This window comes from Butyricimonas faecalis (genome assembly GCF_003991565.1).
GTDB classification, from domain to species: domain Bacteria; phylum Bacteroidota; class Bacteroidia; order Bacteroidales; family Marinifilaceae; genus Butyricimonas; species Butyricimonas faecalis.
In genome coordinates this window covers 4720111-4835453 of sequence record NZ_CP032819.1, presented here as the reverse complement: position 1 = coordinate 4835453, position 115343 = coordinate 4720111, and the positions used below count along the sequence as shown (strand labels likewise).

Annotated in this window: 86 protein-coding genes and 4 pseudogenes (2 of these 90 only partly in view); 17 read left to right on the top strand and 73 right to left on the bottom strand. The window is 41.8% G+C overall.

The genetic code is table 11. The features are described 5' to 3' along the window. From D8S85_RS20610 to D8S85_RS20475, 27 genes are all read right to left on the bottom strand, one after another. Positions 1-2064: the 5' portion of a Gldg family protein gene (locus D8S85_RS20610; protein WP_228423288.1), read on the bottom strand. It extends 234 nt beyond the left edge of the window; only the first 2064 of its 2298 coding nucleotides appear in the window; it begins with the start codon at positions 2062-2064; its stop codon lies beyond the left edge, outside the window. An 11-nt stretch (positions 2065-2075) separates the two neighbouring features. Further along, on the bottom strand, positions 2076-3002 hold the full coding sequence (locus D8S85_RS20605) for an ABC transporter ATP-binding protein (protein ID WP_106624165.1): 927 nt from the start codon (positions 3000-3002) through the stop codon (positions 2076-2078). A 103-nt stretch (positions 3003-3105) separates the two neighbouring features. Then, entirely contained in the window at positions 3106-4017 is a 912-nt protein-coding gene (locus D8S85_RS20600; RefSeq protein WP_127075659.1) for a hypothetical protein, read from the bottom strand. Positions 4018-4027: 10 nt separating this feature from the next. Beyond that, positions 4028-5497, bottom strand: coding sequence for a RagB/SusD family nutrient uptake outer membrane protein (locus tag D8S85_RS20595; RefSeq protein ID WP_106624163.1), 1470 nt, complete (start codon positions 5495-5497; stop codon positions 4028-4030). 12 nt (positions 5498-5509) lie between these two features. Continuing rightward, positions 5510-9232 carry a SusC/RagA family TonB-linked outer membrane protein gene (locus D8S85_RS20590; protein WP_106624162.1) on the bottom strand — a complete coding sequence of 1241 codons (3723 nt, stop codon included), beginning with the start codon at positions 9230-9232 and terminating at the stop codon, positions 5510-5512. Between the two features lie 82 nt (positions 9233-9314). After that, positions 9315-10493: a FecR family protein gene (locus D8S85_RS20585; protein ID WP_106624161.1), complete on the bottom strand. Its 1179-nt coding sequence runs from the start codon at positions 10491-10493 to the stop codon at positions 9315-9317. Positions 10494-10550: 57 nt separating this feature from the next. Next, a complete protein-coding gene (locus D8S85_RS20580; protein ID WP_106624160.1) occupies positions 10551-11135 on the bottom strand; it encodes an RNA polymerase sigma-70 factor in 585 nt (194 codons plus the stop codon). A 44-nt stretch (positions 11136-11179) separates the two neighbouring features. After that, the gene (locus tag D8S85_RS20575) at positions 11180-11359 is read right to left on the bottom strand and encodes a hypothetical protein (RefSeq protein WP_181951167.1); all 180 of its coding nucleotides are present in this window, start codon (positions 11357-11359) and stop codon (positions 11180-11182) included. Positions 11360-11733: 374 nt separating this feature from the next. Next, a complete protein-coding gene (locus D8S85_RS20565) occupies positions 11734-13080 on the bottom strand; it encodes a TlpA family protein disulfide reductase (RefSeq protein ID WP_106624159.1) in 1347 nt (448 codons plus the stop codon). A gap of 27 nt (positions 13081-13107) precedes the next feature. Beyond that, entirely contained in the window at positions 13108-14274 is a 1167-nt protein-coding gene (locus D8S85_RS20560; protein ID WP_106624158.1) for a TlpA disulfide reductase family protein, read from the bottom strand. 10 nt (positions 14275-14284) lie between these two features. Further along, entirely contained in the window at positions 14285-15919 is a 1635-nt protein-coding gene (locus D8S85_RS20555) for a PKD-like family lipoprotein (protein WP_106624157.1), read from the bottom strand. 12 nt (positions 15920-15931) lie between these two features. Next, positions 15932-16720 (bottom strand): DUF4843 domain-containing protein, encoded by a 789-nt coding sequence (locus tag D8S85_RS20550; protein WP_106624156.1) that lies wholly within the window; start codon positions 16718-16720, stop codon positions 15932-15934. Positions 16721-16761: 41 nt separating this feature from the next. Continuing rightward, positions 16762-18162: a RagB/SusD family nutrient uptake outer membrane protein gene (locus D8S85_RS20545; protein WP_106624155.1), complete on the bottom strand. Its 1401-nt coding sequence runs from the start codon at positions 18160-18162 to the stop codon at positions 16762-16764. 11 nt (positions 18163-18173) lie between these two features. Beyond that, positions 18174-21653: a SusC/RagA family TonB-linked outer membrane protein gene (locus D8S85_RS20540; protein ID WP_127075657.1), complete on the bottom strand. Its 3480-nt coding sequence runs from the start codon at positions 21651-21653 to the stop codon at positions 18174-18176. Between the two features lie 82 nt (positions 21654-21735). Continuing rightward, positions 21736-22893: a FecR family protein gene (locus D8S85_RS20535; RefSeq protein WP_106624153.1), complete on the bottom strand. Its 1158-nt coding sequence runs from the start codon at positions 22891-22893 to the stop codon at positions 21736-21738. Positions 22894-23339: 446 nt separating this feature from the next. Then, the gene (locus D8S85_RS20530; RefSeq protein WP_106624152.1) at positions 23340-23891 is read right to left on the bottom strand and encodes an RNA polymerase sigma-70 factor; all 552 of its coding nucleotides are present in this window, start codon (positions 23889-23891) and stop codon (positions 23340-23342) included. 79 nt (positions 23892-23970) lie between these two features. Beyond that, a complete protein-coding gene (locus D8S85_RS20525) occupies positions 23971-25320 on the bottom strand; it encodes a TolC family protein (RefSeq protein ID WP_106624151.1) in 1350 nt (449 codons plus the stop codon). A gap of 38 nt (positions 25321-25358) precedes the next feature. Continuing rightward, positions 25359-28409 (bottom strand): efflux RND transporter permease subunit, encoded by a 3051-nt coding sequence (locus D8S85_RS20520; RefSeq protein WP_127075655.1) that lies wholly within the window; start codon positions 28407-28409, stop codon positions 25359-25361. 71 nt (positions 28410-28480) lie between these two features. Further along, positions 28481-29557: an efflux RND transporter periplasmic adaptor subunit gene (locus D8S85_RS20515; protein ID WP_106624149.1), complete on the bottom strand. Its 1077-nt coding sequence runs from the start codon at positions 29555-29557 to the stop codon at positions 28481-28483. A gap of 151 nt (positions 29558-29708) precedes the next feature. Beyond that, positions 29709-30635 carry a magnesium transporter CorA family protein gene (locus D8S85_RS20510; protein WP_106624148.1) on the bottom strand — a complete coding sequence of 309 codons (927 nt, stop codon included), beginning with the start codon at positions 30633-30635 and terminating at the stop codon, positions 29709-29711. Between the two features lie 136 nt (positions 30636-30771). Further along, a complete protein-coding gene (locus D8S85_RS20505; protein ID WP_228423287.1) occupies positions 30772-31788 on the bottom strand; it encodes an endonuclease/exonuclease/phosphatase family protein in 1017 nt (338 codons plus the stop codon). Then, a complete protein-coding gene (locus D8S85_RS20500; RefSeq protein ID WP_106624147.1) occupies positions 31788-34895 on the bottom strand; it encodes an ATP-binding protein in 3108 nt (1035 codons plus the stop codon). Before D8S85_RS20500 ends, D8S85_RS20505 begins: the two co-directional genes overlap by 1 nt. 86 nt (positions 34896-34981) lie before the next feature. Next, a complete protein-coding gene (locus D8S85_RS20495; RefSeq protein WP_106624146.1) occupies positions 34982-35338 on the bottom strand; it encodes a carboxymuconolactone decarboxylase family protein in 357 nt (118 codons plus the stop codon). Positions 35339-35349: 11 nt separating this feature from the next. Further along, on the bottom strand, positions 35350-36684 hold the full coding sequence (gene rseP / locus D8S85_RS20490; RefSeq protein ID WP_106624145.1) for an RIP metalloprotease RseP: 1335 nt from the start codon (positions 36682-36684) through the stop codon (positions 35350-35352). 43 nt (positions 36685-36727) lie between these two features. Further along, positions 36728-37888, bottom strand: coding sequence for a 1-deoxy-D-xylulose-5-phosphate reductoisomerase (locus D8S85_RS20485; protein WP_106624144.1), 1161 nt, complete (start codon positions 37886-37888; stop codon positions 36728-36730). Between the two features lie 33 nt (positions 37889-37921). After that, entirely contained in the window at positions 37922-38788 is an 867-nt protein-coding gene (locus D8S85_RS20480) for a M23 family metallopeptidase (protein ID WP_106624143.1), read from the bottom strand. A 107-nt stretch (positions 38789-38895) separates the two neighbouring features. Beyond that, positions 38896-40131: a mechanosensitive ion channel family protein gene (locus D8S85_RS20475; protein WP_106625200.1), complete on the bottom strand. Its 1236-nt coding sequence runs from the start codon at positions 40129-40131 to the stop codon at positions 38896-38898. 221 nt (positions 40132-40352) lie between these two features. On the opposite strand from D8S85_RS20475, the gene D8S85_RS20470 reads away from it, so the two are divergent. Continuing rightward, a complete protein-coding gene (locus D8S85_RS20470; RefSeq protein ID WP_106624142.1) occupies positions 40353-43169 on the top strand; it encodes a M16 family metallopeptidase in 2817 nt (938 codons plus the stop codon). 103 nt (positions 43170-43272) lie between these two features. On the opposite strand, the pseudogene D8S85_RS20465 reads toward D8S85_RS20470, so the two are convergent. The 18 genes and pseudogenes from D8S85_RS20465 to D8S85_RS20380 all read right to left on the bottom strand — a co-directional run. Then, positions 43273-43563: pseudogene (locus D8S85_RS20465) on the bottom strand (HU family DNA-binding protein); the annotation flags it as partial. A 172-nt stretch (positions 43564-43735) separates the two neighbouring features. Then, entirely contained in the window at positions 43736-44692 is a 957-nt protein-coding gene (locus D8S85_RS20460; RefSeq protein ID WP_127075800.1) for an MraY family glycosyltransferase, read from the bottom strand. A 274-nt stretch (positions 44693-44966) separates the two neighbouring features. Further along, on the bottom strand, positions 44967-45164 hold the full coding sequence (locus D8S85_RS20455; protein ID WP_172726550.1) for a hypothetical protein: 198 nt from the start codon (positions 45162-45164) through the stop codon (positions 44967-44969). A 166-nt stretch (positions 45165-45330) separates the two neighbouring features. Next, positions 45331-46290: an NAD-dependent epimerase/dehydratase family protein gene (locus tag D8S85_RS20450; RefSeq protein ID WP_106625198.1), complete on the bottom strand. Its 960-nt coding sequence runs from the start codon at positions 46288-46290 to the stop codon at positions 45331-45333. 19 nt (positions 46291-46309) lie between these two features. Then, positions 46310-47476, bottom strand: coding sequence for a glycosyltransferase family 4 protein (locus D8S85_RS20445; protein WP_106624138.1), 1167 nt, complete (start codon positions 47474-47476; stop codon positions 46310-46312). Further along, positions 47473-49035 carry an alginate lyase family protein gene (locus D8S85_RS20440; protein ID WP_106624137.1) on the bottom strand — a complete coding sequence of 521 codons (1563 nt, stop codon included), beginning with the start codon at positions 49033-49035 and terminating at the stop codon, positions 47473-47475. The genes D8S85_RS20445 and D8S85_RS20440 overlap by 4 nt, the downstream gene beginning before the upstream one ends. 26 nt (positions 49036-49061) lie before the next feature. After that, positions 49062-51181 (bottom strand): annotated as a pseudogene (locus D8S85_RS20435) (bi-domain-containing oxidoreductase). Then, on the bottom strand, positions 51181-52299 hold the full coding sequence (locus tag D8S85_RS20430) for a glycosyltransferase (RefSeq protein WP_106624135.1): 1119 nt from the start codon (positions 52297-52299) through the stop codon (positions 51181-51183). Before D8S85_RS20430 ends, D8S85_RS20435 begins: the two are co-directional and overlap by 1 nt. Continuing rightward, a complete protein-coding gene (locus D8S85_RS20425; RefSeq protein ID WP_158641659.1) occupies positions 52299-52745 on the bottom strand; it encodes an acyltransferase in 447 nt (148 codons plus the stop codon). Before D8S85_RS20425 ends, D8S85_RS20430 begins: the two co-directional genes overlap by 1 nt. A 174-nt stretch (positions 52746-52919) precedes the next feature. Further along, positions 52920-54254 (bottom strand): hypothetical protein, encoded by a 1335-nt coding sequence (locus tag D8S85_RS20420; protein WP_127075651.1) that lies wholly within the window; start codon positions 54252-54254, stop codon positions 52920-52922. 11 nt (positions 54255-54265) lie between these two features. Beyond that, entirely contained in the window at positions 54266-54976 is a 711-nt protein-coding gene (locus D8S85_RS20415) for a glycosyltransferase family 32 protein (protein WP_106624132.1), read from the bottom strand. Next, entirely contained in the window at positions 54966-56462 is a 1497-nt protein-coding gene (locus D8S85_RS20410; RefSeq protein WP_106624131.1) for an oligosaccharide flippase family protein, read from the bottom strand. Before D8S85_RS20410 ends, D8S85_RS20415 begins: the two co-directional genes overlap by 11 nt. 76 nt (positions 56463-56538) lie before the next feature. Next, positions 56539-56814: a hypothetical protein gene (locus tag D8S85_RS20405; protein WP_148114324.1), complete on the bottom strand. Its 276-nt coding sequence runs from the start codon at positions 56812-56814 to the stop codon at positions 56539-56541. Between the two features lie 210 nt (positions 56815-57024). Continuing rightward, positions 57025-57573, bottom strand: coding sequence for a Panacea domain-containing protein (locus D8S85_RS20400; RefSeq protein WP_228423285.1), 549 nt, complete (start codon positions 57571-57573; stop codon positions 57025-57027). A gap of 123 nt (positions 57574-57696) precedes the next feature. Continuing rightward, positions 57697-58733: pseudogene (gene wecB, locus D8S85_RS20395) on the bottom strand (non-hydrolyzing UDP-N-acetylglucosamine 2-epimerase); the annotation flags it as partial. A 57-nt stretch (positions 58734-58790) separates the two neighbouring features. Next, entirely contained in the window at positions 58791-59996 is a 1206-nt protein-coding gene (gene wecC, locus D8S85_RS20390; protein ID WP_106624128.1) for a UDP-N-acetyl-D-mannosamine dehydrogenase, read from the bottom strand. 3 nt (positions 59997-59999) lie between these two features. Beyond that, on the bottom strand, positions 60000-60704 hold the full coding sequence (locus D8S85_RS20385; protein WP_205702815.1) for a hypothetical protein: 705 nt from the start codon (positions 60702-60704) through the stop codon (positions 60000-60002). Between the two features lie 5 nt (positions 60705-60709). Beyond that, a complete protein-coding gene (locus D8S85_RS20380) occupies positions 60710-61234 on the bottom strand; it encodes a UpxY family transcription antiterminator (RefSeq protein ID WP_106624126.1) in 525 nt (174 codons plus the stop codon). A gap of 437 nt (positions 61235-61671) precedes the next feature. On the opposite strand from D8S85_RS20380, the gene D8S85_RS20375 reads away from it, so the two are divergent. The 5 genes from D8S85_RS20375 to D8S85_RS20355 all read left to right on the top strand — a co-directional run bounded on the left by D8S85_RS20375 (position 61672) and on the right by D8S85_RS20355 (position 66803). Then, positions 61672-62364, top strand: coding sequence for a 4Fe-4S dicluster domain-containing protein (locus D8S85_RS20375; RefSeq protein WP_106624124.1), 693 nt, complete (start codon positions 61672-61674; stop codon positions 62362-62364). Positions 62365-62444: 80 nt separating this feature from the next. Further along, on the top strand, positions 62445-63521 hold the full coding sequence (locus D8S85_RS20370) for a CoB--CoM heterodisulfide reductase iron-sulfur subunit B family protein (RefSeq protein WP_106624123.1): 1077 nt from the start codon (positions 62445-62447) through the stop codon (positions 63519-63521). Between the two features lie 77 nt (positions 63522-63598). Further along, complete coding sequence (locus tag D8S85_RS20365) at positions 63599-64621, top strand: FAD-dependent oxidoreductase (RefSeq protein WP_127075649.1); 1023 nt, start codon at positions 63599-63601, stop codon at positions 64619-64621. A gap of 38 nt (positions 64622-64659) precedes the next feature. After that, entirely contained in the window at positions 64660-65001 is a 342-nt protein-coding gene (locus tag D8S85_RS20360; RefSeq protein WP_027200982.1) for a 4Fe-4S dicluster domain-containing protein, read from the top strand. An 11-nt stretch (positions 65002-65012) separates the two neighbouring features. Beyond that, positions 65013-66803, top strand: coding sequence for a (Fe-S)-binding protein (locus tag D8S85_RS20355; RefSeq protein WP_228423284.1), 1791 nt, complete (start codon positions 65013-65015; stop codon positions 66801-66803). Positions 66804-66863: 60 nt separating this feature from the next. Here D8S85_RS20355 and D8S85_RS20350 read toward each other — a convergent pair whose 3' ends face one another. The 10 genes from D8S85_RS20350 to rpsO form a co-directional block, all read right to left on the bottom strand. Continuing rightward, complete coding sequence (locus tag D8S85_RS20350; RefSeq protein ID WP_106624121.1) at positions 66864-67964, bottom strand: PdxA family dehydrogenase; 1101 nt, start codon at positions 67962-67964, stop codon at positions 66864-66866. Between the two features lie 166 nt (positions 67965-68130). Continuing rightward, complete coding sequence (locus tag D8S85_RS20345; RefSeq protein ID WP_106624120.1) at positions 68131-69276, bottom strand: TlpA disulfide reductase family protein; 1146 nt, start codon at positions 69274-69276, stop codon at positions 68131-68133. Beyond that, positions 69273-70631, bottom strand: coding sequence for a thioredoxin family protein (locus D8S85_RS20340; protein ID WP_172726549.1), 1359 nt, complete (start codon positions 70629-70631; stop codon positions 69273-69275). The genes D8S85_RS20345 and D8S85_RS20340 overlap by 4 nt, the downstream gene beginning before the upstream one ends. Before the next feature lie 10 nt (positions 70632-70641). Continuing rightward, complete coding sequence (locus D8S85_RS20335) at positions 70642-72204, bottom strand: RagB/SusD family nutrient uptake outer membrane protein (protein WP_106624118.1); 1563 nt, start codon at positions 72202-72204, stop codon at positions 70642-70644. 12 nt (positions 72205-72216) lie between these two features. Then, the gene (locus D8S85_RS20330) at positions 72217-75645 is read right to left on the bottom strand and encodes a SusC/RagA family TonB-linked outer membrane protein (RefSeq protein WP_172726548.1); all 3429 of its coding nucleotides are present in this window, start codon (positions 75643-75645) and stop codon (positions 72217-72219) included. 88 nt (positions 75646-75733) lie between these two features. After that, on the bottom strand, positions 75734-76375 hold the full coding sequence (locus D8S85_RS20325; protein WP_127075643.1) for a FecR family protein: 642 nt from the start codon (positions 76373-76375) through the stop codon (positions 75734-75736). Next, positions 76330-76968, bottom strand: a complete 639-nt coding sequence (locus D8S85_RS20320; protein ID WP_127075641.1) for a hypothetical protein — start codon at positions 76966-76968, stop codon at positions 76330-76332. Before D8S85_RS20320 ends, D8S85_RS20325 begins: the two co-directional genes overlap by 46 nt. Positions 76969-77111: 143 nt before the next feature. Further along, positions 77112-77672 carry an RNA polymerase sigma factor gene (locus D8S85_RS20315; protein WP_106624114.1) on the bottom strand — a complete coding sequence of 187 codons (561 nt, stop codon included), beginning with the start codon at positions 77670-77672 and terminating at the stop codon, positions 77112-77114. 213 nt (positions 77673-77885) lie between these two features. Continuing rightward, the gene (pnp, locus tag D8S85_RS20310; RefSeq protein ID WP_106624112.1) at positions 77886-80132 is read right to left on the bottom strand and encodes a polyribonucleotide nucleotidyltransferase; all 2247 of its coding nucleotides are present in this window, start codon (positions 80130-80132) and stop codon (positions 77886-77888) included. A gap of 119 nt (positions 80133-80251) precedes the next feature. Then, positions 80252-80521, bottom strand: coding sequence for a 30S ribosomal protein S15 (rpsO, locus tag D8S85_RS20305; protein ID WP_087422516.1), 270 nt, complete (start codon positions 80519-80521; stop codon positions 80252-80254). 130 nt (positions 80522-80651) lie between these two features. Between rpsO and D8S85_RS20300 the strand changes: the two genes are divergently transcribed. From D8S85_RS20300 to D8S85_RS20290, 3 genes are all read left to right on the top strand, one after another. Next, a complete protein-coding gene (locus tag D8S85_RS20300; RefSeq protein ID WP_158641655.1) occupies positions 80652-81350 on the top strand; it encodes a DUF1573 domain-containing protein in 699 nt (232 codons plus the stop codon). 20 nt (positions 81351-81370) lie between these two features. Then, complete coding sequence (locus D8S85_RS20295; protein WP_106624110.1) at positions 81371-83857, top strand: endonuclease MutS2; 2487 nt, start codon at positions 81371-81373, stop codon at positions 83855-83857. Positions 83858-84115: 258 nt separating this feature from the next. Beyond that, complete coding sequence (locus D8S85_RS20290; protein ID WP_127074756.1) at positions 84116-85261, top strand: IS256 family transposase; 1146 nt, start codon at positions 84116-84118, stop codon at positions 85259-85261. Between the two features lie 509 nt (positions 85262-85770). Here D8S85_RS20290 and D8S85_RS21710 read toward each other — a convergent pair. Beyond that, entirely contained in the window at positions 85771-86109 is a 339-nt protein-coding gene (locus D8S85_RS21710) for a helix-turn-helix domain-containing protein (protein WP_181951166.1), read from the bottom strand. A 190-nt stretch (positions 86110-86299) separates the two neighbouring features. Between D8S85_RS21710 and D8S85_RS20280 the strand changes: the two genes are divergently transcribed. From D8S85_RS20280 to D8S85_RS20270, 3 genes are all read left to right on the top strand, one after another. Then, positions 86300-88510 carry a hypothetical protein gene (locus D8S85_RS20280; RefSeq protein WP_127075639.1) on the top strand — a complete coding sequence of 737 codons (2211 nt, stop codon included), beginning with the start codon at positions 86300-86302 and terminating at the stop codon, positions 88508-88510. Positions 88511-88565: 55 nt separating this feature from the next. After that, complete coding sequence (locus D8S85_RS20275) at positions 88566-89312, top strand: BT1926 family outer membrane beta-barrel protein (RefSeq protein ID WP_127075637.1); 747 nt, start codon at positions 88566-88568, stop codon at positions 89310-89312. A 449-nt stretch (positions 89313-89761) separates the two neighbouring features. Continuing rightward, entirely contained in the window at positions 89762-91051 is a 1290-nt protein-coding gene (locus D8S85_RS20270; protein ID WP_106624107.1) for an arginine deiminase, read from the top strand. A gap of 33 nt (positions 91052-91084) precedes the next feature. Here the strand turns inward: D8S85_RS20270 and ubiE are convergent, their stop codons facing one another. After that, on the bottom strand, positions 91085-91777 hold the full coding sequence (gene ubiE / locus D8S85_RS20265; RefSeq protein WP_127075635.1) for a bifunctional demethylmenaquinone methyltransferase/2-methoxy-6-polyprenyl-1,4-benzoquinol methylase UbiE: 693 nt from the start codon (positions 91775-91777) through the stop codon (positions 91085-91087). Between the two features lie 142 nt (positions 91778-91919). Next, entirely contained in the window at positions 91920-92960 is a 1041-nt protein-coding gene (locus D8S85_RS20260; protein WP_106624105.1) for a DUF2776 family protein, read from the bottom strand. 280 nt (positions 92961-93240) lie between these two features. On the opposite strand from D8S85_RS20260, the gene D8S85_RS20255 reads away from it, so the two are divergent. Next, a complete protein-coding gene (locus D8S85_RS20255) occupies positions 93241-94224 on the top strand; it encodes a virulence RhuM family protein (RefSeq protein ID WP_106625195.1) in 984 nt (327 codons plus the stop codon). An 89-nt stretch (positions 94225-94313) separates the two neighbouring features. Here D8S85_RS20255 and obgE read toward each other — a convergent pair whose 3' ends face one another. Both obgE and D8S85_RS20245 read right to left on the bottom strand, forming a co-directional pair. After that, positions 94314-95306, bottom strand: a complete 993-nt coding sequence (obgE, locus tag D8S85_RS20250; protein ID WP_106624104.1) for a GTPase ObgE — start codon at positions 95304-95306, stop codon at positions 94314-94316. A 130-nt stretch (positions 95307-95436) separates the two neighbouring features. Further along, complete coding sequence (locus D8S85_RS20245; RefSeq protein WP_106624103.1) at positions 95437-95976, bottom strand: phosphoribosyltransferase; 540 nt, start codon at positions 95974-95976, stop codon at positions 95437-95439. Between the two features lie 107 nt (positions 95977-96083). On the opposite strand from D8S85_RS20245, the gene purE reads away from it, so the two are divergent. Together purE and D8S85_RS20235 are read left to right on the top strand one after the other, a co-directional pair. After that, on the top strand, positions 96084-96590 hold the full coding sequence (gene purE, locus D8S85_RS20240; protein WP_106624102.1) for a 5-(carboxyamino)imidazole ribonucleotide mutase: 507 nt from the start codon (positions 96084-96086) through the stop codon (positions 96588-96590). A 184-nt stretch (positions 96591-96774) separates the two neighbouring features. Then, entirely contained in the window at positions 96775-98835 is a 2061-nt protein-coding gene (locus tag D8S85_RS20235) for a helix-hairpin-helix domain-containing protein (protein ID WP_228423283.1), read from the top strand. A 99-nt stretch (positions 98836-98934) separates the two neighbouring features. Here the strand turns inward: D8S85_RS20235 and hisIE are convergent, their stop codons facing one another. The 11 genes and pseudogenes from hisIE to D8S85_RS20180 all read right to left on the bottom strand — a co-directional run bounded on the left by hisIE (position 98935) and on the right by D8S85_RS20180 (position 110877). Continuing rightward, a complete protein-coding gene (gene hisIE / locus D8S85_RS20230) occupies positions 98935-99546 on the bottom strand; it encodes a bifunctional phosphoribosyl-AMP cyclohydrolase/phosphoribosyl-ATP diphosphatase HisIE (protein ID WP_106625194.1) in 612 nt (203 codons plus the stop codon). 13 nt (positions 99547-99559) lie between these two features. Beyond that, complete coding sequence (gene hisF, locus D8S85_RS20225; RefSeq protein WP_228423282.1) at positions 99560-100363, bottom strand: imidazole glycerol phosphate synthase subunit HisF; 804 nt, start codon at positions 100361-100363, stop codon at positions 99560-99562. An 8-nt stretch (positions 100364-100371) separates the two neighbouring features. Next, on the bottom strand, positions 100372-101076 hold the full coding sequence (hisA, locus tag D8S85_RS20220) for a 1-(5-phosphoribosyl)-5-[(5-phosphoribosylamino)methylideneamino]imidazole-4-carboxamide isomerase (protein ID WP_106624100.1): 705 nt from the start codon (positions 101074-101076) through the stop codon (positions 100372-100374). A gap of 5 nt (positions 101077-101081) precedes the next feature. After that, positions 101082-101665 (bottom strand): annotated as a pseudogene (hisH, locus tag D8S85_RS20215) (imidazole glycerol phosphate synthase subunit HisH). A 29-nt stretch (positions 101666-101694) separates the two neighbouring features. After that, positions 101695-102792: a bifunctional histidinol-phosphatase/imidazoleglycerol-phosphate dehydratase HisB gene (gene hisB / locus D8S85_RS20210; RefSeq protein ID WP_106624098.1), complete on the bottom strand. Its 1098-nt coding sequence runs from the start codon at positions 102790-102792 to the stop codon at positions 101695-101697. Further along, positions 102789-103829: a histidinol-phosphate transaminase gene (hisC, locus tag D8S85_RS20205; protein WP_106624097.1), complete on the bottom strand. Its 1041-nt coding sequence runs from the start codon at positions 103827-103829 to the stop codon at positions 102789-102791. The genes hisB and hisC overlap by 4 nt, the downstream gene beginning before the upstream one ends. 8 nt (positions 103830-103837) lie before the next feature. Beyond that, positions 103838-105124, bottom strand: coding sequence for a histidinol dehydrogenase (hisD, locus tag D8S85_RS20200; RefSeq protein ID WP_106624096.1), 1287 nt, complete (start codon positions 105122-105124; stop codon positions 103838-103840). 85 nt (positions 105125-105209) lie between these two features. Continuing rightward, positions 105210-106067 carry an ATP phosphoribosyltransferase gene (gene hisG, locus D8S85_RS20195; protein ID WP_106624095.1) on the bottom strand — a complete coding sequence of 286 codons (858 nt, stop codon included), beginning with the start codon at positions 106065-106067 and terminating at the stop codon, positions 105210-105212. A 255-nt stretch (positions 106068-106322) separates the two neighbouring features. Next, on the bottom strand, positions 106323-107630 hold the full coding sequence (locus D8S85_RS20190) for an ATP-binding protein (RefSeq protein WP_106624094.1): 1308 nt from the start codon (positions 107628-107630) through the stop codon (positions 106323-106325). Positions 107631-107896: 266 nt separating this feature from the next. Further along, positions 107897-108706, bottom strand: coding sequence for a hypothetical protein (locus tag D8S85_RS20185; RefSeq protein ID WP_106624093.1), 810 nt, complete (start codon positions 108704-108706; stop codon positions 107897-107899). A gap of 278 nt (positions 108707-108984) precedes the next feature. Further along, positions 108985-110877, bottom strand: a complete 1893-nt coding sequence (locus D8S85_RS20180; RefSeq protein WP_106624092.1) for a PCMD domain-containing protein — start codon at positions 110875-110877, stop codon at positions 108985-108987. A gap of 238 nt (positions 110878-111115) precedes the next feature. Between D8S85_RS20180 and D8S85_RS20175 the strand changes: the two genes are divergently transcribed. Continuing rightward, complete coding sequence (locus D8S85_RS20175) at positions 111116-112015, top strand: RluA family pseudouridine synthase (RefSeq protein WP_106624091.1); 900 nt, start codon at positions 111116-111118, stop codon at positions 112013-112015. Positions 112016-112079: 64 nt separating this feature from the next. On the opposite strand, the gene D8S85_RS20170 is transcribed toward D8S85_RS20175, so the two are convergent. Further along, complete coding sequence (locus D8S85_RS20170) at positions 112080-114089, bottom strand: urocanate hydratase (RefSeq protein WP_106624090.1); 2010 nt, start codon at positions 114087-114089, stop codon at positions 112080-112082. A 174-nt stretch (positions 114090-114263) separates the two neighbouring features. Between D8S85_RS20170 and D8S85_RS20165 the strand changes: the two genes are divergently transcribed. Next, positions 114264-115265 carry a Smr/MutS family protein gene (locus D8S85_RS20165; protein WP_106625192.1) on the top strand — a complete coding sequence of 334 codons (1002 nt, stop codon included), beginning with the start codon at positions 114264-114266 and terminating at the stop codon, positions 115263-115265. Here the strand turns inward: D8S85_RS20165 and D8S85_RS20160 are convergent, their stop codons facing one another. Continuing rightward, positions 115266-115343 carry the 3' portion of a hypothetical protein gene (locus D8S85_RS20160; protein WP_172726547.1) on the bottom strand. It continues 534 nt past the right edge of the window, so only the last 78 of its 612 coding nucleotides appear in the window; the start codon falls outside the window, past its right edge; the stop codon is at positions 115266-115268.

Genomic DNA, 115343 nt, shown 5'->3' with positions numbered 1-115343 from the left:
AAGCTCTCCCATGCTAATACAATCGGCATCGCCTAACACCAACACACGTTGATCTCGTCCATTTTGTTCTCTCTTAAGAGCCATTGCCGTCACCATCTGAGTTTCTCTTTCCCCGATCGTCGGATTCAATTTCACGATTTCATTTACAAAATCCGTAGTTTCCAATTCATTCCAACAACCGGAATCTCTAGAAACCAACAACGGTATCATCTGAAATCCCTTGTCTGCCACAGAATCAATACCCATTGCTCCCGGCATGGTAAAAACAGATCGCCGCCATCCAGCATTAATGCGACTCAATTTAGCGCCGGCCAAAGTGGAACGAACAACTAACAAATCTGCAGGAAACTCTTCTATCGGTTGCACCAACGTTCCCGGGATAAAACATACTCCAAACTTTTCAAGCAAAGGCGATAAATACTCACCACGCTTAGGCTCTCCGGCGATTATCAAATTTTTCCCGCTATCGATATAATCAGACAATTGCTTCAATTCCCAATCTTCAAAAGCTTCCATGGGATCTGAAATCACCAAAATATCAATATCTTCCAAATTATCTTTTCCAGGTTGCAAAACAGACTCTGTTACATCAAATCCTTGATTTAACAAAGAATGTCTGAAATATCTACCGTAAGCAAATAATGAATAATCCCGATTTTTGGAGCCGACAATGGAACGTTCCCCATGACCTTTCAAAAAGCCGACTTTAGGTAACTTCATCACCATCCGTTTTAACGTTGCAGAAATTTCTGTTTCCGAAGGATGCTTCTGCATATCATTAAATATTCGTAATCGAGCCGTCTGTCCATTATCCCTTTCCAAAATTCGAACAAAGTGATTACCCTCATCCGAAAGATCTATCTTTTCTCGAATTTGTTCCGGAGTCAAATAATTATCCAACTTCAAATTAGCTGCTTTTGCAACCTTCTTTGCCTTCTCTTCCACGCTCAATCCTGGATACATTTTATCGAGTTTTGGATTATCCACCTCGTCGTAATAGAACACATATTTCATCTTAATATCCGGTTTAAACCGAACGTATTTCTCAAAAAAAGCAATGTCATTGAGCACTCCTCTTTGAGAAAAAGAATAAACGTTATCTAAAAGATTCACGTAAGATGTGATCGTCATCCCACCATCCAAACGCTTTACTATATCCTGGCTTGCTTCTGAAATTGTGTTTGCTTTCGTATAAGTTCCATCGTAATAAGCTTTCAACATAGGACGTGACGTCACATATCCCGCAAGCATCGCAATCATAAACACTCCGCCATAACGCAACATTTTAGACATCCCCGAATAACGAGCTCGCCCTAATTGAAGTTTCAAGAAACAGAAAGAAAGGAACATTGCAATCACAATCACAAAATACAGCACATCTTCGCTACAAATCATTCCTTTCAAAAACGTACCGCCCCGGCCGTTCAAAGAGAGCCAATAGGTAATTTCTCTTACAAACTCGATGTCTTGACCAATATTTCCAACAAAACTCAAAAGGGCGAATACCACAAAAGTTCCTAATGCCGCAATAATCTGATAAGATGTCAAAGACGACATAAAAAGTCCGATGGCAGCGTAAGCCCCCAGTAACAAATACAATCCCAAAACTCCAATCAAGACCGGTCGCCAATCAAAATTCTCAATAACACACCAACCGATGCAAACATACACGCCCAGCACAAGCATCAAGATAAACCCATAGATCATAATTCCGAGGTACTTACCCAGTACAATCTGCCAACTGGTAATGGGTGCAGAATAAAGTAATTTCACGGAACCGCGACTAAACTCCTGACTTAACAAACCCATCGTTAACAACGGTATATACAAGTAAAGCGAACTCGCCACACCACGTAACAAACTCATCATCCCACCATAATATATTTTTGAGGTCAAGCTTGCAAACGGGCGTCCCAACTCATTCAAACGTCCGTATGACCCCATTGTCTCCCCGAAATTGATTCCCATCTGCAACATAAATATAATCAGAATAAACCACGCTATCGGAGAGTAAAAGAGGTTAGATAATTCTAATTTTGCGATTTTATATATTGTTTTCATCATTCCACGTTTAATTATTCACGAATCTCTTTATTTGATAATTTTGCGAACACGGCATCCAAAGAACTCTTCTCAAAGTGGATTTCTTCCAATTCCCATCCTTTATTCACACTACACTTCACGATATCTTTAGCCACATCTCGTCCTCCACTAAACCACAAACGATAGTTCCTTTCATTTATTTTTTGTACCTTGAAAATACCCTCTATAGTCAATAACTCATCTTCCAGAGGGGGACGCTCAAAACAAACGAAAAGCGTGTTGGGCTTAATATAATTATCAAAATCATCCACGGATCCTGAAAAAACGACATGTCCGCACTCAATCATCATGATATCTCGACAAGTAGCTTGAACTTCTGACAATATATGAGTGGAAAGTAACACCGTACGATCCAACGCAATCTCTCGAATCAAATTGCGAACCTCCATGATTTGGTTCGGATCCAAACCATTCGTAGGCTCATCCAATATAACAAATTTAGGATCGTGTACGATAGCTTGTGCTATACCTACGCGTTGTTGATACCCTCCCGATAAATTCCGAATCAAACGATCCTTGAAATGCGTGATACCACAACGAGACATGGCCTTGTTCACTGCCGACGGTATATCCTCCACAAACCGAAGGTCTGCACAAAATCGTAAATATTCCTCTACCGTTAAATCTGGATAAATCGGTGGTTTTTGAGGTAAAAAACCTATATTCTTTTTTGCTTCCACGGGATGTTCTCTCAAATTAACCCCATCTATATACACCTCTCCGCGTGTTTGGTTTAACACCCCACAAATAATATTCATGGTCGTTGACTTACCTGCACCATTAGATCCCAACAATCCCACGATGCCTCCTGCTTCAATCTCAAAATTAATATCTTCTATCGCCCACTGAACCGCATAACGATGAGATAAATGCTCTACTTTTACAATTGGATTTTTCATACAATTCACTTACATACAACATAATATATTCCAAGGATAAGTACTATCGGGAAAAAATTCCCGACAATCCTTACCTTCATTAAAAATTCTCTCTTTCTAAAAATCAATTTCTAAGCCCTAATTCGATAGCGATATCCTTCATCATATCATATTTCTTCAGACAACCGCTGAATCCAGCATTTCTTGTCGCAAATCCATCATCATCACCCAACAGGACTTCTATCAGATAACCACACACATCATCCTTGTACTCGGGTGTATACCAATTACTCTGCCACCAACGCAAAAAGCCTGCTTCCCGAGGATCCGTTGCCGAACCATGCACTGCCGCCTTGTAATTAGGAATATTATTTTTGAATTTGGTAATTAGATCCGAATAGACATCTTTTTTATTGCACAACAAGAAACTAACTTGGAAAAACGCATCTAACTCCTTCTCGTAATTAACACTGATAGTATCATACAACTCCTCTGCAACAACCTCCCAAGCCAAGCGTTTCTGATCTTCCTCCGACATTTCGTCCATTTCAGAAATTTTACCGATCACCGTCGTATTCAATCCCTTTCGAGCTCCCACCTCGTCTTGATAAAACTCTTTTTGATACAATTTGTCCACTAAAAGATAACAGGGAGAGCGATAACCTTCCGGAAGTTTCGGATACACTTGATCTCGAAAGAATTCTACACCTTTTTTCAATTTTTCCCGATCCTCCGATTTTTTGAATGTCCACAAATTAGCCATTCCCTCAATCATGTAATTGGGATTCAAAATTTGATAAAGCGTGTATTCTCGTCCCCATTCATTTATCTCGGTACGACTCCTAATCGTATCCGTATAAAAAAGAGGAATCCCGGTTGATACATAAAATTCGTAAATTAAATGATCCAACTCATCATCACTATCCTCTACCACAAACCATTCCATATCCTTAAAAGAAGCATGAGTTTCCTTATCTTCCCGATTACAGGCCACCAGCCCGCAACACAACATCCATATAAATATAACTTTTCTCATTTCTCTTTTTTTAATATTCAACCAATGGAGCTCCATCTCTTTCATTTGCAACCAACGCTCCGTCATTAAATATAACCGCATCCTCCGGTATCGGCCACACCCAATTATTACTGTTTTCAGAATAAGGGGCAAGTCTATAATATCCTATTTTTGTCCCATTTTTTACAGATTCATGTATGATTTCCTTCTCTTCAGGGAAAGTCGGATGAACAGCATAACGCCGCAAATCAAACCAACGATGTCCCTCTCCACACAACTCCAAACGCCGCTCCAAACGAACAAATTGCACTAAATCCTCCTGACTGGTAGGAATCACATCGGTAGTTTCTGCTGCCAAACGTTTTTCCCGTAACGTCCTCAACACGTCTATCGCCTCCTCCGTGCGTCCCAACATAATCAAAGCTTCCGCTTTATTCAAATATACCTCCGGCAATCGAAGCAAAAATTCGCTTGAAACCTCGGAAGCGGGACTAGCGGTAAGAACTGAATACTTCAACCACACCCACCCCACATTCTTAACACTATTAAACCAATGGGAATACCTCAAATCAACATTTGCATCATAACTTCCCAATAAATCTTGTGACAACGTATAAGCTGCCACACTCGGCTGTCCCATAAATATGGTACGTCTGGCACTATTCTTACCTTGCGTGAATATGGTTTCCGGTGAATCCAAAAATATAAAATCCTTTTTAGGGGTATGTTCCTTTATATCATACAATTCATAACGACCACTTTGCAAAATAGAGTCACACAAAGCATTACACTTTTTCCAATTTTCTTCCCCGCCCATATACAAATACACTCGCCCCAGCATTGCCCGTGCGGCATCGACATTAGCCCTTCTTTTTGTTATCTGCCTTGTTCCATTCAAATAGGTAATGGCATTTTCCAAATCAGAAACAACCGAAGCATACACCTCTGCCACAGTAGCCCGCTCATAATGTTTATCTTCCACATACTCCGTCAACTTCAATGGAACTCCCGGCTCATTTGCCGCAGTTTCCGCTTTATACGGTTTCGCGTATAAATTGACCAAGTAGAAATAATCCATTCCCCGCAAAAAATAAGACTCCCCCTTCACTTTCCGATACGCATCGCCTTCCGAAGCAAAATCGTCCGCTTTATTCAGAATCACATTGATCACTGCCAAATATTTATAAAACGACGACCAAATCCCATCCTTTTGTTCTACTCCCGCTCCCGACACAAACGGGTTGGCCAGCCAATAATGAAATCCCCAATACCCTACCGTTGTCGCTTTTCGCTCATATTCCGTGTCATCATCCATCACATGCAACATCGGCAATACATCCGAAGCACTCGAAAAATAACCACCGCCAACCAGTAGCTCGTTCAAATCATCGACCGTTCGTATATAAGTTAAATCTTGCGAATACTCTTCCAGAAAACCGCTACAGGCAGGGAACAAACTTCCCCAAAAACATAACGATAAAATATAAATAATCTTTCTCATAACCCTACTCGATTAAAAAGTCACATTCAAACTAAACGAATACGTGGGGCGTACTGATTGTGCAATCTTTGTTGAACTTCCCGTTTGCGTGGAAGGATCCTGCCCCTTCAATGCTTTAGCACTGAGTGTATACAAATTCGTTCCGGAGAAACTCATGTAAGCACTCTTCAAAAAGAATCGGTTACACCATTTTGATGGTATGTTATAACGTAAAGACAGCGATTGAATCTTCAGATAATTTCCACTCACGACACGAACATCCGAGTAGTCATACATTTGCCAAATATTCGTACCAAACGAATACGTTTCCTTACGCCACCAACCACTCGTTAAAGATTTCACAAATTCAGCATCCGATATGATTCCAGGAACATTCGTGTACAATTCATCTCCCGGATTCTTCCAACGTTTCAAAAATTCCCGACGTACATTTTCCATCGGTTGGGGAGCCAACGTTCCATTTTCAGCGGCAACGTTAGGATACATCTTCAACAAGCGGATCTTTGAACCAATACTATAACTTAAATTTACAGCTAGCGTAAATCCCCTGTAAGAGAATGTATTTCGAACACCTCCCTGCAATTTAGGCACTCTACAACCGGAATAATCCATCACTTCAAGAAACACCTGCTCTTTCGTCATATTCGCATAACGATCTTTATTCTTGATCACCTTTCCCGCTTCATCCAAAACCTCTTCGCCATTCACCGTGTAGTTAACCTCAGTACCGCTAAACATGGGACGTCCGTCCTTCGAATCCAATCCCGCAAAACGATAAGAGAAAAAACTATTCAACGGGCGACCGACAACCTCCACTTTTCCGTTTAAATAATCGGAATAAGTAATGTTATCCTCGTCGCGTAAACTCTGATTTTTGCCACTATTTATAGCCTTATTAATTAACTTATTAATAACCTGACCGAACTGCGGATCAAAATTCCAGCGGAACCCGTCTTTAGAACCACCGCCAAATGTATTAATCGGTGTAAAGTTTAATGCAAGCTCAAGTCCCCGATTTGTCAACGTACCTTTATTCACCACGTAAGCCGTTATTCCGTTTATCTCCGAGATTCTCTTGTTCAAAAAAGCATCTCTGGTTTTCTTATAATAATAAGAAACAGAACCTCTAATCTTATTCTTAAAGAAAGCAAAATCCAACGTTGTATTTACACTGGAAATTTTCTCCCATTTCAATAAAGGATTCGGGAATTTATAAATAGACGAAGCATACTCGTTAAAATATTGATTATGCGTGCCGCGTTTTATTATGGTCTCCACGGTTTCAGAGTCCAGCATATTTCCCTGATAACCGAAAGAAGCTCTCAAGGCCAACGTGTTCACACCTCTCACACCTGCCAAGAACGACTCCTTCAAATTCAATCTACCGGACACAGACCATATCGGTAAGAACTTATCGTTTGCCCGAGAACCGAATTTATTCGAAGCATCCACACGTGTATTAAAATTCAACGTACCGTAATCCTTGTAACTGTATGACACCGTAAAATAACCGGAGATCATGTTGGTTAATTGATCCGAGCGAATTCCTTTCGCTTCTGCCGTTTGCAACCAACTCGCATACCCGATATAAGTCTTCAGGTCAATCTCGGCCATTTGAAGTCCTCTATCTTTCAAGAAGCCGCGGTACGTCTGTTCCAATCCCTTATACTTATTAGAAGACATTTCACCTCCTAAAGCGGCCACAATCAAATGATCTTGATCAGCATCCAAATACTTATTAAAATTCAATTGCCCTCGTAACGTGTAAGCATTCCTTCTCGTATGCTTCTCTTGCAATTCTCCCCCCACGGGCAATTTATTATACGATAAATTTTCTTTTCCGTCCGGTTGTGTCGATTTCAATTTCCGGCAGTAATAAGAATCCTCCCCATGCCAAATATCCTGTTGCGTGTCATCCAGTGAATAAGAAAGCGTCATGGCAAATTTCAACGGTTCGAAAATTCGATAACCCAACGTTCCCGTAAAAGTCATCCCGTGAGAATCGATATCTTGCGTGCTATTCTCCACTTCATTCAAGATATTAAACAACTGGTAATAACTGGTCACCTCTCCCCCGATTCGAGCATAATACCAATAATCACCGCTTTCCGTGTAAGCAGGAAGAGCCCTTGTTGTATTGTAAGCATACTCCGTAACTCCTACATCCGAAGGTGTATATCTCTTTTCTCCCACATTTCCCTTCAAATCAAAATGCATATCAAAACGCTTATGGGTAACATCCACTTTCAGACTAACCGAATACAATTTATTTTTCTCTCTTCGCATCGCTCCTTTCATATCACTATATCCCACCGAAGCATAGTACTTTGTTTTATCCGTACCACCGGAAAGACTCAACGTATGCTTATGAGAGAATGAATTTTGCATCAATAAATCAAACCAATCCGTATTTACCCGTTCGTAATACCCAACCTCCTTTTGAAATTCATCAAAAGAAATTTCACCGGCATAATATTTTCTAATCGCACCTTCATACCCCACCCAAGTTTGAATCGTCGGATACACGGTTTGCTTGGCAATCAACTCCCTGGAAAAATCAATTCTCTCCATACTGTTCATCACGTTTACCGCTCTATCCGTATAATAGGGACGACGAGTGTAAGTTCCAGAAACCGAATAAGATAACGTGGGAGGCCCAGCCTTTCCTTTTTTCGTCGTGATCACGATAACACCATTACCGGCCCGAGCCCCGTAAATCGCTGTTGCCGAAGCATCTTTCAACACGTCAATCTGTTCTATATCCTCCGGATTCAACCCGGATATCGCATTTCCCAATAAATTCACAAAATCCAAATCATTAATCTGCGAAGGATCCACATTCACTGGATTCTCTTGCACAATACCATCAATTACCCACAACGGTTCCTGCGATCCCAATACCGTGGAAGTTCCCCGAACACGCAAACGCGGAGCAGCTCCAATCTGTCCTGTATTTTGCATAAAAACCATCCCCGGGACATATCCTTCCAACATCTGATCGATCGTCTGTAAACCCGGTGTTATAATATCTTCCGCCTTAATCGTGGTAACAGCACTCGTATTCTTTCTCGGATCAATGGTCTGATACCCTGTCTGCACCAACACCTCCTCCAACTCTGCAACATTCTCTTTCATCTCCACGTTAATCACGTCCTTACCGGTATACTTCACTTCTACAGTTTCCATACCGATAAAAGAAAATACAATAACCAACTTATCATCCACCTTGGGGACAGACAATTTATACTTTCCATCCTTATCCGTGGCGGTACCAAAACTAAGTTTTTTCACGGATACCGTTACTCCAGGTAATGGATTTCCTCGTTCATCCGTCACCACACCACTTAGAACTACGTTCTTCACAACCTGCTTCTCCTCCCTCTTCTTGATAACAATTGACTTCATCTCAAATTTGTATTCAAACGGTGTCCCGGTAAACAATTCAGATAAAACCTTTTCCACCGTAACATCCTTCAAGTGAAGAGTCACTGTTCCCAATTCTCGCAACTGCAAAGCTCCATACACGAAATCCAACCCGGTTTGCTCGTTAATAGATCTAAACACCTCTTGCACCCCAACATCTTTCACATCAATCGTCACTTTCTGATGTTGAGCCACAACCACTGTCGAAGGTAAAAGACAAAACAATAATACACAACACCTTACGACACATTTCCATTTTTCTTTTAGAAACAAAAAATCCCTAAAGAAAATCACATCTCGATTTTTTTTCATAACTTTGTAATTAGTTTAACATTTTGATGCAGCAACATCAAATCCATAGCCGAGGGTTGTTACCGCAACTCTCGGTTTCATTTTAATCCGTACTCACGGTTACAACATTTCCATTCAAATAAAAATGCACAAGAGCCGTCTCTTCAATCAAATGCAACACATCCTTCACCTCCGCGTACCGGGTGATAATCCCTGTAAACAACTGTTCTTTCACTTGTTCATTCTTATACACGACCTTTATACCATACCAACGACTCAAACGCTTCATGATCTCTTCCACCGGTTCCTCATCAAATACAAATTTCCCATCCTTCCATGCCGTATATACATACGGGACAATCGCCTTCACATTCACCTGTTGCGACTCCTCCGAATAGGTAGCCATCTCATTAGGATGCAACACAATCTCTTTTCCCGTTGCATCCACCTGTACTCCGACCTTTCCATCAACAAGTACCGTTTGTACAACACCCGCATGATACGTATTCACATTAAAACGCGTTCCATAAACCGCAACCTTCATACCATCCACCACCACAACAAATGGACGTTCGGCATCATGCTTCACCTCAAAATAAGCCTCTCCGGTCAAATAAACCTCTCGACAATCCTCTTTGAACACCTCCGGGTAACGCAACTTCGTCAATGAATTCAACCACACTTTTGAACCATCAGACAACTCCACCTGATACTCCCCTCCCACCGGAGTGGCCAGCGTGTTATACCGTTCTACCCTTGGACTTTCGCCCTCATCCAACTCGTAAACAATACTTTCACCGGACCCCACAACACGCACTTGTCCGGCCAATTGAATATCCACGGCTCGATTCGGTTGCAAAACGATCGTATCTCCCCCTGAAATTGTCAATACCGCTTGAGGCATCCCCGGAGATACCAACTCTCCCGTTTCTGCCAAAAAAGGTGACGCATACTCTCTTGAAAATTCATGCCACACCCCAAACGCTGCCGACAAAATCGGAATTAACCAAACTGCAGCATTTCTATACCATTTCTTACCAACAAACGTTCTTTCTTTTTTCTGAGAATGTTTCCGCATAAAATCCTGGAAACGAATCAATTCCTTCTGTTTTCGCTCGAATGAAACGTGCGGTCCGTTTACCACATTCCAAAACTTTTGCAATTGCTTAAAATGGCGTTTATGCTCGTCATTTTGCACCCATTCCTTTACACGACAAATCTCCTCGGAAGAAGCCTTCCCGTCCAAAACCCGCCATATTAATTCATCGAATTCGTTTGTCATACCTTTCTACTTTATACTCCTATGACAACTCATAAAACGATAACCCCTATCCTAAATCTAAAAATTTGTAATAAAAATAACACAAAGTAACCATTCCAACTCCATTCGCAAACGAGAAAGCGCTTTAGTCATTTGAATTTCAACTGTTTTCACCGATATATTTAAATGTTCTGCAATCTCTTTATTGGACATTTCATCCATCTTACTCAACACAAAAATCTCACGACAACGCTCCGGTAACTTATCTATTGCCTCCTGTAAAGCATTATTTATATCCTCGTCCAACAACGCCAATTCCGCTTCCGGAGTCTGTATTATCTCGGAAAAATAAAAATTCAACATCTCCCGATCTACATAATTATTAACCACCTTCCGATGCTTTAGCTCATTCAAACAACTATTGTAAACCGATTTATAAAGATAAGATTTTATTGATAAGTGAATATTTAAATCTGCATGCCCCTCGTATAACTTACAAAACGTCTCTTGCACAAGATCATTCGCCAACTCCGTCTCCCCAACAATACGTCCCGCATAATTCAACAAACCATCATAGTAATGATTAAAAATATACTCAAAAGCCTTCTCCTCTCCTTTTTGCAAGGCCTTCAACAATACGTTATGATCATCAAAAAGATGCATATTCTCTTCTAAAATTTTGCAATTTTAAGAAAAATAACGCATATTTACAATATAGCCCGAAATGTTTTTAAAAATCGCAGATTCAACTCGCCTCTTACAACCATCTTCATTCGCTGAGTTTCCCAAACTTCAACAAGCCAATTGGCCGTCACTCCAACAACATCATCACGAGGTTCATTAATACGATCTAGAATTCCCTCAAACTGGGCTCTTTTATATTCCATTTTATTAAATGTTCAATCTTGTTACAACAAAATGTTCAATCAACAGAACAAAAATGTTCAATGCCATGTAAATATATCCAATCTTATTGATTGTACAACACTTCCCTAACAATGCCTCAAATAATTCAATGCATAATTCTGTGCTAACGTAAATAAATAAGATTTTGCAGAATATAAATATTTATCGTGTTATGCAATAACCTCGAAAACATTTAATAAAAAAGAGGCTACCCCCAACAGGATAACCTCTATAAACATTCATTCAAACACAATTCGTTACTTGTCAAACAACTCTATCAACTTCGTATCCAACCATCCCCCGCGAGCATTGGTCAAGATAATCTTACCTTGAGGATCGATCAGGAAATCACAATTTATTTCTTATTATACTTTTCCAAAAGAGGAACAATCACATCTTTTTCAGATGGACGAGGAGCCGAAGCCGATATAATATTGAAATCTTTATCGATCAACAAGAAACGAGGAATTCCAGTGATATCCCATCCCGTCCGTACCAACGGATCAGTAGAAAACAACTCCAACACCTTCCCATGATCGGCATCTCCTTTCAATTTATTCAACCACACCTCCGTGTTATCATCTAAAGAAATACCAACGAATTGAATATTCGGGAACTGCTTACTCAACTCGTTAAAATAAGGCATCTCTCCCAAACAAGGCATGCACCACGTTGCCCAAAAATCCACGAATAGAACTTTACCTTTATAATCACTCAGCTTACCTTTCTTCCCATCCATATTCACAACCACAAAATCAATTGCAGGACGCCCCTCCATTAATTTTGCCCGTTTCTCCAACCTCCCTAAAAAAGCTTGTTTAAAATCTGCATTTTTCAACTTAGAACCAAAAGCATACAATTCATCATAAAGAGATTTCGTCATCTCTTCATCCATACGCTCCCCGGTCACGTAAGCATCATTTAATTCCGTCAACCGTTGAGACTTCGGGAAATCAAATATAGAAGCATCCATATCATAGCAACTCAACAACACATCTCTCACCACGGCCACCTCCAAATACTTATCCTTGGCAGAAATCTCTTTTAATAAGGGATTAATGTATTCCCGAATGGACTTATTAAACTCATTTGCAATTTTTTCTCCCTCTTCCCGTGTCTTACAATCTTTCAAAAGATCAGAATACCATAAATATGCCATATAACTATTTGCTACATCAGCCTTAATCCTCATCATTTCCAATTCCACAAATTCCTTGCTTGCATTCGGCAATGCTTTCAATTCTTTCTCCCGTTGAGCGGCCCGATCGTCAATATATTTTTTCGTCTCTTCGAAACTGCCTTTCACGTTCCGACCGGCCTCCAAAAACGAACCCGCTTTCGGGAATAAACGTCCTTTCAAATAAGTATTCACGTCAGCACCTTGCCCCTTAAACCAACTTTGCGGCTGAGAAGTTCCCAAATTCACCTCCATATCATCCCCCGGGGTCAAGTACAATGTATTCCTTCCCACCGAATAATATCCCGGCTTTTTTAAGTCAAAAGAAAACTCAAAACTACCATCTTTATTCACCGTGATCTTCTGACTCCACTCCTTGGAAATTTCCCCCGCAGCTCCATCAAAATCCATGGAAACCACATTGGTACCAAACTCTTTTAAAGAACCATGTAACCGCACATTCTTTCCAAATCCGTAGCTAGTAACCCCAACCACGAATAAAAACATAAACAATACATTTTTCATACAATACAAATTTTATAAAACCGATTTTTATTCCTTAAATAATGTGGCCAACTTCTCATTCAACCATCCTCCACGGGCGTTCGTACTAATCACCCTTCCCTCCTTATCAATCAACACACATGAAGGTACACCTCTAACACCGAACAAATTCATACATTCTTTCTTATAACTTTTCCCATTTGCTCCACAAACCTGAGTCCAAGGCATTCTTTCCTCTTTTACAGCTTTCTGCCACGCCTCCATATCATCATCAATAGAAATACTAACCATTTCAAAACCTTGCTCATGATAACGATGATAAGTCTCTTTCAAATGAGGTATATCTGCCCGACAAGGCCCACACCAAGATGCCCACAATTCCACCAACGTATAATGTCCTTTTTTCAATAGCGTTGACAATTTTACTGTCTGCAAATCCACATTCAACACATCAAAATCAGGCAAAACATCCCCCACATAAAGTGGCTGTTCCAATAAAGCTTTCACAGCTTGTTGTCCCTCTGTGGTCGCTTTCACGCTTTCCGGTAAAAGCCCAGCTACCTCTTTTGCTTTTTCTCTATCATAAGCTCTTACTCGTAAATTTTTTGCCACATACAAAGCTATTGGAAACTCTTGGTATTGCCGAATAAACTCAACCCCCACAGCAAAAACACTATCATGCGTTGCATCCATTCCCTTCACACAACGGAATACATCATCTTCCGTCCCTTTTTTATAATAGTAAACACGACGGTAAGCATCAAATAAACTATCATTTTTTACAACAAAAGGCGTCACCCGTTCTTTATATTTCGCATATAAATCATGAGAATGAGAACCTTCTACTCGTAAGTTACTCGGTATTCTTTTCTCCGATTTCGAAGGTAATTCTGCAAAAGGTAAAGAAATCCGAATATCAGAATTTTCAACATATATTGGTAATACCATGATCTTATCCCATCCATAAATCCGTTGTGAAGGATCTTTAAAATAAGTAATACAACGTAATTCTGGGTAATCCACTTTTCCTTTAAATTCGAAACGCTCTTTTTTCAACTGCACACTATCATAATAAACCGTCTGCTCCACATTCATTAAATACACCCATTCATTTTCTGGAGCACCTTGAAAAACTCCTTTTATCACGAATCCTTCTGGCTTGTTCTGACATCCAATCAATGACACCAAGCCCCATATAATCATGATCCACTTCATTTTAATATTTTTAAATGAACACAAAATCAGTTACTTCTCCAAAATCAGAATATACTTGGGTTGCCGGATAAGTTGCACTATTAGCCCCAACGCTACCAGTTGAGGACAAATTCAATATAACAAAATCACTCTTACCATTTCCCATATCAAAAGAAACTCCCAAGCTACGTTGTAAATCAAATTCATAAGCAGCGAACACACCTTCTCCGGGAGCCTTTCTTTTAGCAAATTTCATCTTTGTTGCTTTTCCTCCCGAATGAGTATAAATAGCGGTAGCTTTTCCTCCTGCTTGCTTAAAGTCTAAACGATAAACAGTATTACCAGAAGCGTAAAAAATAATACCACTATAAGGTGGAGTTGAAGCAAAACAAGCATTTTCATCTAATCCTTTAGGTAAATCAATCTGATAATAAGCATTAAAAGAAACATAATCGGAATAGGTAAAACCTCTCGGATTAAATTCATAAACGAAACACTTGTCATTACTTTTAGCCAAGCCATAAGCATATGTACTTGTCCAACCTTGATCAAACTGATACCCAGTTCCTACATACAACACTTTTTGATCCGGGGATAACTTGTTGGGATCAACTCCCGTAGCATTACCATCTCGCACTGGAATAGATTGAATTAAATCACTATTTTCCTCCCCCTCATTAAAGTACAATGGATCATATTTCTTCACTCCTAACCCATCACTTTTATTATAATAAAAAGCAAAACGATGCCCAGCCTCATCATACAACAAAGCATTATTCATAACTTTAGTTGCCAAAGTAATCTTTACCTCTCCAGTCAACCCACTACCCGGTTTATACACTTTACCAGCCCGTGGAATTTGATACAAAACACCATTAGACAACAAAAGAGCACTGGCACTACCATCACCATCCATCATCTCCACATGCTGGAAATCAAAACCAGCTTGAGCCATCGGGGCAACCATTCGGGACAAACTATCCTTTTTCTCAAATTTTTTCCATTGACAATAAACTCCAGCCTCTCTCGCAACATCGGTAAACACGTAAAACATATTCCATCCACTCCCGGTTCCATAATATTTAACTGACGTTGTATATTGCCCCAAACAGAGTGGTTTCCCCTCTAACCGCTTACCTGATTCTTTGTAATATGCATCTTCATTCACCACGATATTAGCACCAATATATTCAATAGACCCCAACTCTGTATGTCCGTTTTTACTATGCAAAACCATCCAAGTTCCATCGTATGGTTTAATCAACTTGATTGTCGTGTTCACCGGATATTCAATTCCCGTTATCTCATCATATACATTCAAACGAAAAAAATGCTCGTATTTCAAATTTTTCTCTTCCGGATCTATATGAAAACGCAAATTAGGTTCTATACTCACCGTGTCAAACCCTTCACGACTTGCCAAACCATAGAAATTATGATTTATGGTAGAATATAACCAAACATAACTCAAATTTTTATCATCTTTTTGCAAAAATTGTGACAATCGAGGAACGATTGTAAGCGTCGTATCCTTATCTAAACGTACCGAATACAACTCATCCAATTCAACTGCTACCGTATTAATATCCTCATAATCATAATTTCCTTTGTCATCATAACAAGAAACAAATAGTAACAAAACCAGTATATAAATTAATCTTCTCATAATTTCTTATTTTTAAAGTAATTCTGAAATATCAGGAATCTCGATCCATTCACCAGTATTTTCATCTATCAAAGGCGCATTATTAGGATCTGCTTTATACTCTTCAAAATCTAAATAGAAGCCATTCGAGTAAAGAACATCATAAAATTTATTTGTCATCGTCCATTCATTCAATACAGTACCTCCGTATTTCGTAATTAAATAACGAGCTTTCGTTTCACTATAATCTCCAAAAAACATCACGTAATATCCATCCCATTCTTCTTGAGAAGATCCCCATAATTCCAAACTCACAGAATTTTCCGCTTTTAATTCAAAAGTTTGTCTTTCGACAGTACCCGCTTTAAAATCCGACTTCTCGTAATCAAAAGTCAGATATGCAGAATATTCCGTATTCCTTTTTTCCGGACGCTTTATCAAAACTTTAAACACGGCAACCCCTGTATCTGCCGGAACATAATACTCCTCCGGACATACTATTTCCAATGTATTATCTCCAAGTTTTTTCGTAGCAAACACGACCTTTCTAGGGTAGGCGGTGGGAACTCCACTTATTTTTACCCCCACGAGAAGAGTATCTAACAACAAGGAATCTCCAAGAGGATTAATCCCGAAATTAGTCTCATAATGCAAATATTCTGTTTCATCTACCCAATACGGTTTCTTATCTTTACCTAAATAATAATCAGCCATAAAATTAATCTCGTTTCCATCTCCATATTGCACCATCTCGTATTTTTCACAACTTTGAAGAAAAAGGAACGTGATCAATACCTGTAATGTAATTACCAAATTTTTCATACATCTTTTATTTTATCAGTAAACACAATATTCACAACATCTCAATTTGTTTTACCAAATAAAGTTTCATTATCCGGCCAAGAGAACATGTAATTACTTTCTGTCATTTGGTTCACGGGACAATGTAGAAATGTCGTATAAGCATGACGTTTATAGAAGAAAAACAATTGTCCTTCCCCGTAAAATTCCTTGCGGTACTCTTTTTCAATCTCATCCAATTTGTTAGCTTCCGTGCAAACAACAGGATCAATCCCGCGTACACTCCGTACTTTATTCAAAAATTCAGCTGCTTCGCCCGGAGTTGCCGCACATTCTGCCAAAATGTAATACATTTCGGATAAACGTATTAAAACAACCGTCCCTTCCGTAGATGCCCACAAATTTTCTTGCTTATATTTCCGCATTTTGATTCCGTTAGTTCCATAATCAAATCCAACACCCTCTCTGATTCTCAAATCATTTGTTCCATCATTAGCCACATCAAACATTTCATTCAAGAAACTTTCCTTAACGATACAATAAGAAGAACCATTCGTTATATCTGTCACTTGCTGATCAAACTTATCCACGTAAACAGAGAACACGATCTCTTTGGAACGTAAAACATCCGTTGCCTCCCCAATAAGATCGAAATATTTCTCTCCAATAACTTGATTCGCATAATTAGCCGCTTCCACCTTATTTCCCGCATACAAATAGACTCTCGCCAACATAGCTTTCACCGCGTACAAATTCATCCGTTTGTGACGATACTCCAAAAAACCATCTTTCCCAGTACCTCTATCCCCATCTTCTGTTTTTGGGAATTCAAAATTCAACGGATCCGTATTTGTCAATAAAATTTCAGCTCTTTTCAAATCAGTAATAATACTATCCACCACCACGTCAGAAGAGTGCATTTCCTTTGGCACCTGGTTAAACTCTGTTCGATAAGCAATTCGTTTTGCCATTGGGTTATCTTTATATATCGGCCCAAACATCCGTAACAAATCAAAATGCAAAAACGCTCTCAAGCCCAATGCCTCTCCTTTAATTATTTCGTAATAATGTTCCGTGGTAAACACGTTTTTGTTTTTATCACAGTAATACAACAAATTATTTAAATTAGCAATCACGTTGTACATCTTCGCCCAAATCGTTTCCGTATAACTTTCCGTGTATGTAGATGGGAAAGTATACCACAAAGGATTCTCATAATTCGCCACCGCATTAATCTGGTAACGTTGTCCCAATATATCCAAGAAACCATAACTCAAATTTCTGGCATACAGATCAGTGGATGCCATCTTTATATACACTCCGGTTAGAGCTTCTTTAAAACCTAATTCTCGACTAAAAACCTCTTCTTCTTCCACCGTCGTCTTCGGCTTTACATCCAACCAATTAGAACAAGAGGAAAACAAGAACATTCCTAAACAAATGCTAACTATATACTTTTTCATAGTTCACCAATTTAAAAAGTTACATTCAACGACATAGACATTTGTCGAGAGAAAGGATAATCAATCCCTCGTTCCATCTTAATAGACGAGAATCGACAAATATCTTCCATATACACACCAATTGTTGCCGCACCAATTCCTATTCGTTTCAGCCAATCACATTTTTGCCCATCCAACCGGTAAGATAAATTTATAGTTGAAAAATAAAACTCATTATCATCCATCACGAAACGTGAACTCTCCTTGGTATCCATCTTTGCTACATTTCCGTCTATTGCCTTAAAAAACACCTGATCTCCAGCTTGTTTCCAGCGACTATACAAAGCCCTTCGGTCCGCATTCATTCTTAAGTTGGCATTTTCCACCTTATCAATCAATGTCTGGTTAAAAGTCTGTCCGCCCCAATGATATTGCCCTGCAAGTGTTAAACTAAACCCTTTATAGGTAAAAGTCGTTGAAACGGAACCTTGAAATTTAGGTTCTGTATCTCCAACAGGAACTTGATCTGCCGAAGAATACAAATTAGTCAATTGTCCGTCTCGGGTTAAAAAAACCTCTCGTCCTGTTTGAGGATCGATACCCATGGAACGAACTACCCAAATTGTGGTCTGTGAATAACCGTTTTCATAACGGGGTAAAGGACGTTTTTTACGTTTATCTTCTAATCTAGTAACATATGGATCTTCAATCTCGTCAGCAATTTCCATTTGCTTCTCGTTCATCACCTTCAAAGCATTAGAAATTTCCTCTATCCGTGATTTATTATGAGAACCGGTAAAAATCACGTTCCAGTATGCCTGCCTCGCAGGATCGCTATACGGCATTAAACGTAACGTCACATCATATCCTTTATTAGAAATTCTTCCAAGATTCTCTTTCATTGTAGGGAATCCTACTGACGGAGCCATCGTATAATCTAACAACGTATTTTTTGTATATTTCTCGTAGTACTCAAATCTTGCGCTCAGCATGTTATTGAACATGGTAAAATCCAGCGATGCATTATAATTTTCTGTCTGTTGCCACTTCAAATCTGGATTACCCAATCCATATATTTCCGCTCCTACCACATCCGAACTTTTATAAGTTTTCATCAAATTAGAATACGTGTACATCTGCAAAGATTGATAAGGTGCAAATCCTTGAGAACCTGTAATACCGTATGTTCCCCTTACCACCAATTCATCAAAAATACCTAAGTTATTAATAAAAGGCTCTTTCTCCGCATTCCAACGTACTCCAGCAGACCAAAACGGGGCATAACGGTTATTTTTCCCAAACTCTGAAGATGCATTGACACTCATACTGTAATCAAAAGCATAACGTTGTTTATAAGCATAATTCAAAGTCATTACGAAAGCCAAGGATCGAGCGACACTCTCACTTCCCGAGGTATTCTTGTATTGAGTTCCCATATACACTTCACTCAACTTATCATTCGGGAATCCCATCATAGACAATGTTGTCGATTTTGTTGAATTTTCATTAACACTATATCGTAGATAAGCGGTCAACAAATGATCCCCCAACCCTTTAGTGTACGCACCAGACAAACTTAATCTATATTGAGTCCCCTCTGTTTTACTCCATTCATATAAGCCTTTTTTAGCCGGATCATCCTCAAGAAAGAAATCATTATGCTGAGCAGAGTTAAACACCTCTACTGTTCCATCCTTCCGGGTTAATGTGAAATCCAAACTTAAACGGAAATTTTCAAATGGTAAGTACTCCACTTTTAAAGCCTCCCGAAGTTCAAAATTTCGACTTTCATTCTTTGAATTAAACTGCGTATTCCACAAAGGATTTAAAGTTGGGGTACCATAATAAGCAACATAATCATAATTATCTCCAATACTATGATCATCCAACACTTGCTTGATATTTCCGTTCTCATCAGTCTTACGATAATAAGAATTTATTTTCGTATAATCTTGGAAACTTCCATAAGGAGAAACCCTGGTACCATCTGAATAATCCACGGTCAATTGATTATTAATCAAAATTTTATTATTACGATAATTCAAATCTATCTTTCCTGTTTTAGTATTTAAATCCGTCTTTTTCATAATACCGGGTGCCCACTTTGCTCCCAAATAAATTTTATAGCGTAACGTACGATCTCCCCCTTCCACGGTCAATCCATGCCGATGAGAAAAAGCAGTCTTTACGGGTTCGGCCAGCCAATAAGTATTCACACCCCGCATTACCTCTTGTCGAAGATTATTGTAATAATTCATTAATCCCAAATCATCTTTATTAGAATAATATCCTGCCATTTCCTCAATCCGTAACTTCTCTTCCGCATTCATCATATCATAAACGCTCAAATCCGGCCATTCCAATTCATAATTTCCATTATACGTGAAGCGCAATTTTCCCGGTAACGGAGCTTTTGTCTCCACGACCACCACCCCATTAGCAGCCTCCGAGCCATAAATAACCGTAGCAGCGGCATCCTTCAATAATGTAATTGACTCCACTTGTTCCGGATCAAGATCCATGATCGTAGTTGCATCCACGCCAATCACGCCATCCAACACAAACAATGGTTGATTCGGACGAGTATTTACATCCCCACGCAACACAACCACGTCATCACTCTGGTAATTACCTATACTTGCCTGGCCACGCATCTGAAAATCAGGGATCGCATTCGGATTCGACCCCGTCAGATTACTCGTATTCATTTTAAACCCCGGATCCAGCATTTGTAATGCTTTTAGCACGTTACCCGATGTCATACGTTTTAGCTCTTCTCCTGAAACTTGTGTCGCCGACCCCGTAAACCCCTCCTTCTTACGAGTAAAAATACCCGTCACCACCACATCCTCCAGACTTTCCGTCTGCTCCTCCATCACCACCTTCAAATCCTTCTTTCCGGCCAAAACTTCTTTATCCTTAATATCAGCCAACTTCACCTTTTGCGTCACCATTCCCACGAAACGGAAAACCACCACCACATCTTTCAACTCTTTCGGTAAAGGCAAACTAAACTTTCCATCCACATCCGTGGCACACCCCACGGTAGTACCCTCGATAAGAATGGTTACACCCGGTAAAGGAGACCCGCCTTTATCCACCACTTGTCCCTTCATCAGAACGGTTTTCTCTTCCTCCTTGGCAACAGCTGCTTTCGGGGTAATCACGATCAAATTATCCACCAGTCGATAACCGAATCCCTCTCCAAAAATAACCTGTACAAGTTCACCCAACGTTGCCTGATTCAGATTCACGGAAATCTTTCTCGTCACGTCCACCTCTTTTTTGCTAAAAAAGAAGTCCTGTTTTAACTGCTTTTCGACTTCCAAAATCACCTGCTCGACAGTAGCGTCTTTTAATTTCAAACTAACTGATGCATTCTGACTTCGAACCTCTGCCGAAAGGTGCGTCAGTCCTATCAGCATGAATAAAATCACTATCTTCATCACTCGGAATAGGTTAAAAAGTTTCCTGAATGTGCTATTCATGCACACACTTCGTTTTTTTTTCATAACTTTGTAATTGAATTAATACTTGAATTCTCTTCGGAGAATAACACGGGGAATTGTTAGCGGCAATCCCCGTTTTTCTTTCCTAACGTTTTATAATGGTTATCACTTTTCCTTTTACCTCAAAATCGACATTTGTCGTTGCCTTGATCACGGACAACACTTTATCCAAATCCATATCCCGCTTGATCACTCCCCGGAACTCGTACTCCTTCAATTCCGGATTTTGATAGAACACCTCAAAATCATACCAACGTTGTAACTGACGCATGATCAAATCCAACGTCATCGTCCGAAACACGAACCGTCCTTCACGCCAAGTCACGTAAGACTCCACATCAACCTCCCTCACGGTCAACTGTCCCGTTTGTATATTCATCACCCCTTGCATTCCCGGAGTCAACACTTCCTCTTGCCCGTTCTTCTCCGAGAGAATCCGAACAGATCCGTTCACCAGCGTCGTGTAAATCAGCCCGTCATCCCCATAAGTATTCACGTTAAACGATGTTCCCAACACGGTTACCTCTGCCCCGTTCACCCGAACGATGAAAGGACGCAGGCTATCTTTACGCACCTCAAAATAAGCCTCTCCATCTAAATCAACCACCCGTTTCCCGCCAACAAATTCTACCGGATACTTCAACTCGGAAGCTGCATTCAAAAATACCCGGGTTCCGTCCGACAACGTGAGAAAATACTCTCCCCCGGTCGGTGTCACCAATTTATTATACTCCTCCTTTACCTCTCCTTTTCCATTTCCCTCGTACACGATCCCTTGCCCACTGGAAGCCACCCGCACCCGTTCATTCAACTGGATATCCAATTTTTGCTCCTGATCCAACACCACCTTTTCCCCGTTAGCCATCATCAAGATCGCTTTCGAGGTCCCGGGTTGCATCACGCTCTTCGTCAAAAGTTGTTCCTCATGCATATCCCGGACGTCATTTATCGTACGTCCCACGAATAGACCGACCAATAAGATAATAGAAGCCGCGATCGACCAACGCAACGTCATTCGACGACTCTTCTGGTCATAGATATTTTCCTCTAAACGCCGGTATTCATCCTCGTCATTTATCTGGCTCTCGCCTTCTGTTAACTTTTGTCGGATGGCCGCAATCTCTTCCAATAACTCAACATGATCTTTCTCTTTCAACCAGGCTGTCACCTCCTCGTCATCCAACTCTTCTCGTCGAGTAAGCAACCTATTGGCAAATTCTATATCGTCGTCTCTATAATCCATTTTTGCTATTCTTTATACTAACACAACAAGTCTCCCCAAATGGGTGACAAAATAATTGAATATTTTTTTATTTATCCCAAAATAATTGAAGTTACATGGGTAATCTTACTCATAAGATAAATTTTTATCATTCTTTTTTCGTAATTATATTATACCATCTCCCATTCAACTCCCATTTATCTCCTATTCAACTCTAATTATAATAGGTTATGATATATTGATTTAAGAATACTATAAAATGGACATTATCTTATAAATATGATAGATATAAAACTATAATTTTTATTATATGTAACACTTGTTTTTGACAACGTTATAAACCGCTATATATAAGTAACTAACAAAAAAACAGAACTCTAAAAAAGTCCTGTTTCTAAATTATTCCGGGAAACAAAAAGAATTTCCCTACTTATATTTTTTCATTATTTTCTCGATAACCTCCGCGGTCAGTTCATGTCCATATTCCCCTCTCGCTTCAACAGGAACAACATCACCATTTCTTCCTTCAACTCGTTTCGTAAGAATTTCAATCCCCGGGAGATATGCGTCTTTACCGAATTTACACTAATGCCCATCTCGTCAGCCACGTCTTTGTACGTTCGGCCTTCAACAAAGCATTTTATCAGCACTTCTCGTTGTTTCTCGGGCAATTCGTCGAGTTTTTCGTTCAAGCGGGCCATGCGTTGTTCGTAATTATCCAACTCTTCGTCGGCATTCTGCAACGCTTCAACAACTTCCCGTTCGTTCATCGCCACGACACGCAAGTGTTTCAAGTAATTCAAGGCGTAATTCTTCGATAAGGTGAACAGGTAAGATTTCAAGGAATAAGAGGTATCCAGATTCTTTTCATTTTTCAGTACCACGAGGAAAACATCATGCACGATGTCCTTGGACACCTCTTCATCGTTCACGTAGCTACATACATATCCCACCAGATCCTTGAAATGGGATTTAAACAAACTTTCGAAAGAATCACTATTTAAGTCATTTTCTATCATGATATGCATGTAACTGACACGATCTCCGTCTATGCAAAAGTAAACTTTTTATTGAAAACGACAAACAATGATAAACAAATTACTCCGCCGCGAAAGAACCTCGAATATCCCCGCTAAGTAGCAGTAAGGATAATTCGGAAACTTTTGCCTGATAGATAGCCGATAATTTCCGGTCAACGGCATCGATGTAACTGCGTTGAAATTCCCGGAACTCGATTCCGGAAAGCGACCCGATCTTGTATTTTTCTAAAGCCGCGTCCAGGTTGGCCTCGGCCACGCTAGCGCTTTCTATCTCGAAGTTTACCATCAACAGGTTGTTTTCATAGGAATTATACATCAACGCCAAATCTCCCAAGGTTTCTTTCTCGGCCTCTTGATAGGAAAGTTCGGTATTTTCCAATTCCAGTTTGGCATTCTTGATCTTTGTCCGATTCTGCAAACGGCTGAAAATAGGAACGTTTAACGAGAATCCCCAGTAAAAACCGTTTGAACGGTTCAACGTGGTGCTGGAAGAGGGTGTGTTCGTCTTGTTATAGTTGTACCCGGAATTGAAATCCAGTGTCGGGAACAACACGGCACGGGCATTTTTCAAATCCAAGGCGGAGATTTTCTGATCTTTCCTGGCCATTAATAAAGCGGTATTTCCTTCCAGCGTTTTTTGCTCCAAGGTGCTCAACGTCAATTGCGGTCCCAACAAGATCGTATCCTGCACGTAATTTACCATTTGCAGATCCGTATTCATCAATTTATTCAACGTGATGTAGGCACTCTTTAAAGCCTCTTTCTGCCGCACATAGGTCGAACTGTCCGTGTTCAAATCAATTTTTGCCTGTTGGGCTTCCAGTCCGGATCTATTTCCGATCTGGTGACGCACTTTGGCCTCATCGTAACGTTCATTCGAGAGTGCCAGGGAGTGACGGTTGGCCATCAATTTATGGTGTTGCACCAGCACGTTGTAATAGGCGGCACTCACGTTCAAGATCAAGTTTTCCACGGCCTGGCGTACGGCAAGTTCTCCCATTGCCAGTAACTCTTTCTGTTTTTCATGGGTGGTGAACATCTCCAACCCGTCAAATATCCGCCAGTTTAAAGCAACTCCCGCCGAGTAGTTATCCGTCTTTACATCCGACATTTTATTCACCTCTCCCGCGCTATTTTCCGTCTTCGCGTCATTCCGGGTCTGTGTCTGTTTTGCCGTAGCTTCCAGTGTCGGTAGGAATGTGGAATAATTCAAATTATTTTTATCCATACGGGCTTCGTTCTGGATGATTTTAATGGAAAAGTTTGATTCCAACGCTTTTTCCAAGCATTCGTCCAGGCTTACGCACTGCGCGTAACCATTGAAAATTGAAAATTGAAAATTGAAAATGAACAACAAAACGGTCACTTTCCCTATCCATTTTATAGATCGCAAATTCTGTTTTTTCATAGTTATTCTTTATTCTACTTGCAAATGTATCCATTCGCTCAATCTTCTATTTCTTCAATGACTTTCACTTTATTCGATGAAAGGTAAGTATAAATAGCCGGGATCACGAAGAGGGTTAACAGGGTGGAACAAACCATTCCCCCAACCACCGCGATACCCATGGCGACACGACTCTCGGAACCCGCACCCGTGGCCATCGCCATCGGGAGAATTCCTAACACGGTTGACAAACTCGTCATCAGGATCGGACGCAAACGAGACACGGCGGAATCCTCGATCGCCTCACGCATGGACAAGCCGGCCAGTTTACGCTGGTTGGCGAATTCCACGATCAAGATTCCGTTCTTTGAAACCAATCCGACCAACATGATGATACCGATCTGGCTGAAAATGTTCATGGTCTGCCCGAAGTACCACAAGGCGACCATGGCCCCGATCAACGCCAAGGGGACGGTCAACATGATGATCAACGGGTCGCGGAAACTCTCGAACTGCGCGGCAAGTACCAAGTAAATGAATACCAACGCCAACATGAAGGCAAACATCAAACTGGAAGAACTTTCCACGAAGTCCTTGGAGGTTCCCGATAACGTGGTCTTAAAGTCATCGCTCAATACCTCGTTGGCAATGCGATCCATCTCCTCCAATCCTTGAGAAAGGGTTACGCCTTTTGCCAACCCGGCAGAAACGGTTGCCGACACGAATCGGTCATAACGATACAATTGCGGCGGCATGGAACTTTCGGTCGTTGTAATCAGGTTATCCAGATGAATCAGGTCACCGTTGTTGTTCCGCACGTATATCCCTTTCAAGTCGCTCGGTTTGTTTCGATCCTGACGCTCCAGCTGGGAAAGTATCTGGTACTGTTTGCCATTCATGATGTAATAGCCCACCCGTTGCTCACTCATGGTCAACTGAAGTGTTCGGGCGATGTCCTGCACGGAAACTCCCATGCTGGCAGCCTTGTCCCGGTCAATATTGATGGTCAGCTCCGGTTTCGTGAATTTCAAGTTCAAATCAGACGCGGAGAATAGCGAACTCTTGTTCACCTCATCCATGAAAACGGGTAAGATGGCCTTCAAGTCGTCCAAGTTTTTCGCTTGAATAACGTATTCCACCGGAAGTCCTCCCCGTCGGCCACCAAAGGTCTGTTGTTGGGAAACCAAGGTACGGCCTCCCGTAAACTGACGCACTTGTATGGCTAATTCATCGGCAATTTCCTGCTGGGTACGTTGTCGCTTGTCGGCATCCACCAACCACAATTGCATGCTTGCCCGGTTCGTTTGTCCTCCCCCGATGAATTGGATCACTTTTTCTTGTTCCGGCACGGTTTGTTCCACGAAATTGGAGATTTCATCCGCGTAACGAGCCATGTACTCGTAAGTAGCACCTTCCGGGGCTACCGAGTTTAACCGGATGTTGGAGCGGTCCTCCAAAGGAGCCATTTCCGAAGGGATTAGTAACCACAAGAAATAAATGGCAACCCCGGTAACTCCAAGTATAATAATTGACCAATAACGGACTTTCAAGAATTGTTGTAACCAACGACGGTACACCCGGTTCATCCCCTCAAAGAAAGGTTCTGTTTTCCGGTAGAACCAGTTTTGGGTGGCTCGGCGGGTCAACAGTTTCGTGGAGATCATCGGTGTAAATGTCAATGCCACGAAAGAGGAAACGACCACGGCTCCGGCAATGACCACGCTAAACTCTCGGAACAAACGTCCCGTGGTTCCTTCCAAGAAGACGATCGGGAAGAACACCGCTACCAGCACGACGGTTGTCGCGATAACGGCAAAAAAGATCTCGTTCGATCCCTTGAATCCCGCCTGCAAAGGAGTCATTCCCTGTTCTATTTTCGTGAAAATGTTTTCCATGACCACGATGGCATCATCCACCACCAAACCGATGGCTAAGACGACAGCCAACAAGGTCAGGATGTTGATGGTGAATCCGGCCACGTACATGATAAAGAACGAGGCGATCAATGACACGGGAATAGCCAGAACGGGGATTAACGTCGTCCGCCAACTCCGCAAGAAAAGGAAGATGATCAAGACAACCAAAAGGAAGGCTTCGAGAATCGTGTCCTCTACCTCGTTGATGGAGCTCCGGATAAATACCGTGTTATCGAAGGCGATCGTGGCATCAATATCTTCGGGCAGGTCTTTTTCCAAATCCTTCATCACGAGATAGGCCCGGTCGGCAATATCAATGTAGTTTGCACCCGGTTGGGGAATCAATGCACACATCACCATGGGAAGGCCGTTGCGTTTGGCAATGCTTCGGGTATTTTCGGCGTCCACCTCGGCCACACCGATATCTTTAAAACGGACAATTTTCGATCCCTCTCTCGATATTACCAAATTGTTGAAATCTTCGATGGACATCAAGCGTCCCAAGGTACGAATTGTCAACTCCGTATTATCTCCTTCCACTCTTCCGGAAGGTAATTCGATATTTTCTTTTTCAACGGCAGACTGCACGTCCATCGGGGTCAAACGATGTGCCGCCAGTAAAGCCGGATCCATACGCAAGCGCACGGAATAGCGTTTTTCACCCCAAATGTCCACGCTACTCACACCGGGTATTGTCTGTAAACGTTCTTTATAGTAGCGTTCGGCATACCCGCTCAAATCAATCAACGAACGTTGGCCACTACGCAAAGAAACGGCAAAAATAGGCTGGGCATCCGCGTCTGCCTTGTACACGGTGGGGGGATCTATATCCTGGGGTAAGCGGCGCAATGTTCCGGAAACTTTGTCCCGAACGTCATTAGCCGCCGTTTCCAAATCCACGCTTAATTCAAATTCTATCGTGATCCGACTCTGCCCGTCACGACTCGTGCTACTTAATGAACGGATTCCCTGTATACCGTTAATGGCCGATTCCAAGGGTTCGGTAATCTGTGTTTCGATAACATCGGCATTGGCACCCACGAAGGAGGTAGATACGGATATTACCGGGGGGTCCACGCTGGGGTAGTCACGCACGCCTAAATATAGCAATCCGATGGAACCGACAATGACCAAAAGTAAGTTGAGCACGGTTGCCAGCACAGGACGCTTTATACAGGTTGAAGATAAACTCATACCATTGATTAATTTTGGATTTATGATTTTAGATTTTAGATATTATTCCCATTCTAAACTCTAAATTTTCTCTATTTGTTCAGCTTGACATTCACGATCATCCCTTCGCGCAATTGCATCAAACCGCCCGTTAAGACGGTGTCGCCCACCTGTATGCCGGAAGTAACTTCCACGAATTGGGAATTCCGACTGTCGGTTTGCACGGGTACGCTGGTTGCCTTTTTGTTTTTCACAATCCACAGGCGTTTTCCGTCCATCTCCGGCACGACAGCCTCTGTCGGAACGAGTATGTATTTCAGATTCTCGGCCGTCATCAACTCCCCTTTCACGAACATTCCGGCTACCAGATTTTTCGTGTTCCGGTAGCGAGCCCGCAAGGTTATCGTATGTGTCGCGACATCTGCCTGCGGATCCACGGCATATACTTCTGCCTCGATCTGATATTCCATACCGCTGGGCTGGAAGGTAAGTTTTCTACCCACCAAAGGCAGATCAATATATTTTTCAGGAATAGAGAATTCGATTTTCAGATAAGAGTTATCCACGATCGATGACACCTTGGTACTCGATTGCAAGTAACTGCCCTCGCTCACGAAGCGGAATCCCATTCGTCCGTCGAAAGGAGCCCGGATTTCCGTACGAGCAATTCTAACCTTCAGCAATTCAATATCTGCCAGGTTCATATTGTATTCGGTTTCCAACTGCTGGAATTCTTCCACGCTGATGGATTCCCGTTTCAATAATATCCGTTGTCTTTCCAGTTTGGCTGCCAATAATTCTTTTTGGAATTCGGCACGAGCGAGTTGGGCTTGCAAATCCGAATCGTCGACCTTTACCAACAAGGTTCCTTTTTTCACCAATGCTCCCTCCTCAAAAGCGATCTTCACCACTTTACCGGCTGTTTCCGAAACCAATTCGACCTCCTCGTTTGCCACCAATACTCCCGTTACGGGAATTCCGTTACCGGATGTTGACATGGAAGCCACCATCCCCGTTACCGGCAAAGCACCCCGGTTGGCTGCCTGGGGAGCCGTTGTCGGGGTTGACGCATCTTTATTTGAAAAAAAATCCAAACGAGGAATCACGATTGCCCCCACGATCACAACCGGAATTCCAATTTGTAAAACTCTCTTTAAACTTTTGTTCATATTTTAATTCATTACATACAAAAATCCCTGTTTTTAGCAGTGCTTAGACAAGTATTCACAACACTATTGTTATGACATCAAATATCCCCAAAAGTTTATCAACAAAGCGTTAAGAGTTTGTTAAAATAACGAGATGCTTCCGATTTTTAATTTAAAACCAGTGCCGCCATTTGAACACGATGAAGCCGAACACGGAAAAAAGTATCGATATAATGATCACGATCAAAAATCCATAAGGGTTTTCCTCCAAGGAGTTCGGCACATTCATCCCGTACAGGCTGGCAATCAAGGTCGGTAGCATCAATATGATCGAGATGGATGTCATCCGTTTCATCACGATGTTCAGGTTGTTGGAGATCACCGAAGCGTAGGCATCCATTGTACCGCTTAATATATCACTATAAATTCGGGCAGAATCCTGCGCCTGCCGCAGTTCGATTTCCACATCCTCCACCAAGTCCTCGTCGAAGAATTGCCGCTGCACTTTCAAGGTCTTCATTTTGATCAATAAATTGTCGTTTCCACGCAGAGAGGTGATAAAGAACACCAATGATTTCTCGATTTTCAGCAACCGTTGTAATTCTTCATTCCGGATGGAACGTTCCAATTCCACTTCCGCCATGTGCATCTGTGTATTGATTTGTTTCAGGTATTTCAAGTACCACACGGAAGCGGAAAGGAATAAACGAAAAACAAGATCCCAGTTGTTCGCGATTTCCAAATTCTTACGAATCACGTAATTAATGAAATCGGGAATCATTTCTGTCTGGTAATAGCACACGGTCACAAACTTATCTTCTTTCTCGATAATCCCTAAAGGTACCGTGATGAATGGAATGCTTGTATCCACGGATTTAAAAGGGATACGCAAAATCATTAGCGTCCATCCGTCCTCCACTTCCAAACGAGAACGCTCGTCCACGTCCTCGATGTCATCAATAAAAGCTTCCGGAACACCCATTTCGTCGATCAGGTAACGAAGATCGTCCTGAGAGGGTGAAACAACATTAATCCAGCAATTCGGTTCCCATACTTTCTTTTCTACGAACCCTACTTTACCCCTTAGGAAAGTTCTCATAATAATCCTCCTTCAATTTATGAATAGAGGCATTTATCGTGAACCCCTATTCAGATTAATACTGTTGATGATAGTCGTCCATATCTTGTTCTATGAATTTTGCAACAAAAGTAATCTTTTATTTCGAAAAAAGCCATTATTTCTCTAAATCAATAAAAACCGGGAGATGATCGCTATACCCTCCCACGTAACGAGGCCCTCTATAGGTCGGTTTCGGACGAACACCGAAAGCACCTCGTTCTTCTTCAAGTAGAAAATCCGCATCGTATATGCCCATTCTTCGAGATGACTGCAAGTTAGCTTTCCCGTTCAACAAGTTTCCGGAAACAATGATATGATCTAGTGTCTGCCACTCTCCCTTGTAACGATAGCTGCCGTAGGGTTTCCCCAATAAGTAATACCCGGTGTTGTATAAGTTTTCGGACTGAATGGCTCCGGATTCCGGATTTTGAATTTTCAAGATCTTTTGCGCAAGAGTATTCGCTCGCCCGTTCAAATCGCCCATGATTAAAATCATCGCCCGAGAGCAAATACCCTGTATGGAATCCACTTTCTGTTTCACCACGGAAGCCGCTTCTACCCGCTTCCATTCACTTTTCGCTTCCCCGCCCCGCATGGAAGGGAAATGACAAACAAAAATATGGAGTGTATCCTCGCAGCCCCATATTCCCTCGCAATAAAGTATATCCCGGGTAGTCTCCCCATTTTTCAAATGGACCGGGAAGAAAGCATTACGCGATAACCGGAACGAGTCTTTTCGATAGAGCAAAGCGACATCTATTCCTCGCGCATCGGGAGAGTCGGCATGTACAATACCATAATTAGCATCCGCCAACACCGTTTTGTTTGCCAAGTCAGCAACAACGTCCCGATTCTCCACCTCGCACAACCCGATAAGCAACGGGAACTTCCCCTCCCCGAGGTTATCTAAAACTTTCGAGATATGGAGTAATTTCCGGGTATAACGTTCCCGGTTCCAATGTTGTTTTCCCCGGGGAGTAAAGTCATCATCTGCCGTCAGCGTGTCGTTTCGCGTGTCAAACAAATTTTCCGTGTTATAGAACACGACTCGTTCCCGCACACCCGTCTGGGCATGTAAAACACCGGAGATGCACAATAGGAATGCCCCTATACAGGTTTTCAGGGACATCATCAGAAGAGAATAAGGTGTTTTTCCAACAAAGTCTTAATTTTGCTCTTCAATAAATTTGCATTGATCGGTTTTGCCGTGTACGCGTCAAAGCCACTAGCCATGATTTTCTCTTCATCGGAAGCATAAGCATAAGCTGTAACCGCAATCACGGGAACCGTTCCGGAAATTTTACGGATTTCCTGCACAGCTTGAAAACCATTCAACTCCGGCATATTTATATCCATCACAACCAAATGGGGAGCGTGTTCCCTAAACAATTCAACCGCTTCCCGACCATTCCACGCGTGTATTAACTGATAATCCTTTTTCAAGATCGATTCGAAGAGCATATAATTACTCGGATTATCTTCAGCTATCAGTATCTTGAGTTTATTTTTTTCGACTACTTGCTGAACGATCTTTTTTTCCTTCATTTCTTGGCCATGCAATTTCACCGCTACATAAGGAATCGTAAACCAAAAAGTTGTTCCCTGCCCTATTTTCGATTCCACCCCGATTTTACCGCCCATTCGTTCCACGATGGTCTTGCTGATAGGCAAGCCAAGCCCTGTTCCCTGTATAAAATTGTTCAACTTCACGAACCGTTCGAACACGGCATCTTTTTTATCCGCATCGATACCGCACCCCGTGTCGGACACGTAAAAATAAAGAGAATCTTTTTCCAAAAGATGATAACCGAAACGAATCATTCCTTCTTTCGTGAATTTTATCGCGTTATTGAGCAAATTGGTAATTACTTGTGTCAAGCGGTTTTTCTCGGAACGGATACAACATTCCGGAAGACATTCATCAAATTTAATTTCCACCGAGGCAGAAGGCAGTCGCAAACAAGAGGTTTGTTCCAATTCCCGCATCAGGGCATTCAAGTCAAATTCCGAATAGACAAACTCCATCGAACCGGCCTCTATTTTGGAAAGATCAAGAATATCACTGATTAATTTCAACAGCAATGTGTTATTGTTCTCGATAATATTAATGTATTCTCGTTTTTCTTCTTCAGTTTCCGTTGATGCCAATATATTGGAGAATCCGACAATAGCATTCAACGGGGTACGAATTTCATGACTCATGTTGGCAAGAAAGGCCGACTTCAACCGGTTGGATTCTTCCGCGTGTTCTTTCGCCTCGCGCAAGTCCAATTCCATCTGTTTCCGAGCTGTAATGACAACTGAAGATCCGACCAAAGATAGGGGCTTTCCGTTTTCATCCCGCTGATCCACGGTAGCTTGAGCCTCTACCCATTCGTAAGCATAATGATGTTCATTTTTATCCAACACCCGGTATTCTTCTCTAATTTTGTCTACTTTCCCCGCTATTAAAGCCGCGTAAGCTGCTTCCACCCGTTTCCGGTCGTCCTTGTGTATCCTTGAAAAATATTGTTCTTCGGGAATCGCTAAAGCATCCTCATTATCAACACAGTGTTTTAGTTCAATCGGACGATTCACGTCACACAATACCGTATGTTTCTCTAAATCCCAACGCCAAGGGGTGATATTTGCCACGTCAAGAGCCATGGCCAATTTATAGTTCACTGACTCCAACATGGATTTCGTTTTTCGCAAATCGGTAACATCCACACAGAAAATATCGACCATGTCTTTTTCCATGGACGCGATATTTATCACCTCGTAGTATTTTTGTGTCTTATTATAATAATATTCAAAAGTAAACGACTTTTTTTCTGCAAACATTTTCTTGTACAAGAGAGTATACTCTCTGTATTTATTCCCAGATAACTCGCTGCCTTTTCTACCCACAACCACCTCTGCCTTGGCAAAACATTTCTCAAACATCGGGTTCACCTGTTCAACCAGATAATCCACGACTTCTCCTTGGGCATTATAACACAACCGATGCTTTATATAGGCAAGCGGCATATTCGTAAAAAGCGTTTTGTATTTTTGAAGCAACTGCAACTCACGTTCTCTCGATATCCTCTCTTTTTTCATTAACCGCACCTGCCCCCACAACAAATACGTGATAACGAGTAAAACCGCAATTGCGAATACCATATAACGTGCTCGTTCCCAAAATCCCTCGGGAGCCAATAAATAAACAGCATTATCCGGGTACAAGGATGTTGGAATTCCCGCCTTCTGCAAAATCGGATAAGAGAGGTAATAACCCGGCTTACCCGCCATTTGCACAGGAATTTCCTTAACCTCTTTCCCGTTTCGTATATCTCGTAAAGTTTGCGCAACCGTATGAGCCAAATCTCTACCCAAATAGAAATATCCTCCAGCCATATCCCCGTCATGAATCCCAATATCCTCCAAGGCAAAGATCGGATGATTGTCAAAATAACTGATGGCTTTATGGTTATTCGCCGACAAATATTTGTTATTGGCAATCTTTTCCCGTTGTACCCACGAGAAATAAAGTAATCCCACTTGATTTATATCAGACGAATAAATAGAGTCCAACATTTGATCCATGGTCATTCGGCCTTCTGTAAAGTAAGAGACTTCCAATTCCGGAAAATATTCCTGACACACATGCCGCATCTTCTTCCGGACCTGTGCACTTTCGTAAAGGCCATCGGAAATCAGAACCACTTTTTTCATTTCCGGAAGCAAATGTTTCATCTCATCAATCGTCTCCCGGATATAAACGGGACACTCAACAAGAGCAACATTCATGCCTTTCAGTTTTTCCCGAAGAGGTATGATTTCATGCGAATCAATCTCCTCTTTTTTCAAGATTACATCCAACGGACTGATATAATCTTCCCGCACACAAAGAATAACGGGAACCTCTTTCCACACACCTTTAAACAAATTTTCAAAAATTGCCCAGCCACTACTCCCCAACACGACAACACACACCGGTAAGGAATCGTATTTTTCCAGAATATAATTCACCCTTTCTTGAACTTCCGGCACTCGATTTTCTAAAAGCACATTCAGCGCTTCTACACAAATATCCTCCTTTATCGAACGATCCATTCTTATGCTGTCAATGACATGGTTGGCCCACACATCCGATTCGGCATAAGAATTGAGGATTAATACATACCCTCGATCATCGACACTGGCCGCTGCAAAGGATATGCGACAAAAACAAATAATAAGCAGTAAACCTATTTGCAAAAAATATTTCGTCAACATGAAATTTCCCCTTTATACACGATTTAAATACAAAGGTATAAAATTTATTTAAAAAATTGTTTCATCTTGACTTGATTCTGTACAAACTAATCGTTGTTTGACATTCCCTGCAATTCCTCCCAATATTCCACTGCTCGTCTCGTATGAGGAATGACTATCGTCCCTCCCACGAGGTTGGCAACAGAAAACACTTCAAACAATTCTTCAGTAGTCACCCCATACTGATGGCATTTTTCCAAATGATATTTGATACAATCGTCACATCGTAACACCATGGAGGTAGCCAAACCCAACATCTCTTTCACTTTCGCGGACAAGGCTCCATCCATATAAGTATTGGTATCCAAATTATAAATACGCTTGATCACTTTATTATCAGCAGCCAATATTTTCTCGTTCATTTTAGCCCGATATGCACGGAATTGTTCAACCATTTCACTCATAACCGTAGTCACTAAATAAATAATTTCAATATATCATTAATATTCGCAAAAAGAAGCAGGAATAGCAAGAAGAACATTCCCCCGATCTGCGCGTTCTCCATAAATTTCTCGTTGGGCTTACGACGTGTAATTACCTCGTAGAGCAGGAACATCACATGCCCCCCGTCCAATGCCGGAATAGGCAAAAGGTTCATGACACCAAGGATAATGGACAGCATGGCCGTTAATTCCCAAAAAGCCCGCCAATCCCACTCGCCGGGGAATATGTTCCCGATGGAAATAAATCCCCCCACGGATCTGAAAGCTTCCGGATTTTTAAATAATTTGAATTGTTTCAGATAGGATTTAATCCAATCAAATCCCATGTTAATTCCCGCGGGTATAGCCCCAAAAAATGAATATTCTTTCACGGCATACTCGAAATCGTTTATCACGTTCGGGTACACTCCGATCACTTTACCACTTCCCAAAGCGATGGGGATGGAAAGCGTGTCACTTCCGCGTAAAACTTTCACATTCAATATACTGTCCTGGTGTGAACGAATTAAGTCAAGGTACTCGTCATAGAACGTAAATGAATGCCCGTCTATTTCCAGCACCCGGTCTTCTTCCAACATTCCGGCATTGCGGGCAGGTGATTCTTGGGCAAATTTCTGTATCGAACCGTCATATTTATAACGGGGAGTCAGCAAAGCTATCCGCTTAAACCCTTTCGAAGAATAGGATAACATCTCTCCGATCAATGTAGAAGGGAGATTTATATTCATCTTTTGCCCGTCCCTCATAACCTGTATGGTCTTCGGGTTCTCCATCAAGATATATCCTGGAATTTCAAAGAAATTCTCTACTTTTTTATTATCCAAAGAGAGTATCATATCCCCGTTTCGCAATCCGGCATTAAGCAGTAAGGAATCGCATGCGACACCATATTTCGCGTTCTCTGTCGGCAAATATTGTTCTCCCCACGCGTAAAGAATCATGATGTAAATAAAGAATGCCAGAATAAAATTGACGAGCACCCCGCCAATCATGATGATCAATCTTTGCCAAGCCGGTTTGGATCGAAACTCGTAAGGTTTTGCCGGTTCTTTCATTTGCTCCAAATCCATCGATTCATCAATCATGCCCGCAATTTTCACGTATCCTCCAAGAGGCAACCATCCCATCCCGTACTCGGTTTCTCCCTTTTTAAAACGAAACAGGGAAAACCACGGATTAAAGAAAATAAAGAATTTCTCCACCCGTACTTTAAATATTTTTGCCGCCACGAAATGCCCCAACTCGTGCAACATAACCAGAATCGAAAGGCTCAACAAAAACTGTAATATCTTTACTAATACATCCATATAGTGATTTTAGATTTATGATTTTAGATTTATGATTTTAGATTTATGATTTTAGATTGAGAAATTCTTCTTTTGCTATTCGTCGACCTTCCTGATCAGAAGCGATATAATCTTCCAAGGTAGGTCGGGCAATATAACTCGCTTTTTCCATCGTTCGTTCAATCACGTCCGACATGGCCGTGAAAGAGATTTCGTCTTTCAAGAAAGCCGTTACCATAATTTCATTGGCCGCATTTAACACACAAGGAGCATTTCCTCCACGGTTCATGGCTTCGTAAGCCAATCCCAAATTCCGGAAAGTTTTTATGTCCGGTTTTTCAAACGTGAGGTCGGAATAGATACCAAAATCCAAACGCGGTATTCCCGAATGTACCCGTTCCGGGTAAGTCAGGGCGTACTGGATCGGCAAACGCATATCCGGAACTCCTAACTGTGCTTTTATATTCCCATCTTGAAACTGGACCATCGAATGAACAACAGATTGCGGATGTACTAACACTTCTATTTGCGAAGGTTTTACCCCAAACAACCATTTTGCCTCGATGGCCTCGAACCCCTTGTTCATCATCGACGCGGAGTCAATGGTAACCTTCGCCCCCATGCTCCAGTTCGGATGTTTTAATGCCTGTGCCGCTGTCACCGACTTCAAATATTCATAATCCCGTCCCCGGAAAGGTCCTCCGGATGCCGTTAATAATATTTTCTCCACCGGATTGTTATGCTCACCCACTAAACACTGGAATATAGCCGAGTGCTCGGAATCCACGGGTAATATCGCCACCTTGTATTCTTCAACCAGTCGATTAATCAAATCTCCGGCGACAACCAAAGTTTCCTTGTTGGCCAAAGCGATTGTCTTGCCTGCCTTGATCGCGTTGATCGTGGGCAACAAGCCGCTATACCCGACCATGGCCGTAACTACCACATCGATCGTGGAGGTTTGCACGACTTGAGCAATAGCCTCACTTCCGGCATATACTTTTATGTCCTCATCCTTCAATAACTCCGTTAACTCGGAATACTTCGCTTCATTCCCGATCACGACCATGTTAGGCTTGAATTTTCGAGCCTGCCGTGCCAGTAATTCCACCTGATTATTTGCCGTGAGGACCTCTACATTAAACCGTCCCGGATTAGCGTCAATCACTTGCAAGGTCTGCGTTCCGATAGACCCGGTAGATCCCAATATTGCTATATTCTTCATTTCAAAACAATCTCCAAAACCTCTATTCGCGAATCATTTAAATTTAATGAACGTTTCCGGATTCAATGCTTTTCCCGCCTGCCACAACTCAAAGTGCAAATGCGGCCCGGTTGTTTCCTCGCCCGTGTTTCCCAACACGGCAATCGCCTCTCCCGCACGGACAAAATCTCCCTGCTTTTTCAACAACACCGAATTATGCTTATATACTGAAACCAGATTTCCATTATGCTGTACTTGAATCACGTAACCTGTCTTGATGGTCCAATCCGTGAAAATAACCACACCATCCAGCACGGACAAAACATTCGAATTTTGTTTGGCTACCAAATCCACCCCGTAATGACGAGTTGTTTCATCAAAATGATTGGTTACCACCCCGTTTAATGGCGAGAAAAAATGATAAAAATCATCATCGGAAGAACTGACGTGCCCCAAGGTTAAATTATATCTTTCTTCTTTCTCTACAAGTTCCCGAAAACCGGCTTCTTCTTCCGACATTCCTAACATAGAAGTGTCATAAGTCACCTTCGCCTGCTGCTGCATGGACACAAAGCTCGTCGTATCCAGTTCTTCGTCTCCCAAAATAGTTTGTATGGAATGAAGAAAACGATCTTTCTTCTGAACTTCATTTAATAAAGAATCAACCCGTAAAGCGTTTTGCGTGATCTGACGTCTCAAATGTTGACTTGGATAGCCCGGGATAAACTCCCTCAAATTCGTGAAAGCAATCAACATGATAGTCAATGTAATCAAGACAACGGCCAATGTACTTAATGCCGTGAGAACGTGCAACGGAGAAAGGCGAAAGTGCATAACCTCCTCGTAAGTGGACTCGTTAAATATTGTCAGCTTATAACGATTCCTCAGTTTATTCCAATATTTTCGTTTTTTACTGCTCATCCCATTATTTTTAGCCTCCAAAAATAGTATAAAAATCCAACTTTCCCAGCCGGAGGATTCATAAACTTTATCGTAACAATGGAAAAAACATGGGTTAGCGGTAAAAATTAACTCGTGGTTTTGATTATCTCCGGGTATTGATAAATCCGTAAATTAAAATAAGGAATCACGGCTAACAGATGATCGAATATGTCGGATTGTACTTTTTCGTACGCCACCCATTCCTGTTTTCGGGAAAAACAATATACTTCCAAAGGAATACCTGTCGCTGTCGGTTGTAATTGCCGGACCATGTAGGTCATATTCATATTTAAATCCGGGTTGGTTTCCAGTTTTCGTACCGCATATTGCCGGAACACGCCTAAATTAGTCAATCTTTTCTCATCCAACACGTCAGATTTTCCTTCATTTTGCTCGTTCAATTTCGGCAACATATCTTCAATGTATCCTTTCAAGACAATCGATTTCCGCAAAGTATCGATTTCCTCGTCCGAAAGGAAATGAACGGAAAGCATATCTATATTAATATAGCGCATGATTCGACGCCCGGCAGCTTCCTCCATTCCCCGCCAGTTTGTAAAAGAATCGGACACTAGCTGATACGTGGGGATCGTCGTGATGGTCATATCCCAGTTCTGTACTTTCACGGTATACAAGTTAATCTCCAGCACCGTCCCGTTAGCATTATTACTCGGCATCACAATCCAGTCCCCGATGCGCACCATCTGATTGGCCAACAACTGCACCCCGGCTACAAAACCTAATATCGCATCCTTGAATATCAACATTAAAACCGCCGCAAATGCTCCTAGTCCGACCAGCAAATTACGAGGGGACTCCCCAATAAACTCGCTGACGATTGTAATGATGATAGCTGAAATCACGAAAATTTTAATCACCTGCACGAAAACTCTTATCGGACGATCTTTCGCTATCGGGTACGAATCGTAAATCCGGTTTATCGCGTCCAGTACGGCAACGATCACGAAACCTGCCACCACGAGTATCCAGGCCACGATAAACCGATGAAAAAGTTCGATGTGTTGCCACTTCCCATACACGATTTTAAAAGCGAAATCTATAAATATAGGTGGTATCAGGTTGAATATTTTTTGAAAAACACGCTCCTCGAAAAAAATATCATCCCATTGGGTTTTCGTACGACGCACGATTCCCCCGATGATCCGGGTGACTCCCTTGCGTAGAAAGAATGTGAACAAAAAAGCAACCAGACAAATCACCACGACCTGCAATAATACCTCTACTGCCGAGGCCGTGGAAGAATCCTTAATCCCCAAATTCAACCAAGAGAACCATTTGTTTATATCTATTTTTAACAGCATCATATCTTTCCCAAAGTTTTACAGGCATATACGATAAACGACCGGATAAGTTAAACCCCATTAACAACGAATCGTCCTAAATAACCTAAAAACCCTTCTGTTTTTCCCTATTTTCACACTTAACCCCTAAATTAACGTTAAAGAATTAACGTATCAGAACAAAATTACTTACACTTTACTATATTTGCAGACACAAACATTAAAACATTAAAATAATTCGTATGGCAAAAAAATTATTACTTGTGTGTGCTTTATTGGCATTGATCAGCACCAGCCTGTTTGCCCAGTATGACATGAAAGCACCACTTCCCATGGATCCGAACATTCGCATCGGGAAATTAGCTAATGGATTGACCTATTACATCCGCCATAACGCGGAACCCAAAGAACGAGCAAGTTTCTACATCATTCAAAATGTAGGAGCAATTTTGGAAAATGACGACCAGAATGGTTTGGCTCACTTCTTGGAACACATGGCTTTCAACGGGACCAAGCATTTCCCGGGAAGAAAAGGTATCACCAATATGTTGGAAAAACATGGTGTTGAATTCGGAAGAAATGTAAATGCTTACACGGCACAAGACGAAACGGTTTACAACATCAGTGAGGTTCCCACAACCAATCCCGACTTGTTGGATACTTGTTTACTTGTACTTCACGATTGGTCACACTACCTTTTATTAGTTGATGACGAAATCGATGGCGAAAGAGGGGTTATCTCCGAAGAATGGAGAACCAGAAGAAACGCCGGTTTCCGTGTTCGCAATCAAATCATGCCGGTATTATTGAAAGATTCTAAATATGCCGAAAGAGACGTTATCGGAGATTTGAACATCATCAAGAATTTCAAATACCAGACTCTCCGTGATTACTATCACAAATGGTATCGTCCGGACTTGCAAGCCATTGCCGTTGTCGGAGATTTTGATGTTGACCAGATGGAGAAAAAAGTAAAAGAACTTTTCTCCAAAATCCCTACTCCGGTAAACCCGGCCAAGAGAGAAAATTTCACGGTGAACCCGCATGATGAAATTTACTACGTATGTGCAACCGACAAAGAGTTAACTCAATCTACTGTTAACGTATACATTAAATATCCGGCTCCGACCAAGGAAGAAAAGAATCACCAATACATGAAAAACGGTATTCTTCAATCTTTCTACAACACCATGTTGGGACAACGTGTTTCTGAATTACTTCAGAAAGGTAATCCTCCCTTCATCTCTGCAAAAGCAGGATTCGGTGGCGGTATCGTAAGAGGTTGGAACACCTATTTTATTTCAACCACGGCAAAGCCCAATGAAGAGGCAGAAGCATTGGAAGCTATTTATCGTGAAAATGAACGAGTAAAAAAATTCGGTTTCACGGAAGGTGAGCTTGAAAGAGCAAAAACCAACATGTTAGTAGGCTTAGAATCCGCTAACAAACAAAAAGACAAAACAACTTCAGAAGACTACATCAGCGAAATGCAATCTAACTTCCTGGAAGGGGAACCGATCGTAGACTTTGATTATTATTACAATTTTGCAAAAAGCGTTATCCCCACCATTACCGTAGAGGAAGTTTCAGCTTTAGCTAAGCAATACCTTAACCGGAAAAATATGGTTATCGTGGTACAAGGCCCGTCTGAAGGTGTTAAACACATCACGAAAGAAGAGGCTATTGCCATCATGGATAAAGTGGAAAATGCAAACTTAGAGCCCTACAAAGATCAGTCTGCAGAAGCAGCCTTGATCACGGAAGACTTGAAAGGTTCCAAGATCATCTCTACCAAGAAATTACCGCAATTCGATGCAGAAGAATGGGTATTGGAAAACGGGGCAAAGGTTGTATTCCGTAAAGCAGATTACGAAAAAGATCAAGTACAGGTAGCTTCCTACAGTAAAGGTGGTACCTCATTGTATGATGTAGACAAACTGGCTTCAGCTATGGTTACCGATCAATTTATCGGAGCTTACGGTTTGGGAGATTATGACGCTATTACCTTAAGAAAATTACTGACAGGTAAACAAGCACAGGCCGGTGTTAGCATCAGTGGACTTTCTGAATCCGTTGGCGGAGCATCTACCCCGAAGGATTTCGAAACTTTGATGCAATTGATTTACTTACGTTTCGAGAAACCTCGTTTTGACAAAGAAGTTCATCAAACCATGATGCAACGTAACTATGCTGCCATCGAGAATTCAGGCAATAATCCTCAAAAGATCATGCAAGACTCTGTAAGCAGAATCATGAGCAATTATAGCCCGAGAACATTATCATTTGGAAAAGAATTCTTAGATAAAGTCAGCATCGAACAAATCGAAGAGATTTATCGTGACCGTATTAAAGACATCAGCGACTTTACGTTCTTCATCGTAGGTAATATCGATGCAGAAACGGTTAAACCGCTCGTTGAAAAATACTTGGGATCAGTAAAATCTTATAACCGGAAAGAAAACTGGATCGACCGGAAAGTAAGAGGACCGAAAGGAAGAACGGAAAAAGTTATCGAATTAGAGTTAACAACTCCGAAATCAACCGTTATCACCAACTTCTCCAAAGAAATGAAAACAAGCATCCACAACAATATTTGCTTGAATATCTTACGAGGAGTTTTGGATCAAAGGTACTTGACCAACATTCGTGAAAAAGAAGGTGGAACCTATGGTGTAAGCGTTCAGGCAGGCTCTTCTAAAGAACCGTATGAAAGCTACAGCATGACCATGAATTTTGATTGCGATCCGGATAAGGCCGAACACTTGAAATCATTAATCTATGCTGAAATCGACAAATTAATGAAAGAAGGTCCGACTCAAGAAGAAATCGACAAGGTAATTACTATTCTGAAGAAAAATCGCGAACAAAGCAAACCTCACAATGCCTATTGGATGAGTGCAATTCAAACTTATTATCTTCGCGGAGTGGATATCACCGATCCGAAAAACTTCGATAATATTATCGACAAGATCACAACGAAAGACGTGAAGAAATTTACCCAGAAATTATTCAAGGGTGCCGATGTTGTTGATATGATCTTCAAACCGAAATCAAAATAAGATCAGGTTGCAATTTATAATAAAAGAAAAACGTCCGGGAGTAATTTCCGGACGTTTTCTCATTCATACAAGTTTTCACCAATTAACAAGCTCAAATTTTCTCTCACTCTTTGATCACTCCATCCACCCAAAGCTTAAATTGTTTAGCAACTTTAAAAGTAACTTTTCTGCTTTCCGGATATAAAACAACTTTTTGGGTTGAAAGCACATATCGATGCCGAACAGCACATTTCTTCACGTTGAAAGATCCAAAGCCCGACACGCCCACATGCCCTTCTTCTTTCAATCCTTCTAACATCACTCTGAAGATTTCATCGAATACCATTGCCACATCTCTTTGTGACATACCATTTCTTTGGGCTACAATTCTAACTATTTTTCTCTTGTCCATATCTAATTTATAAAATGATTTTTCTTCATGATGTAAATACCTACTAACCTTTGTTCAACATTTATTCCTAACAAAGTTAGAGATTAAAAGATAAAAAGCAAGACTTTTTGCCACAAATACAACAAAATAGCAAATGATACTACAATTAAATACAAAATATATCCTTTTTTACACGTTAATTCATCCTTGCCAAGTGTAACTTGAAATACTTTCTCATGAACAACACGTACCCGACACCCAACACAATAACGCTTCCCCCGAAGCAGAGATCGTGCATTCCCGGCATAGCCAGATAAATCGCCACAATCACGGCTTGTACCACCATATACAACAAAGACACGACCACGTGAGAAATCTTCAACTCATTCGCCATCAATTGGTACATGTGCTTCCGATGCGGTAACCCGATATTCTCGTGTAACATCAACCGATGCACGATTGTCAGCACACTATCCACCCCGTAAACCGCCAAAAATACAATATAACTCCAATCCCCTGTCTTCAAAATCAGCCGCCCCAGTAAAAACAAAATCACGAAAGCAATACTCACCGCCCCCACATCCCCGGCAAAACATTTCGCCTTCCGCCGAAAATTAAACACACCGAACACCAGTACCGCTACCATCATCGTGTAAATCATCCTCTCGTCAACAAAAGGAATAACCCATTCATTCACGTATGCCAAGCCTCCCAACACGATCAAACTGTACCCTTCCGTGATCCCATTAATCCCATCCATGAAATTATAAGCATTAATGATCCCCGTACAAACCACCAAAGCCACCACCACGTACCACCACGGCAATGCCAACATTCCCCACTGGTAAAACATCAATAGCATCGCCATAAAATGTACCACCAACCCCACCCGTTGCGTCACGGAACGCACATCATCCACAAAACTCACCCCTGCAATCAACGTCAACCCCAACATAAACCATGGAAAACTAAACCCACTAATAACGAAATAAACCAACGCTCCCACGTAAAACACAATTCCTCCTCCCCGCAACGTGATCCTCGAGTGAGAACTTCTCTCGTTCGGTTTATCAATAATATTAAAATAGTTCGCCACCCGAAAATAGAGCAACTCCACCCCAAGTAGCACCACAAATACCACGAAATAATACAACATGGAAACTAAAACTCCAATTTTAATCTATTAAAGAAACAGGGAAACTTATTTTATAGAAGATAACATCTCATGAATTCTTCGAATATCCTGACGAACATCAAACACCAACACGATATAAACAAACTCACCTTGAATAAAATAAAAACTTTAGTTTGTTTATTAATTACAAAGAACCGAAATTCATATTTTAAAAGATTACTAGACTCATACTCCTTCCCTAACAATGGATTTCGCAATTCCTTAAAACTTTCTATTGCTTTTTTCGTCCAAATTATCTCCATCCAAGCTGTTCTTCTATATAATTTCTCACGTCTTCAGTTGTGTAAACGTCTCCTCTCTCGTGAGCTTTTAAAGCATACTCGGCATTAGCATCTAACATTTCTTCCAACAAGGTCACCTCTACAGTTTCCTTCCTCTTTGTTAAAGTTAATATATAAGCATATAACAAATTATTTTTATCCAAAGTCATCAACTCTTTGAATATATCCCCCGCATTGAATCCAAATTCATCGTTTCCATCCTATTGAGTATTTATTACTACAAATATAAGATTTTTTTCTACATCAAGTATACTTACTCGAACGTTTGGAACAAATAATCTCCAATTATCCAGCGGTTACTTATAATCACTCAATTTAAAATTTACAATCAGTAAACGATCTTATCGTCTTCCTCAACCCCTCCATCGCCGTCACCGGCATCCGTTCAATCCCTAAAGCCCGCTTGATCTTCTCATTCGAAACCACGTAATTCTCCGTCAATTTCTTCAACCGCTCCAAATTCAACGGTAAATGTAACAACGTTCCCAATCCCGCACACTCCTTCATCAACCCTTTATTCATCCGCCAAATATGTGCCTTCTTTCCCATCACCTCACACATTTCCCGGATCAACTCGTTCGTCGACAACGCCTCGTCATCCGCCATGTGATAAATTCCCGACGCAACCTCCTTTTCAAGCAACCCGTTCACCACGTAACAAAGGTTATCCACCGAGGTAAACGACCTTCTGTTTTCAAAATCACCCAACGGCCATGGTAACCCTTTCTTCACCACACTATACAACAAATTCAAATTCCCCTTATTCCCCGGCCCATGAATCATGCAAGGCCGCAAAATATATACCTGCTTCCCCTGCATCTTCAATTCTCCATCTCCTATTTTCAATTGTTCAAGGATGTAATTCTCCGCTGCAATCTTACTCTCCCCGTAAGGTCCCTTCGGTGTCGGGATCACCTCCTCCGTCAACTTATCCCCCACCACGAAATCCGCTACCGCTTTCACCGAACTGAAAAAGATAAACTTCTTCGCCGAAGATTTCAAGAAATAATCAAAAACCTTCCGCGTCAATCCCGTGTTTATCGTAAAATACGTCTCCGCCAAGGTCTCATTTTTCGTATCATGTGCTTTCCCTGCTAAATGTACAATCGCATCAATCCCTTCCACTTCTTCCAGCTCTTCCCACGAATATGTCCTCACCACCCCCTCTTTTTCCGGGATAACAATATCCAACCCATAAAGAACATGCCGATCTTTCAAAGACAACACAAGATTAGAACCCACGAAACCGTGGATTCCTGTAATAAGAATATTCATAAATATACACCAAATAAAACTAACGACACTCAAGAATAGAGCGTGCCATTTCTTTCATTATATTTTTTCGGGCAAACCTTTTAACAAAATCACCCTGCTTTTCTCCCCCGCCATCAAATTTCAATATTTGTTCTACCATACTCTCAACATCGGTAGGTGCAAACAATATATAATTGCTTAAATTCTCCTGAATAAATTGGCTGGCATAACCGCCAACCCCCGCTACAATAGGTTTATCAAATGCCGCATATTCAAACAATTTCGACGGAAGCACTTTCTTAAATGCCTCCAAGTCATTCAAATGTAAAAGTAAGAAATCAGAATCATTATAATACCCTATCAACTTTTCTCTTGACACCGGATTCAATAATTCCACATTATGAACCCCCAATTCTTCAAGCTTGTCCTTCAACAACGCTTTCATCCCCCCATCCCCGATAATCCGAAAAAAATAGCGATCTCCCAATTTCTGCGCCGCCATGGGAATCACTTTTTCCAATCCCTGTCCACTTCCAATATTTCCGGCATAAGTAATTATCTTCACCCCTGAAACTTGCCGGGTAGACTTCGGAACATCAAGAAAAATATCATCAATCCCATTCGTAAAATAGGAATAAACAGACTTTCTATATTTTTCAAAATATGTTTTAAATCCTTCCGACACCAAATTAATATGCTTTGCCCCCGCAAATGTATACCGTTCAATCCATCCAAAACAGATCCCGGCCGGAATGCGGATCATCTTCCTCTTTTTGAATACATCCTTTATCGTATCAACAAAAATATCACGTATATCCAAATACAAAGGAATTCTCTGTTTTCCCGCGATTCTTCTGCCTAAAAAAGCAGTGAACAATCTTGAAGAAGAAGCATATACCAAATCATAACGCTCTTTACCCGCCAAGCGCAGAGCCTCGTTATAAAACACCCGAAAAGAACGAACTTGATCGATAAAACCACTCTTATGCTCCGGTACACGAATCCGATCTATCCTATAATTATCACTTATTTCCCTTGCTTGCCCCTCAACATGAAAAGAGTGATAACGATTCGGCTGCGTCGTAATCACATGAATCCAATCTTTTTCATCCATCTGTTGTAATAACTCCCGAAATAGCGGCGTATTACGAAATGACCCGGCACAAAGGTCCGGTTCAAAATAAAAAGTCAAGAATAAAATTTTCATTGTATAATAGTCTCTAGCCTCCTGTCAAAAGAAATTCGAAAACTCCGTCGTTCTTCTCTTTTATTAAATTCAGGGGAGTACATAGACGTAAACGGTTCAATCTCACGTGCCCCATCGAACTCTATACAATAATCCGATCCGAGAAGCCGATTTCCATCTAAAACGACATTCTCTTTAGGCATGAAATGCAAATAAGCCGTCCCTTCACGATCAACTTCATCAGTAATTCGGATATATTTCCCCACCTTTTCCACTTTGCGGGTATGCAAACACCCCAAACGTTTATAACCATCATGCACGGCAACAATACGTTCTTCTTCATCACAAAAGACTTGAACCCTTGCCCGTCGAGCCACTCGATGTGCCGCCCAAACCTGACTGGAATTTTGTCCGCACACAACCACGGTATTGTGAGCTGCTGTACTTCTTTCATAAAAACGAGTATTATTTACCACGTACGTGGAGGTTCCGGTATCAACAATGACAGGTCGTCCATTGATATATAATTCAAAACTAAATGTATCCGCATGCGCATGCCCCGGCTGATAATCCGGTCCGACTTCCCCGACATCAATAAATAATTCGAACTTCTCCCATCGAATCTTCCGATACCCAGACTCTTTTAATCTCACTTTTTTATCACAAAAGATCCCCAATCGTTGAGCATATTCAATTAAATCCTTGGCGACTGGAGCTACTCCCACAGCTGCATCATTCAACAGTGGAATTCGCCCATCACTATAAACAACTTCTTCCAACCACCCCAACATAGCTTCTGCCTTCTCTTTCAGAATATCTTCCAATTCGTTCCCGAACAAAGCACTATTATGTACCAAATTATAGCAATCCAATACCCGATACAACATGATACAATGATACATTGGACTCCTCTCAAAATGCCCTCCATCACCCAACACTTGTTCCTGTAACTCCGGTCTTAATATTGTTTTTGCCTTCTTATAGAAAGCATGATCATTAAAATAATAGGCTCCGAATAACAAAGCAAAACCATTTTCCAATAAATGGTTTCCCAACAAATGATATTCAAGTTTATGGATTAACAACTTCAATTGAGCGTATAAAACAGCATCAATATCAACATCGTTTATACTATTACACGACAAAAAACGAATCCAATTTATAGACCTTAATGACAATGGATAAGGTTCCATTCCCATGCTGGCTTTCGGAAGATGTTGCATGAAATCTCGAATCAATTTTCTCCCATCCTCTACGTTCATACCTTTTTGATTCAAGAACTCAAAATAATTCAAATTATATCCCCACAATCTTCCATATTCAACAAATTCCCAATTCACTTGCTTTCCAAAAGATTTTTGCAAGTTTAGGAACTGAAAAGCATTGTCACCTAAATAGGTGATTTCATTCGGGATTGACGGAACAAAATTCAAAATCTGCCTACCAGGAGTCGTATCTAATGCTTGCAAACATTGTGGAAAGAATCGTTGACACCACAACTTAGCACGATAACGCCATTGAATCGGTTTCAAGTATTTAACCGTATTCCATAGCACATCCACCTTGCTGAAAATTGACATTTATTTCAAAGAACAATTCGACAAAATTATCTAACTTCAACCCAAGCCTTTTTCTTCAAACTTTCGATACAAGCAAAAGAAGCACGAGTTGTATTTACAATACTTTCAAATGGAATTAGCGCCTCTCCTCCTTTCTGCAGCCGCTCATTCAATAAAGCAAATTGACGTTTATGTCCTTTATCCATCGTCCCCGTCATTTTTGAAAATCCTTTCACGCCAAACCCTTCCAGTTTCCTCCAATTATCCAACACCAACACCTTTTCTTGCGAGAAAACCTCAACCCGCTCTTTCACGTAAGATTTCGACCCATTAGCGAAATAATTAATCACGGCATTCGTTCCATTTTCATATTTCAACAAAATCGAAACATTATCCGTGTTCTCTTGTGGATTCTCACCCAAGGCATTCATACATACGGCTACAACCTTACTATCTGCAAGGAAAGAACACAAATCAATAAAATGACAAGCTTCACCTATGACACGTCCTCCTCCCACTTCCATGTCCTGCACCCACGCTTCCGGTGGAATATATCCGGCATTCATTGTCGCCACGATATTTTTGGGTCCACCACCGACCAATGCTTTCATTTTTACAGCAAACGGAGAAAACGACGATTGAAACCAACAGTCAGCGTTATTTTGTCGCTTACCTTCATGTACGCATTTTCTATATTTTGTAATTCCTCCTCGTTCAAACAAAGCGGTTTTTCAACAAAAACACTCTTACCCGCCTCCAAAGCTTCCATCACCATCGAAGCATGCAAATTATGCCTTGTTGTAATAATTACCATATTGATTTCCGGATCGTCCAACATAACACGATAATCAGAAGTCGCATTCTCTGCTTGGGCTTTCTTGGCTAAAACTTTCGCCGTCAATCCTTGTGCACTGGCAATGTATTTTATGGGAGCATTTACTTTTTTCAAAGCAGGGATAATTGTTGCAGAGGCAAAATTCCCAGCACCAATAATTCCTAATTTACCACTTCCTACCATCGTACGATTCTCTCCAACGGGAACAACTCTCTCTATCGTTGAATCAACCGGAAATTTTAAGATCGAAGCTATCGATCCATGTTTACGCATATCTCCATAGATTTCCGCGTAATTGACCAGTTCCACCTCTTCCGTGATCAGCGGTTGTACATCCAACATCTTGGATGATATTGCACTAAGTATCGTTTCAAAATTTCTCTTTTCCGTCCATCGCACGTAGGCTAACGGGTAATCATGGCCTTTATTTTCATACTCTTCATCATATCTTCCAGCACCGTATGAACAGGATACTTGAAAAGATAATTCTTTCTTATAAAAATCATCTCTTCTCATATTTAACCCGATCACCCCCACCAACACCACTCGACCTCTCTTGCGAGACATCAAGCATGCTTGATGAATTACCTCATCCCCCTTAGCTGAAGCCGTAATAAGTACTCCATCCGCACCAACGCCTCCGGTTACCTCTTCTACATATTTCACCGGATCAATCCCATTTTTAGGGTTAATCGCATATATACCTTTATTTTTTGCAATATCCACCTTCTGTTGATCGAAATCCACCCCGATCACCTTACAACCATTTGCCTTGAGTAACTCTGCCGCAACCAATCCGATCAATCCCAATCCAACCACCACAACGCATTCCCCCAGTTGAGGATTCAACAAACGAATCCCTTGCAAACCGATAGAACCAATCACCGTAAACGTAGCCTCTTCATCCGTCACATTCTCCGGTATCTTAGCTACCAAATTCTTGGGGATACAAACATACTCCGCATGATTTCCATTGGAAGCCACCCGATCTCCCACCACAAATTCCGTCACCCCTCTTCCCACAGCCATCACTTTCCCCACGTTACAATATCCTAATGGAAGCGGTTGTCCCAGTTTATTAAACACAGCTTCCAAGGTTGGTTGCAATCCATCCGTCTTGATCTTATCCAACACCTGTTTCACCTTATCCGGTTGCTGCCGTGCCTTATCAATCAAATTCGCCTTCCCAAATTCCACCAACATCCGCTCCGTTCCCAACGAAACCAAGGTTCGAGTTGTTTGAATCAAGACGTACCCCGCCTTTACCTGCGGAACCGGAACTTCCTCCAAAATTGTTGCTCCTGACTTAAGGTCTTGTATAATTTGTTTCATTATTTATTGCAATAAATTTTCTCCAACAACTTAATAATCTTATCACATCTTTGTTCTGCATTATCATAAACATGTAATTGTTTTCGACCATTTTCTATAAGAACACTTACTAAAATTTTATCAACATTTATTCTTTGTATCGCTTCAACTATCGATTGTGGAGATAAAGGATCAAAATACAGAGCAGCATCCCCACACAATGAATGTGCAAAGGACAAATCACTCGTTAAAATGGGTTTCCCCATTTTCATTGCTTCTGGATACGATGCAGAAAAACACTCTAACAACGTTGGCAAAAACATAATATCAGCTTTATCATATAATGAAGGACAAGTATTTATATCAACTTTCCCTATCAACAAAATTCGATCTTTATATTTTTCTTTAAGTTGCATTTCATTACAAGACAATGTAACAACAAATCGTAAATTAAGAGGTATATTATATTCATCTATATAATCTAAAACCTTTGGTATAATCTGAAGGTTTTTATGTGGATGATTAGCTGATATTGTTAATAATGTAATTCCATCAAATTTTTTAATATTGAAATCTTTCCACTTTTCCTTACAATCAAAAATTTGATTATAATAATTAGTAACCGTATAAATTTGCTTATTCTTTAATAACAATGAAAGTTTGTCTCTCACATCATTACTTTCTGTTATTAACCAATCTGATGTGATTTTGAAATTATATAATTTCATATTTTCTCGTATTTTGGAATATATTCTTTTAACCCAATTCATCTTTTGAAAGAAAGGAGAATTTGAATATATTAATTGTGGTCGAGCAAAGCCACAAATATGTTTTACTTTCGGTCTCCACAACGATGGTCCAAAAACAGTAAATACAACATCAACATTATATTTTTCCACGACATTATCCAAAAAAATATTTTTTCCCCAGAAAACTCCCTGTATATTTTGTTGAATAGAATAAATTACTGATGTGCAATTATCAAAACCATCAATAATTACATCCAAATACGACAAAGCAGGAGATAAGACTATTACAAAATTATGCTGTCTATACATAAAAAGACAATGAATTAATGAATCTGCAACTTGTATACCTCCTCCAACTTTAAGGTTTGAAGTATTAATTAATACATACATTAGTCTTTTCGAATTTGATTATTTTCAATATATATCATCCATTTTTTTGCAAGCTCTTCAACAGAACTAAAACACTGTGCCGGATTTCCCCCAAAAACAGTATTATCTGGCACAATACCTCTTATTACAGATCCTGCTCCAATTATGCAATTATTACCTATTCTTGCATTTGGCATAATTATAGACTTCTTTCCTATAAAAACATTGTTTCCAATTCTAATATCCCTAACCAAAGCAATATCTTTAGAAAATTCTATACCAATAGCACGCATTACATTAGTAATACTATAATCATGTGTCAATAAATGACAATCATCAGAAATTGTAGTATTGTTACCAATTTCAATCAAATGATAATTGTCAAACTTAACATGTACTCCTATATATCTTGGAGTTCCATGTATACGTGTTCCCCTCCATTTAAGATATGGTATATACATTTTCATATACCACCTATGATTAATACAAAATAATACTTTACAAAACAACAAATACAACAATGACAACAATCTATTTATCATTATATTCAAATTTAAAGACGTACTAAAAAAACAAATATTAAATTATAAAAAATATCCTCACATCATAAATCAATAAAATTTCTTGTTCATTCTTTTACCTCACATTAATATATTATAAACCAACAATAATACAATAAACACATATGACATTATTTTCGACAAAAAAACAGATCGCAAACTTTTATATTTATAAAAATAATTATACAACACAGGAAAAAACATAATGAAAATAATCTTATGTCTTGTTTGCATCGAAATAAATGTAATCAAAGCTAATGAAATGAAAAATAAAAAAAATAGCATCAAAGTGTTCTTATCGGAATTTTTTAACCAATAATAAATGCCACAAAATAAACTTACAGAAAAACACGAATAAAAAATAACATGTATAAATTCCCATAAACTCTCTATTTTCAATCTAAAAATTGTTTTTACATTCTGATTATAAGTTTTATATTCGGAAATATTAATAGCATTACGAACTTTCAATGGAGATATCATATACACAGGCAATGCTACAAAATTCATAACAGGATTTGAACTTCTCAATAAATTTAAAACACCACCAGCCCCTTCTCCATTTTTCATATTCTCTATTCTACTTTTAATTGTAACTGAAGATTGATCATTACTAGATATTCGTCCCAATTTATTATAATCAATTCTATTAATTACATATGGAAACAATAGTAACGTTCCACAAACTAATATTATCATACGTCTTCTATTTGAAAAAAAAAATGGAATCATATTAAACAATAAATATAATAATGCCAACATTCCATTCGCACCTCTCACAAGTGAGGTTAATAACGAAGCCATGATACCTTTGACATATTGCTTTTTCAAAATAAAAGATAATGAAATCACATAAAATATTAACATCAACGAATCCCTATACAGATGAACAAAAGCATCAACACACGAATAATTCAATAGTATAAAAAAAGAACAAAATACCTTTTTTGAATTTTTAATAGGAACAATTTTCCAAGCAAATCGAATAGATTCTGTTACAAAAATAGTTCCTAAAAACCAATTAAAAGGTAATAACATATAATGTTCTATATTTTTAAAAACAAGTAATAATGGTGCATAAACAATAGCTACAACAAATTCATACAGAGTATAATTAATATCGTTATTAATATTTCCACTCCAAATCGTCTGAATGTTATAATAATAATATCCATCATCTACAAATGGGGCAAAACTCAAACTAGCAAATAAAATATATGACACATATGCTAACACTCCCATTATCGAAAGATACAAATAAGATACAAATGCTACTTTTCTATAATCTAATTGATTACGATAAACTACTCTTAAAATAAATAAAAAGAATCCCCACGGAAAGATTATATCTATAGTGTTAGTATAAAATGCTAATCCTGAAATTAATAATATACTAATAAATAAAAAGATTCTCATATACAGATAGCTTATCTACGGGATAATATATGTAAACACTTAAGTATCTGCACGGGTATCAACTTTTTAATCCTACGCTTACGCTGTTCCGAATGACTTAACCAACTCCCAGCAAAATGATGTATAGCACATGTATTCTTTGTAAAATACTCCTTTTCTCCTCGAGTAGATTTAGGACAAAAAAATTCTTTCGGATATATTGTTATAAGATTAGGAAAATCTTGATAAGTATTATTAGGAATTAAACCATGAATTAACATGTAATTTGTAATTAAATACACATTCGTTGTTAAGTCTAATGTTCCATCAGAATTTACAAATTTCCGATTGGTATAAACATCTAAATTTTCTTGTACCCAAGTTCCACCTTTTACACTAGCCATTATCCCAGTAGGAACATTTTTTTCACTTTCAAATCCAGAAAATGCTGTATGATGCAAAAACTTATCAATGGAATTAACTAATTCAACATCTGTATCCATATAAATTCCACCTTCATGATATAACGCATACAAACGTACCACGTCTGTTACAAAAGCAAACTTTCTGTTATCATATGCTTCTCTTGCATATGGATATAAATCCAAGTCAAAATTATCTTCATTCCATTCTTTGATAACATAATCTGGACAATACTTTTTCCAAGACTCTAAACACTTTAATGCCAAGTCAGGCATTTTACCTTTACCAAACCAACAATAATGAATAACTTTAGGAATCATATTTCATTTTAATTAATAAATATACTATCATAAATGCACAATGTAACATATATGCAAATAACAAAGCCCATGCAACTCCTATTGCACCAAATCCATAAGACAACAATATATCCGCAAATAAAATAAATAACACCGCCCACAACAAATTAAATCCAAATCCTATCCACATCTTTCCGTAACTTGCAATAACAATTCCTACAACAGAAGCTACTGATGTAAATATCGTAGAAAAAGAAATAATTATTAACGTCCAAACATCGTCAAATCCTTCGCCATACATTTGCATAATAAATGAGGCACACAACGAAACAATCAATGCCAAAACAAAAGTTAAGCCAGCATTCAAGTAAATATTGTATTTCAATACTTTCCAATACGATTTATTATTACCCTCACTCAATGTATTAGTCAATATAGGTAATAATATTCCACTAATAGCAGATGGTACAAACAAAATTACTACTTTCCATTGATCTGCAGCCTCGTATATTCCTAACTCACCATAACCATCTGAAGTATTTGCTAGCATTGTACGCACAATCCAAAATACAGGACCAACTAATAATGAAGAAAAAGCAGCGGGAATACTAAAATTATATAATACAGTAATATCCTTTGCTCGAACTGCTCTGTAATCCATACATATTCCATAATGAAGCATATTTCTTCGAATAAAAACAAAATATAATGCCGTCACCACAACATATCCTACTCCATATCCCAACAAAGCCCCCATAACGCCGTAAAAATATGCTCCAACTATCATAAAAATAAATTCTGCCATGGACGAAAAAAAAGTAGTAAGAGCAGACGAACGAAAATCTTCAAATCCAGATAATGTTCCTAATTGTGCACTATTTACTACTGAAATAAATAGTAATACCGCTCCAAAACGAATCTCCTCTACTAAATGAGGAGCATTTAATGTTTTATTTGCCAAATATGGAGCAGCTAATAATACTCCCAACATAGCCAAGAATCCAGTTACTAAAGCAAAACCATTGGTAAGTATGTATATTGAAGCAACCTTTTTCTTATCAGTATTCCTAAATTCTGCAATATATTTCGTTGCCGTAATCCCCAAACCCGCCGCACCAAATATGACAAACATATTAATAGTAGAACGAACTAAACCTAATTCTCCATATTGTTCCTTACCTAAAATATTAGCAACTACAATACCTGCTATTAATACAAAGAATTTTCCCAAGACAGTGCCACAAAAAGTCCAAAAAGCACCACGAGCCATACGACTTCCTATATCAGACAAGAGTATCCTATCATATAGTTTGCGAAGAAAAGAAGGTAAACAATCTATTACTTTTCGTCTATTCATTAAATTTTTATTATTTCTGAAGAAAACTTCATCATATAAGACCAATGTTAAAAAAATCCTCGGAGAAGTCCCCCAAGAAAACCAAGCAAATATTTTCTCATCAACAACGTGATCACGATGCAGTAGAAAAATAACGTTTTCCCCCGTCATCACTACTGAAGTACTAGATGACCTTACATTATACCACAACAAGTCAAACCAACCATTCAGCTAAATTATATTAACGTCATTTGTGATTGATTCCCTGTATCGGATTAATCTCATGATAAGGATCAAAAAACAGAATATAAATCACACCATTTTTTCCTAACATAAAATAGATTCTCGGGGCACGAGTATTTTTATTTCTGTTCGCAACAACTTTCTCATCCGTGTAAAGCGCAAAATGAAAAATTAATGGATTTACCTCAATCGCTTTAGGCGATATCTTAGATAACTCCTTTTTCAAATTTCCCCTAATATCTGTACGGAAAAAATGCAATTTTCTTTCTCTATTATCCAAAAAGTCATTTATAGTAGAAACAGATATATTTTGCATCAAACGAAAATACGACTGCGTGTCCCGAAGGGTAAATTCTTGCAAAAAATGATATGGAGTCTTATCAAGATCGACCAAATCATAACTCACGACAATAGGTACATTCTGAGAAATACATAAATCTTCATTAGATATTTTATAATCTAATTATCGTACAAATCCTCCTCTGAAAGATCAATTCCCATCATTTTTCTGTTTACGATTTCTGTCATGCCTCTCTTTGTAATACGAATACATCGTATCCAAAGAAAGTTCAATCGTAGATTTCTCATAAGGCCGAAATCCTTCCCGTTTTTCTGCCCAAGGTTGCTCAGAATGAGTAAAAAGAATTAATTGATTCTGAGTTTTTGAACCATACAAGTTTATAACGGATTCTATCAAATTAATTTGTTGTTCCGTCAAACCCAATTTCTCAGATGCAACTTTAAAACCGACACAAACATCCTTCTCTTCAAAATCAGATATATTCAAATGTTCACACATGCCAGACACTTTGTCCTTATACGCATCATAAATCACTGGATAAACAGGACCATTCACCCATGCTTGAGGGACATTAACAAATAATGTGTTTTCTCTTCCAAAGAACACCATGTGCCATGCTTGTGTATAATATAGAAGCTTTTGCAATTTAAGCGGACTTACGGAAAATCCTTTAGAATGCAAAGATAACCCTATATATTTGGTGAAATCCTCTATATTTACCATTTGAACATTATTCATGGATTATTTATTAAATATTATTTCAAAAATAGGGATAATAATTGAATATTCAATATTTTATCTCAGATAATTTAAAATCCTCCCACACGCCTTCCCATTCCCATAAGGATTCACCGCTTCACTCATCATCCCATAGTAATCTGGATCATCTAACAAACGAGAAACCTCCCCCACAATCCTGTCAAAATCCGTACCCACCAATTTCACCGTCCCTGCCCCCAATGCTTCCGGACGCTCCGTCGTGTCACGCATCACCAATACAGGTTTCCCCAATCCCGGGGCTTCTTCTTGTATTCCACCGCTATCAGTTAACACGATCGTAGACTTCTCCATCAGGTAAACAAAAGACAGGTATTCCAACGGCTCGATGAAAAACATATTTTTCAACCCCGACAAATCTTCACCGAACACCTCGTGTATAGGCTTTCGCACGTTCGGGTTCAAGTGCATCGGGTAAACGAAATCCACCCCGGGTATTTCCCGGACAAGGTCTTTATCGCTTGACACATGTTAATGAATCCATCCCCGAAATTTTCCCGCCTATGCCCGGTTATCAACACCAGTTTCTTGCCGCCATCCAAACGCCCCACGTCATACCCCGCCTTTACCAGGGAACGGTTCAGGGCAAAATCCAACGTTTTATCGTTCTTTATCCGGTCAACCACCATGTAAAGGGCATCGATAACCGTGTTGCCCGTTACAATAATCTTTTCATCACGCACGCCCTCATCCAGCAAATTTTGACGACTTAAAGGTGTCGGGGCGAAATGATACGTCGCGATACGCCCCGTTACCTGACGATTCATCTCTTCAGGCCAGGGACTGTAAATATTACGCGTTCGCAAACCGGCCTCCACGTGTCCTACCGGGATTTGCTGGTAAAAGGCCGCCAGGGCTGCTGCCATTGAAGTCGTTGTATCGCCATGTACCAGAACCAGATCGGGTTTCACCTCCTTCAACACGTCACGCGTTCCGGTTAAAACCCGCGTGGTCACGTCGTACAGGTCCTGCCCTTGCTTCATGATATTCAAGTCGTAATCGGGCTCGATATCGAATATACGAAGCACTTGATCCAGCATCTCCCGGTGCTGCCCGGTCACACAAACGATGGTCTGGAATTGTTCGGGGTACTTTTGAAACTCCTTCACCAGGGGAGCCATTTTTATCGCTTCCGGACGGGTTCCAAAAACTAGCATTACTTTTTTCATCAAAACAATTTATTTCTTGTAAATACCACAAAAATCAAGGATCACCTTCCGGTCCGTCCACGGCAAGGTCTTGAATTCATCATGAGCCACCAGCATCACCACGATATCCGCCCGCTCGTAAGCTTCCCGGTAACCCGTTAATTTAAACACTTTATGTTCTTGCACGTTAGGCTCGACGACAAGAATATCCGCGTTGCCACAAGATTGCATGACCTTGGTCGTGATATACTTTGCCGGGGACTCCCGCAAATCATCGATATTCGGTTTAAAGGCCAGTCCCATCATGGCGATCACGGGCTTGCGATGATGTTGTAATTCAAATTTCAACATCTCGTTCTGCACTTTCTCCGCGCACCAGAACGCCTTGTAATTGTTGATCTCCCGGGCGTCAGCGATGATCTTGGACTCCATCGGAAAATCCGCCGTGATAAAATAGGGATCAACCGCTATACAGTGACCTCCCACGCCACAACCGGGTTGAAGGATATTCACCCGGGGATGTTTATTGGCCAGGCTAATCAATTCCCACACGTTAATCCCCGCCTTGTCACAAATCAAGGATAGCTCGTTCGCGAACGCGATCTGCACGTCTCTCGAAGAGTTTTCCGTCAATTTACACATTTCTGCCGTGCGTGCGTGCGTCCGGTGTAACGTCCCTTGAACAAATCGGGAGTAGAACTCGATGGCCTTGTCCGTCGACTTTTCATCCATCCCCCCGATCACCCGGTCATTATGCACGAGCTCATAGATCACGTTTCCCGGTAACACGCGTTCCGGGCAATAAGCGATATATATTTTATCTCTCAATTCCGGACGTTCTCCGTAAATCAAATCCCGCATTTTCTCCGTTGTTCCAATCGGCGAGGTGGATTCTATCACGTACAGGTCTCCCGCTTTCAACAAGGGCAACACGGAACGGGTGGCCGCTTCCACGTAAGAAATATCGGGTTCGTGATTCCCTTTAAAAGGGGTCGGGACAACCATGAAATAAGCCTCGCAAACCTCCGGCTTCAGGGAAGCCTTCAATTGTCCATTTTTTACCACCTCTTGCAAGTACTCTTCCATTCCCGGCTCCACGATATGCAATTTCCCCCGGTTTGTCAATTCTACCACGCTCGGGTTTATATCAACCCCGGTAACTTCTATCCCGTGTTTCGCGGCAATAATGGCAGTCGGCAGACCGATATAGCCTAGCCCCATAAAACAAGCTTTCATAAATTATTTTAAATTAATATATTCTTTCGTTGCTAACCAATCAAAGCACAAGGAAATGACATTCATATTTTGCTCTTTTGTTGTTACTCCCGCTAAAAGGTTGTCCCCCAAAAAATTTATACATCCTAAGCGGTTATTCTTCCCTTTACCTCCAATTGTATTCTCATAAAATTCCACAGCCCGATACCACCTCCATACATTCTTTTTCTCCAAATCATCAAGCTTCAACTCAGCACGATACTCCAACCCCATCACGATCTCCTTTGCCAATCCCATGCACCTCTCCTCCCCCGTGAAATAATAACAACTACACAGCAACCTACACATCTCCGGAACCCGACAAGACAACACGATCTCTCCATCCCCCTTTGGGGATATAATCTCGTAAGCCGCATCCAACGCGATGTCCAAAAAATCCATATCGGAATAGGTCAAATAGGCTTCCATCAGATCGGCTACATATCCCACCCGATCTTCCAATGTCACAGATGGATCTTTTATCAAATCGGCTAATTCTCCCGCTATTTCCCGTATCCGTTCATGGATATTCCACTGGCTACCATACACTTCTTCCAACCACGGGTTTACTCGCACGATAGAATAAACTGAGATATACCCGTGTAGTAAACCGGACAACGCGGACGGGGGAAAATCCCCGATCGGGATGGCCGATACTTTCTTGTACAAATCATTAAGATTCATCGCCACTATCTCTAATTAATTTTTTCTAGGAATGATCCCGGAATGTAAGACGTTGCCACAGAAACAACCCCTTCCAGACGTACTATTACGCGTTTATGCCCCTTTATACGAAGCAATTCTCCCTCAAGCCCGATCAATGGACCTTTAATTACTCGAACTCGATCTCCCCGCTTTAACTCTTCATTAATCACCTCCACGGTGGAATCTGAAAAGTCAAGCAAGAACATGAAATCACGCATTTGCTTATCGGGAACTATCAGCAAATGACGAGTTTCTAAATCTTTCAGGTAAACGACATTCAAACCATGTTCATTCAGTAACGAGAAAGCTGTTATTTGATCCGTCCGTATAAAAATCAAATGAGGGATCAAGATTACTCGCATGTTTTTCCTCCCGGAAGAAGTTTCACGCACCTCCTCACGCATGGCCAGATAATTCTCTATCTTCAAGCCATCCAGCCTTTTTTTAACCGTTAATTCCTGATTGATTCTAGTGTACGCCGCATACCAATGCAATACTCTCGTACCCTCTGACATATATATAATTTGTGAAATCTGAATCCTCGCGATGGGTTTATAATAATAGCTATCACGAATGATTTGGATACGCTTCGCGCACTAACCTGTTGAAACAGGCCTAACATTTTGTCCATGCGCTCCACGTCCCATCCTTAAACAGGTACAGCACGTAAAAGCTGTCTTTTGGGAAGAAATGACACCCTTCCTCATGCACATAACCTTATTATCTCGAAAGAAATGACCGATTATGTGCAACAAATATACGATTTTTTATTTGTTAAAATCAAATACGGATATTTTTTCTTTTTGTTATCAAATCATGCGATTATTTTGAAAACCGGGTGGTATAAATACCCTACACTTTACGCATTTCTCTCCTTTAGTTGCAAAGTATTAAGATATACTTTTGTATGCAAAAGAATTATGACGAATAATTTTTCCATATAGAGTTAATTATGTCAGAGATTTTAAAGAAGTTACAAAAAGATATTCATTTCATTGAAGGCCTAAATAGCTGTATGAACTGCGGAGTATGCACGGCAATTTGTCCGGCAGCCGAATTCTATAACTATGACCCGCGGGTGATCGTGGAAACCGTGCAACGGGGAAATGAAGAAGAGATCGAAGAGTTGTTGAAGAGTGACACGATCTGGTATTGCGGGGAATGTATGTCTTGTAAAACCCGTTGTCCACGCTGCAACACGCCGGGCCTCGTGATCATGGCATTAAGAAAAATATCGCAGGAACTGGGATACTTTGTCTATTCGGAAAAAGGACGTCAGCAATACGCGCTCAAACACGTGATCGGGGAATCTATCCTTAGAAGAGGATATTGCGTTACCCCCGACCTAGTGAAACCGGAAATGCACCCAGAGCAAGGCCCCGTGTGGGAATGGATATACGAGCATCTGGATGATGTGTACGAACGCATGCACTCGAACTACCGCAAACCGGGAGCCGGAGCGTTGCGGGAAGTGGATTCGGAAAGTATGAACGAATTACGAAAAATCTTCGATGTGACCGGAGGAACCGAATTTATGGAAAAAATTGACAGTTGCTCCCAACAAGTGGCCAACGAGGAAAAAGTTGATCTGGAAGAGGCTTATTTCCTAAAAATCTACATGGAGAACAGCGGAAGACACCAGTAAGAAAAATTTAAAATTTAAAGTTTAGAATTTAGAATGGGGATGTGATGGGAAATCTAAAATTGAAAATCTAAAATTGAAAAATGAATTTAGAGGGTAAACAACAGATATGGAAAGATTATCAGAAAGAAATTGCTGATGATCACTATTTTTACGCGAGAAGTTGTATCCGCCAAACTTTCTTCCCGGGATCGGAATGGGCTTACTTGGATATCATGAAAAATAAACTGGGAAAAGATGTTATTGATGACCCGCGACACACGACTTGCACCGGGATCGGATATCACTCCGATATAGTTCCGGTAGAAACGATCATGACGGTTGTCGCCCGCCATTTTGCCCTTATGACAGAAGCCGGGTACGAAAACATGACTCCCTCCTGCATCACGTCTTTCGGTATTTATACCGAGATTCTGGAAACCTGGCACCATCACCCGGAAGTGGAAGAAAAAATCAGGGAATACCTTTGGAAAGCCACCAAACGGGAATTTAAAAAGCCTAAAAATCTTGCTCACACGTCAGACATAATCTATAAGTTCAGAAACGAGATCGCTGCCCAGGCAAAATACAAGCTGGTAGACGTTCACACGGGAAGACCTCTCCGGGGAGTGGAACACATCGGGTGTCATTACTCGAAAATGTTCCCCACGAAAGGAATTGGTGGAGCCGAATTTCCGGCCGTATTATCCGGTATGATTTATGCCTGGGGCGGCGATGTGATTGATTATCCGGAAAGAAGACATTGTTGCGGTTTCGGTTTCCGTCAATACCTCGTGATGGCCAACCGGGGATATTCCGTGGCTAACTCGAAAAAGAAATTTGAATCCATGCAACCTTACGAACCAGACTTTATCGTGGCCAACTGCCCAGGATGTGCCATGTTCATGGATAAATGGCAATACACGATCAGCGAGATGGAAGGCACCACCTACGGACAGGACGGATACGGTATTCCCGTGCTGACTTACGAGGAACTCACGGCGCTCGTCTTGGGGTATAATCCTTGGGAAATCGGGATACAGATGCACCAAGTTTCCGTGGAACCCTTGCTGGATAAAATGGGCATCCCGTATGATCCGGAAGCCAAATTCAAAAACATCCGGGGAGAAGACATCGGGGCACCGAAATGTCCCACGTACTTGAGAATCGCAAAATTATAATGTTAAACCACAAAATTGAAAAAAGAACCATGAAGCCATTCATTTTCAACTTTCAATTTTCAATTTTCAATTAATATATGGCAAAAGTCATCATCATCGGAGGAGGTCCGGCAGGCTGCGAAGCCGCACATCAACTGGCAAATCAAGGCATCGACGTGGAATTAGTCGAAAAGAACAACGAAACCGGCGGTAACTTGAACAATTGGTATCAACTATTTCCTGACCGGAAATCAGCCAAGGACCTGAACGACATATTAAAACAAAACCTGAATCACCCGAAAATTCGGTTGCACTTGGGCATGGAACCCCGGAAGATTGAGAAGAACAAGGAAGGCAAATTTCTCGTACCTCTCAGTGACGGTAGCTTACTTGAAGGTGACTCCCTATTAGTTTCCACGGGATTCAAAATTTTCGATGCCCGCCGCAAGGAAGAGTACGGCTACGGAATATATGAAAACGTGATTACTTCCGTGGAACTGGAAAACATGTTCTACAACCATTCAATCAGGATGGCAAACGGGAATACCCCCAAACGTATCGGGATCATCCATTGCGTGGGCTCCCGTGACGAAAAAGTATGCAATTACCATTGCTCCAAACTCTGCTGTATCACCGGGGTAAAACAAGCCATAGAACTTCGGGAATTGTTACCCGACACGGAAATCTTTTGTTTCTACATGGATATGCGTATGTTCGGACCAGGCTACGAGGAGATGTACCGGGAGGCTCAGGAAAAATACAATATCAAATTCGTGCGAGGCAGATTGTCCGAGGCCGCCGAAAATATCAACAAGCAATTACAAATCAAGGTGGAAGACACGCTTGTCGGGAAACCGTTGCGCATGACACTCGACATGATGATCCTGTTAGTCGGCATGGAATCCTCGGAAGGCAGTCGCCAGATGGCAGAAACGCTGGGGCTGAACTTGGCACCCAATGGCTTCATCAAATCCCAAGACCCACACTATCGCAACAACAACACGAACGTCGAAGGCGTTTTCGTGGCCGGATGCGGAAGTGCCCCGATGAACCTGACCGACACGCTGGCTGATGCCCGCTCGGCAGCAATGAACATTATGGAATACATGAAAAGAATTTAGAGTTTAGAATTTAAAATTTAAAATCTAAAATTTAGAAGATGATCAATTTTTGGGGTTACAGCATATCGGAAACACGGAGTATCAATTACGATACGAACGACAAATCCATGACGGAACACATCGCACGCGTCGTTCCCAGTAGCAAATTGTGCATCGGTTGTGGCGGGTGCACGGCGGGATGCACGGCGGGAAATCTCACGGACTTCAACATCCGGAAAATACAGATGCTCATGAAGAGAGGAGAAAATAAAGAGGCAAAAGAGCAATTACAGAAATGTATGTTGTGTGGGAAATGCATGTTGGTCTGCCCGAGAGGTGTGGAAACCCGGAAGATGATTTTAGAAATGCTCAACTATATAAAAACAAAATTGAAAAGCTGAAACCAATCACTATGCAGCAATACGAATACACAAACAAAATATATTACGACCACTTTGTCTTACCCTTCACGATCGGACTGATCGTACTATTGGGATATTTGTGTGTAAAATACTACAAGTGGATCAAGAGCTTCCCGAAAGAAGAACGTAAAAAGATTCGCAAAGGATTATTTAGCTTGAAGACCATTCATTCCGGTTGGGAAATTTTCCGGGAAAGTTTGTTGCATCACAATATATTCAAAACGAACCCCATGCTGGGATACATGCACATGACCTTTGCCTTCGGGTGGTTCCTGTTGATCGTTGTCGGGAAAATCGAATCCATGGTTTATCATACCAGTGCTTTCAACCCGCCTTATTTCGCTATCTTTTTCCGTTATTTCCACCCGGCGAAAGAGACCTTCCCGTATAGTGAATTTTTCGTTTTCTTGATGGACCTGATACTGACATTCCTGTTAATCGGAATCTTACTAGCCGTCACCAAACGTTTCTGCTCCCGCATTTTCGGCATGAAGAAAACCACGAAACAACGGGCTTACGATCTGCTCATATTAACGGTTCTCTGGCTTATCTTCCCGGTGCGTTTTCTGGCAGAAAGCTTCACAAGCGGACTGAATGGTGGTGGTAGCTTCCTCACGTACAACGCGGGTAACTTCTTCAGTGGATTTCTACCCCTGGAAAACCTTTCCTATCCTGCCTGGTGGCTCTATTCCTCCCTGCTCGGGTTATTCTTTTTGCTATTACCCTTCTCCCGGTACATGCACATTCCGACCGAAATGGTCTATATTTTCTTGAAAAACTGGGGAGTAAAACAAGGCAAAGAATACAACGGATTTAGTGAAATTCAGGTCAATTCCTGTTCCCGTTGCGGAATATGTATCAACACCTGCCAACTGAACACGTCATGCAATATCAATGACACACAACCCGTCTACTTTCTTCGTCGCCTGCGCAATCACGAGGAATACGCCAAGCAAGCGGAAGACTGCCTGATGTGCGGACGTTGCGAGAACTCCTGTCCCGTGGGAATCAATTTAAATGCCATCCGTCAAAGCAAAAGACCGGATATATTAAGAGTAACCAAAGAAACGTATGCTTATGTGCCCCAACCGGAAGTGAAACCCGCTAAAGTCGCTTATTTTGCCGGATGCATGAGCCATCTTACCCCAGGCATTATAAAATCCATGCAGCAAATTTTCGAGAAAGCAAAAGCGGATTACACGTTTATTGATGAAAAAGCCGGGGTTTGTTGCGGGCGTCCGTTAGCTCTTTCCGGGAACTGGAAAGCAGCACAAGTGGTTATGGACAAAAACCTGCAAATGATTGACGCCTCACAAGCGGACATCCTAGTCACCTCCTGCCCGATCTGCTACAAAACATTCAAAGAAGATTACCTGTTGAATATAAAAATCATGCACCACACGGAATACATCGATATGCTGATCCGGGAAGGCAAATTGAAAGTCAACGCCCTTGATTTGAAAACCGTATTCCACAATCCATGTGAACTGGGAAGAGGCTGTGGTGTGGTGGATGCCCCCGAAAATGTACTGAAACAAGTAAGCCAAAAAATTCCGACAGCTTATGACGGGAAAAAATCACTCTGTTGCGGGGGAAGCTTGGCAAACACGGCTATTGATGCCACGCAAAAAACTAAAATCAGCAGTGATACCGTGAAAGCATACGCGGCATACCAACCGGACGTAATCGTCACGGCATGTCCCCTATGCAAAAAGACATTGGGTAAAACCTCACTGGAAATCCCGGTAAAAGATATAGCAGAAGTAGTTGCAGAAGCCTAAAAACAAAAATGGGATTCCCCAAACATAAAAGAATCCCATTTTTTGTTTTTACCAAGAAGCTTAATCCTCAAGCTCTTCCTTCACCCCTTCTATCTGCTCCACATTCAAATCGCTTTCATTACTATTGGCAGCAATATCATAATGAGGAAGCGGGTTCTTCTGCAATTCAATATTTTGTTCCCGGTGTACACAAACATCCATCGCTAAATACAGGGCATTACGAAGTCCTTGTTCATCACCCATATTCTGCCCCACAATATCATAATGAGGATCCGTTAAAGACATCGAACAGATCACGGGTAAGCCGGCAACATAACAAGCAGCCCCTTCCTCATCCACGGACTTAAATGCCACAACACCCTGATCGTAATACATGGCGAGAACCGCGTCAAATTTCTCGTACATCCTCTCCGAGAAGAAACGCTCGGCCGAAAAAGGTCCAATAGCCATAATCCCCTCTTCCCGGGCACGCTCAATCGCCGGAATAATAACATTCACTTCTTCATCTCCATTCTGGCCGCAATTCACCTGTGGATTTAACCCCAAAACAGCAATCTTCGGTTTCAAAATAGTGAAATCCTGACGCAAAGTATCATCCAGCAAGGTCAATTTCTTGAAAATATTCTTTTGTGTTATCTGATGCGGCACATCCCGCAACTTAACCTGTTCGGTCACGAATCCCATCTTGATCTTCTCTCCCACCAAGATCGACATAATATCCGTCGTATTATAACGCTTACCCAAATATTCCATCAACGACCCGGCCTCCTCCGTGAAGAAAGTATTCGGTCCATGAGGAGCCAACATCAACACATCTATCTCGTTTCGATCTAGCTGATCCAAGCCATACTTCAAGGCAATCATGGCAGCCTGATCCGATTCGGGCGTCTCTTTTCCTAAATCCACCTTCACGTTATCATCCACGCAGTTGATGATATTAGACCTTTTTCCATTTGCCTCCCCCGGCTCACGAATCGTGTTTAAACTAAAGTTCTCAATATTTAATACCTTCCGGTAGTAGGCTGCCACTTTAGGCGACCCGTATAGAATAGGAACACACAACTCGCAAATCCGATTCTCTGCCAACAATTTTATGATCAACTCATAAGATATTCCGTTTACATCCCCGTGCGTGATTCCTACATTCAATCTGTTTTCCATAGTTTATTTCATTTCATACCATGGACAAAGATAGTAAGATTTTGCGTAAAAATAATAGAATGAGGTGCAATAACCTCTACAAATGACGACATAGACGCTTTAGGCAGAAAAAGAGGGCGTGTCGGACAATTACCCCCGACAATCCCTCAACGTTCCTACTTATCGTTTATTCTCCGAATACTTCCTGCAATTTTGCATCTATCGGCTCGGATTCTCCCACGGCTCGTACAACAATTTTTCCTTTATCGTCAATCAATACTTTCGTAGGGAATGCCGTGATGGCATAGTCTTTCACCACATCACACTTATCTTTCCCCTCGTTATTCAAAATCTGCGTCCACGTCATACCATCTTCCTCGATAGCTTGCAACCACATTTCACGAGCTTTAGAACCGTTCTCTGTTGCAATATTAATGACCACCAGACCTTTATCACGGTATTTAGCCTCAACCTTTTTCAAGTGAGGATGGGAATCCCGACAAGGACCACACCAAGAACCCCAAAAGTCTAGTAGTACATACTTTCCCCTGTAATCTGACAAACGTATGGTATTCCCCTCCTTATCCACTTTTTCAAAATTCGGGGCAGTAGCACCTACTTCTGTACGCAAGGCAATATCAATGGCTCCTTGCATCTCTTTCCCCAAAGGCATCTCTCGCAAACTCTGGTCAAAAGTCGCAAAAATAGCCACATAATCCTTTAACGTGAAATCATTACGCATACCGTTCAAGAAATACATGGCCGCATAACTGGAGGGATTCCCTTTGATAAAACTGATCTTTTCTTCTTTTTCTTTTTCCGCTAAAGCCATCCGTTGCTCGCCTAAAGCCACCTGCTCATCCTCGGTTATCCCTGAAGCATATGATCTATGCAACAACTCAAACATCTCGTATTCCAAAGGTAATGTTTTGACATACAACTTCATCAGGTCATTGTTCCATGCCCCACCTTTCCATTGCAATTCCGGCCAACGAGTATTATCCATGCTAATTTCCAATTTCGTTCCCGGTTCCATGAACAGCGTAACACTCGGTCCGGGCACAACTCCCATACCTGACGGGATAATATTATGCGGATCTCTTGACACGAGCGAAGCAACAATAGGTTCTTGTAATTTTTTCCGGTAACTCAATTTTCCGTTTTCCACCCGAATCGTATCCAACACGAAATTACCATCTTTCTGGTAGGCACAAATCAAAATTTCTTTGGGATAAGAACTGATTGTTCCCGTAATCACGAACTCGTCTTTCTGAATGGAATTGCACCCTGCCAACAGGGCTACAATTCCAAGTAAAATTATCACTTTCATCATTTATTATTTTTAATTTTATCCAACTTCCCATGAATACGTGCAGCAATAGCATCATTACCCGCCGGCATTTTATCCAACGCTTTTTCCATTTGCCAAAGAGCCTCTTTCTGATACCCCATCTTGTACAACACCTCGGCCAACGTTTCATAGCAAGTAAAATTGCCAAATAACGTAATTGCCTCCAATGCCCATGTTATCGCCTTATTCAGCAACTCTCGATTATCCGAAAGGCGAGCAACATTAGCAGCAAGATCACGAAAACTAAATGCCAAAGAAGAGGACTCGTTGATTCCGGCAAATTGGATCGTGAAAGCCAAATGTTCTGGGGTCTGTGAAGCAATTCCCGATGGATCTTTAATTAAATTCTGCAAGAATTGCATATATTTTTCATGGTCTCGTTCCAAACAATCTTTTTCCTCTTCAAAAAGAATATCTGCATGTTTCTCTGCCAACTTCTCGAATCTCAGTTTATCTTCAACGGCAGCATAAAATCTGGAACGACTTTTCACTTCCTCGTTCGCCACGTCTGCTCCCAATTTCTCATTCAGAAAAGCCATTACCTTCAGGTAACTATCAAAACGCTCCTCATTCTTTTCTTTCACGGCACGACTATAGGAATATCTACCCATACTATAGCTAAGAAACTCAGCCATTCTTTCAGCCTTCATTCCTGTCATTTCACGAATACGCTCCCAGTTTCTCATGATAAAATCGGCACATGCGCCTCCGGCATTCAACTTATTGTCATAAGCTAACAACTCTTTTAAAAAAGTAGTATCCATCAAATTCTTCTCCTTTTCAATGCTCACGTATTGATCAAGAATATCTGCGTTATCCAATTTCGCCCGATTACGCTTGGCAATATATCCTTTCACGAAAGAAGCGTTATTCTTTTTTCGTGAGTAGAGAGCTTCCCACTCTTCAATCGTCCGCTTATCAGAAAACTCTGCCAAAGCTATTTTCCCTTCCGCAATAAATTTTTCTGCCGGCATGTACGATCCTGAACGGTAAAATAATTTTCCATTTCCGTCCACGTACAAATAAGTAGGGAACGACATAATCTGGTACGTTTTTGCAACTTCCACTCCATCCCCTTTCTCACAATCCAGTTTATAACAAATAAAATTAGCATTATAAAAATCCCCGACTTCCTTCAATGGAAATATCTCACTCACCATCTTTTTACAAGGACCGCACCAGCTGGTATAATTATCCACGAACACCAATTTATTCTCCTTCTTGGCAATCTCCAAAATCTCCTTCCAGTTGCCTTCACGAAACTGGATACCCTGCGCCAGCAGCGACATGGTAAATCCACACAGTATTATGACACTCAGTACTAATTTTTTCATCATATCTTCTATTTTAATAATCATTCTGTTTCAACTTATCATTCAGTAGCAATTCTTCAGCAGGAATCAAACACACGGTTCGACGGGATGTTTTAGGATCAATCTCATTGTACTGTGCCCCCGTATAGTTACTATAAGACACAGACACTTCCTCCCGTTTCATGGTCAAACCATTACGTACATAATCATAGTACGTCAGTGCCTCAAAAGCCAATTCCCGACGACGTTCAGTGAATATCTCTTCAAATAGAGCATTGCCGCTTAATTCTGACAATTCTTCCAAACCTGCCCGGCCTCGAATTTCATTCAAATCTCGCAAAGCCTTTGCATCCTCTCCTAGTTTCGCATAAGCCTCTGCCCTGTTCAAGACCACCTCTCCAGCCCGGATAAACACAGAAGGACAAATGAAAGAATAGTAATCATCAAAAACTCGATCCGCTCCTCCATTATATTTTGTTGTACTGAAACGTCCGGCATGTCGCACGGAAGGCTCCGTGAAATACTTCCACCGTAAATCGTTTTCCTTATCCATGATCTTTTCGTAATCACGTGAAATTTCGCAACAGAACACGCTAGAACTTGCCTCTGACTCGTAACCGCTCCAAGAATAATAACCGTGAACTGCATTACCTATACCACTCGGAAAATTACCCGTGAAGAAAGCAAACAAAATCTCTTTATTCGTCTTCGGATTATCATACAAATCTTTCAATTCTTCCCCACGTAAAACCTCCACCACATCATTTACCAAACTAAACGTTGAATCGGCATAGACAGCCGCCAAACGATTATATTCCTCATTAGGACTCTCCGGTAACCCGCCCATATACAAGTACACTCTGGACAACATACCAAATGACGCCACTTTATTAGCAAACGTGCGGTCAGAACGCTCATCCGGCAAACAAGATGCCGCTAATTTGAAATCAGCAACAGCCTGTTCGAAACACTCCCGCACGGTATTACGAGGTAACATATCTGCAGTAGCCTCAACATCCAACGGAATCCCTAAATTCACATCCGGGTTATCCCAAAAAGGACGTCCGAATACATTCGTGGCATTAAAAATCATCAGTCCGCGTAAAAAAGCATTTTCCCCTTTCAATCGAACCAAATCACGCTTTTCATCCGGATTCACCGTTTCCTCAAACAATTTATCAATAGCAATGATATTACGAGATGCCCCCAGAATCAATTGTTGACTTTTCGCCCACATCGCCCATGCGTATGACTGGGATTTCTGATCACTGTTCAAGAAAAAATGAGCATCCGGGGCTCGCAAATAATCAGAAGAAGGCATAAAACCATTCTGAGCCGGAAAAGCCTCTGCAAAAATGACATTATTCCCCCGGAATTCACCCAACACGTGGTAAGTACCATGATAATGATGTGACTCCGAATATCCCCCTGCCTGCATCAAGAATTGTCCGTACAACCCCGAAGTGGCATTTACTATATTATTGAAACTACCCAGATAACTCTCCGCCTCGGCCATATTATGCGGGCGCATTTCATCAAGCCGTCCATTACAAGCGAACAAGAATAGAGCTCCGATAAGTAAATATCTCTTTTTCATAACTTTCTACTGTTAAAATGTAACATTCAAACCAAATATAAAACGTCTTGGTGCCGCCCAACCGCCAACATTCTCAGGATCCATACCTGCAAAATATTTGGATGCAAACGTATAGACATTGTCACAACTAAAACTCAAGGCTGCAGACTGTACACAGATTTTTTTCATCCATTGTTGTGGAAGATTATACGTCAACCGGATATTCGATATCCGCAAATGACTGGCATCCGTGTAACAGAAAGAAGTCTCACTATTCAACTCTTGCACGAAAGCCGGATCGGCATTGACCATCGGGATATCAGCCTTATCCCCCGGTTTTTCCCATATTTTCAATCCGGAAGGCACTTTATGGAGATTTGACGAAGTCCATGACGTTCCTGACGTATATTCAGCCAGCACACTATTATACACTTTGTAGTTCAAACTATACGTGGTATGCAAATACAACTCCCAATTCTTGTAGATAAACGTGTTCGTGAAACCACCCCAATAAGGAGCGCGAGACAAACCGATATTCACATAACTCAACTCTCCGTTACCAAGCACGGCTTCCGACAAAGAACCCACAATATTCGTACTACCATCTTCTTCTACCCGTGCATATTGAGCAAAACCGGTTTCCAGATCAACTCCAGTAACTTTTACTTTCTTCAACTCGTCAATATTATCACCTTCATAAAAGGTTTTATAATAGCTACGTGTCAATTTCTCTTGATCCAATTTTGTCAATTCATTATCATTATAACTAAACGTGAATGTCGTAAACCAGTTAAAATCTTTGCCTTTCATCGTGTGCGTGTTCAACACCAATTCCACTCCCCGGTTCTCCATTTCACCCACATTCTGATACTGTCTTCCCACGCCTTTTGCAGCCGGCAAAGTCGTACTCATGATCAAATCGCTATTTCGCCGTTTATACCAATCCGCTGACAATGAAATACGGTTATCCAACAACGCCACATCCACCCCAACATTCAGATTATATGCCGTTTCCCATGACAACTGATCATTCCCCAACTGGTTAATTGTTGCGCCGTAAGCAGATTGATAAGCTGGATGATTCCGGTAGTAATCAAACGTCGTGTTACTTGTACTATAAAGCGTGTAGTTCAGATAATCCATTCCCGCCTCTTTACCCGACGTACCATAACTCATTCTCAATTTCAAGTTAGACACCACATCCTGACGAGCCATAAAATTTTCCCGAGAAATAAGCCATGATCCACTAAATGAATAGAACGTCCCGTAACGATTATCCTTACCGAAATTTGTCGAACCGTCCGTACGGAAAGAAGCTGAAGCCATGTACTTACCTGCATAATTATAATTTACTTCCGAAAATACAGAGAAACTAGCGGATTCCCGCTCTGCGCCTGTCGGAATTACACCCGGATTGGTCTTATCTCCTTGTTTCGAAAAACCTCCTACATTACGCTCCCCGGCAATAATCTGGTCATACATTTCAACATGTGACGAACGAGTGTGCCGTTCATACCATTCCTGTCCCACAATCCCGTTCAGGTTATGATCTCCGAAACTATGCTGCAATCGCAAAATATTTGACGTTAAAAAAGTCCAACTCCGTTCATCATCTACTTGCAAAACACCATTACTCATCTCATTACGACTATGATTACCCCCGTAAGTCCGACTATCTAAATAATCATTTCTATTAACATTCGTCAAGGTCAATGTATTTGTTGAAGAAAAGGATATCCACTTGAAAGGCTTCAACGTCGCAGAAAACGAACCGAATAAATTATTCTTCAAATTTGTCACATCATTATATTTATTATCCTGCAACGGATTTCTCAATGGAGTCGGATCCATCGTATAATTTTTCCAAGATTTAATGTTGTATTTCAATGTTCCATCCTCATTATAAGGTGTCAGCCAAGGGTGGTAATCCTCCATAGAATCCTCATCCGAATTGCCAGTAATACTTTTCTCGAAGGTACCGCTCAGATTCACCCCAAACGACAAATACTTCATCACATCAAAATCCAACCGCAACTTAAACAAATGTCGTGTCAAGTCATACCCGATCTGCGTCCCCTCCTCGTCGTAATAATTATATGAAAAATAATACTGGAGTCGATCTCCACCACCCCGTATGTTCATCGCAACATCCTTGCTCAAACCGTTACGATAAACCAGATCTCGCCAATTGGTCGTTTTCGTTACGTCAAAATTATCATATAACACTCCCAACTTATCCTCTATAAAAGTTTCCGGATTGGAATATCCCGCATGTAACCCCTCGTTCGTATTCCACCAATTACGTAACGCCATCTTTCCATAATCCAGTAACTCCTGTGAATTCATATACTCTAATTTGCCGAAATTCGGAGTACTGATGCCTAATTTCATATCCAAAGCTACGGTCATACGATCTTTTGCCCCCTTTTTCGTTGTCACCACGATTACTCCCGTTGCAGCCCTAGAACCATAAATAGCGGTAGAAGCCGCATCCTTCAATACCGTGATATCCGCAACATCCGATGGCGACACAACCCCGTTAATGCTCGTGTAATCGGTGATCACACCATCTATCACGATCAAAGGAGCCGAAGCCGTCGTGGATAAAGAACTCGAACTATACAATGTTCCTATTCCACGTAGTAGTAAATCCCCATCACTTCCCGGTACGCCACTACTACCCGTAATCTGTAATCCCGTCGTGTGTCCTTTTAACGCATTCATCAAACTACCGCCCGTGGCCGATTGAGCGATCGTCTTTCCCTGGAACTGTTGCACGGCTCCGGTCATCTCACTAACTTTTCGGGTCGAATAGCCCATGACAATCACTTCTTCCACTTGTTCCACGTCTTCCTGAAGCACCACGTTAAGCACTTTTTGACCTGAAAACTTCATTTCCTGAGACTTCATCCCCACGAAGGAAAACACGATCACCACCTCTTCTTTTTCCGGCACTTTGATCTCATACTTTCCGTCTATATTCGTGGCCGTGCCTATCGACATGCCTTTTAAAATCACCGTCACTCCCGGTAAAGGCTTACCACTTGCATCCTTCACTTGCCCTTTCAACACTTTCACGGCCGGAACAACAGGATTCGCTTTTGCCCGTGTTACCACAACCACCTTGTCCACCATTTCGTAATCATACCCGTTCTCCCGCAACACAACATCCAGAATCTTTTCCACCGTTGCATCCTTCAACTTTAAGGTCACCACATCATCTACCCGGACAACACCTTTCCGATAGACAAAATCATACCCCGCTTTTTCTTTCAGGTAATCCAACACGGCCCCGATCGTACTGTTCGTGAAATTCACGTCCAATTTACTCCCTTGCGAGAATCCCGCCGCACTAACCGTGTTTATCACGCAGACAAGTAAAAACACCCTTAAACCCATAGCAATCAATTTTTGCGGCAATCTTATCCAATAGGGATTGCCAGTTCGTCGATTTTTTTTCATAACTTTGTAAAGCATTTAATTAAACATTCATCTGTGCCAACAGATGTTTATTTATGACGAGGAGAATCTTGCCGGATTCCCCTCTTCTTTATTTGAAAACGATCACCGTCCTTTCTTCTATATCAAATTTCACCTCATTTGTCTTTTCCAAAATATTCAACACCTCACCCAACTCCGCATACCGAGGTACAACACCTTTAAATACAATATCTTTCAATTCTTTATCCCGGTAAACGATCTCCATGTCATACCATCTTGCAAATTTCTGCATGATCTGTTCCAAGGTTTGCTCCTCAAGAATAAACATTCCCTTTTTCCACGCGATCACTTTCTCCACGTCTACCTCACGTTTGTCAAGATGTCCATCCCGACAATCCAGCATACTCTGTTCCCCGGGTGCAAGTATCATATTTTCTCCGCTATCGGTTGCCACCTTTACTTTACCAGTCACCAAAGTCGTGTAGATTGTTGCCTCATCCGTGTATCCCGACACATTGAATTCAGTTCCCAACACCTCTACTGTTTGTTGCAATATTTCTACCCGAAACGGCATTCCGGCATCCTTAGCCACAGCAAAATAAGCCTCACCTTCCAAAAAAACCCGTCGTTCTTTTCCCACAAACTCCACCGGATAACGCAACTTACTTCCTGCATTTAACCACACGGTTGTTCCGTCAGCCAAAATCAAATCAAACTCCCCACCTCTCGGTACTTCCACTTCATTATACACCAATTTTTTCTTTTCTCGCCATCTGTCTTTCCTTGTCCCACGTACGATAACCGCCGTTCATCAATCTTCACAGCCTTCATGCCTCCCACTTTCACTCCCTCTGCCAAGGTCTCCAAATCAACCTCCTTACCATTTTCCAATCTCAAAACAGCACGTACGCCCCCTGCTTTAATAGGTTGCTCCGTTTTTGCCAAAGACTCAGGCTCCAGTTTATCATCTACCGGGAACAAATAAAAGAATCCTACAAACAAGACCACAACTGCCGCTACTGCCACTCCCCACTGCCATCTTCTCCACCTCAATCGCCGCTCCTCCTCCCGAATACGCAAATGCATCTCTTCCAATGGACGTATCACATCCACCCCCTCCAACTGCTTCACCTCATTCATCATTCGCTGCCCATCCCTCAACTCACGATACAATCGCTCATTACCCGGATCCTTTCCCCGCCACCATTCCAGATAGCGTTGCTCCTCCTCCGAAATCGTCCCCGTCACCTCCTTGAAGATCAACCGTGAAACTTTAAAAACTTGTTTTTCCAATTTCTCCATGATGTCACACTTTATATCCTGTTTCTTCATTGAATCATTCATAGAACGCAATCAGTTAAAAAAAGGGTAAAAAATTTACATTTATTTTCAAAAAAAATAATGAGTCGAGTAAAAATAAATCGTAAGTAATACAAATACAGAAAGATATATATAAAAGAAAAATCAATCTCTCCTCAAAATAGGAATCACCTCTTCAACATGAAAAAGAATAAAAATAACTCCCTCGGCAACTTCTCTCGCAAAATGTCCAAGGCTTTTGCTTTTGTTTTTTTTACCGTACTTTCCGACACGTTCAATTGTACGGCAATATCCGAAATTTTCAACCCTTCAATAAAACTCAATTCAAAGATTTGCCGCTCCCTTTCCGGTAAACTCCTAACTGCATAATACAACAACAACTGAGTCTCTTGATCAATCACACTATTCTGGAAAAACACATCCTCTTCCAGTTGTGACAAATAACGCTCGCTCGCTTTCGCCTTTCGGTGAAGACTAACAATTTCATTCTTGATAGAAATATAAAGGAAAGATTTCAATGACTCCACCGACTCAAACAGCGGCCGTCTTTTCCATGCATTAAATACCGCATTTTGCACGCAATCTTCGGCCAGAAAACCACTTTGTTCCCCCGCGTACCGCACGGCATACAACAATAGTGCAGGATACAGACGCCTGTACAACATCTCCAAACGTCCTTGCTTGAACTCGTTCAACATCTGAACATCAATATCTTCTGACACTTTCATATATGCAGCCGGATATAATAGCCAATAAACAAAATTCAAACAAAGATAATCTTTTTTTTATTTTATCCTGCATCTTCCCGTTTTCTTCCGAATTCACAAAGACAAGGATAGAACCAACTTTCAAGCAAAAAAAGAAACGGAGTGAAAAATCTCCTCCTCACATTCGAGAAAATTCTTCACTCCATTCAAAATATAAAATCAATAACTTATATACTATTCTTGATTTTCTTTTCTTTCCGGTCTAGGCCCCCTGTCACGATGAGGACGATCTCCCCGATCCTGTCTGGGTCCACGATCTTGGCGTTCGCCTCTATCCTGGCGTTCGCCACGATTTTGACGATCGTTTTGCTCCATTCCTTCCGGTTTAGGCAACAATGCCTTACGGGAAAGTTTGAATTTTCCGGTTTTCGGATCGATATCGATCAATTTCACACGCACCTTATCACCCTCTTTCAAAACGTCCTCTACTTTTTCCACGCGTTTGTGATCAATCTCGGATACATGCAACAAACCGTCTTTACCCGGCAAGAACTCCACGAAAGCACCGAAAGTGGTGATTGTCTTCACGACGCCCTCGTAAATCTCCCCGACTTCAGGTTTGCAGGCAATCGCCTTGATGCGGGCAACGGCGATATCGATAGCCTCTTTATTGGTAGCGGCAATATCCACGATTCCTTGATTACCCACTTCCTCGATAACGATAACCGCTCCGGATTTTTCCTGAATATCCTGAATAATCTTTCCGCCGGGGCCAATGATCGCGCCGATCTGATCCTTATCCACCGTAAGCGTAACCATACGCGGAGCGTGCGGTTTCAAATCAGGACGAGGTTCCGGTAAGGTCTCCTTAATAATATTCATGATGTGCAAACGACCTCTCCGGGCTTGATCCAGTGCCTTCTCCAAAATCTCGTAAGGAAGACCGTCTACTTTAATATCCATCTGGGTGGCTGTAATACCGTCAACCGTTCCGGTTACCTTAAAGTCCATATCTCCCAAGTGATCCTCGTCACCCAAGATGTCAGACAACACGGCATACTTCTCGTTATCGGTAATCAACCCCATAGCGATACCCGTCACCGGTTTCTTGATCGGAATACCGGCATCCATCAAAGCCAAAGTTCCGGCACACACCGTCGCCATGGAAGACGAACCGTTAGATTCCAAAATATCAGAAACAACGCGTACCGTGTAAGGATAATTATCCGGCAACATCCGTTTCAAAGCACGGTGAGCCAAATTTCCATGACCGATTTCACGACGTCCCACACCCCGGCTGGCTTTAGCCTCACCCGTTGAGAACGGCGGGAAATTATAGTGCAGCAAGAATTTCTCTTTTCCTTGTTCCGTGGCTTCATCTACAATCTTTTCATCCAGCTTAGTTCCTAAAGTTACCGTGGACAATGACTGAGTTTCACCGCGAGTAAAGATTGAAGACCCGTGAGGTCCCGGAAGAGGTCCGGCTTCACACCAGATCGGGCGGATTTGCTCGGTAGTACGTCCATCCAAACGTAACCCCTCGTCCAGAATCATTCTCCGAACAGCCTCCTTCTCCACGTCATGGTAATAACGGGAAACCATACTTTTCTTCTCCTCTCTCTCCTCTTCCGGAAGTGATTCCAAGTATCCTTCCTTCACTTCGGAAAACAACTTCTCGCGCAAATGTTTATCTGCATTGCATTGACGAGCAACAGCATACGCTTTATCGTAACATTTAGCCCAAACATCCTTACGCAACTCTTCATCGTTCACTTCATGACAATAAACCCGCTTTTCTTTGTTCACGGCTTTTGCTAATTCCATCTGAACCAAACAATGATCCTTGATCGCCTCGTGGGCAAATTTAATAGCATCGAGCATTTCTTTCTCGGAAACCTCGTTCATCTCCCCCTCAACCATCATGATATTCTCGTAAGTTGCCGCAACCATGATATCCAGGTCGGCAGTTGCCAACTCGCTCTTGGTCGGGTTAATCATCAACTCCCCGTTCACGCGAGCCACGCGTACCTCGGAAATAGGTCCGTGGAAAGGAATATCACTCACGGCAATCGCTGCTGATGCTGCCAATCCGGCCAAACAATCCGGCATGGATTCACCATCAGCCGAGTACAGCGTCACCTGCACGAAAGTCTCTGCATGGTAATCATCCGGGAACAAAGGCCTCAACGCCCGGTCGATCAAACGAGACACCAAAATCTCGTAATCGGAAGCTCTCCCCTCTCTACGTGTGAAACCACCGGGGAAACGCCCTACGGCTGAAAATTTTTCTTTATAATCTACCGACAAAGGCATGAAGTCCACGTCCGGACCAGCCTCTTGCGCGGAACAAACCGTGGCCAGCAACATCGTGTTGCCCATCTTCAGCATGACAGCACCGTCAGCTTGTTTGGCCAACTTCCCGGTTTCCAACGTTATTACCCGACCATCTTTCAGGGTAATGCTTTTTTCAATAATGTTCATAGAAATAATAAAACTGTTAAAATACTAAACATTTTAACGGAATTCTTTTTAGATAAAAGGAGGAGGAGGGGAGGATTAAAAGTAAAACGACCCGGACGACCCGGGTCGTTCTTATGTAATTATTTACGTAAATTCAATGCTTTAACAATAGCACGATATCTATCGATATCTCTTTTCTTCATGTAATCAAGCAACGCTCTACGTTTTCCAACCAATTTAATCAAAGATCTTTGAGTAGCGAAATCTTTGTGGTTTTTCTTCAAATGCTCAGTCAAATGAGCGATACGGTAGGAAAATAAAGCTACTTGTGACTCAACAGAGCCGGTATCTTTATTAGACTTCCCGTACTGTGAAAAAAGTTCTTCTTTCTTTTCTGATGTCAAATACATGATATACAGTCTTTTAAATTTAATAATAATTTTAACGCCGCAAAGATACGTTTTATTCCGACATAAACCAATCTTTTCCAACCCTTTTTATATTTTTGTATCCCTAAATTACACGCGAGAAGAAATGCAGATGAAACTACTTATTATATATACCATATTATTTTTCATCCCGACGCTATCATTGGGCCAACGGGCCAAGATCGCGTTCGAAAAGACCACGTTCAACCTGGGACTCGTGCAAGAAGACGGGGGAAAAGTAACCCGCGAATTTAAACTTACAAACAAGGGGAAAGCACCCTTGTTGATCAAACACATCGAAACCACGTGTGGTTGCACCACTCCCAAATGGAACAGGAAACCCATACTTCCCGGGGACAGTAGCACCATCACCGTCACGTTCAACCCGAAAGACCGCCCCGGTGTGTTCTCGAAAAAAATTATCGTGTACACGAATGCCACACCCCCGAACATCGTGTTGCGCCTGGAAGGAGAGGTCGTTGCTCCACCGGTTGACATCCCGACAACCTACCCCGTCGCGGTCGGCAACCTACGTTTCACCACGGACACGATCCACTTAGAACAAGCAAAAAACAAACACCAGATCATAAACCTGATCAACACGGGCAAAAAGAACGTATCGATCACATCTATCTTTAAACCCGACTACCTGGAAGTGGACTGCACCCCTCCCGTGCTACACAAGGGAATGACGGGTAACCTCATCATCCGGTATCTCCCGAAACACGCGGGCAAAATCAAACCGGACGATCACCTCCTCATCAAAACAGATCAAGGAACAACTCACAAATTCATGATCTCGAATAAATAATCTTCAATTTCTTATTCAATATGATTTATCCCGAAAACTTTGAATCTAAAATAAAATTCGATAAAATAAGACAACTCATCAGCAACAACTGCTTGAGCGACATGGGCCGGGAACTAGTCGGCAACATCAAGTTCTCCACCGATGCCGGGTGGATAGCGACCTCTCTGGCTGAAACCTCCGAATTCATGCGGATTTGCCAGGAAGAAGAGAACTTTCCCGTATCCTACTACCATGATGCCCGCCCCTTCTTGCTGCGCGTGAAAGTAGAAGGATTATTCCTGGAAGTAAATGAACTGGTCGTCTTGAAAAACTCGCTGGAGTCGCTGAACGCCATCATGCGCTTCTTCAACACCAAACAAGAAATCTACCCTCACCTGGTAGCCCGGGCCGGGGATGTACGGGTATTTCCCTACATCCTGCAACGCCTGGACTCGATCGTTTCAAAATTCGGGACAATCAAGGACACCGCCTCTCCCGCTTTAGGCAACATACGTCATAGCATCGCGAAAAAACAATCGGGCATCTCCCGGCGCATGCAATCCCTGTTGCAGAAAGCACAGGAAGAAGGCTGGGTCGACAAGGACAGCAACATCGCCATCCGGGACGGTAGAATGGTGATACCCGTACCCGCGGCCTTCAAGCGGAAATTAAACGGAATCGTGCACGACGAATCCACCACCGGGAAAACCTCTTACATCGAACCCGCGGAAATCATCGAAACAAACAATGAAATCCGGGAACTGCAACTGGAAGAGAAACGGGAAATCACCCGTATCCTCCGGCAATTTGCCGATGACCTGCGTCCTTATATATATGACCTGATCCCCGCCTACGATTTCATGGCATTCGTGGACTTCGCGCGGGCAAAAGCACTTTTTGCCATCCGGGTAAACGCCATCGTGCCCCTGTTTGAAGACACCCCTTCCATGCTGTGGTATCGGGCAAAACACCCCCTACTCTACCTAAGCCTGAAAGCAAACGGGAAAGACGTGGTCCCCCTGGACCTTGAAATAAACGAAGACCAACGGATTATCTTGATATCCGGTCCTAACGCGGGAGGTAAATCCGTCTGCCTCCAAACAGCCGGCTTACTACAATACATGTTCCAATGCGGCGTGCCCGTACCCGTGGAAGAATCCAGCAAATTCGGGATATTCCACAAAATACTCATCGACATGGGAGACGAGCAATCGCTCGAAAATGACTTGAGTACATACAGCTCGCACTTGCTGAACATGAAAAATTTCATCCGCTATGCCTCGCGGGACACGCTTATCCTGATCGACGAATTCGGCACGGGAACCGAACCCATGCTGGGAGGCGCGATAGCGGAAGCCATTTTAAACGCGCTCAACCACAACCAAACGAGAGGTGTCATCACGACCCACTACACCAACTTAAAACATTTCGCCTCCTCGGCTCCCGGGATCGCAAACGGGGCCATGCTCTACGACAGCCACCGGATGCTGCCGCTCTTCCAACTGGAAATCGGGAAACCGGGTTCATCTTTTGCCTTCGAAATCGCCAAGAAAATCGGGTTACCCAAAGAAATTCTGGACGATGCCGCCAGCAAGATCGGTGAAGACCGGGTAAATTTCGACAAACACTTGAAAGAAATCCTACGGGATAAACGCTACTGGGAAGAAAAACGGAAACGCATTCATGAAAATGAAAAACGCCTGGAAGAAGTGCTAGAGCGTTACAAAAAAGAGTTGGACGAGGCTTCCAAACTCAGGAAAACAATCATCCAAGAGGCCCAGGAGAAAGCCAAAGAACTCATCTCCGGGGCCAACAAGACGATCGAAAACACCATCCGACAAATCAAGGAAAGTCAAGCCGAAAAGGAACAAACCCGCTTGGCCCGAAAAACATTCGAGGAAGAAAAACTCCGGTTGTTAGCCAGCGAAGAAGAAGAGGAAGAACGGCTGAAAAGAAAAATCGAGAAATTGAAAAACCGGGAAAAGAAACAGAAGGAAAAAGGGAAACGCCCGCAAACCTCCACCCCGGAAGAAGCCGCGCAACAGGAACAAGCGCCAACGTTCAGCAAGGGCGACCTCGTGCAACTGGATAACAAAACCGTTGGCGAAATCATCGAAATAAACGAGAAAAATGCAGTTATCGCGCTCGGAGGCCTGATGACAACCGTGAAAGTGGAACGCCTCTCGAAAATATCGAACAGCGCAGCCAAGAAAATCACGCAAAACAGGATACCGCGCCCCTCTTCCAACTATCTGGAAAACATCAGCCAGAAACGCGTGGATTTCAAACCGGAGATAGATGTGCGAGGATTACGAGGAGACGAGGCACTCATGAAAGTATCGGAATTTATTGATACAGCCGTCATGCTGAACATGAAAGATCTCCGTATCTTGCATGGAATAGGCACCGGAGCCCTTCGACAAATCATACGGGACTTCTTAAAAACGAATCCCGTCGTGGGTTCCTGTGGAGATGAACACGTGCAAATGGGAGGCGCGGGAATTACCGTGGTAAAACTGGACATCTAAACCCTCACGCGGTTGTATTCCGGACAACTCCGCATCCTTGATATTCCCGAAAGCGAGGGCAACCGACAAAACGACGATTACTAAAAAATAAGGGACTGTCTGACAAGTCTTATTCCTATCAACAAACTACCCCCTCCAACTCCCCCTTACCCAGGGGGAGGGTTGATTACCAAGCGGTTTCCCTCCGATAGTGTACCAAAAAGTGTGTAAATCCCAAATTTTTTATTTTTGTAATGGAACTGTCAAAAATGAATATTTATGGAATTTACACATGAACAAATCTCGGAAATAATTTCAGAAATAACAAATGGCGAATCCGGTTTTCATGGATTAGTAAAACGCGGGTTAGAGAGTTTAATGCTCACCGAGCGAAGTCTTCATAACGAAACGTTATCAGACGTGAGTAACGGTTTTCGAGGCCGTAGAGTCTGTCATGGAGGTAAGGTCTTCGAGCTTCGGGTCCCGCGTAGTCGTAACAGTAATTTTTACCCGATGTTACTAGGCGTGTTGAAAGACCAGGAAGAAGAAGCGCAAAAGCTAGTGAGTAGCCTTTATTGTAGTGGTTTAACCACGGAACAAGTGGGTAAAATTTACGAACAGTTTTACGGCAAGCATTACAGTAAAAGTCAGGTAAGTCGTCTCTTGAACACGGCACGTGAAGATGTAAACGCCTGGCTGGGGCGTAAACTTGAGAAGCGTTACCCCATTCTTTATATTGATGCCACTTATGTCCTCACCCGGCGGGATGAGTCCGTGAGCAACGAAGCCTACTACACGGTTTTAGGGGTGAAAGAAGACCGGACAAGGGAAGTTTTGACCGTCGTGAACTTCCCCGTGGAAAGCGCCACGAACTGGAAAGACGTGTTCGAGGATCTAAAAGCGAGAGGGGTCCAGGAGGTTAACCTCCTGGTGTGTGACGGGCTCCCCGGCATTGAAAATGTCCTGGCGGATACTTTCCCGCTGGCGGATCTACAGCTATGTACCGTGCATTTGAAGAGGAATATCGCGGGAAAGGTCAAGCCAAGGGACAAGAAACAAGTGCTGGAAGAGCTTAAACAAATTTGCGCTCCCGACCAGTGGGAGATCTCGCCGGAAAAGGCTTTTCTAAAATTTAAAGAGTTTATTGCCAGGTGGCAGAAAAGTTATCCCGTCTTGAAAAGATATTGTCACGACAGGTACAGGTTCTACTTCACGTACTTCAAGTATGAAAGAGAAATCAGGGGGATGATTTACACTACAAACTGGATCGAAAGGCTGAACAGGGATTACAAGAGGGTTATAAACATGAGGGGCGCAATGCCAAACCCGCGAGCCGTCATCCTGCTCATGGGAACGGTGGCGCAAAATGCAGATATTTACAAGTACCCAATTTATAATTTTTTAGAATCAAGATTATTTTATTAAAAATTAATAGATTTGCAAATATGAAAAAAGAAGGGCTATACACACTTTTTGGTACACTATCTCCCCTCCTGTGCAAGGAGGGGTTAGGGGTGGTCGTCATTAAAAGACTGACTTGTTAGATACTCCCGGTGTTCCATAAAAATTACATGCAAAATAATACAAAATAAAGTTATCAAAACGCCATCAACTTGTTATCATATTGCCATCATATTGCGAGCCGCTCCCATTCCCCTCCCATTCCGCTCCCATTCTCCTCCCTTTAAAATAGCAAAATATTAGATTACGATAGCAATTATTAACAAGGTGATAAGTCTAATATAGCAACTTGATAACAGGCTAATAGCTCCATCAAGTAGAAGCTCCATTGGAACGCCCATTTTACGGGGACAAATCACCGCTTCCCCGACCATCCGTGGGGGTACAGAAAAAGTCCGCACCCGTTGGTGTGGAAACGATTGTTTATATCGAATTCATGTTAAAGTAATCGGGATCAAGAAAAATTAAAGCGACTATATATTCAATGCTTTTTGGATCATTTTTTGATACTCTTCATCATCCAATTCTACCTCCAGCATAATCTTCCGTTTGGACGATATTCTCTCTGTTTTTTGGGAATGACATGCTCCGATAATATCATTTTCTTCTCTCAATTTTTCAGAAAACAACTGAAACAGATCCACGTTCAATATCATGCTAATCTGATACAACAAATCTGTATCAATAGATTGACGCTTGAAAAGATGATATACCAACGTCCTTTCCTTGTTAATCATCCGAGCAAACTGACTGGCACTCAATCCACTTTTCTCGAACTCTTGCCTTATTATCTCTCCTATATCCAATTTCATAATTCAAAATTACGAGATTTATCACGAGAAAAGTTTCAATAATCGTGATATTATATACACAAAAATGTTGAATAATTCTTGCACATGTAAATATTATCCAATACTTTTGCATTCGAAACACAACAATTTAATTGCAATGTATTAAATGAACTATAGAATTATTGAATGTTTAATTAAAAAACAAGATGTTATGAGAAAAATAAGTTTATTATTTGTGTTGGTAACGATCGCCCTACTGTCATCCTGCGTGGACGACAAGGAATCAACCACCGTTGAACAAATCCGGACGGCGAAAACAGAATGGCTGAAAGCCCAAGCCGAAATGCTGAAAGCCCAAGGTGAAACTCAAAAATTACTGGCAGAAATCGAAAAATTGAAAGTAGAAAATGAAGCTAAAAACGAAGCTGCTCGCATTGAGATTGAACGTTTGATTGCAGAAGCCAATGCAGCCAAAACGAAAGCAGAAGCCGAAAAACTACTTGCCGAAGCTGAAAAAATTCGGAGTGAAGCAAAAGCTGCTGAAATGGCAAATGAATATCAACAAAAAATTTATGAACTTGAATACGAAACTCGGAAAGCCGAGGAAGCATACAAGCAACAAGATTTCTTGAATAAATTGAACGCTGCCATTATTGCCGGTAAACTTAACCCGGAACTAGAGGAAATGTATGCTGACTATGTTAAAGCTCTGCGGAAACTTCGTAATAATCAAAATCAAATCGCCTATTACGAGGGTGAAATAAATTGGTTCAAGAATCGCATTTCTGATAATTTCGCAAACCACCTTGCCGGTTTCCAGGAAATGATTAAAAATAATCAAGAGAAGGTGGCCGATGCAAAAGAGATGATTACCGAACTAGAAGCCTCAAGAACGCTGACAGAAGCCGCCATGGAGAAAAAAATCAAGGAACTCGAAACAAAACTTGAAGAACTCACCAAAGAACTTGACTCCAAAACAGCAGAAATGATCAATACGGCTGACGAGGCGAAGAAATTATTGAAAGCTATTTATGATGCAAAACAAGCGGTAGAAGCTGCAGAACAAGAGGCTGATGACAAGGAAGCCGCTTACGAGGAAGCAAAAGAGGCTTACCATAGCAATCCGACAAGAAAGTTGGTTGCCCCGTTCAATATAACAGTTACGACAAGCCAAGGGACTGAAAAAACATTCTCTTTCGCGGGATACCCTGAATTCGAACAAGGAATTCTAACCCAAATTAATGCCGAGAAAGAAAAACAAGCAAATGCAATTAAAGATGCCACCACGGCAAAAGAAAAAGCTGAAAAAGCATTAGCTGATACAAAAGCGAATTTAGAGAAATTAGAAAAAGCAGCAGCGGATGCAAAAGCAGCCTTGGCTCCGCTTGAAAAAACAGCCAAAGAACAAGAAGCAAAACTTGAAAAAGCAACAAAAGACAAAGCTACTTACGAGGGTAAAGTAACGGAATTAAATAATAAAAAGACTGCAGCTCAAACAGATTACGACGCGAAAAAAGATTTAGTGGCAAAATATACCGATGAGCTGAAAAATCCGGACCTTACTCCCGCGGAAAAAGCCGAGTTAGAAGCTTTATTGGGTGTTGCCAAGACAAATGAAGCAACAGCTTTGGCAGAACTGACCAAAGCGAGCGATGCCGTAACGACAAACGATGCCGCGTTAGCAACAGCTAAAAAAGATATCGCTGATGCCACCAAAGCTATTGAAGAAAATGAAACAGCATACGAAAAAGCAAAAGAAAATGTCACTACTACACAAAAAGAATATGATGATGCCGTTGCCGCTGTTTCAGAAATCAATCAAGGTAAACTTGTTCAAGATGTACAAAAAGCAATCGATGAGTTGGAAATCGCAACGTTATTAGCCGATGAATTCAACACGATCGTTGACAATGCTGCCAAAACAACCGAAACGTTGCTAGCAGAAATGAACCAAGCAAAAGCAGATTGGGATGCAGCGGTAGCCAACATCGAGACGGCTGAACAGAAAAAAGAAGAAGCGATAGCAGCTTTAGAGAATTCAGCATACGCCACATTGATAAAAGAAGCTAAAGAGTTAAGTTCTCAAATAGAGTGTACTAATCAACTATTAGAATTCCTAACTTCAAACAGCGAAGGCATCGACGCCCAAATAGAGAGCTACAAAGAAGAGATAAAAACAGCAGAAGAAGCTATCGCTAAAGCAGAGCAATCCATCAAAGAATTCAATGCTCTTGCCAGTGACGAAGAAAAGAACGAAGAATTAAACGCTTACATCAAAGCACAGAACGAAGAATATCAGGCAGAAATCAACGCACTTAATAACGAGATTTCAAAACTCAAGGAAATTCAACCCGAACTACAAGCACGTGTTGACCGTTTGCAAGCAGCTATTGATGCCGCAGAAGCAGTTCTTGCCGAATAAGTAAAACCCAATACCAGTGGGGCAATCCCCACTGGCATTCACTAAATTTGTATATATGCTAAAAAGAGTATTGACAATTGCCATGATAATGACGGGTTCTGTTTTATTGGCGGACGCACAACAAGAAGAACTATCCCCCAAGAAAGGAGACAAAAGTGTTTCTCTAAACTTTGGTGTAGGTTCTTTTGTCGGTATGGAAGCCCCGGCCCCGGATTTGAGCACCTACAATATCTCCGCCCCTCAAACCAGTTGGTTTGATAAACAGTTATCCCTAAATTTCGAATTCAGATGGATGTTCGCTGAGAAATGGGCACTGAAGGCAATGGGAGGATTTTCATTCAAGCACAATCCCGAGTATAGAGCTTTACCCGGGAGTAGTACAGATGGGAAATTCGAAACCGGAGACATCCCCGATTACAATTTCGTAACATCAAAAGATAAAATAAAATATGCTATCGTACTTGGAGCAGAAAGATACGTGAAAACCAAGTATGACAAACTGTTTTTCCGTTATGGAGGAGAATTCGGATTTTCTTACGGGAAACAAGAGGCAAAAGCAGATGACGAAGTCTATCTAGGGAAATCTATTGGAGAAGCTTTCGGGTATCGAGTTGCCGGAATCACCGGATTCGATTATTTTGTTTCCAAAGCATTTTTTATTTCAATCGAAATTCGACCGGTTGCCTATGATTACACTGTATATAACATCCGACCACAAGTTGGATTGAAACTTTTATCATCAGACACTCACGGATTCGACTTCCTATCCAATCCCATGCTGAAAATTGGATTCAGATTTTAAATTCACATTTTCAAAAGAAATAACCCATCATTTGCAAAATTCCGTTTGGGTTATCAAAAGTCATCCCGGATTATCCCGGGGTGACTTTCAATATTACATCAATAGCCTCTGTTAAGCTAATTATGTCGATATTTACTTGTAATTATCATTTTTATTCTTTAATTTTGCGAAAATATTTGGGTGAACTATTGCTCTAATTGAAACTAATGTATGCAATCCACTTCAAAAGTGGCGGAAAATGTTGAATTGCATGCTCAAAATATTAAAGATGCAACCAGCTCGAAGAGGCCGGACAACTCTTCGAGATACTGAAAGGGGTACATGACGTATCCCTTTCTTTCTAAAATAGTGCATATTTATTTTCGCTTTTTGCATAATTATAGTGGTGATTTATAAGGTTTATCAGCCTTTATGTCGTAATTTTGCCGGGTAATCAAAAAAACACATATATGTCTAAGATTGTAGAGGTAAATGTTCAATCCGAAATCGGAAAACTGAATGGAGTAATACTTCATACACCAGGCGAGGAGGTAGAAAACATGACTCCCGAGAACGCTGAGAGGGCGCTCTATAGCGATATTCTAAATTTATCAATCGCACGAAAAGAATACAAACAACTCAGTGAGGTTTTAGGTAAAATCACGACAACCTATCAAGTCAAAGACCTCCTGACAAACATTTTAAAAGACGATGCCACGAAACTGGAAGTGTTGAACCGCATCGAAAAGATAGAACCGTTCATTGCCGAGCATACACCCAAGGGATCGATCAAGGATCAATTATTGGATGAAGACGCGGAAGATTTGGCTCGCTTACTGATCGAAGGGGTTGAAATGAAACGCGACACGTTGACCAAATTCCTAAATAAAGACTGGTACGACTTGCGTCCGTTACACAATTTCTTCTTCACCCGCGATGCTTCCATGAGCATGTACAACGAAGTGCTTATCGGGAAGATGGCCAACGCGGTTCGCGATCGCGAGGCAATTATCATGCAATCCATTTTTGACTTCACTCCCGGATTTAACACCAAAACGTTGAATCTGGCTACAACTCCCGATCCCCTCCGTAAAATAACCATCGAGGGGGGTGACGTGCAGATTGCACGGGAGGATATACTGGTGATCGGGAACGGCGTGCGCACGTCAACCCGCGCCATCGATGCCTTGATGTATAATTTCATCAACCGGAACGAAGACAAGGTGCAACATATTCTCGTGCAGGAATTACCCCATTCCCCGGAATCGTTCATTCATTTGGATATGGTGTTTACTTTCTTGGACAAGGACAAGTGCATGGTTTACGAACCCTTGATCATGAGCCCGGGCAATTACCAGACGGTTCACATCAAGATTCAACACGGGAAATTGGTCAGCATCCGTCGGGAAAAGACGCTGTTACACGCCTTGAAAAAGCTGGGCATGGATTTGGAACCCGTGTATTGCGGTGGAGAGGACGAGACTTGGAACATGGAGAGAGAGCAATGGCACAGTGGTGCAAACTTCTTCTGCGTGGCCCCGGGTAAAGTGTTAGGTTATGCGCGCAACAACTATACCGTTGAAGCGATGAATAATGCCGGATTCGAGATTATTCGTGCTAATGACGTGATCAGCAACAAAGTCGATCTGAATAAATACGAAAAATACATGATCACCATCGAGGGATCGGAACTTCCTCGCGGAGGCGGTGGGGCAAGGTGCATGACCATGCCGATCAACCGCGATGCTGTTGAATGGTAAAAATAAAAAGAGGCTGATTTTTTCAGTCTCTTTTTATTTTTCTCCCTCGTACAAACTAGCGATCCCGAAAGTCAACCGCTGTTGCGAGACATTCGTGTAGCCGGCATCTCGCATTATATCCAAAAATTTCTTTCCCTGCGGAAACGCGAACACGGAAGCAGGCAAATATTCATACGCCTTCCGGTTGCCGGAAATCATGCCTCCCACGAAAGGCAGGATGTGTTTAAAATAGAAATTATACAATTGTTTCATCGGGAAATGTTCAGGTGTCGAAAATTCAAGAATGACCACCTTCCCCCCGGGTTTCAATACCCGACACATTTCCGCCAATCCTAATTCAAGATGTTCAAAATTACGCACGCCAAAAGCAACTGTCACGGCATCAAAAGTATTCGAATCGAAGGAGAGATTCTCGCTATCGCCAAATTGAAAATCAAGCTGGTCGGACAAGCCTTTTGCTTTCGCTTTCTCCCGTGCCACGGCCAGCATATTTTCTGAAATGTCGGCCCCGACCACTCGTTTCACTCCATGTTTCAACGCTTCGATCGAAAAATCGCCCGTGCCGCAAGCTATATCCAGCACCAAATCTTTCGGTCCGGCCCCGACAACTTTCATCGCCTTCCGACGCCAGCTTTTATCAATACCCATTGACAACAGGTGATTCAACAAATCGTATTTCGGGGCGATCCCGTTAAACATCTCCTGTACCTTTTCTTTTTTAGCCATGATTTTATTCTTTTATTTCGGGGGCGAAAATAACGAATTCTACCGCCTTTTAAAAGATTACAGACAAAGAATCGCGGCAACTCTCCAAAAGAGTACCCGCGATTCGGAAATATAAACTCAAATCAAAACCTCCAAAAGGATATTATTTACCGGAAGTCCCGCTTTCCAAAATACTAACAATCGAGAACAAGGAAAAACAGATACCTCCCAAGCCGATCAGCACCCGGGCAGGGACGAAGAACGCACTGTCAATCGTTGCCTCTTCAAAGAGGAACGCTCCCAAGAAAAGAGCCAACAAAGCGGTCATGACGGGGATCAACGGGATACGATTCGCCAGTTTGCATTCCTGACACCAAACCTTGGCGAGTAATAACACCTTGCTGGATATGCTGAAACAAACAAGGCCCAAGCCGATCAGAATAAAACCGGTTGTATTCACGGGGACAGGTGCTGCCAACAACTCGACAATTCCCCCCACGATGCAGATTGTCCCCATGAAAAACACCAATCTCGGCCAATATTTTCGGTCGTTCTCCCCATAATCATTCCTGATCTGACGAGATATAATTGCAACCAGCCCGATCAAACTCGTACAAATACAAGCCAACCCGGCCATCACGCTCCCGGCAACCCAATGATCGCCCCCGGAGCCAGACAACAATACTATCGCCCAAATCCACGCTACCGCGGAAAATAAAACGGTTAACCCGATCAACACCGTTTCCGCGGTGCCCGAAAAACCGTTAGGATTAATTTTATCGCTTGTCCCGCGTGAATTCACCGGAATAAGTGTAAATTTAGTAGATGAAGTTGCCGCCGTTGAAATACAAGCTGCAATCAACGACACGCCACAAATCACGTGTCCCGGGACAAATAAATTCCGCGGTTCAGGAGAAGTTATCCAACAAATACCCCAGATCATTGTTCCTAAAGCGAATAGATACCCCATGCCGGGCAATAAATATTTCGCGACAGGATTGTACGTGTGAATCAATTGTCGAATAATGGTGGCTGCCGTGGCAAACAACGCAATACAAAGCACGCCTAATGAAAATACGACCGGCCCCGCAACCCACCGTGCTTCATCATTCCCGTAAGCAAAGATATATCCTCCAAAGAAAAAACAAATCAATGCCATCAACAAGGGAATAAATCGAAACAGTACACTAATCCCGTAATTCATAAGTCATCTATTTAAATTCTTATGAATATACGATGATTAACGTATTCGGTTACCTTGTTTGCTTGAAAAAAAATTAAAATAAAAAATAGTAAGATTACTAATTTGGACGAAGTGTAGTGAATAAATGCAGGAAATGTCTACTTTTGTAAAAACAAATACGACAAAAATAGCGCTATTGTCTACTTCTCCAAGCCAGGGCAAAGGACTTTATAGATATGCTTAAAATCAAGCATTCAGAAAAAATGAACAACAAAGGAACAAAAGGAAACGATTTATGAATATGAAAGAAGAAAATAAAATAATACTCTATCAAGACGATAACGAAATTACTCGTGTATCTGTACGTTTTTTCGATGAAGATCTATGGTTGACACAAAATCAGTTGGCAGAAATATATTGTACCACACAACAAAATATCAGCCAACACGTGGATAACATATATAAAGATGGCGAACTTACGCTAGAGGCAACTAACAAGAAATTCTTGTTAGTTCGCCAAGAAGGCAATCGTCAGGTAAAACGTAACATTGACCACTATAATCTTGATATGATTATTGCTTTGGGCTATCGTATCCAATCGCAAGTAGCAACTCGTTTCCGAAGATGGGCAACCCAACGGCTTCACGAATATATCCAAAAGGGGTTCGCGATGGATGACGAGCGATTGAAACAAGGAGGGAACCGTTATTTCCGGGAGCTCTTGCAGCGTATCAGGGATATTCGCAGCAGTGAACGCAATTTTTATCAACAGGTTACGGATATTTATGCCACCGCAACAGACTATGATCCTCGCAGTGAAATGACCAAAACATTCTTTGCCACCGTACAAAATAAACTACACTATGCTGTTCATGAGAATACCGCCGCAGAAGTAATCTATAATCGTGTGGATAATGAAAAACCTTTTGTGGGAATGACCAATTTCAAGGGTAACTATGTAACTAAAGATGATGTGAAAATAGCCAAGAACTATTTGTCTGAGATTGAACTCCAACGTTTGAATCTGCTTGTTTCAGGTTTCTTGGATTTTGCGGAATTCCAAGCGTTAGAAATGAATTCCATGACAATGAAAGATTGGATAGAAGCACTGGATAGACAAATTATTGCTCATAAACGGAAAGTCTTGATTGACAAGGGAAACATTTCGCATAAACAAGCGATTAAAAAAGCAGAAAAAGAGTTCGAAATCTATCGCAAACGTGAAATGGATTTATTGGAAAGTGATTTTGATAAAGAAATAAAGAAATTGAAAGATGATAAATAACTTTATCATCACATTACGTAGTATATTGTTGAGATACCCTAAATCGGTTATATTAAACCGATGAAAATTTTCGATAAAAAAGCTGTTTGCTATTCTTCGTTCAAGACTCTCCACAACATGTCTTTCAATTCCATGATTCCACTCCCCGTTACGGAAGAAATGAACACGTAGGGAATATCCGGTAAATCTTTCTCCATCTCGGCCATCAATTCCTTGTCAATAAAATCCGATTTGCTGATAGCCAGAAGTCGTTTTTTATCCAATAACTCGGGGTTATATTGTTTCAATTCGTTCAACAATATTTTATATTCCCCGTGAATGTCCTTACTATCCGAGGGGACCATAAACAGCAATACTGAATTTCGTTCGATATGTCGCAAAAAACGCAATCCCAGACCTTTTCCCAAATGAGCACCCTCGATGATTCCGGGAATATCAGCCATCACAAAGGAACGGTTATCCCTGTAATTCACGATTCCCAGGTTCGGAACCAACGTGGTAAACGGGTAGTTCGCGATCTCCGGTTTTGCCGCGGAAACAACGGATAACAAAGTTGACTTACCCGCATTCGGGAAACCCACCAAACCGACATCAGCAAGTACTTTCAACTCCAGGATAACATTCCGTTCCACCCGGGGTTCTCCCGGTTGCGCGTAACGAGGCGTCTGATTCGTGGCCGAACGGAAATTCCAGTTTCCCAAACCACCGCGACCACCGCGGACAGCGATACAAATCTCCTCGTCTTTCGTGATCTCGCAAATCGTTTCCCCGGTATCCGCGTCCCGGGCAACAGTTCCCAGTGGAACATCTATAATGACATCTTGTCCGTCAGCTCCGGTACACAGATTTCCACTCCCGCTCTCTCCATCTTCGGCATACACGTGACGCTGGTATTTCAAGTGAATCAAAGTCCAGTAATTCCGGTTTCCCTTTAATATCACGTGTCCTCCGCGTCCACCGTTACCGCCATCAGGCCCTCCTTTGGCGGAACGCTTATCCCGATGAAGATGCATAGATCCCGGTCCTCCGGCTCCACTACGACAGAATATTTTCACGTAATCGACAAAGTTCGTTGATGCCATTCTTTATTATTTTAGATTTATGATTTTAAATTTTAAATTAAACTCCTCCGTCAGCTTCGCTGCCACCTCCTTCTTCCCCTGCCCGAGGGGAAGTACCCCGAAGGGGGGGAGGGAGTTTGTTTTTTCATTTTCAATTTTCAATTGTATAAAGGTCAGGATAATTACGCCCTAACCCGTCGTAATCCAAGCCGTGTCCCACCACGAAATCATTTTCCAGAGCAATACACTTGTAATCAATCGTCAAGTCGTATTTCAACGCTTTCGGCTTGTAGAACAAGGCTGCCACCTTCACCTGTTTCGGATGTTTCTCTTCCAACATTTTTTTCATGTGCATGATGGATTCTCCCGAATCAATCATATCCTCCAGAATTACCACGGTTCGTCCCGTGATATCTTCCCGCAATCCGATCAGGTCCTGCACTTTCCCCGTCGAGGATACCCCGGCATAAGAAGCGATTTTCACAAAACTAATTTCCGCCCCGTCGATTGTGATATGTTTCAACAAATCAGACACGAACATAAACGCCCCGTTCAACACTCCTAGAAACAAAGGGCGTTCACCTGCCAGTTCCCGATTCATCTGAGCTCCAACCCTCTGGATCTCCCGGTCAATCACGTCAGCCTCAATCATCAGCCGGAAACTCCGATCATGCAATTTGATTCTTTTCATCCCGTGTGTATTTCTCTTTTGAATGACAGACCTAGTCGTCTTTCTAATCCATTTTTTTATTTAACTTTGCGCAAAAGTACAACTTTGAATTTAAAATCCGGTAAAATATGGACCCAAAAGTAAGTATTATCATGGGTAGCACGTCAGATCTGCCCGTGATGGAAAAAGCCGCAAAAGTATTAAATGATTTTTGCATACCTTTCGAAATCAATGCCCTCTCCGCTCACCGCACGCCGGCTGAAGTGGAGTCTTTTGCCACAAATGCTCAGCAACGGGGTATTGAAGTGATCATCGCCGGAGCCGGCATGGCCGCACACCTACCGGGTGTTATCGCAGCCATGACGCCCATTCCCGTGATCGGTGTTCCCATCAATGCTTCTCTCGACGGGATGGACGCTCTTTTAGCCATAGCCCAAATGCCTCCGGGCATCCCGGTTGCCACCACCGCCATCAACGGAGCCATGAATGCCGGTATTTTGGCTGCACAAATCTTAGCCGTTGGCGACAGTACATTAAAAGCTAAAATCGTGGATTTCAAAGCATCTTTGAAAAAGAAAATCGTGGATGCCAACCAAGAACTGGCAAAAGTAAAATACGATTACAAGACGAATTAATCCACCCGGAAAGATTCAATGTAAAAATGAGGTGGTGTCAAAAGAAATAGCAGACTTCACAAATTAAACAAGATTTATAGGAAATGTCCAAGACATTTCCTACCTTTGAAACATCGGCTATTTACGTGTATATGGTCACGTAATTAATTTCTCGTTAACACGAATTTTAATCAAAACATATATCATGCGACAAATTATATATGTCGTTATTCTATTTTTTATTATCCCCAACTCCGTGTACTCACAGAGCATACCGGATATTGAAAAACTTTTAGAAGCAAATGATATAGAGTCATCGGAAGATTATTATGAAGATATGGTCAGTTCGTTGATTCATCTCTCCACACAACCGATAAACCTAAACTCAGCCGGATTCGATAGTCTCAAAATGTTATTTTTTCTTTCCGATGCACAGATAGACAACTTATTAGACTTCCGCAAGAAACACGGGCCATTCACTCACCCGAACGAACTTTTACTTGTCACCGGAATCAGCCAACAGGATTTATCTAATATCAAACCTTTTATCCGCATCGGCACATACGTACCCGAAAAATTCTCCCGTTATCACTTCTCGCAAGAAATTCTTGCCCGCTTGAAAACGACTCGTCCGAAACAAGCCGGTTACAAAAAATACAGTAGGGAAGCTTTTTTGTATGAAAAAGATTATCTCGCCAAAAAACAAACTCGCTTTCAAGGGCCTCCTTGGGGTACATTGTTAAAATACAAAATATCAAACAGACAAGGCTGGCAAGGTGGACTCACTTTGGAAAATGACGCGGGAGAAAACTATTTCACGAAAAACCAGAAAACGGGGTTTGACTTTTTTTCCGCCCACGTATGCTACACCCCGGACAAAATCATTCAGCGGGTAATTATCGGTGACTACAAATTGCAGTGGGGACAGGGATTACTGGCATGGAGCGGTTACTCTTCCGGCAAATCGACTTCCACCCTTAGTAACGAGAAATCAGGAAATGGCATTGCCCCCTACACTTCCACGGATGAAAACCGCTATCTACGAGGCATAGCCACCCGTCTGCACCCGACACGCACGATTACTACCGAAATTTTCGTTTCTTATAAGAAGACCGACGGTAATCTCACTGATCTTGACACGCTTACCCCGGAAGCCGTGCAAACCGCCACCCTTTACACGACAGGTTATCACCGGAACCTCTCGGAATGCGAGAAAAAACACGTCTTAAAAGAATTTACAACAGGCCTCTCCACCCGTCTAAATCATCGTTACTTTCGTATCGGCATTCAATTATTGCATTACAATTTTTCGCCTGCCCTAACCAAGGGAAAAGCCACCTACCAGCAATACAATGAAACGGGTGACCAACGCACACTTGTAAGCGTTGACTACAAAACCGGAGGTTACCATTTCTATCTATTCGGGGAAACAGCACGTAGTGACAACGGGACATGGGCTACCGTTAACGGTTTGCGCTACAGCGGGATTCCTAAACTCGCTCTATGTGCCCTCTATCGTCGCTACGATAAAGGCTATCGCTCTCACTACAATGGAGGCTTTGCCGAATACTCCAACACGACAAATGAAGAAGGAGTATACCTAGGTTTCGAAAGTACCCCTTTCCGCAATCTAAAAATCAATATCTATTGTGACCGGTTCCGTTTTTTCTCACCCCGTTATCAAGCCACCATTCCCGGCAAGGGGAAAGAGATCGTGGGAGATGTCACGTTCAACCGCTCTCGCTGGGATTGTTCGTTTCATTTTAAACATGAAGACAAACCGGAAGACGATAAAACAGGAGAAAAACTTCAATCCGTTTCCCGTGTGAAACAGGAGTACAGGTTCCAATTTACCTACTCCATCTGCGAGCGATTAAAATCCCGCACCCGGACCAGTTACACGCGTTACGTGAAAAAAGAAAAACAGGAAGGCGGTTACTTGTTCTATCAAGACCTTATGTACTCATCCCTCCAAACCAGCCTAAAAGCCCAGTTCCGATTTGCTTACTTCGACACGGACAGCTACAACACCAGGATATACGCCTATGAAAACAACGTTCTCTACGGTTACTCTTTCCCCGCTTTGTACGATCGAGGCATTCGCTCCTACCTCAATCTCAATTGGAAACCTTTCACCCTCATCACGCTCTACCTGAAAGCCGGTCTCACCTACTATCCCGATAAATCAACCATTAGCTCTTCTCTAACCCAAGTCAATGACAACAAACTATTTGATCTCTCTTTCCAAATTCGCATAAAACTCTAGAAGGACAAAAGCCCTTCTAGATTTTAAATTTTGGATTGGGAAACTTAATAATTTCCTCTCACACGCCATAGCCTCCACTCAACTTTTAGCTTTTAGTTTTTAACTTTTAGCTTTCCCATGTCTTCCCTCCAACACCCTCTCCACGTCCTCCAACCTGTATCCTTTTGCAATTAACAACACGATGTAGTGGTACATTAGATCGGCGGCCTCGTTCAGGAATAAATCCTCGTTATCATCCTTTGCCTCGATAACCAGTTCCACGGCCTCTTCTCCCACCTTTTGAGCGACCTTGTTAATCCCCTTCCCAATCAAGCGGGCCGTATAGGATATTTCCGGAGATGCATCTTTCCGTTTTTCCAGATATCGCTGCAAGTAAAACAAGAAATCCTTATTCACGTTCTTTTCTCCCCAGCATGTATCTTGTCCCGTGTGGCAAGTTGGTCCCACGGGATTCACCTTCACCAATAAGGAATCCCGATCACAATCTACCAGAATCTCCTTCACCAGTAAAAAGTGTCCGCTCTCCTCACCTTTCGTCCACAACCGCTGCCGGGAACGACTGAAAAAACACACCTTTCCGGAACGCTCTGTCTCGATGAGAGATTCCCGGTTCATATACCCTTGCATTAACACCACTCGTGTATCTGCATCCTGCACGATTGCCGGAATTAATCCGGCTGCATCAAATTTCAACTCTGTAATATTTACCATTTCATTAAACATTTTATCGAACAACAATACCTTTTTCTTTCAAGAAACATTTTAACTCCGGAATCCGAATCTGCCCGAAATGAAAAACTCCGGCAGCCAGCACGGCATCCGCTTTTCCCCGGGTTAAAGCCTCATAAAAATCTTCCAGACTCCCCGCTCCCCCCGAGGCGATAACCGGGATATTAACCAATTCCGCCACTCGTCCGGCGGCCTCACAAGCAAATCCCTGGTGTGTTCCATCATGATCCATCGAGGTAAACAAGATCTCTCCGGCTCCTCTTTCTTCCGCCTCCTTTACCCATGAAAAAAGTTCCCGGTCGGTAGCCATCCGGCCCCCATGACTGTATACTCTCCATTTTTCATTTTCCCGACGAGCATCTACCGCCACGACAACACATTGTTTACCAAACGCTGCTGCCAACCGATCTATCAAACCCGGGTCTTTCAAAACACTGGAATTTACAGACACTTTATCTGCCCCCTTCTTCAAAAGCTCCTCGACATCCCGTTCCGATGATATACCCCCACCCACGGTAAAAGGGATCCGCACTTGTCGGGCCACCCGTTCCACCCAATCTAACCGTGTACCCCGGTGATCGGAACTTGCCGTGATGTCCAAAAACACAAGTTCATCCGCCCCCTCATCAGAATAACGAGCGGCCAACTCCACAATATCCCCGGCATCCCTCAGATGCTCAAAATTTACCCCTTTCACCGTCCGCCCTGCTTTCACATCCAAACATGGAATAATTCTTACCGCTAATTTCCTCCCACAAGGTCCATTTTTTTCAATCATATACCCATTAGCACCATCCATTCTAAATTTTACATTTTAAATTCTACATTTTTCTCATAAAAAGCCTTTCCCACGATCACGGCAGAAATCCCCATGTTCTCCAACGCTTGAATATCTTCCATTCCACCAACTCCCCCGGATGCAATAAGCGTAATCTCCGGATAACGAGTCACCAACTCTCGATACAATTCCAAAGAAACTCCCCCCAGCATACCATCCCGGGTAATATCCGTACACATTACATTCTTCAACAGGGGTAAATAAGCTTCTATTAACTCGTATATCGTCGTTTCCGTTTCCACCTTCCACCCTTGAATGCATACATGCTCATTTCTCACATCAGCCCCGACAATAACCCGCCCGGCCCCGTATGTTTCCAACCACTCCCGAGTCTTCTCCCTATTTTGCTGGGCCATACTCCCAATACAGACAAACGAGGCTCCCGCATCAAACACGCGACAAATATCCTCATCACTTTTGATGCCTCCGCTAAAATCAACTTCTAGAGAAGTCGCTTCACAAATTCGTTCCAACACCCGCCAATTTACCACACGAGACGCCCGGGCTCCATCCAGATCTACAAGATGCAAACGCTTCATTCCCATAGCCTCAAAGCGCCGGGCTGCCTCCACCGGATCATCATAATAAGTCTTACACTCATCGTAATTTCCCCGGGTAAGCCTCACACATTTTCCTCCTATAACATCTATTGCCGGAATAACCGTTATCTTCATTTCTTTTACATTTTTAAAAAGTTTTCAATTATCTTTTCCCCAACCCCAGCCGATTTCTCCGGATGGAACTGACATCCCCAGAAATTATCTTTACGAATTGCCGCAGAAAAAGCCATCTGATAATCACACGTGGCGATGGTATACTCACTAAGAGGCACATAATACGAATGCACGAAATACACCATTTCTCCCTCGACAATCCCATCAAACAACCCGGACTTCACCCCCGAATCCCATTCCATCCCATATGAGGGACCTTACTACATTTCCCGAATTCTTTCACCCGCATCGGGAATATTCCCAGGCCTTCCGTATTCCCCTCCTCCGAATGAGCACACATCAACTGCATTCCCAAACATATCCCCAACACGGGCACTTTCAATTCCGGAATGACCCGATCCATCCCGCTTTCTTTCAGTTGTCGCATGGCCGTTGCAGCTTGTCCCACTCCCGGAAAGATCACCTTATCCGCTTCTCTTACCACCCGGGGATCAGCACTACAAACCACCTCGTATCCCAATCTTTCTATCGCCACCCTTACCGAAAACAAATTTCCGGCCCCGTACTCTATAATTACAACCCGTTCCATTTATGATTTACGATTTATGATTTATGATTTTAGATTTTTCCCTTCGTCGACGGAATCTTTCCCCCCGCCTCCTGCCGGACGGCCATCCTCAAACTACGGGCAAACGCTTTAAAAATAGCTTCTATCACGTGATGCGTATTCTCCCCTTTTGCCTCCACGTGCAAATTACATTTAGCTCCTTGACAAAACGAGACAAAAAAATGCTTGGTCATCTCCGTGGGAAAATCTCCCACGTACTCCCGGCTAAACGCGGCATTCCACTCCAACCAACTCCGTCCTCCCAAATCCAGCAACACCTCGGCCCTCGCCTCATCCATCGGTAAGGCAAAACCGTATCGTCCGATCCCTTTCTTCTCCCCTAATGCCTCCGAGAAACATTGTCCCAACACGATAGCCGTGTCCTCGATCGTGTGATGCTCATCCACTTGTAAGTCCCCTTTCACGGAAACCACCAAATCCATGCCCCCGTGTCGGATAATCTGTTCCAGCATGTGGTCAAAAAAGGCAATTCCCGTTTTCACCTCACCCTGCCCCGTTCCATTTAAATCTAGTGCAACCCGCACTTCCGTTTCCGCCGTTTGCCTTACTTGCACCGCCTGTCGGCTTCCCTGTTTCAGAAAACGCACCACCTTTTCCCAAGAATCCGCGGTTAAAACAATAGGTAAACTCTCCATCCCCTCCTTTCCCAGCAATATACCCCGAATCCCCATGTTAGCTGCCAACTGCATATCTGTCAGCCGATCGCCAATCACATAAGAATTCTCTCGATCCAGCATTTCATTCAAATATTTCTCAACCATACCAATTCCAGGCTTCCTCCGGGGAGAAGCGTCCCCCGGCATACTCGCATCTATCAGTATCTCGTCAAAAACAACTCCCTCGCCCGCCAAAGTTTTCAACATAAATTCATGAGGTGGCAAAAAAGCACCCATCGGAAACCGTTCCGTTCCCAAACCGTCCTGATTGCTCACCATGACCAACCGATAATCCGTCTCCCTAACAATCTCCCGCAAGGCTCCAATAACCCCCGGAATAAACGCCAATTTCTCCATACGATCCACTTGGTAATCAACCGGTGGTTCTTGTATGATCGTACCATCACGATCTATAAATAATATCTTCTTCATAAATCACCGAATTTCTTTAATCGTTTGATCAACAAATCATTCTCTTCCCGGGTCCCGATGGTTATCCGTAGCCCACAACTCAAGCGGGGTGGGATATGCCGTACCCGAACAACAATGTCCCCCTCCACCAAATAGTCGTACAATTCCCGAAAACGCTCACAACGGATCAAGACGAAATTGGCCTCCGAATCACAAACAACCTCCAGCCAAGGTAAATCCCTCAAAACCTCGATAACTCTTTTCCTCTCCCGCTTGATTGCCTCCACCTTCTTCAAAAAATCTGCCTCATTCCGCAAGACATCCAAAGCCCGCCGTTGTGTCAACGAACCGATATTATAAGGCGGTTTCACTTTATTCAAATAAATCACCAATTCCGGATCCGCTACACAAATTCCTACCCGTAATCCGGCAAGTCCCCATGCCTTGGACAGGGTTTGCAACACGACAACATTCCGGCAAGCCTTCTGCAAAGTAACAGCCGACGGCATATCGGTAAAATCGATATACGCCTCGTCTACCACGACAATTCCATCAAAACGAAGTGCCACCTCTCGGATGCGTTCCAAAGGGACCACGTTTCCCACCGGATTATTCGGCGTGCAAAAGAAAATTATTTTCGTAAACTGATCCACGCTATCAAACAACGTGTTCCACCCCGGTTGGAACTCCTCGTCCAACTCCAGACACCTTACCTCCACGTCATTCACTTGTCCGCACACCTCGTACATCGAATATCCCGGTGAAAAAACAATGATATTATCCCGTCGGGGTGTACATACTGTTCGGATCAGCATATCGATCAATTCATCACTTCCATTTCCCAGCACCAGCCGGGAAACCTCCACCCCTTTTAATCTCCCGATCTCTCGCTTCAATTCCCGCTGAAACGGATCGGGATAACGGTTATATTCCGATGCAAACGGATTCTCGTTTGCATCCAACAATGCCACATCCGTTCCTTCAAATTCCGCACGGGCACAGGAATACGCCTGTAACTCCTTTATATTCTCCCTTACGATATCACCCAATGCCTTCATTCCAAATTCTAAATTTTAAATTCTAAATTCCTAACCCTTACCGCATTCCCGTGTGCCTCCAACTTTTCATTATCCGCCATTATTTCGATTGTTTTTCCCAAATAAGCCAATCCCTCCGGCATAATTTCTTGGAAAGTAACCTTTTTCATAAAGGCATCCATGTTCACCCCGCTATACGCACGGGCATACCCGTTCGTGGGTAAAGTGTGATTCGTCCCCGATGCGTAATCCCCCGCACTCTCCGGAGAATAGTGTCCCAAGAACACGGAACCCGCGTTCCGGATTTCCGGTACCCAATCCAAATAATCTTTCACGCACAGCATCAAATGCTCCGGGGCATAACAATTCACCAACTCCACGCATTCTTCCCGAGAACGCAAAACGATATATTTAGAATTTCTTAGAGCCACCTCGGCAATTGCCTTTCGTGGAATTTGATCCAACTGCTTGTCCAACTCCTCTTCCACCCGATCGATCAATGACTCATTGCAAGTCACCAGAAATACCTGACTATCCGGTCCGTGTTCCGCCTGCGACAACAAATCAGCTGCCACGAATGTAGGCCGTGCCGATTCATCCGCCACCACCATTAATTCCGAAGGCCCGGCAGGCATATCGATCGCCACACCATAGCGTCCGACCCATTGTTTGGCCGCCATCACGAAACGATTGCCCGGTCCAAAAATCTTATCCACCCGTCCCACACTTTCCGTTCCTAATGCCAATGCTGCAATAGCTTGAATTCCCCCCACTTTAAAAACACGGGTCACGCCACACAACCGGGCTGTCCACAAAATAGCCGGATTCACCCGTCCATCCCGTCCCGGCGGCGTGCAAATCACAATTTCCCGACATCCGGCCAACTTTGCCGGAATTGCCAACATCAATACGGTTGAAAACAAGGGGGCACTCCCACCCGGCACATACAATCCCACCCGGTCTATTGCCCGGCCTTCCTGCCAACACCGGAATCCCCTTTCGTTCACGTATTCACACTTTCCGGGAATCTGCACCTTGTGGAATTCCTCGATATTCCCTTTGGCTACCCGTATCGCCTTCTTCAATTCAGCATCCACCACACTCTCTGCTTCCTGGAACTCCTCTTCCGTCACCTCAAGCCGCTCTAACTTCACCCGATCAAAATACCACGTGTATTTTCTCAACGCCTCATCCCCATCCCTTCTCACCTCATCAAACACCGCCTTACACACTTTGTCCAAATCTTCCCCACCATTTTCCGGACGCTCCAATATTTGCATCCACTCTTCCTTTCCTGGATATAATATCTTTTTCATAACTATAAATTTAATCTATTCATAAAACTTGTAACCCGCCAAGCAATCGCCCGGACAACTGGAATTTAACATCTAAAATTTGAAATCACTCTATCATTTTCTCTATAGGCACTACTAGAATCCCTTCTGCCCCCGCCGCTTTTAATGCACCGATTGACTCCCAAAATTTATTTTCGTTCACCACCGAATGCAGAGAATACCATCCTTTCATCTCCAACGGCATAATAGTCGGACTTTTCACTCCCGGAAGTATATTACAAATCTCCTGCAACTTCTCTTCGGGAGCATTCAACAAGATGTACTTATTGCACTTGGCAGCTAACACCGCCTTCATTCTGAATACCAATTGTTCCACCAATCGTAGCCTCTCCTCATCCAGCTTCGGATTAGCAACCAAAACAGCCGTAGACTTAAACAAGGTGTAGACTTCCGTCAGCCCGTTCTTAAAAAGCGTACTACCGGAACTCACGATATCACAAATCGCATCGGCTAACCCGATACCGGGAGCAATCTCCACCGACCCCGTGATCACGTGCGTTTCCGCTTGAATTCTATTTTGCTTCAGAAAATCATTCAACGTGTTAGGATAAGAAGTAGCAATCCGTTTTCCCTGCAACCAATCCAACCCGGTAAATTCTTCTGATTTAGGAATAGCAATAGAAACCCGACAACCCGAAAAGCCCAAATCCAGCAAATTCAAGACATTTGCCCGTTTCTCGATCACCGTGTTCTCCCCGATAATCGCCACGTCAACAATTCCATCCTCCACGTAATGAGGTATATCAGAATTTCGTAAATACAACACCTCCAATGGGAAATTAGAGGCTTGTGCCATCAATTGATCTTTCCCGTTATTAATACAAATCCCACACTCTTTCAACAATTCGAGTGAGTCTTCATTCAATCGACCTGATTTTTGAATCGCGACTTTCAATTTTTCCATTTCTATCTGATTTTATCGTCGCTCTGAATCCGGGAAGGCATTTATGGTATCGAAAAAAACAAAACGAGCCCGCCTGAATTCAGGCGAGCTCGTTTATACTTTTTTATTTCAAATTACAGCACAACAGCATCATCTCACCTGAATACAGTGATGGCAATGATGATGCATATAATGTAACGTACTATTCATATTTTGTCTTTTTCGTGCTGCAAATGTATAAAAGGAAATTGATTATCCCAATATTTTGTACAATTTTTACTCCTGAAATAACAACCATTTCCAAACAGGTAAAATTTTTATAGTCTTACCTTCCTCAGTTATTTCTCCCTCTTCATTATTCGTGAGAATTATCAACGAATCACATCCCGTTACTCTTGACGCCTCTACGATCCCATCTATTTCTCTCTTTCGTGTTTCTTTATCTCTCATATCCCAAGTTACTTGTATCAAATGAACGATTTGATCATTTTGCTGAACGACAAAATCACATTCCTTCGTACCTTGAAAATATAAAATCTTATCGCAAGGCTTAAGAACACGCCTCAAGGCCAAAAATACCGTATTTTCAAGTAATTTTCCATCATCATCGCTTTGAGGTAACAACACAGCATTACGAATACCATTATCGATACAATAATATTTCGGGAGCGAACTATTTTCTTTAATCATCGAGCGATCATACTTAGGAACACGAAAAAACAAGAATATAGAGCAACAATGCTCTGCCAACTCGTAAAGTTTATCCTTTCCAACTTTCAGTCCTTGAGATTTCAAGTCATTAAAAATAGAATTAATGGAAGTTGGCTTGGACAAATTAGCCATCACTCGTTTCAAAAAATAGCGAACAACTTCAGGATTATTCAATTGATAATGCTCTATGAGATCCCGAAAAAGCATCGTGTTGAAATATCCTTGTAATTTTCGATCCTTCATCGATTTCTCCGGAATAAGTACAACTTCAGGAAATGCACTAGAGTGATTAAACTCCATGAACGCATTCTTTAATCTGATCCGATCTATTTCCGTAAAACCATTGGTCTTAATGTTTTTAAAACGACAAAATTCATTAAAAGACAATGGAAACTCTTCATATTCCAAAGGCCATCCTCGAAGAGCCGAGGACAATTCCCGTGACAACATCTGGGCATTACTACCAGAAACATATATATTCTTGCAGTAACTTTTATAAATACGCAGTATAAATAGTTCCCACTTATCTACAAGTTGGATTTCGTCGAAAAACATATATACGTCTTTGATCGGAATATCGGGATACATCTCCATATATCCGGTTATAATATCATCCAATTCTTCCGTGGTCAAATCATAAAGACGCTCATCATCAAAACCGATCCATAAAATTTGCTCTTTCTTAATCCCTCTTTCAACAAGAGAATTAATAACAAGCATCATTAATGACGACTTACCACAACGCCGTACCCCCGGAATTGTAATAATTTGCTCACTATCCAATGGTAACTCTATATCTCGCTTAATAACATTAAACGGAATCTCACTCTGCTTAGTCGCAATTAGCGCCTGGATTATTTCTTTCCTTTTCATAAGGACAAATTTATTAAAAACTTTCCTTTTTACAAGGAAACAAATGAATAACTTCAAAGAAAGCGTATTAGAAAACAAAACGAGCCCGCCTAAATTCTAGCGAACTCGTTTATACTTTTTTTATTTCAAATTACAGCACAACAGCATCATCTCACCTGAATACAGTGATGGCAATGATGATGCATATGATGTAATGTACTATTCATATTTTATCTTTTTCGTGCTGCAAATGTAAATGAGATTCTTTATCTATCCAAATAAAATTCTTATTTTTCCAGTTTAAGACTAACCTCGAATTTAGTCGTTTTAGCCCAAACATCAGGCAGTTGCTCTGAAATAGTTTGAATCAAAGAAACCATCATATCGTTTCCTGAATCACTATCTGAATCGCTATCTGAATCGCTAGGAATCAATTTAACCAAAACAGGTAATAATGTCATTACTTGATCAAAGAAAGCTTTATCAAGAGTAATTGTAAGTTTATCCAAATTTTCTGAAAGCACATAACTTACAGCAATACCCTCTTTAGAAACCTTTGTTACAAAACTCATGAGTTTTTGTAAATCTTCAGTTTCTAATTGTGTAGACATTGAAGTCATATTATCAATATTAATATCTGCTTCTTTCAAAATATTTTCTACATTTAAATAAAGTTGAAGCTGATTATCCGATACGACTTTATATTTCAAATATTTTGCTTCTGAAACTTTCCAATTAGGGGTAACAGGTGTATCTGTTTCCTCACCACCTATACCAGCATCTGAATAAGTTGCAACAACTTGTCCATTCTTTTGGAAAGTAATATCTTTTAAAACTTTAACTAAAGCCTTATTTGCCACTTGATCTACAACAGCAACCATGTATTCAGTTCCAACACCCATCAATTTTGTACCTTCTTCTGCTTCCCAATTCAATGCAAACGGACCAGAAACATAAGGGGGAGTTTGAGTATCAAACTCCTGAAGAGCCGTTAGATTCCAAGTACCAACAAGTGCATTGTCGTCATCATCGTCATTATTACAACCTGCAAAAAATGCTACACCTAAAATTAACAATAATAAAAATTTGTTTTTCATACTTCATTAACTATTAATTAAACATTAATTATCCGTCCTCATAAAACAACATGCTCGCAAAAAACATCTTTTTTTTAAGCCATGCAGCCTTATAACAGCAAAAAACGTGCAAATTTATCAAATGTTACAACAAAAACTCATTTTTAACATTTACACGTCATATCTGTTTAATTATCTGACATTTATTAATGAAATATTTTTTACTTTTAGCTATTTAACCATATTCACTTGTTCTAAATTAAACTTATAACGACACGACACATGTTGGTAAACGAACATTAGTAGGTTATTTCCAATGATTTTATCCACAACGCACTGTCGGGAGCCCCGTTGTAGGCATCTCCTTCTTTACTTGGTGTGCAGACTATGGCAATCTTGTACTTTTTATTGGCCGGATCGAACGAACCGTTTCCCGTGGGTTCAAAATTGACCGTTTTTTCGGTAAAGCTATCTTGAGCCCCACTACTGAATGCAGCTTTAAGAATTACTTTCTCGGAGCTGTTGATGTTCGTGCCATCCAAATAATCACCGTAGGAATCGACTTCATACAAGTAAGCAATTAAAGAACACTCGTCAACCTTGCCCGGAACTTTTTCTGCAGTAACTGTTGTAGTGGAACCTTCTGTTTTGACAATCGTGTTGAAGTACGTTGGTCCCGGAGTATATTTATACGTGAATTTAAAAGCCACAGGAGCCGCAGTCCCCCGGTAAGCTTCCCCGAAGTGAGTACTTTTTAAAGGGGCCTTAGTATCTAACTCGAATGTTCCGTTGAACAAAGTTCCGGCAGTAACTTTAGGCAGCACAACCGACATGAAAGCGATATAACCACCGTACGTGTCTCTTGTTATGATTTTCGCTGCATCTTCGTCTTGCGAAACGGGATAAGGTTTTGCTGTTAACGCGTGACCGATCATCATTCCCGATAAAGGGAAAAAATCTGCAGCCATGTTGGAACTGGCCATATTCATCGGTTCTTGATAATCTTTCCCTTGAGGAGTGATCCAACTGTTCATCTTGTAGGTGGATTTGAATTCCGGCATTTTCTCCAAGCGGAGAGTTTTGGTGCTATGATAACGCACGTCTTCGGAAGTAATGTAATATCTTACATCATATTTTTCTCCTTCGATTTTGGAAAAATCAATCGCCTCCCCTTCTTTAAGTATGGATTTGATACCGTCTGAATATCGAACAACGATGGAATCCAACGTAGCACCTTTCGGAAGTTCGATTTTAGGTGTTAGTTTCAGTTGACTGGCAGTAGCTGTTTCCCAGACCTTAAAAACGTAAATAGAAGCTGTTTTTGAATTATCCGGTTGTGCGGCCACGGCATTCCCTTCAATTGTTAAGTTGATTTTTGTGTCAACGCTTTCCGTGATCGTATCGCCCGTGAAAGTAACATGAATAGTCAAAGGACTAGCACCAACCTCGAGATTCAGTTTCATGATATGATCTTCGATGATGGCTCCGCGTGCCGTTAATTTTACTCCTGTTACTCCGGGAATTTCCAAGTCTGAAAGTTCACGATCCTTCGCCGTAAAACCGTACACGTCTCCTCTTTTAACTAAAGAAACCGTATCTAGTTGTATTACTCCTAAATAAACTCCTTGAAAGGAAAAGTTTTCAATTCTCAGCCGGAGTTGGTTCGGGTTTTTATTTGATGGTTTGCTCACGTACACGCGTTGTGTCATCGTTACAGGTTCCACCCCCAGATTGATGGCCATTTCTCCTTTAAACGTTTTGTTGTAGAAACTTTCGGCACTTGTCGGCACTCCTTCAATTTCCGTGATAGCGATATTAATTTCCATGATCTCGTCTTCAACATGGGCATTAGCCAAAACGGCATATCCACTGACATTGTCAGTTACGGAGCCTTTTAATTGGCTGTAGTAAGCGCGACTGAGGGCCTCAAACGTGACATTGGGAACCTCAAATTCGGGGTAACCTGGAACTATGTTGAACAACTTAAAAGAGGTGGTGTTGTCATTTTTCTGAATAACCTGTACGGAAATTCCTTCTGATACAGAAATCCCGTCAATAGTAGCCTTTAAGTTTCCCCCGGAATATTGCCCGACAATCTTGTCTATCGTGGGTGGTTCAGGATCATGCTTATCTCTACAACCTGCCAAAAACACAATACTTAAAGCCAATAACAATAATAATTTGTTTTTCATTCTTCATCGAATATTAATTAGACATCTTTTTATAATCATTAGATAATCAATAAACCTTGGTCACTAATAATTTAGAATAAATCATTAAATATAAGGTATAGCAAAGGGCGGGCCCAAACCACAATAAATAGTTTCTAATTTCGCAACACACCAAAGTATTTAGTGTCCATTTTCACATAAACCCACAAATCACGTCCTTACTTTTATTACCTTTGTTCCCGATTAAACAGATAAACATATGAAACCCCAGAATACATCCCGAGCCAAAGCCCCGCGCTGCCGCAGTTTTGAAGTACAAGATGAAAATACGTTAATGCCCTTTCTGTTACAGGTTTTACATGATCAAAGCAGAACAGCCGTAAAGTCATTCTTGGCCCACAAACTCGTGCAGGTCAACAATCGTGTCACCACACAATTCGACACACCCCTCAAACCCGGGGACACGGTAACCGTCGGGATGAACAAAAGTGCGGCCCCTTTTCACCATCCCATGCTCAATCTCCTGTATGAAGATGAACATTTACTTGTTGTGGAAAAAGCAAGTGGATTGCTTTCCATGGGAACGGAACGGGATAAAACAAAAACAGCCTATTACATCCTGAACAACTACTTGAGAAACAAAGATCCCCGGAATCATATCTTTATCCTACATCGCCTGGATAGAGAAACTTCCGGTATCATGATGTTTGCCAAAAGCAAAAAAGTACAGGAAATTCTACAAAAAAACTGGAACGACATGATCCGCGAACGAAAATATGTCGCTGTCGTCGAAGGATGCCCGCAACCGGAACAAGGACAAGTGAAATCTTATATCAGTGAAAATAAAGCCTTGATCGTACATGCCACCTCCTCGCAAGATGGTAAACTAGCCATCACAAACTACACGACGCTAAAATCAAATCGGCAATTTGCGCTCGTGGAACTGGAATTAGAAACCGGGCGTAAAAACCAAATCAGAGTACACATGCAGGAAATCGGCCATCCCGTTACGGGAGATCCAAAATACGGAGCAACAAAAAATCCCTTGCGCCGCCTAGCCTTACATGCTTTTAAACTTGATTTCATTCATCCCATCACGGGGAAAAACATGAAATTCGAAACACCCATTCCTGCAAAATTCATGACCTTGTTTAAATAAAATAACAGGAGGAGGTATCAAAAGTTTTTATTCCTTTGACACCTCCCCCCATACAATATTTTATTTAAAACAATGACTCTATCAACCGGTCATCGGCAAAATTCGGTAATGTTACCTTCAAATTCGGGTTTGCTTCCATCGCACGCTTGATGGCAAAAACAGCGCCTTCGTTACGAGCCCAACTACGGCGAGAGATTCCGTTATTCACGTCCCAGAACAACATGTTTTTCAAACGTCTATCGCTATCTGCAGAACCATCCAGCATCATTCCAAAACCTCCGTTAATGACTTCTCCCCAACCTACACCACCACCATTGTGGATAGATACCCAAGTCGCACCGCGGAAAGAATCCCCGATCACGTTCTGGATAGCCATGTCGGCCGTGAAACGAGAACCGTCATATATATTTGAAGTCTCACGATAAGGAGAATCCGTACCGGAAACATCATGATGATCACGTCCCAAAATCACGGGAGCAGAAATTTCACCGGCAGCAATAGCCTTGTTGAATGCTTCGGCAATCTTGATACGACCTTCTGCATCAGCATACAAAATCCGCGCCTGAGAACCTACTACCAAATGATTCTCCATAGCAGCCTTGATCCAACGAATATTATCATCCATCTGTTGTTGAATCTCTTTCGGGGAGTGCGTCTTGATTTCCTCTAACACGCGAGCCGCAATTTCATCCGTTTTCGCCAAATCTTTCGGGTCACCACTGGAACATACCCAACGGAACGGGCCGAAACCGTAATCAAAACACATCGGGCCCATGATATCCTGCACGTATGACGGGTATTTGAAATCACCGTTCGGTTTCATGATATCAGCACCCGCACGGGATGACTCCAACAGGAACGCGTTACCGTAATCAAAGAAGTAAGTACCAAAACGAGTCACACACTTGTTGATTGCAGCCACGTGACGACGCAAGGATTCTTGTACTTTTTGCTTGAACAACTCCGGTTCCTCGGCCATCATCCGTTTGGACTCCTCGAAACTCACACCCACGGGATAGTAACCACCGGCCCACGGGTTATGTAATGACGTTTGGTCTGATCCCAGCTCAACAGGTATATCGCCTTCCGCAAAACGTTCCCACACGTCCACCACGTTTCCTTGATAAGCGATAGAAACCGTCTCTTTCTTCTCGCGAGCCACTTTCACTCGCTCCACCAGCTTATCCAAATCATCAATCACCTCGTCAACCCAGCCTTGAGAATGACGGGTATGCGTGGCTTTCGGGTTAATCTCGGCAGTCACACTGATACATCCGGCAATATTCCCGGCTTTCGGTTGCGCTCCCGACATTCCACCTAATCCAGCGGTAATAAACAATTTTCCGGCTAATCCTTCCCCATGTTTGGAAATCTTACGCCCGGCATTCAACACGGTAATCGTAGTACCATGCACAATACCCTGTGGTCCAATATACATGAAAGAACCTGCAGTCATTTGTCCATATTGGGAAACACCCAAAGCATTAAAACGTTCCCAATCATCCGGTTTTGAATAATTCGGGATTACCATACCGTTCGTAACCACTACACGAGGCGCATCCTTATGCGACGGAAACAACCCCATCGGGTGACCGGAATACAACACCAATGTCTGCTCGTCGGTCATTTCCGATAAATATTTCATTGTCAGACGATACTGTGCCCAGTTCTGGAATACCGCACCGTTTCCCCCGTAAGTGATCAACTCGTGAGGATGTTGAGCCACCGCATAATCCAAGTTATTATTTATCATCAACATGATACCTGCCGCTTGCAAGCTCTTGTGAGGATAATCATTGATATTATGGGCATACATCTTGTAATCCGGACGAAAACGATACATATAAATACGCCCGTATTTTTCCAACTCCTCGGCAAATTCAGGAGCTAACACAGCATGGTGTTTCGGGTCGAAATAACGTAAAGCGTTGCGAATCGCCAATTTCTTTTCTTCTTTCGTCAGGATATCTTTCCTTTTAGGGGCATGGTTAATCTCCGGTTCGTAAGCCTTCGGAGCCGGCAATTCTGCCGGAATTCCTTCCCTTATTGATTGTTGAAATTCTTGTAATGTCATTATATTATATTTTATTTCAATTTGTTATCGGGACACACTAGGAATCAACTAATAATCATTAAATTAGTTTTCACCTTTTATCTTTTAGTTTTTAACTCACCAATCGGCTGGCTAAATTAATATTTTCAAATGAAAAAACACTATTTTTGCCTAACAATAAAAACAGAAGACAACATGAATATAAGAATAGGCGACATCGTACGATTTATATCAGACAAGCTAGAGGGTAAAGTTACCGGCATCATTGATAACAACACCGTGAACGTATATTGCGACGAATACGGGTTCGAAATTCCAGCATCCGTGAACAACCTGGTGGTCATTCATTCAGATAGTAACACAACAAAAACGGATTCAGCCACACCCGCATCCGGACAGAAAAACGTAACTATGGAATCGGCCGATACCCTTTATATTGCGTTCGTCCCCGAGAACTTCAACAACTTGACAGGAAGCCGGTTTGATATTTATTTCGTGAACGATACCGCACAAACCAGCCTTTATTCCATCTCGTTTCACGACGGGGAAAAGTACACCGGGATCACGGCAGGCAACTGCAACCCGAACACGACATACCTGATCGGCAATTACTCGCTCAAAGAAATCGATGCGATTAAAGCGATACACGTGCAATCCGTGTTCTACCAAAAAGGCGTTCACGTTCTGAAAAACGCCATCGATACGCAAATTAAGGTTACTCCGGTAAATTTGTGCAAGGCGGGAGCTTACAAACATACCCGCTGGTTCAATGCCACCTCGCTGCTTCGACCGCTGGACAAAGAATCCATTGCCAAAGAGGAAGGGCTGGAAACCATTCCGGAACAATTTTTACAAAAAACACCTCACAAAGCAGAAGATACACCTCACAAGGAAACTCCCAAACAAACCAACAACAATATCATCGAGATTGACTTGCATATAGACAAACTACTCGATGACACGACAGGTATGGGAAACAAGGATATGTTGGACTACCAGATGGACGTGTTCCACAAAACACTGGAACAATACAAACTCCGTCGGGGCCAAAAGATCGTGTTTATACATGGCAAAGGAGACGGGGTATTGAGACAACGCATCCTTTGGGAACTCCAAACCAAGTACAAACGCTTCAACCATCAAGACGCTTCTTTCAAACAATACGGCTATGGAGCCACGATAGTCACGATAAAATAATTAAAGATTAAAGGAATATCCCACGGAACAGACCCAATTTTTCCCGTAAGGAGAACATTCATCCTGTATCACGTCATA

Coding starts and splice junctions, on each gene's coding strand:
- D8S85_RS20235 (WP_228423283.1), top strand. CDS start 96,775: ATGCGACAAATTATATATGTCGTTATTCTATTTTTTATTATCCCCAAC.
- hisIE (WP_106625194.1), bottom strand. CDS start 99,546: ATGGTAAATATTACAGAGTTGAAATTTGATGCAGCCGGATTAATTCCG.
- D8S85_RS20430 (WP_106624135.1), bottom strand. CDS start 52,299: ATGTATGTATTAATTAATACTTCAAACCTTAAAGTTGGAGGAGGTATA.
- D8S85_RS20275 (WP_127075637.1), top strand. CDS start 88,566: ATGCTAAAAAGAGTATTGACAATTGCCATGATAATGACGGGTTCTGTT.
- D8S85_RS20290 (WP_127074756.1), top strand. CDS start 84,116: ATGGAATTTACACATGAACAAATCTCGGAAATAATTTCAGAAATAACA.
- ubiE (WP_127075635.1), bottom strand. CDS start 91,777: ATGGCTAAAAAAGAAAAGGTACAGGAGATGTTTAACGGGATCGCCCCG.
- D8S85_RS20485 (WP_106624144.1), bottom strand. CDS start 37,888: ATGAAGAATATAGCAATATTGGGATCTACCGGGTCTATCGGAACGCAG.
- D8S85_RS20190 (WP_106624094.1), bottom strand. CDS start 107,630: ATGAAAAGGAAAGAAATAATCCAGGCGCTAATTGCGACTAAGCAGAGT.
- D8S85_RS20280 (WP_127075639.1), top strand. CDS start 86,300: ATGAGAAAAATAAGTTTATTATTTGTGTTGGTAACGATCGCCCTACTG.
- D8S85_RS20590 (WP_106624162.1), bottom strand. CDS start 9,232: ATGAAAAAAAATCGAGATGTGATTTTCTTTAGGGATTTTTTGTTTCTA.
- D8S85_RS20605 (WP_106624165.1), bottom strand. CDS start 3,002: ATGAAAAATCCAATTGTAAAAGTAGAGCATTTATCTCATCGTTATGCG.
- pnp (WP_106624112.1), bottom strand. CDS start 80,132: ATGAACATTATTGAAAAAAGCATTACCCTGAAAGATGGTCGGGTAATA.
- hisA (WP_106624100.1), bottom strand. CDS start 101,076: ATGAAGATAACGGTTATTCCGGCAATAGATGTTATAGGAGGAAAATGT.
- D8S85_RS21710 (WP_181951166.1), bottom strand. CDS start 86,109: ATGAAATTGGATATAGGAGAGATAATAAGGCAAGAGTTCGAGAAAAGT.
- rpsO (WP_087422516.1), bottom strand. CDS start 80,521: ATGTATTTGACATCAGAAAAGAAAGAAGAACTTTTTTCACAGTACGGG.
- D8S85_RS20415 (WP_106624132.1), bottom strand. CDS start 54,976: ATGATTCCTAAAGTTATTCATTATTGTTGGTTTGGTAAAGGTAAAATG.
- D8S85_RS20510 (WP_106624148.1), bottom strand. CDS start 30,635: ATGAGAACTTTCCTAAGGGGTAAAGTAGGGTTCGTAGAAAAGAAAGTA.
- D8S85_RS20165 (WP_106625192.1), top strand. CDS start 114,264: ATGAATATAAGAATAGGCGACATCGTACGATTTATATCAGACAAGCTA.
- D8S85_RS20330 (WP_172726548.1), bottom strand. CDS start 75,645: ATGAAAAAAAATCGACGAACTGGCAATCCCTATTGGATAAGATTGCCG.
- D8S85_RS20560 (WP_106624158.1), bottom strand. CDS start 14,274: ATGAAGTGGATCATGATTATATGGGGCTTGGTGTCATTGATTGGATGT.
- D8S85_RS20360 (WP_027200982.1), top strand. CDS start 64,660: ATGATCAATTTTTGGGGTTACAGCATATCGGAAACACGGAGTATCAAT.
- D8S85_RS20400 (WP_228423285.1), bottom strand. CDS start 57,573: ATGAATAATGTTCAAATGGTAAATATAGAGGATTTCACCAAATATATA.
- D8S85_RS20545 (WP_106624155.1), bottom strand. CDS start 18,162: ATGAAAAAGTATATAGTTAGCATTTGTTTAGGAATGTTCTTGTTTTCC.
- D8S85_RS20475 (WP_106625200.1), bottom strand. CDS start 40,131: ATGCTGTTAAAAATAGATATAAACAAATGGTTCTCTTGGTTGAATTTG.
- purE (WP_106624102.1), top strand. CDS start 96,084: ATGGACCCAAAAGTAAGTATTATCATGGGTAGCACGTCAGATCTGCCC.
- D8S85_RS20600 (WP_127075659.1), bottom strand. CDS start 4,017: ATGAGAAAAGTTATATTTATATGGATGTTGTGTTGCGGGCTGGTGGCC.
- D8S85_RS20340 (WP_172726549.1), bottom strand. CDS start 70,631: ATGATGAAAAAATTAGTACTGAGTGTCATAATACTGTGTGGATTTACC.
- D8S85_RS20375 (WP_106624124.1), top strand. CDS start 61,672: ATGTCAGAGATTTTAAAGAAGTTACAAAAAGATATTCATTTCATTGAA.
- hisF (WP_228423282.1), bottom strand. CDS start 100,363: ATGGATGGTGCTAATGGGTATATGATTGAAAAAAATGGACCTTGTGGG.
- D8S85_RS20260 (WP_106624105.1), bottom strand. CDS start 92,960: ATGAATTACGGGATTAGTGTACTGTTTCGATTTATTCCCTTGTTGATG.
- D8S85_RS20425 (WP_158641659.1), bottom strand. CDS start 52,745: ATGAAAATGTATATACCATATCTTAAATGGAGGGGAACACGTATACAT.
- D8S85_RS20355 (WP_228423284.1), top strand. CDS start 65,013: ATGCAGCAATACGAATACACAAACAAAATATATTACGACCACTTTGTC.
- D8S85_RS20505 (WP_228423287.1), bottom strand. CDS start 31,788: ATGATGTCCCTGAAAACCTGTATAGGGGCATTCCTATTGTGCATCTCC.
- D8S85_RS20365 (WP_127075649.1), top strand. CDS start 63,599: ATGGCAAAAGTCATCATCATCGGAGGAGGTCCGGCAGGCTGCGAAGCC.
- hisB (WP_106624098.1), bottom strand. CDS start 102,792: ATGAAGAAGATATTATTTATAGATCGTGATGGTACGATCATACAAGAA.
- D8S85_RS20530 (WP_106624152.1), bottom strand. CDS start 23,891: ATGATAGAAAATGACTTAAATAGTGATTCTTTCGAAAGTTTGTTTAAA.
- D8S85_RS20295 (WP_106624110.1), top strand. CDS start 81,371: ATGATTTATCCCGAAAACTTTGAATCTAAAATAAAATTCGATAAAATA.
- wecC (WP_106624128.1), bottom strand. CDS start 59,996: ATGAAAGCTTGTTTTATGGGGCTAGGCTATATCGGTCTGCCGACTGCC.
- D8S85_RS20345 (WP_106624120.1), bottom strand. CDS start 69,276: ATGATGAAAGTGATAATTTTACTTGGAATTGTAGCCCTGTTGGCAGGG.
- D8S85_RS20575 (WP_181951167.1), bottom strand. CDS start 11,359: ATGGAATATAAAAGAGCCCAGTTTGAGGGAATTCTAGATCGTATTAAT.
- D8S85_RS20315 (WP_106624114.1), bottom strand. CDS start 77,672: ATGAAAGTGTCAGAAGATATTGATGTTCAGATGTTGAACGAGTTCAAG.
- D8S85_RS20450 (WP_106625198.1), bottom strand. CDS start 46,290: ATGAATATTCTTATTACAGGAATCCACGGTTTCGTGGGTTCTAATCTT.
- D8S85_RS20370 (WP_106624123.1), top strand. CDS start 62,445: ATGAATTTAGAGGGTAAACAACAGATATGGAAAGATTATCAGAAAGAA.
- D8S85_RS20565 (WP_106624159.1), bottom strand. CDS start 13,080: ATGAAAAATGTATTGTTTATGTTTTTATTCGTGGTTGGGGTTACTAGC.
- D8S85_RS20410 (WP_106624131.1), bottom strand. CDS start 56,462: ATGACGGGGGAAAACGTTATTTTTCTACTGCATCGTGATCACGTTGTT.
- D8S85_RS20500 (WP_106624147.1), bottom strand. CDS start 34,895: ATGTTGACGAAATATTTTTTGCAAATAGGTTTACTGCTTATTATTTGT.
- D8S85_RS20585 (WP_106624161.1), bottom strand. CDS start 10,493: ATGACAAACGAATTCGATGAATTAATATGGCGGGTTTTGGACGGGAAG.
- D8S85_RS20255 (WP_106625195.1), top strand. CDS start 93,241: ATGAAAGAAGAAAATAAAATAATACTCTATCAAGACGATAACGAAATT.
- D8S85_RS20380 (WP_106624126.1), bottom strand. CDS start 61,234: ATGTCAGAGGGTACGAGAGTATTGCATTGGTATGCGGCGTACACTAGA.
- D8S85_RS20245 (WP_106624103.1), bottom strand. CDS start 95,976: ATGAAAAGAATCAAATTGCATGATCGGAGTTTCCGGCTGATGATTGAG.
- D8S85_RS20335 (WP_106624118.1), bottom strand. CDS start 72,204: ATGAAAAAGAGATATTTACTTATCGGAGCTCTATTCTTGTTCGCTTGT.
- D8S85_RS20470 (WP_106624142.1), top strand. CDS start 40,353: ATGGCAAAAAAATTATTACTTGTGTGTGCTTTATTGGCATTGATCAGC.
- D8S85_RS20270 (WP_106624107.1), top strand. CDS start 89,762: ATGTCTAAGATTGTAGAGGTAAATGTTCAATCCGAAATCGGAAAACTG.
- D8S85_RS20540 (WP_127075657.1), bottom strand. CDS start 21,653: ATGAAAAAAAAACGAAGTGTGTGCATGAATAGCACATTCAGGAAACTT.
- D8S85_RS20440 (WP_106624137.1), bottom strand. CDS start 49,035: ATGTCAATTTTCAGCAAGGTGGATGTGCTATGGAATACGGTTAAATAC.
- D8S85_RS20525 (WP_106624151.1), bottom strand. CDS start 25,320: ATGAAAAAACAGAATTTGCGATCTATAAAATGGATAGGGAAAGTGACC.
- D8S85_RS20515 (WP_106624149.1), bottom strand. CDS start 29,557: ATGAACAAAAGTTTAAAGAGAGTTTTACAAATTGGAATTCCGGTTGTG.
- rseP (WP_106624145.1), bottom strand. CDS start 36,684: ATGGATGTATTAGTAAAGATATTACAGTTTTTGTTGAGCCTTTCGATT.
- D8S85_RS20180 (WP_106624092.1), bottom strand. CDS start 110,877: ATGAAAAACAAATTATTATTGTTATTGGCTTTAAGTATTGTGTTTTTG.
- D8S85_RS20535 (WP_106624153.1), bottom strand. CDS start 22,893: ATGGATTATAGAGACGACGATATAGAATTTGCCAATAGGTTGCTTACT.
- D8S85_RS20185 (WP_106624093.1), bottom strand. CDS start 108,706: ATGAAAAACAAATTTTTATTATTGTTAATTTTAGGTGTAGCATTTTTT.
- D8S85_RS20445 (WP_106624138.1), bottom strand. CDS start 47,476: ATGAAAATTTTATTCTTGACTTTTTATTTTGAACCGGACCTTTGTGCC.
- D8S85_RS20455 (WP_172726550.1), bottom strand. CDS start 45,164: ATGACTTTGGATAAAAATAATTTGTTATATGCTTATATATTAACTTTA.
- D8S85_RS20480 (WP_106624143.1), bottom strand. CDS start 38,788: ATGAGCAGTAAAAAACGAAAATATTGGAATAAACTGAGGAATCGTTAT.
- D8S85_RS20550 (WP_106624156.1), bottom strand. CDS start 16,720: ATGAAAAATTTGGTAATTACATTACAGGTATTGATCACGTTCCTTTTT.
- D8S85_RS20495 (WP_106624146.1), bottom strand. CDS start 35,338: ATGAGTGAAATGGTTGAACAATTCCGTGCATATCGGGCTAAAATGAAC.
- D8S85_RS20300 (WP_158641655.1), top strand. CDS start 80,652: ATGAAACTACTTATTATATATACCATATTATTTTTCATCCCGACGCTA.
- D8S85_RS20520 (WP_127075655.1), bottom strand. CDS start 28,409: ATGAGTTTATCTTCAACCTGTATAAAGCGTCCTGTGCTGGCAACCGTG.
- D8S85_RS20595 (WP_106624163.1), bottom strand. CDS start 5,497: ATGAGAAAGATTATTTATATTTTATCGTTATGTTTTTGGGGAAGTTTG.
- D8S85_RS20170 (WP_106624090.1), bottom strand. CDS start 114,089: ATGACATTACAAGAATTTCAACAATCAATAAGGGAAGGAATTCCGGCA.
- D8S85_RS20555 (WP_106624157.1), bottom strand. CDS start 15,919: ATGAGAAGATTAATTTATATACTGGTTTTGTTACTATTTGTTTCTTGT.
- D8S85_RS20175 (WP_106624091.1), top strand. CDS start 111,116: ATGAAACCCCAGAATACATCCCGAGCCAAAGCCCCGCGCTGCCGCAGT.
- hisG (WP_106624095.1), bottom strand. CDS start 106,067: ATGGAAAAATTGAAAGTCGCGATTCAAAAATCAGGTCGATTGAATGAA.
- hisC (WP_106624097.1), bottom strand. CDS start 103,829: ATGAAGGCATTGGGTGATATCGTAAGGGAGAATATAAAGGAGTTACAG.
- D8S85_RS20320 (WP_127075641.1), bottom strand. CDS start 76,968: ATGAATGATTCAATGAAGAAACAGGATATAAAGTGTGACATCATGGAG.
- D8S85_RS20420 (WP_127075651.1), bottom strand. CDS start 54,254: ATGAGAATCTTTTTATTTATTAGTATATTATTAATTTCAGGATTAGCA.
- hisD (WP_106624096.1), bottom strand. CDS start 105,124: ATGAAAAAGATATTATATCCAGGAAAGGAAGAGTGGATGCAAATATTG.
- D8S85_RS20350 (WP_106624121.1), bottom strand. CDS start 67,964: ATGGAAAACAGATTGAATGTAGGAATCACGCACGGGGATGTAAACGGA.
- obgE (WP_106624104.1), bottom strand. CDS start 95,306: ATGGCATCAACGAACTTTGTCGATTACGTGAAAATATTCTGTCGTAGT.
- D8S85_RS20580 (WP_106624160.1), bottom strand. CDS start 11,135: ATGCATCTTTTTGATGATCATAACGTATTGTTGAAGGCCTTGCAAAAA.